Genomic DNA, 114,672 nt, shown 5'->3' with positions numbered 1-114,672 from the left:
CAGTGACGCGATCTCGGCGGTGCGCATCGGGCAACCCTCCTCGAACCGGCTGCGGGTGGGCGGGAGCTGGTGCACCCGGCTCGCGCCCTATGAGGGGGCGGGGTTCCATGTCGTCCTGGCGGGCGGCTGCTGGCTGCGGCCGGACGGGGACGGTGCGCCGGTGACGCTGGGCGCGGGGGATGTCGTACTGCTGCCGCACGGGGCGGGGCATGTGCTGGCGGACGCTCCGGGGGACACGGCGCGGGCGGTGCCGTTCGAGCAGATGCGCAGGCCGGCCGGGGATCCCGGCGGGCGGGAGGCGGAACTGCTGTGCGGGAAGTACCGGCTGGACCACAGCCGGGTCCACCCGCTGCTGGCGGAGCTTCCGGAGGTGGTGCACCTGCCCAACCGGGTCGGCGCGCACCCCGAACTCCGCGCGGCCGTCGACCTGTTGGCCCGTGAGCTGGACGACCGCCGGCCCGGCTCCTGTCTCGCCCTGCCGAGCCTGCTCGACCTGCTGCTGATCTACATGGTCCGGGCGTGGATGGCTCAGGCGGAGACCGGCGCCTGGCCGACGGTCCTCAGCGACCCGGTGACCACGGCCGCCCTGCGTGCCCTGCACTCCGACCCGGCGGCCCCCTGGACCAACGACCGGCTGGCGGCGGAGGCGGGGGTGTCCCGGGCGACGCTCGCACGCAGGTTCACCACGCTGGTCGGGCGGCCGCCCATGGCCTATCTGACGTGGTGGCGGCTGACCCGCACCGCCACCCTCCTCCGCGACACCGACACACCCCTGGCCTCGGTGGCCCGTGAGACGGGGTACAGCAGCCCGTACGCCCTCTCGCACGCGTTCAGCCGGGAGTTCGGGGTGACGCCCGGCAGGTATCGGGCGCAGGTGCGGGAGCGGTGAGTCAGACCTTGTCGAGCCCCAGGTTCCCGATCGTCGCCTTCGCCACCTCGCGCCCGCGCGCCGTGAAGTCCCCCCTGCCCGGATAGACGACCGTCAGCTTGTACATGTCGCCCGCGGTGGACTTGTAGTAGAAGATCTTCGCCTCGCGCGGGAGGGGGTTCTGCGAGTCGTCGAGGAGGTAGGTGAGCGTGTTCTCCGCCGCCTTCCTGCCGCGGTAGGTGAGGGACGGCTCGGTGTCGGCCTTCGGGCCCTCCGGCATCTGGAGGTCGTAGTCGCCGGAGGACTTGAACGTGCCGTTGTCGTCGTACATCTGCGCCGCTGCGGAGTCCTTGATGGTGTTCGAGGCGTCCTCGGACCTGCGGGTCACGGTCAGGTTGATGACGATGCTGCCGCTCGGGTCGCTGTACACCACCCAGTGGCTCTTGTCCGTCTTGCGGTCCGGAACGGTTCTGCGGTACTCCCGCGGGACGGCGAGGGTCGCGGTGACGTCCCGCTCGTGCTTCTTCTGCCAGCCGTCGGGCAGCGGGCCCGCGAAGGGGGTCGCGATCAGGACGTACGCCAGCGCGGCGGCGACCACCGCCGCGATCCCGCCGCCGAACAGCGCCCCTCGGCCGAGTCTCAGCGTGAGGCCGCCGCCCTTGGCAGGGCCGTTCGCATACCGCAGGGGCTGTGTCGGCTCCGGGACGGGCGGGTTCGCCGCCGCCTCCAGCAGGGCGCGCACCCTCGCCGCGTTCGGCCGGCGCGCCGGGTCCTTCTCCAGCAGGCCCGTGATCAGCTCCGCCAGCGGGCCGGACGCCGTGGCGGGCGCGGGCGGGGTGGTGTTCAGGACCGACTGGAGGGTGGCCGGGGTGTTGCTGCGGCGGAACGGGGAGACACCCTCGGTCGCCGCGTACAGCACCACGCCCAGCGACCAGAGGTCGGAGGCGGGGCCCGGGCGCTGGCCCAGCACCCGTTCCGGCGCGATGTACTCGGGCGAGCCGACGAACCCGCCGGTGTCCGTCAGATTGGTCTCGCCCTCGATCTGGGCGATGCCGAAGTCGGTGAGCACGACCCGGTCGTGGCGGCCGAGCAGGACGTTGTCCGGTTTCACGTCACGGTGCAGGATGCCGGCCTCGTGCGCGGCCTCCAGCGCGCCGAGCACCTCCAGGCCGATCCGCGCCGCCTCGCGGGCGTCGAGCGTGCCCTCCTGCAGCGCGCTGCCCAGCGAACGGCCCCGCACCAGCTCCATCACGATCCACGGCCGGCCGTCCACGACGGCCACGTCGTGCACATTGACCACGGCCGGGTGGTCGAGGCGGGCCGCCGCGCGTGCCTCCCGCCGCATCCGCTCGAAGGCGTTGGCGCGTTCCCGTTCGGGAAGGTGATCGGGGACACGGGGTTCCTTGACGGCGACCTCCCGGTCGACCGTCTCGTCCTTCGCCCGCCACACCGTGCCCATACCGCCGTGCCCGAGCTTGCTCAACAGCCGGTAGCGGCCGGCGATGAGCCGTCCGACGCCGACATCCTCGGCCGGGGCCGCCGGGGCGGGCACCGCATAGGGGTTGCCGGGCACCGGACCGGCCGCAGGCGGGCTCGGCGGTTGCAGAACGAAACTCGTCGGCTCGTCGGACCGGTGCGGGACTCCCCCGTTGTTGCTCATGAGTCCATCCATATCGCGCCGACCGCTCCCGCATCCACAGGGAACGCTTTCCGGTCACACACCCGTGACCAACCCGACCGCCCTCTTACGTGGCCACGAAGGTGTCCAGTGCCACGTCGAAGTACTCCTTCGCCTCGCGCACCTTCCCGACCGGCGCCGACACCCACACGTCGTACATCTGTCCGCCCTCCTCCCAGCACAGGTCGTAGGTGTGCCGGGGGCCCTCCGCCGTGCTGAAGCCGTTCCAGGTGAACTCCCAGAGGGCGGCGGGGTGTCCGTCGTGCGTGGTGGAGGTGACCTTGCCGTCGTGGTAGCCGGGGTTGGTGTCCGGGCCCGCGGCGGCCGAGCGATTCATCACCGCGAGCGGGCCGTCCGGATCCGGGTCGACGACCTTGATGCCGAGGCGGAACGTCTCACCCGGCGACATGTAGAAGACACGCTCGCCCTGGGGCTTGCGGGTGAAGTCCTGCGGTACGGCGAGGGAGAAGCCGCCGGGGTCGTCGGCGACACGGTAGCCGGAGGGCGCGGAGGGGCCGGTCGGGGTGGAGGCGGGCGGCGCCGAGGTCGCCGTACCGGACGGGGTGGAGTGGCTGGAGGAGCCGGTCGGGCCGGATGTTCCCGAACCTCCGGACGGCGCGGATGCCGACGCGCTCACCGACGTCCGCGGTCCCGGGCTCCCCGGGGTGCCGCCGTCGCCGCCGTCGCCCTGGTTCATCAGCAGCGCCGCCGCCGACACGCCCGCACCGGCCATCGCGGCGACCAGCAGCGCGGACACCAGCACGCCCCGGGTGGAGCGCCGGGTCTCGACGGTCGGGGCCGGGGCGGGAACCGGGGTCGGCGCCGGCGGAGGGGTCGGGCGGGTCACGTTCCGCTGGGTCGGTGTGTAGCCGGACGGCGGCACCTCCGGGGTGACACCGGTCTCCCGGAAGGCGCGCAGCATCCGCTCGGCCTGCTCCGCGTCCAGCCGCCGGTCCGGGTCGCGCTCCAACAGGCCCCGTACGACGGGCAGCAGGGGCCCGGCCTGGGCCGGCGGCCGGATCTCGTCGAAGACGACGGCGTGCAGGATGCCGCCCAACGAGTCGCGGCGGAACGGTGATTCACCGCTCAGGACCGTGCACAGCAGCGCGCCGAGCGACCACAGGTCGGACTCCGGGCCGGTCCTGGCGCCCGACATCCGCTCGGGGGCGGTGTATTCGGGCGAGCCGACGAAGGAACCGGTCTCGGTGAGCGTCGTGGCCCCCGCGACCTGCGCGATACCGAAGTCGGTGAGGACGACACGGTCGGTGCCGGCCTCCAGCAGGACGTTGGCGGGCTTGATGTCCCGGTGCAGTACACCGGCCGCGTGCGCGGTGCGCAGCGCGCTCAGCAGGCCCACGCCGATCCGCGCGCTCTCGCGGGCGTCGAGCGGGCCGCGCGCGGAGATACGGTCGGCGAGCGAGCCGCCGTCGATCAACTCCATGACGATGTAAGGGCGTTCGTCGTGCTCGACCACGTCATGGACGACGATGATGTGCGGGTGGCGCAACTGGGCCACGGCACGCGCCTCGCGCAGGGTGCGGTCGCGCTGGCGCCGGGCCTCCTCCTCGGAGAGGGTCTCGTCGAGGTCGAGCGGTATCTCCTTGACGGCGACCTGCCGGCCGAGCAGTTCGTCGGTCGCCCGCCACACCACACCCATACCGCCGCGCCCGAGCCGTGCCTCGAGCCGATACCGGCCCGCGATGACACGGACGCCTGCCCCCTCGGTCCCCATGCGCCCCATCATGCCGCACCGGACGGCCGGGCTCCGGGGCGGCGACCGGCCAACCCGGCCGGATCCCGTCCCACTACGGCGAGGTCTTCTCCTGGAAGCCCCGCAGGATCCGGTCGAACTGCTTGCTGGTGGTGGCCCAGTCACCGGCCGGCGAGGCCTCGTAGAGGGCGTACTCGGTGCCTTCACTGTTCATGTAGGCGACGTCGATCGCACGGTAGGGGCCCGGGAAGTAGTGCGGCGGGTCCTTGGCCAGCGCGTTCCACGTGTACTCCCAGCGGACGCCCGGCAGGTCGCGGAAGACCTGCTCCTTGAGACTCAGCAGCTGGTACCCCCGCAGCCGCTGCGAGACCTGCACCTCCAGGTTGCTCATGTGCTTGTAGGCGGTGTCGAAGTCCGGCGCGGTGTCGACGGCGACCCGGACCAGGTGTTTGCCCCGGTCGGGCGAGAAGTCGACCTGCCTCAGACCGCCCTGGTCGATGGAGACGGACCGCTTCCACCCCTTGGGCAGGGAGATGCTGAAGCCCACCGGGTCGTCCCGCCGTTCCCAGCCGTCGGGGAGGGCTCCCTGAGGGCTCCCGGTCGGTGTGCTGTTCGCCGACGGGCTCTTGGACCCGGAGGCGCTGCCGCCGTCCGACCGAAAGACATCGGCCCACTGCCGCAGCGACACGGCCACACCGCCGCTGATGATCACCGCGAGCACGACCAGGAGGACGAAGGTGCGCAGGCGGTGTCGCTTGCCGGCGGGCGGGACGGTGACGGGGCCGGTGGCTCCCGGCTGCCCGGTACCCATACCGGTCGGGCCGATCGAGGTCGGCGCGGTGACCGGCGGGTACGGCGTGCTGCCGAAGGTCTGCCGTCCCGTGCCGGTGCCGGTGGCCCCCGTGTCGTAGGCGGAGGGACCGCCGTGCCAGGTGGGCACATACGCCTGGGCCGCGTTGGGGCGCCGCCCCTCCATCGCCTCGGCGAGCATCTGCTCGGCCTCGGCCGCGGAGGGACGTGCGGCGGGGTCCTTGGCCAGCAGCGCGGCCATGACGGGTCCGAGCGCACCGGCGTACCGCGGCTCGGCGGCCTCCTCCTCGACGACCGCCTGCATGGTGCCGAGCGGCGAGGTGCGGCGGAACGGCGATCTGCCCTCCACCGCCGTGTACAGCGTGGCGCCGAGCGCCCACAGGTCGGAGGCGGGGCCCGGGTCGTGGCCGCGAACGCGCTCGGGGGCGAGATAGTCGACGGAGCCCACGACCTCGCCGGTGCGGGTGATCGTCGTATCGCCCTCGATCTGGGCGATGCCGAAGTCGGTGAGCAGGACACGGCCGTCGTGCCCGATGAGGACGTTGCCGGGCTTCACATCGCGGTGCAGGACGCCGGCGGAGTGCGCGGCGCGCAGCGCCCGCAGCACCCACAGTCCGATCCGCGCGGCCTCGGCGGGCTCGACCCGGCCGCGCTCCTTGACCGCGTCGGCGAGCGAGTGCCCCTCGACGAGCTCCATGACGATCCACGGCCGGCCGTCGTGTTCGAGCACATCGTGGACGGTGACGACGGCGGAGTGGTTGATCCGGGCAGCGGCCCGCGCCTCGGCGCGGGTACGCGCGAGCAACCGCTCCTGGTCGCTCTCGGACACATAGAGCGCGGCGGTCAGTTCCTTGATCGCGACGGCCCGGTGCAGCACTTCGTCATGCGCACGCCACACACGCCCCATGCCGCCGCTGCCGATGGACTCGGCGAGCCGGTAGCGGCCCGCGACGAGCTGGCCCTGCATTTGATTCACGTTGCCCCGCAATGCTCTTGACAGGGTCAGACTAAGGACTGGACCACCCGCAGGGAACAAGCGGGGCCCCAAGTGACAGCACTGTGACGGTTGTCGCTTCGCCCCCCGACCGGGAACTGTTCGGGGGGCGGCACGCTCGGTGAGCGGAAGGCCTCACCCCGTGTAGGCGTAGGTCGAGGACGCCTGGTCGTAGAGCTTGGTCACCTCGTCCCGCTGGGACTCCGGGCCTCGCACCTGTACGACGTGATAGCGCCCGTTGATGAGGATCGCGAGGTTGCGGACGTACAGGTCGCGCCCGTCGCCGTCGGTCCAGGTGAACTGCCCCTCGGCCATGACCCGCGTCCCCACGGTGATGGTCCGCAGCCCGGTCGCGGTGGCCCAGCTGGAGCTGCGGTACGGCTGCAACTCGTGCTCCTCGTCGCGCTGGTAGGCCATCGGGTCGCTGCCGTAGGTGACGGCGCCGTCCCGCCCGGCGACGATGATCAGCTCGTAGTCGCCCTTGGAGTAGACGACCTGGTTCCAGGCGTTCTTCCCTGTCCGCGTCCACCCCTTGGCGACCGCGACCTGGAATCCCTCGGGGTCCTTGCGCACGGTGAATCCTGCGGCGACATCGGGGTCGGTGGTCTGCGTCTCGGTGGCCCCGGCGGAGGCGGAGGCGCTCGGAGTGCCGGTCGAACCGGGCGAGGACTGCCCTTGAGACGGCCGGCCGCCGGTACTCCCCTTGCCGGACTGCACGGGTGCGGGACTGACGGCACCGTCGGCACCGGTCCGCTCGCTGCCGCCGGACGCGCCGTCCTGGCCCGCCTTCGGCATGAACAGCATGGCGTACGCCACCGCGCCGGCCAGCAGAAGCAGGATCAGCAGAAGCAGCGTCCGGCCGAGCCGGCGCGGTGAACCCGCCTGCTCCTTGGCCCGCTTGTGCCGCCCGTGCGCGGTGGTCGCGGGCAGCCCGGCCCGGCGCCGGCGCACGAGCTCCCCGCGCCGGCGGACGATGGGCAGCCGGCTGGGGTCGGCGGGCGGCGCGGCGACGACATGCGTGCCGGCCTCCGGCTCGGGCGCGGACCGCACGAGGGAGCGCAGCCAGCCCCTGAGCTCCTCGAAGTCGAGCCGCTCGGTGGGGTCCTGGCGCAGCAGGGACTCGACGACGGGCCTGAGGGGCCCGCACTCCTCGGCGAAGGCGGGCGGCTCGGCACACACCATCTGCACCAGCTCGGCCGTCGACTCCTCCGGATACGGCGCGTGCCCCTGCACGGCCCGGAACAGCAACGCCCCCAGCGCCCACAGATCCGTCGCGGGCCCGATCGGCGCGGCCAGCTGCCAGTTCTCGTGCACCGGCCCGGCCTGCTCAGGCGCCCACCGCTCGGTGACGGGCCCCACCACAGCCATACGAGCCTGCCGAGCCCGCTCCGCAGCGAGCGCGGTGGCGGGCCCCCGAGGAGGCCCGGGAGTACCGGCGACCAAGTCGGTCCAACGGGTGGGGGGTTGGGGGGTGGCGGGGGCGCCGACGCCGGCGCCGGGATGGGCGGGGGCATTGGGGACGCCGGAGCGGGCGGGGGCGCCAGAAAGACTGGGGTGCGCGGGGGCGCCGGCGCCGGGGTAAGGGGAGGCGGATGAGGCGTCTTGGGCGGGGGCCGGGGCGCCGGGGTAGGGGGTGGCGGAGGCGGGCGCGCCGGGCGCGGGAGCGCCGGGGTACGGGTGGGCCGAGCTGGAGGTGTCAGGCGCGGAGGCCGGAGCGCCGGAGTAGGGGGTGACGCGAGCGTTCGCGCCGGGCGCCGGGGCGCCGGGGTACGGATGGGTGGGGCTGGAGGTGTCGGGCGTGGACGGGGTCGCCATCCCGAATCCCGGGGCGTTCGGCAGTCCCGCCGGGGGAGCCGTGCCGAGACCGGGGGCGGGGGCGCCGGGTGTGGCCGTGTCGCCGGCGCTCCGCGGGAGGCCGGGGGGCGTGACTTCACCGCTCCGCCGGTCACCGGGGTGCGAGACGCCTGCGCCGGTACCGCCACGCGGTGTCGCCCCGTGCCAGGAGGTGCCGCCCACCCCATAGGGGTCGGCTATTCGGCCCGGCGGTGTGGTGGTACCGGGCACGCTCTCGACGCCCTCGCCGGAGGCATACGGCGGTGCGGTGCCGTCGGGGCGCGGTGCGGGCACGCCGCTGTCGGCGGGATACGGCTGGACCGCGCCATTGGGATGGGCCGCGCCCACGCCCCCGTCGGCCGGATACCGCTGCCCCGCACCACCGGACCGCCCCGCGTCCGCCTCCTCCCCGCCCGACGCATACGACTGCCCCGCATCCCCAGGACGCGCCGCCTCCAGACCCCCGCCCGGCGGGTACGGCTGCGCCCCATTGGCCAACGCCGCCGGACCATCACCCAGGTACGACTGCCCCGCATCCCCAGGACGCGCCGCCTCCAGACCCCCGCCCGGCGGGTACGGCTGCGCCGACCCGTTGGTCAACGCCGCGGGGCCGTTCTCCTGGGTGGGACGGGCTCCCGGGAGTGCTGCCCTGCCGTTCTGGGCCTCCTGGACCCGGGCGGCGGCACGGGCGCCCGCCCGGTACGCCGCGATCGCCCCGGCCCGCGCGGCCCTGATGTCCCCGCCGCTCTCCAGCGCCTTGGGCGCGAACGTCCCGCTCCCACCACTCCCGTTGGCCGTATCGGCGTCGACCCCGGGCAGCCCTCCCGCCGTACGCGCCCTGATGGCCGCACTCCGAGCGGCGACGGGATCGACACCACCGACCCCGCTCTGCGCGACCAGACCACCGGGTGAGCCGGGACCGACCAGCCCACCGCCGGCGCCCCCTTGAGGCCCCTGGCCTCCACGAGCCCCCGGCCCACCCTGTGGGCCGGACGCGTCGACCCCGCCTTGATCACTCGGAGTTACCGGGCCGCCCGGTCCATGCGCGCCACCGGCACCGCCCCCGGCCCCGTCCTCCACCGGCACCGGGTCATACCCGCACAGCGCCTCCTCCGCCGCCCCCACCGCGAGGCCGGTCAGCATCACACGGCCGTCCTCGCAGACGAGTACCGTGCGGGCGGTGATGTTCCGGTGGACCCAGCCATGGGCGTGCAGCACGCGCAGTGCCATGAGGACGTCGGAGGCGACCTCGGCCGCGCGATACGGTGTGAGCGGCTTCTCGGCCATCAGCGTCGCCAGTGACCGCGCGGCCACCACCTCGCTCACGATCCACAGCGACCCGCCCTCGGCGAACACGTCGAAGACCTGGTCGAGCCGCGGATGGTCAGGTATCCGCGCGGCGGCCTGAGCCGCCTCGACCGCCCGCCGCACCGCGGGATCGGTCGGCCGCCGAGTCCCCGGTCGCGCCGCGGGCCTACGTGCCGTGAACCCGTCGGGCAGCCCCTCCGCGTCGAGCACCTCCGCCTCGACGACCTCCGGCAACGGCACCTGCCGGACCAGGACTTCCTGCCCGCTGTAGGTGTCGAAGGCGCGGGTCTCGGTGAGTTCGTACTCGTCGGAGGGTGGCAGCGGCAGGCGGTAGCGGTCGGCAAGAACCCGACCCGCGTAGTCGTCCACATTGCCTCCCTCAGCCGCCCGGTTGGTCAATTCCGTTCGCCCTGCGCACCGTTGTGAACGCATACCCGGATGCGTACGGTCCACAAGCCTTCACGATACGTGCCGGAGGCAACAGGCAAAGTGGGCTTGCCGTATCTCACGGTCCCAACAAGGGAACAGTCCCTTTACGACTTCGGTTCGAACGTCGTCGCGAGGGTGCTCCATGTGTCCTTACGCAGGCCACTGTCCCAATTATCGGCCTTCGCGGTGTACATCAGCGCATACCCGAGATGACCGTTCACGACGAACCCCCGGTCGATCGTCCGGTACTCCGTCCCGCTCTCCACATAGGTGAACTCCCAGTCGGCCGTGTTCCAGCCGCGGTAGCTCACCGACTCTATGCGGATCCTGGTGTACTGGGAGCGCGTCATATAACGCTCCTGGCTCTTCCAGTCGGCCACCGGGTCACCCTTGGGCGTGGACGTCCAGGCGATGAGCAGCTTCTGCCCGTCGGGCCCGGTGAACCGGTCCCCCGCGGCCCCCGTCGACTCATAACTCCAGCCCTTCGGCAAGCCGATCGAGTACCCCTGGCCGCCCTTGTACGTCTTCGCCACCGCGCCGTCGGCGTCGGACGAACCCCCCGCCTCGGCACCGCTGCCGCCGGACGCGCTCGGGCTGTTGCTGGGCGTGGCCGCGGCCCCGGAAGCCCCCGAGGACTGTGTCGAACTCCCGCCCGCACGCGTCCCGCCGCTCTTGTCCTCCTTGGTGTCGGGACCCGAGGACGCGCTCGCCACCGCCTTGCCGCCACCGCCCTTGGCACCGTTGTCGGAAGAGCCGTCGTTGCCCAGCGTCAGCCCCAGCACGATGCCGAGGACGACGACCAGCACCACCACGGCGACGATCACCAGCGTCCGCTTCGGCACCACGTCGGTGATCGGCGCCCGGGGCACCGGCCGCGGCGGCAGATCCGGCGGCGTCATCACCGGCCACCCCGAACTCGGCTTGCCCGCCTGCGCGTTCACCCCCGATGCCGTACGGTCCGGCCCCGCCGAGCCACCACGAACGGCACCCGACGCCGACGCGGTCGAGGAGCCCGAGGCGGCCCCATCTCCGGCAGAAGCAGCGGAGGAAGCGGAGGGAGTGGAAGAAGCGGGGGAAGCCGGAGAAGCGGAGGGAACCGCAGGTGCCGGAGGTGTCGGCGGAACAGGAGAGGCCGGAGAAGCCGCCGGAGTGGAGGGGATGGACGGAGTGGAAGGGGTCGACGGGGCAGACGGAGTCGCCGTGGCCGATCCGGCCGCCCCTGATCCGGCCGCCGCCCCTGCCGACCGCGCGGCCCCCGCCGCCACCGCCTTCTTCCGCATGGAGCGCAGCGCCCCGCGCAGCTTCTCCGCCGCCTCCTCGCCCCGCTTGCCGCCGGAGCCGCCCTTGCCCGAGGAACGGTCGGGCTGCGCCGGGATCGGCACGACCTTGGTCGCGTCCGCCGGCTCCGGCTCGACCGACTTCGGCTCGGGCGCGTGGATCACCGCGTTGAACATGGCCCGCGCACCGGCGTCGTCGAGCCGCTTCGCGGGGTCCTTGGTGAGCAGCCCGTAGATGACGTCCTTGAGCGGACCGGCGTTCTTCGGCTCCTCCAGCGGTTCCGTCATCACCGCGGTCAGCGTCGCGATCGCGGAACCCTTGTCGTACGGCGGCACACCCTCGACCGCCGCGTACAGGAGCCCGCCGAGCGACCAGAGGTCGGCCGCCGGGCCCGGCTTGTGCCCGCGGGCCCGCTCCGGGGAGATGTAGGAGGGCGCGCCGACGAGCATGCCGGTCGAGGTGATGGAGGGGTCGCCCTCGACCTGGGCGATCCCGAAGTCGGTGAGCACGACCCGGTCGGTGTCGTGCTCCAGCAGGACGTTGGACGGCTTCACATCACGGTGCAGGATGCCCTCGCGGTGCGCCGAACGCAGCACGTCGAGAATGGCGAGGCCCACTTCGGCCGCGCGCTTCGGCTCCAGCAGGCCGTCCTCCCGGATGACCTCGGCGAGCGACTTGCCCTCGACGAGCTCCATCACGATCCACGGCCGGTCGTCCTCCTCGACGACGTCGAAGACCGTCACCGCGCTGTTGTTGCGGATCCGCGCGATGGCCTTGGCCTCGCGCAGCGTCCGCGTGATCAGCCGGCGCTTCTCCTCCTCGTCGATGTTCGACGGGAACCGCAGCTCCTTGACGGCGACCGTCCGGCCCAGAGTCTCGTCCTCGGCCCGCCACACCGTGCCCATGCCGCCACGGCCGAGCACTCCTCCCAGCCGGTACCGCCCGGCGAGAAGACGCTCGTTCTTGTCCTGACGAGTGTCCTGACGAGATGTCCCCGCCCGCTCCGCCTCCGACATGCGTCCCCTCATGCAACCCGCCCTGACAGAGCCTCCATTGTCCCTCACCCGACAAGTGCCCGACGCCCAGGGTGCCCCTGGGCCCATGGTGGCCCCCGCACGCCGGTGCGACGGCTCCCCGGCCTCCCGTTCCCCACGACGACACCCTCACAACTGCCTCAAAGCCCCCGCTCAGCATCCGGACCCGGGTGAACCGCCCCTGCTTCCGCCCTGCATGATGTCCCGCGACGAGGAAGGACCCCCGCGATGGCACCGTTGAGGACACTGCTGGCCCTGCCCGTGTCCCTCGCACTGCTCGCCCTGGCCCCGGCCTCCTCCTCGCCCACGGCGCCGACCACCGACACACTCCTCCCCCTGTTGGTCGCTGAGGGCGGCGCACCTGCCGCCGCACTGCTCGCCCACGACGGGTCCGACACCCACTACGCCCAGGCCGGCCGGGGCATCGCCCGCGCCGACCACTTCCGCGCCGGCAGCATCACCAAGACCTTCATCGCGACGCTCGTCCTCCAACTCGCCGCCGAACACCGGCTGTCGCTGTCCGACACGGTCGAGCAGCACCTGCCGGGCCTGATCCGCGGCGCGGGCAACGACGGCCGCACGATGACCCTGCGCTCGCTGCTCAACCACACCAGCGGGCTGAACGACTTCACCCTGGACACCAGAGGCGTGGTCCCCCTCACCCCCCTTCAAGCCGTACGCATCACACTCACCCACCCTCCGGCCGAACGCGGCCGTTTCTCCTACTCGAACACCGACTACGTCGTGCTCGGCATGGTCGTCCAGCAGGTCACCGGCCGCTCCTACGCCGTCGAGGCCGAGCGGCGCATCATCGCTCCGCTGGGGCTGACGGGCACCTCCTTCCCCGGCTCTCGTACCTCCCTCCCCGGCCCGCACGGCCGCGCCTACACCGCGGACGGAACCGATGTCACCGAGCTCGACCCGCGGGTGGCCGGAGCCGCGGGCGAGCTGGTGACCACGCTCGCCGACCTGGACCGCTTCTACGCGGCGCTGCTCGGCGGACGGCTGCTCCCCTCGCGCTGGCTGCGCGAGATGCGCGACACCCGCACCGCACACGGCCTGTACGGCATGGGTCTGTTTCCCGAGAAGCTGTCGTGCGGCATCACGGTGTGGGGGCACAACGGCCGCATCATCGGCAGCTACGTGCGCACCGCGGCAACCGTGGACGGCCGACGCGTCCTCACCTTCCGTGTGAACACGACGGCGATCGCAGACCCCGACCTCGAACCGGCCCTGCTCGCCGCCGAGTTCTGTCCTCGCACCCCGTAGAACGACCGACCCCCGAACGAAGATCCCGCCTCACGACACCCGTTCGAGTGAACCCGCCCCCGTCCATCGAAGAGGCGGCACACCGACACGAGGCCGGTGGTCCGGCGGACCTGGCCCGCCTCCGCCCCGGGGGGCGTCACAGCGGACGAAGCCGGACGCCCCCACCGCACCGGGCCGGCACGGCGGCACATGATCCGGCGCCCCCGCCCACGCCGAACCCTCACAACGGCACGATGTCCGGCGCCCCCAGCCTCGCCGCGTCCGCCGTCAGGTCGTCGGGCTGGCGTTGCGACTCGCGTTCGGCCTCCACCCGCTTCTCGTAGTGCTCGACCTCGCGCTCGATCTGGTCCTTGTCCCAGCCCAGCACCGGCGCCATCAGCTCGGCCGCCTCCCGGGCGCTGCGCGTCCCGCGGTCGAAGGTCTCGATGGAGATGCGCGTCCGCCGGGTCAGCACGTCGTCCAGGTGCCGGGCACCCTCGTGCGAGGCGGCGTAGACGATCTCGGCGCGCAGATAGTCGTCGGCGGCCGGCATGGGCTCGCCGAGCGAGGAGTCCGCGGTGATGAGGTCGAGGACCTCCTCCGCCATCGCGCCGTATCGATTCAGCAGATGCTCGACGCGCACCACGTGCAGACCGGTCCGCGCAGCGATCCGCGCCCGCGCGTTCCACAGCGCCCGGTACCCCTCGGCACCGAGGAGCGGTACGTCCTCCGTCACGCACTCGGCGACCCGCATGTCGAGCCCGTGCACGGCCTCGTCCACCGCGTCCTTGGCCATCACCCGGTACGTCGTGTACTTGCCGCCGGCCACGACCACCAGCCCCGGCACCGGATGCGCCACGGTGTGCTCGCGCGACAGCTTGCTGGTCGCGTCCGACTCGCCGGCGAGCAGCGGCCGCAGCCCCGCGTAGACGCCCTGCACGTCGTCCCGTGTCAGGGGCACCGCGAGCACCGAGTTCACATGCTCCAGCAGATAGTCGATGTCCGCGCTGGACGCGGCCGGGTGGGCCTTGTCGAGGTCCCAGTCGGTGTCGGTCGTCCCGACGATCCAGTGCCGCCCCCAGGGGATGACGAACAGCACGGACTTCTCCGTACGCAGGATCAGGCCGGACGAGGAGTTGATCCGGTCCTTCGGCACCACCAGATGGATGCCCTTGGAGGCACGGACGTGGAACTGCCCGCGCTCGCCCACCATCCCCTGGGTGTCGTCGGTCCACACACCCGTCGCGTTGACGATCTGCTTCGCGCGGATCTCGTACTCGCCGCCCCCCTCCACGTCCTGCACCCGCGCGCCCACGACCCGCTCGCCCTCGCGCAGGAATCCCGTCACACGGGCGCGGTTGGCCACCTTCGCGCCGTACGACGAAGCCGTGCGCACCAGGGTCGCGACGTAACGGGCGTCGTCCATCTGGGCGTCGTAGTACTGGAGGGCGCCGATCAGCGCGTCCTTCTTCAGGGCGGGGGCCACGCGCAGGGCGTGACGGCGGGTCAGATGACGGTGTGTCGGCAGGCCGCGCCCGTGTCCGCGGGCCATCGACATCCCGTCGTAGAGCGCGACGCCCGAACCGGCGTACAGCCGCTCCCAGCCCTTGTGCTGCAGCGGGTAGAGAAACGGCACCGGCTTCACCAGGTGCGGGGCGAGCCGCTCCAGCAGCAGCCCGCGCTCCTTGAGTGCCTCCCGTACGAGGGCGAAGTCGAGCATCTCCAGATAGCGCAGTCCGCCGTGGATCAGCTTGCTGGACCTGCTGGAGGTGCCCGACGCCCAGTCCCGGGCCTCCACCAGCCCGGTGGACAGGCCGCGCGTCACGGCGTCCAGGGCGGTGCCGGACCCGACCACACCGCCGCCCACCACCAGCACGTCCAGCTCGCGCTCGGCCATTGCCGCCAGTGACTCGGCGCGCTGCGCCGGCCCCAGTGTCGCTGTCCTCACCGCTGCCTCCCGCTATCGGTAGCGCCGGCCGCACCCGTCGGGCGAAGCCCGGTCCCTATCCCCCATGCCCAGATTCTGACGGTCTTGCCCGACTTCAGCCACCACTCGCCCCCACCCTGTGGACAACTTTCCCGGCACTGCCGGAAAACACAGTCGGCCAATCCCGCATAACGGTCATATTTACTCCTAGTCTGACATTGCGCTCGCTCATCCAGTCCACAGGGCTTGCGCACCTGCCCCGCTTCGGTTACTGGGAAGGACGGCCCACGCCATGCCCGCAGATCTCGCCGTCATCGGACTCGGCCCGTTCGGCCTGCCCCTGGCCCAGGCCGCCGTGGCCGCGGGCATCCCCACCGTCGGCTATCGGACCGGCCCCGAGCCGGGCTCGCTCAGCGCCGCCGATCTGCGCCGGATGCTCTCGGGGGGCTTCCGGCACGCCACCGGCCCGGCCGAGCTCGGCCGGGTCCGTACCGCCGTCATCTGCGCGCCCACCCCGCGCGGCGCCGACGGCGGTCTCGACCTCACCCAGCTGGAGTCGGCCGCCCGCACCCTCGCGGCCCACCTGCGCCCGCACACCACGGTCATCCTGGAGTCACCGGTCCCGCCGGGCACCACGGAGGATCTGCTCCGCCCGCTCCTCGAAGAGGGCTCCGGGCTCCGCGCGGGCCGCGACTTCCACCTCGCCTACTCCCCCAGCCGGGTGGATCCGGGCAACCGGGACCACACCCCGGCGAACACCCCCAAGGTCATCGGCGGTCTCACACCCGCCTGCACCGAGTCGGCCGCCGCCTTCTACGGCCGTCTCACCGACAAGGTGGTACGCGCGCGTGGCGTGCGCGAGGCGGAGACCGTGCAACTGCTGGAGACCAACTTCCGGCACGTGAACATCGCCCTCGTCAACGAGATGGCCGTGCTCTGCCACGACCTCGGCGTCGACCTCTGGGACGTCGTCCGCTGCGCGGAGACCAAGCCGTTCGGCTTCCAGGCCTTCCGTCCCGGCCCCGGCGTCGGCGGCCACACCGTCCCCCAGGACCTGACGCACACCGCCGGGCGCACCCTGCGCATGGTCGAACTGGCCCAGCAGGTCAACAGCCAGATGCCCCGTTACGTCGTCCAGCGCGCCGCCACGCTTCTCAACGAGCACGGCAAGTCGGCGCGCGGCGCCCGCGTCCTCCTCCTCGGAGTGACGTACAAGCCGGACCTCGCCGACCAACAGGGCACCCCCGCGCGCGAGATCGCGACCCGCCTGATGGAACTCGGCGCCTCCGTCAGCTACCACGACCCGCACGTCCCGTCCTGGAACGTCCTCGACCGCCCGGTCCCCCGCGCCGACTCCCTCTACGAGGCGGCGGCCGACGCGGACCTCACGATCCTGCTCCAGCAGCATCGGACGTACGACCTGCAAGCCCTGTCGGTGAAGGCACAACTACTGCTGGACACCCGTGGGGCCGCGCCCACCGGGGCGGCGCATCGGTTGTGAAGGGGGGCGCGCGGGTGCGGCGGGCTCCGGGGCTGGTGGCATGGGGGGCGCGGCGCGGGTACCTTACGTAGACAGGTGGAACCCACCGCAGAGGGCACTGCGGCAGGCTCCTGGATGGTTCACGGAGTGTCCGCCCCTAGTTGCCTTGGGGGCGGCCGCTCACCATCACGCCGATGAGGTGGAGCCCGCCGCAGTTGGCCGCTGCGACAGGCTCCTGATGGATTACGGGTGTCCACCCCTAGGCTTTGTAGGGGTGGCCGCTCACCATCCGAAAATCCGCAAGATCCACCTCCTCCGGCACTTCACCATCCACAGACGGATCCGGTCCCAACGGGTGGGCTTGCGGTGACGTCCCATGGGCGCCGACACGGACGTTATCGCCCTCGAACCGGCTGACCAGCCCTTTTCCACCCCGAACGCAACCGTGCGCCCCCGCACCACCCCATGCGCCGCCCACCTCACAAAGCCCCAGGGCATGCAAAAGGGCCGGCCCCCACCCGGGGTGACCGGCCCTCAAGCCGTCGTAAGCCCTACCGCTACCGCTGGTGCTGCGAGTCCGCCACCGTGACCTCGACCCGCTGGAACTCCTTCAGCTCGCTGTAGCCGGTCGTGGCCATCGCGCGGCGCAGGGCGCCGAAGAAGTTCATGGAGCCGTCGGGGGTGTGGGAGGGGCCCGCCAGGACCTCCTCGATGGTGCCGACCGTGCCGAGGTCGACCTTCTTGCCGCGCGGCAGTTCCTCGTTGACGGCCTCCATGCCCCAGTGGTGGCCCTTGCCCGGCGCGTCGGTCGCGCGGGCGAGCGGGGAGCCCATCATGACCGCGTCCGCGCCGCAGGCGATCGCCTTGGGGAGGTCGCCGGACCAGCCGACCCCGCCGTCGGCGATGACGTGCACATACCGGCCGCCGGACTCGTCCATGTAGTCGCGGCGGGCGGCCGCCACGTCCGCGACCGCCGTGGCCATCGGGACGCGGATGCCCAGCACATTGCGCGTGGTGTGCGCCGCGCCGCCACCGAAGCCGACCAGGACACCCGCGGCGCCGGTGCGCATCAGATGCAGGGCCGCGGTGTAGGTGGCGCAGCCGCCGACGATCACCGGGACGTCGAGCTCGTAGATGAACTGCTTCAGGTTCAGCGGCTCGTGCGAGCCGGAGACGTGCTCCGCCGAGACGGTCGTACCGCGGATGACGAAGATGTCCACGCCCGCGTCGACGACCGCCTTGGAGAACTGGGCGGTGCGCTGCGGGGAGAGCGCGGCCGCCGTGACCACGCCGGAGTCCCGCACCTCCTTGATGCGCGCGCCGATCAGCTCCTCCTTGATGGGAGCCGCGTAGATCTCCTGGAGGCGGCGGGTGGCGGCCTCCGTGGGCAGCTCGGCGATCTCGTCGAGAAGCGGCTGCGGGTCCTCGTAGCGGGTCCACAGGCCTTCGAGGTTGAGCACGCCGAGGCCGCCGAGCTCGCCGATGCGGATCGCGGTGGCCGGGGAGACGACCGAGTCCATGGGGGCGGCCAGGAAGGGCAGCTCGAAGCGGTAGGCGTCGATCTGCCAGGCGATCGAGACCTCCTTCGGGTCCCGCGTACGGCGGCTGGGGACGACGGCGATGTCGTCGAAGGCGTACGCCCGGCGGCCGCGCTTGCCGCGCCCGATCTCGATCTCAGTCACGTTGGTGGCCTTTCCCTGATGCGTTTCAGCGTCTACCAGTATCGCCGACGGGTACGACAAGGGCGGCCCCGGTGCATCCGGGACCGCCCCAGGCCGACCTGCCGCCTACTTGCCGCTGTAGTTCGGCGCCTCGACCGTCATCTGGATGTCGTGCGGGTGGCTCTCCTTGAGGCCCGCGGAGGTGATGCGGACGAAGCGGCCCTTGGACTCCATCTCGTCGATGCTCGCCGCGCCCACATAGCCCATCGTCTGGCGCAGGCCGCCGACGAGCTGGTGCAGGACGTTGGCCAGCGGGCCGCGATAGGGCACCTGGCCCTCGATGCCCTCGGGGACGAGCTTGTCGTCGGAGGCGACCTCCGCCTGGAAGTAGCGGTCCTTCGAGTACGACCTGCCCTGGCCGCGGGACTGCATGGCGCCGAGCGAGCCCATGCCGCGGTACGACTTGAACTGCTTGCCGTTGATGAAGAGCAGCTCGCCCGGGGACTCCTCGCAGCCGGCGAGCAGCGAGCCCAGCATCACGGTGTCGGCGCCGGCGGCGAGCGCCTTGCCGATGTCGCCGGAGTACTGCAGGCCGCCGTCGCCGATGAGCGGGATGCCGGCCGGGCGGGCGGCGAGGGAGGCCTCGTAGATCGCGGTGACCTGTGGGACGCCGATGCCGGCGACGACACGGGTCGTACAGATGGAGCCGGGGCCCACGCCGACCTTGATGCCGTCGACACCGGCGTCGATGAGGGCCTGCGCGCCGTCGCGGGTGGCGACGTTGCCGCCGATCACGTCGACGGAGACGCTCGACTTGATCTTCGACATCCAGCTGAGCGCGTTGCTGTTGTGGCCGTGCGAGGTGTCGACGACCAGGAAGTCCACACCGGCCTCGGCGAGCGCCTGGGCGCGCTCCAGGGCCTCGGGGCTCGCGCCCACCGCGGCGCCGACGAGCAGACGGCCCTCCGAGTCCTTGGCGGCGTTCGGGTACTTCTCCGCCTTGACGAAGTCCTTGACCGTGATCAGGCCCTTGAGGAGGCCCGCCTCGTCGACCAGCGGAAGCTTCTCGATCTTGTGGCGGCGCAGCAGCTCCATGGCGTCCACACCGGAGATGCCGACCTTGCCGGTGACCAGCGGCATCGGCGTCATGACCTCGCGCACCTGGCGGCTGCGGTCGGACTCGAAGGCCATGTCGCGGTTGGTGACGATGCCGAGCAGCTTGCCGGCCGGGTCGGTGACCGGGACACCGCTGATGCGGAACTTGGCGCACAGCGCGTCCGCCTCGGCGAGCGTCGCCTCGGGGCGCACCGTGATGGGATCGGTGACCATGCCGGACTCGGACCGCTTGACCAGGTCGACCTGGTTGACCTGGTCCTCGACCGACAGGTTGCGATGCAGGACGCCGACGCCGCCGAGGCGGGCCATCGCGATCGCCATGCGGGACTCTGTCACCTTGTCCATCGCCGCCGAGAGCAGCGGGATGTTGACCTTGACGTTGCGGGAGATACGCGACGAGGTGTCGACCGCGTTGGGGAGCACCTCGGAGGCTCCCGGCAGCAGCAGCACGTCGTCGTAGGTCAGCCCGAGTGTCGCGAATTTTCCGGGCACTCCGTCGACGTTCGCAGTCATGACACCTTCCCCAAATGGCCTTGATCGGTGCGGATGTCCATGCTAACGGGAAGCGCACCTCGCTCATTCCACGGTTGCGGTCGGCCGGGGGCTTCGTATGTTCGTACGGAACCGGCGAGCCGCCTGTTCAAGAGAGGGCGAGTTACTGCTCGGCGAGGGCCCGCAGTCGACTCAGCGCCCGGTGCTGCGCCACACGGACCGCTCCGGGTGACATTCCCAACATCTGACCGGTCTCCTCCGCGGTCAACCCCACGGCGATCCGCAGCAGGAGCAGTTCGCGCTGGTTCTCCGGCAGGTTGGCCAGCAGTTTCTTGGCCCATTCGGCGTCGCTGCTGAGCAGCGCGCGCTCCTCCGGGCCGAGCGAGTCGTCCGGGCGCTCCGGCATCTCGTCCGAGGGGACCGCCGTCGAACCGGGGTGCCGCATCGCCGCCCGCTGCAGGTCGGCGACCTTGTGTGCGGCGATGGCGAACACGAACGCCTCGAAGGGGCGGCCGGTGTCCCGGTAGCGCGGCAGGGCGAGGAGGACGGCGACGCAGACCTCCTGCGCGAGGTCCTCCACGAAGTGCCGGGCATCACCCGGAAGGCGGGACAGACGGGTGCGGCAGTAGCGCAGCGCCAGGGGGTGGACATGGGCGAGCAGGTCATGCGTGGCCTGCTCGTCCCCGTCGACGGCGCGATGGACGAGTGCACCGATCGCCCCTGCGGCTCCGGCCGCCTCGTCGTCGCGCATCGGTCCATGGTGCCCTCTGGCCGTCGGATCTGTGGCACCACGCCCGTTGTTGTGCACCGAAGCGTTATGAGCAGGTGCGCCGGCACTCATCCCCTGCGCCCTCCCCTTCCGCTCGACCGACTCGTCCCCGAGAGACTCCACACCTCAAGGATGCGGCATCCGCGCCGAAACGAGCAGCGGGTGCCCGCAGAGCCACTCGACCGACCTCGCGATCCGCGCCCCAAAGGGGCGCGGGACGAGACATGGTGCGACTGCGTCGCGTGGGCGCGACCAGCCGCGACGAGCCCTCAGCCGCCGACGGCACAGGGCGGCACCCGGTAGTACTAACGAACCAGACCCCACCGGAAACCGAGCGCCACGGCATGCGCCCGGTCCGACGCGCCCAGCTTCTTGAACAACCGCCGGGCATGCGTCTTCACGGTGTCCTCGGACAGGAACAGCTCCCGCCCGATCTCCGCGTTGGACCGCCCGTGGGACATCCCCTCGAGCACCTGGATCTCCCGCGCGGTGAGCGTCGGCGCCGCCCCCATCTCGGCGGACCGCAGCCGCCGCGGGGCCAGCCGCCAGGTCGGGTCGGCCAGCGCCTGGGTGACGGTCGCCCGCAACTCCGCACGCGACGCGTCCTTGTGCAGATACCCCCGCGCGCCGGCCGCGACCGCGAGCGCGACCCCGTCGAGGTCCTCGGCGACGGTGAGCATGATGATGCGGGCACCCGGGTCGGCGGACAGCAGTCGCCGCACGGTCTCGACGCCGCCCAGTCCGGGCATGCGTACGTCCATCAGAATCAGATCCGAACGGTCCGCACCCCAGCGGCGGAGGACTTCCTCGCCGTTGGCCGCGGTCGTCACGCGCTCGACGCCGGGCACGGTCGCGACCGCGCGGCGGAGCGCCTCTCGGGCAAGCGGGGAGTCGTCGCAGACGAGGACGGATGTCATGGCCGCCCTCCGCAGCTGATGCACGTCACCTTGAGCCTCCAGGCTGGTACGAAATCGTCACCTGTGCGGTCGACCGTCCCGGACGCCCGCCCGAGCATTTCTTGCGCCAACCGCCTCCGCACTCTCAACGACGGTCACTCGAAAGAGTTACGGGGCTGTGTGTCATCTTCGGCACTCTACGTGAGGGGGCGGACACGGTGCAGACATGCAGGGCGGACTCACAACGTTTCATCACAACCGGTGCCCCATTTAGCCCCTTTTCTTCCCATCTACTGGTGTCTGAGGCTAGATTCGCAATGAGTCATATTTTCATCTCCTTAGATCGTAGATATACGGTCATGGGCACCGTATCCGCTCAGAACGGCTACAAGGGGTCACGCAATGGCAGATTTCTCCCGCCTTCCCGGACCGAACGCGGACCTGTGGGACTGGCAGCTTCTGGCCGCCTGTCGCGGGGTGGACAGCTCGCTCTTCTTTCATCCGGAGGGCGAGCGGGGCGCGGCCCGGAGTGCTCGCGAGAACTCGGCCAAGGAGGTCTGCATGAGGTGCCCGGTGCGCGCGCAGTGCGCGGCACACGCGCTGGCGGTGCGAGAGCCGTACGGCGTCTGGGGCGGCCTGACCGAGGACGAGCGCGAGGAACTGATGGGTCGCGCGCGGAACCGACTGGTGTCGGCGGGGGTCACCGGCGGGGACGGCGTGTCCGGCAAGTACGGGGACGGTGTAAGCGGCGACTACGGCGTATCGAACAACTGAAGGAACGTTTCTTCGTTCCTGACTCCCGAGCTCCCGGCCCCTGAGCTCGGCAACACCCCAGCCACCCGGCTGCCCGGCTACCACTACCCCGCCTACCCCGCCCCCGGGCGCCCGGCCGCGCGCCCGAGCTGTTCCAGCGTCGCCGCGACCGCCGGCACCCGGGCCAGGTCGGGCAGGGTCAGCGCCACGATCTCCCGCCGCACGGCCGGCTCCAGCGTCAGCACGCGCGCGTGGCGCGGCCGTACGGACTCCAGGGCCAGCTGCGGGAGTACGGCGACGCCCAGACCGGCGCCGACGAGGCCGACCACCGCCGGGTAGTCGTCGGTGGCGAAGTCGATGCGGGGGGTGAAGCCGGCGCCCTCGCACACCTCCACCAACTGCCCGCGACAGCGCGGGCATCCGGCGATCCACGGCTCCCGCGCGAGTTCGCCGATGGCCACGGACCCGGCCCCCGCCAGCGGGTGCCGCTCCGGCACCAGCCCGACGAGACGGTCGGTCAGCAGCGGCCGTACGACGAGGTCGTCCCACTCCTTCGCGCCCGCCGCGCCCTCGTAGCGGAAGGCGAGTGCCACATCGCACTCCCCCGCGCGCAGCATGTCGACGGAGACGGGCGGTTCGGCCTCCTCCAGCGACACTCGGGTGCCGGGGTGCGCGGCGCGCAGGGCGGCGAGGGCGGTCGGTACGAGGGTCGAGCTGCCGCTGGGGAAGGAGACCAGCCGCACCCGCCCGGCGCGCAGGCCGGCGATGGCGGCGACCTCCTCCTCGGCCGCGGTCAGCCCCGCCAGGATCCCGTTGGCGTGCCGGACGAGGGCCTCGCCCGCCTGGGTCAGGCGCATCTCGCGCCCGTCGCGGACCAGCAGGGGTGTGCCCACCGATGCCTCCAGGGCCTTCATCTGCTGGCTCACGGCGGGCTGGGTGCAGCCCAGTTCACGCCCCGCCGCCGAGAAGGAACCGGTGGTGGCGACGGCGCGCAGGACCCGCAGATGACGTGCTTCGATCACGGATCAAGGATAAGAGATCCTTTGATACGACGTCCGATAACGCGTTGGCGCTTTGAGCCACGGGCGTCGTGTGAGGAGCGGGCCCGCACAGTCCGGGTAACTACGCTTGGGTCATGACAACGGCTCTGATTACGGGATCGACCGCGGGCATCGGCGCCGCGTTCGCACGGCGGCTGGCGGCCGACGGGCACAATCTGGTGCTGGTCGCCCGCGACACCAAGCGGTTGCGGGAGCAGGCGACCGAGCTGCACGACCGGCACGGCATCGAGGCGGAGGTGCTGACGGCGGACCTGGCCGAGGACGACGGCATCGAGGCGGTCGCCGCCCGGCTCGCCGACCGCAGGAACCCCGTCGACCTGCTGGTCAACAACGCCGGCTTCGGCAACAAGGGCCGCTATCTCGACGTCTCCATGGCCGACGAGCTGAAGATGCTCAAGGTGCACTGCGAGGCGGTGCTGCGGCTGACGACCGCGGCGACGGAGGCGATGCGCGAGCGCGGCCGCGGCGGGGTCGTCAACGTCGCGTCCGTCGCCGCCTTCGTGCCCCGGGGGACGTACGGCGCCTCGAAGGCGTGGGTCGTGCAGTTCACCCAGGGCGCGGCGAAGGACCTCGTGGGCAGCGGTGTGCGGCTGATGGCGCTGTGCCCCGGGTTCGTGCGGACGGAGTTCCATCAGCGGGCCGGGATGGGGACCGACAACATCCCGGGGTGGATGTGGCTGGACGCGGACAAGCTGGTGGCCGCGGCGCTGAGCGATCTGGCGCGCGGGAAGTCGCTGTCGATCCCCGACCCCCGGTACAAGGCGCTGATGGGGCTCGTGAAGGTGACGCCCCGGGCGCTGCTGGGCGGGATCAGCTCACGGACCGGGCGGAAGTACGGGCCTCAGTGAGGTCTCCACAGGGCGCGGTCGTGGGGTACGGGGGAAAATGGTTCCGTACGGCCGGACCCCACCGAACCCATCGGGACCGGAGGCACGACCATGACCTTCGTACAGATCATCGACTGCAGGACCAGCCACTTCGACGACATCGACCGGCTGATGGACACATGGGTCGAGCAGACCAGGGGAAAGCGGACGGCGACGCACGCGGTGGTCGGCAAGGACCACTCCGACGCGTCGCACTTCATCGAGATCGTGGAGTTCCCGTCGTACGAGGAGGCGATGCGGAACTCCAGCCTGCCCGAGACGGACAAGATCTTCCGGGAGATGGTGGCCCTCTGCGACGAGATGCCGACGTTCACCGATCTGGACGTCGTACGGGACGAGGGGCTGAACGCGGACACGGCGCGGCGGTTCTTCGGGACGATCGCCGTCGCGGGCGAACTGCCGCCGCTCGACGGGCTGATCGCGGAGAACTACCACGACCACGACCCGGCGAACGAGCAGGACACCATGGGGATGGACGCCCTGCGGCGCGAGGTGGGGATGTGGCGCTCCGGGTTCGACTTCGAGTTCGCGATCGAGGACCAGATCGCCCAGGGCGACCGGGTGTCCACGCGGTGGGTGTGGAGCGGCACCCACACGGGTGAGTTCATGGGACTGCCGCCCAGCGGGGCGAAGGTCTCCATGACCGGCAACACCACGCACCGGTTCGGCGAGCACGGGAAGATCGTCGAGGCCTGGTGGGAGTACGACCGGCTGGGGCTGATGGCCCAGTTGGGCGTGCTCGACGCGCTGGAACGCTGAGGGGGATGCGCGGAGGCCCGGCACCCCTTGTCTGCAGGGTGCCGGGCCTCTCCTGTTGCGTCGCGTCAGTGCGTGTGACCGTGGCCGTGACCGGCGGCGGCCGGCTCCTCCTCTTCCTTCTTCTCCACGACCAGGGTCTCGGTCGTCAGGAGGAGGGAGGCGATGGAGGCGGCGTTCTCCAGGGCGGAGCGGGTGACCTTGACCGGGTCGATGACGCCGGCCTTGACCAGGTCGCCGTACTCGCCGGTGGCGGCGTTGAAGCCCTGGCCCTTGTCGAGCTCGGCGACCTTGGAGGTGATGACGTAGCCCTCCAGGCCGGCGTTCTCGGCGATCCAGCGCAGCGGCTCGACGGCGGCCTTGCGGACCACGGCGACACCGGTGGCCTCGTCGCCGGTGCGGCCGAGGTTGTCCTCGAGGACCTTCACGGCGTGGACGAGCGCGGAGCCACCACCGGAGACGATGCCCTCCTCGACCGCGGCGCGGGTCGCGGAGATGGCGTCCTCCAGACGGTGCTTCTTCTCCTTCAGCTCCACCTCGGTGGCGGCGCCGACCTTGATGACGCACACGCCGCCGGCCAGCTTCGCGAGACGCTCCTGGAGCTTCTCGCGGTCCCAGTCGGAGTCCGTGTTCTCGATCTCGGCCTTGATCTGGGCGACGCGGCCCACGACGTCGGCGGAGTCGCCGGCGCCGTCGACGATGGTGGTGTCGTCCTTGGTGATGGTCACGCGGCGGGCGGAGCCCAGCACGTCCAGGCCGACCTGGTCGAGCTTGAGGCCGACCTCCTCGGAGATGACCGTGGCACCGGTGAGGACCGCCATGTCCTGCAGCATCGCCTTGCGGCGGTCGCCGAAGCCGGGGGCCTTGACCGCGACCGCGTTGAAGGTGCCGCGGATCTTGTTGACGACCAGGGTGGAGAGGGCCTCGCCCTCGACGTCCTCGGCGATGATCAGCAGCGGCTTCGAGGCGCCGGACTGGATGACCTTCTCGAGCAGCGGCAGCAGGTCGGCGATCGAGGAGATCTTGCCCTGGTTGATCAGGATGTACGGCTCGTCGAGGACGGCCTCCATACGCTCCTGGTCGGTGACGAAGTACGGGGACAGGTAGCCCTTGTCGAAGGCCATGCCCTCGGTGAAGTCCAGCTCCAGACCGAAGGTGTTGGACTCCTCGACGGTGATGACACCGTCCTTGCCGACCTTGTCCATCGCCTCGGCGATGAGCTCGCCGACCTGCTGGTCCTGGGCGGACAGCGCAGCCACGGCGGCGATGTCGGACTTCTCGTCGATGGGGCGGGCGGTCGCGAGGAGCTCCTCGGAGACCGCGGCCACGGCCGCGTCGATGCCCTTCTTCAGCAGCGCCGGGGAGGCACCCGCGGCGACGTTCTTCAGGCCCTCGCGGACCAGCGCCTGGGCGAGCACGGTGGCGGTGGTGGTGCCGTCACCCGCGATGTCGTTGGTCTTGGTCGCCACCTCCTTCACCAGCTGCGCGCCGAGGTTCTCGTACGGGTCCTCGACCTCGACCTCACGGGCGATGGTGACGCCGTCGTTGGTGATGGTGGGGGCGCCGAACTTCTTGTCGATGACGACGTTGCGGCCCTTGGGGCCGATCGTCACCTTGACCGTGTCGGCCAGCTTGTTGACGCCGCGCTCGAGGGCGCGACGGGCGTCCTCGTCGAACTTCAGGATCTTCGCCATGGGAGCGGTTCAGCCCTCTCGGAAAACGTGGGTGAAACGAACTGCGCCCCGGAGGCCCGGCTTCATAAGGACGCGGGAACCCGGGGCGCAGCTCACAAGCGAGAAAAGTGCTTGAGGTGGATTACTTCTCGATGATCGCGAGCACGTCGCGAGCCGAGAGGACGAGGTACTCCTCGCCGTTGTACTTCACCTCGGTGCCGCCGTACTTGCTGTACAGCACGATGTCGCCGGTCTTGACGTCGAGCGGCAGGCGCTCGCCGTTCTCGAAGCGGCCCGGGCCCACGGCGAGGACGACGCCCTCCTGGGGCTTCTCCTTCGCGGTGTCCGGGATGACCAGGCCAGAGGCGGTGGTCTGCTCCGCGTCGAGCGGCTGGACCACGATGCGGTCCTCAAGCGGCTTGATGGCAACCTTGGAGCTGGTGGTCGTCACGATCCGACCTCCCCCTTCGGAGATCTCACGGGGTTAACTGTCTGAGGTGGCGACCAGGTGGATCCGTCGTCGCGGGTGCCGGACCTGCCCGTCGCGTAGTTGGCACTCTCCAGTGGGGAGTGCCAGAGCCGAGACTATGACTGCGATTAGCACTCGGTCAAGCGGACTGCTAATCCCGGCGGTGCGCGCCGCCGAAGATCCCGTGGCGCGTGCCGCTACAGATAGTCCTCCAGCCGCCCCACCGTCAGCCCCCGCCCCTGCGCCTCCCTCAGCAGCCGCCGCGTCCGGTCGATCAGGGACGGCTGTGTCGACTCGCCCGAGGCCACCGAGACGATGTCGCCGGCTCGCAGCTGTCGCCCGCCCGTGGTGAACGCCGGCTCGCCGGTGTCCATCGACGCGCGCCACAGGACCAGCGCGGAGACCCCGCAGTCGGCCGCGGCGCGCAGGGTGGTGGTGTCGTAGGCGCCGTACGGGGGGCGGAAGAGGCGGGGGCGGATGCCGAAGCGGACGTGGAGTTTCCGCTGCTGGCCGCAGATCTCGGCGCGCTGGCCGGCATACGGCAGGCCGCGCAGGGCGGTGTGGTCGAGGGTGTGGTTCTGGATCGACGCGCCCACCGACCGCAGACGCGCGAAGTGGCCGTAGCCCGGTCCGACCACGCTGTCGGTGAGGAACATGCTGACCGGGAGCCGGAGTTCGCGGACCATGTCGACGAAGCGGCGGTCCCGTTCGGCTCCGTCGTCGTAGGTCAGGAAGACCACCTTGTCGCGGGTGGGGACCCGGGAGACCACCGGGATCGGGCCCGGGTGGAGCGAAGCGCCCCCGAGGCCCGGCACCCGTCTCGGTCTCGGCGCGGGGGCCAGCGGTGCCACCAGGCCCCAGCGGCGGTACGGCGGCCGTGCCGTGCCCCTGGGGTCGTACGGGTGCACCCGCTGGGCCGCCTTCATGCCCAGCCGTTCGATGGGGTCGACGGACTGGGCGCAGCCGGTGAGCAGGACGGCGAGCGCCAGGACACCGGCCGCCAGGCGCCCGCGGTTCACAGGTAGTCCTCCAGGCGGGCCACCGCGTACCCCTCGGCCGTGACCCTGTTCAGGAACCGGCGCATGTCGTCGACCATCGTGCCCTTCCACTCGTCGCGGCCACGGAAGTGGGTGAGCACGATGTCGCCGGGGTGCAGGTCCTGGTCGTCCTCGCGGTACTCCCAGTGGTCGACGAAGACCTCCTCGTCCCAGATCGGCGCGTACTTGATGCCGCAGGATCTGGCGGCCCGGAGCGTGTCCTGGTTGTAGTTGCCGAAGGGCGGCCGGAAGACGGTCGGCCGCTTGCCGAACTGCTTCTCCATCACGTCCTGCATGCCGCAGATCTCGCGCCGCTGCTGCCCGTACGAGAGCCCCGGCAGATAGGGATGGGTGAGGGTGTGGTTGTTGAGGGTGACGCCTTCGGACCGCATCTTGCGGAAGTAGGGGTAGTCGTCCTTGATCAGGAAGTTGCTCAGGAAGGCGGTGTACGGGATCTTCAGCTGGCTCATCATCCGCAGGAACGCCGGGTCCTTCTCGGCGCCGTCGTCGATGGTGAGGAAGACGACCTTCTGCCGGGTGGGCACGGTGGTGAAGACCGGCGGGAGATCCAGCTCCTCCTGGTCGTCGACCTCGAAGCCCTTGCGCGCCTCGATCCGCGGCTTGTGGAGCGGAGGCGCGGGCGCCGTCAGCGGCACCTGCTTCAGACCCCAGCGCCGCGCCGCCGCCGCGCGGGCCATATACGTCGCGTGCAGCTTCGTCGCGTACGAGTGGAGGGCGCGCGCCGGGGCCGCCCTGAGGGGCTGCTGGCCGTGCGCGGGGGGCACCTGGGGGTCCGGGCCCTGGGCGCAGCCGGAGGCCACGGCGGCGACGGCGAGCACGGCGACCCCGCCGCGCACCCGCAGCCTCAACGACACCCCGTTTTTATCGTTTTGTCCTACTGCTCGCATGGTGCCGGATCCTCGCAGACCCCGGCCCCGACCCTGGTCCAACACCTCGGCGACAGGCGCACCGTCGCCCGCCTGGCCCACAATGACCCGGTGAACGACCTCGCCCCCCTCCTCACCCCCGAAGGCCGCGCCCTCCTCGACGAGGTCCGCGGGACGGCCCCCGCCGACGAACTCGCCGTCGCCACCCGGCTGCGCCGCGAGCACCCCGCCGAACTGGTCTCGGCGGCCCTCGGCCAGGCCCGGCTGCGGCAGCGCGCGGAGGCGAAGTTCGGGGCCGAGGACGCCGGGCGGATGTTCTTCACCCCGAACGGGGTCGAGCAGTCGACACGGGCGAGTGTGGCGGCGTACCGGGCCGAGCGTCTGAAGTCGATGGGCGTCACCTCCCTGGCCGACCTGTGCTGCGGGATCGGCGGTGACGCCATCGCGCTCGCCCGGGCGGGCATCCGCGTCCTCGCCGTCGACCGGGACCCGGTGACGGCGGCCGCGGCGCGCGCCAACGCCGGGGCGCTCGGGCTCGGCGACCTCATCGAGGTCCGGGAGGCCGACGTCACGGAGGTGGACACGGCCGGTTACGACGCCGTGTTCGTGGACCCGGCCCGGCGCGGCGGACGCGGTCGCGTCTTCGACCCGGAGGCCTACTCACCGCCCCTGTCCTGGGCCGTCGGGGCCGCCCGCGAGGCGTCCCTCGTCGCCGCCCTCAAGGTCGCCCCCGGCATCCCGCACGAGGCCGTGCCGGACGACGCCGGGGCCGAGTGGATCTCGGACGGCGGGGATGTGAAGGAGGCGGTGCTGTGGTTCGGGACGGCGGCGGGAACGGGACCGGTGCGGACCACCTCGGGTCGGGCCGCTTCCGTGCGGGCCACCCTGCTGCCCGGCCCGCGCACCCTCCTCTCCCGCGGGCTGCCCGACCCCCGGGTCCGTCCCGTCGGGCGGTACCTGTACGAGCCCGACGGTGCCGTCATCCGCGCGCATCTGGTCGCCGAGGCGGCCGAGGAGGTGGACGGCGGGCTGATCGACCCCACCATCGCCTACGTCACCTCCGACGCGCTCCACGACTCCCCGTACGCCACCGCCTATGAGATCAGCGACCAACTCCCCTTCAACATAAAGAAGTTGAAGGCGCTGCTACGAGAGCGGGAGGTCGGGATCCTGACCGTGAAGAAGCGGGGCTCGGCGGTCGAGCCGGAGGAGCTGCGGAAGAAGGTGAAGCCGGTGGGCCGCAACTCGGCGACGGTGTTCCTGACGCGGGTGGCGGGGGCACCGACGATGCTGATCGGACGACCCGTGTAGCCGACCGGACTCCCTTCGCCCTACGACAGCCCGTCCGCCCGCCCCAGCAGCAGCTCACGCTCGCGCTCGTTGCGCGCCAGCCCCGCCGCCCGTACGAACTCCTCCCGCGCCTCCGCCGAACGTCCCAGGCGGGCGAGGAGGTCGCCGCGGACGCTGGGGAGCAAGTGGTAGTCGCGCAGGGCCGGTTCGGAGGCGAGGGCGTCGACGATGGCCAGTCCCTCGGCCGGGCCCTCGGCCATGGAGACGGCGACCGCGCGGTTGAGTTCGACGACCGGGGAGGGCGCTCGGGCGGCGAGCAGGCCGTACAGGGCCGCGATGGTCCGCCAGTCGGTCTCCTCGTAGGTGTACGCGTGGGCGTGGCAGGCGGCGATGGCGGCCTGGAGGGCGTACGGGCCCGGGGCGCCGGTGGCCGTCGCGTCGGCGCGGTGGAGGGCGGTGATGCCTCGGGCGATGAGCATGCGGTTCCAGCGGCGGCGGTTCTGGTCCTTGAGGAGGACGGGTTCGCCGCTCGGGCCGGTGCGGGCGGCGGAGCGGGACGCCTGGAACTCCAGCAGGGAGGTCAGGGCGTGGACTTCCGGTTCCTTCGGCATCAGGGAGGACAGGACGCGGGCCAGGCGGAGGGCGTCCTCGCAGAGCCCGGGGCGCAGCCAGTCGTCGCCGGCGGTGGCGGCGTAACCCTCGTTGAAGATGAGGTAGATGACGTCGAGGACGGAACCGAGGCGGGCCTCGCGCTCGGGGCCGTACGGCACCTCGAAGGCGACGTTCTGGGTGGCCAGGGTCCGTTTGGCGCGGACGATGCGCTGGGCGATCGTCGGCTCGGGGGTGAGGAAGGCCCGGGCGATCTCGGTCGTCGTCAGGCCGCCGAGGAGGCGGAGGGTGAGGGCGATCCGGGCCTCGGGCGACAGCACCGGGTGGCAGGCCGTGAAGACCAGACGGAGGAGGTCGTCGTCGATGTCGTCGGGGTCGGCGGGCTCCTCGGGGGGCGCGGTGGTGTCGAGGGTGCGGCCGATCTCCTGGAGCTTGCGGGCGTAGTTGTCCCGGCGGCGGATCAGGTCGACGGCACGGTGCCGGGCCGTGGCCGTCAGCCAGGCTCCCGGGTTGTCGGGGACGCCGTCCCGGGGCCACTGTTCGAGGGCGGCGACCAGGGCGTCCTGCGCGAGCTCCTCGGCGATGCCGATGTCACGGACGAGGCGGGTGAGGGCGGCGATGATACGGGGGGATTCGAGCCGGTAGACGGTCTCGACGGCGGACTGAAGGTCGGTGTGGCGAGGGTCGGTGGGACGGGGGTCGCTGGGACGGGGGCCGGTGGGCTGCGAGGTCACAGCCCACCATGCAACACCCCCGGCGGCGTCGGGCAAAGGACCTGTCAGCCCTCGGCGATCTCCCGGACCTCACAGGTGACGGTCCAGTGCTCCTCGTGGACCTTGAGGAACTTCTTCGTCCACTCCAGGGCCTCGGCCCTGTCCTTGCACTGCATGATCGCGTAACCGCCGACGACCTCCTTTGCCTCGGTGAAGGGCCCGTCGGTCACCGAGATCTCGCCGCCCTGCCAGTGCACCCGCATGCCCTGCGCGGACGGGGTGAGACCGGCGGTGTCGAGCATGACCCCGGCCTTGGTGACCTCCTCGATCAGCTCACCCATCCGCTGCATCAGCTCAGGGCTGGGACCTTCGGCGGGCACGGTGGACTCGTCGATCTGCACGAGGGAGAGATAGCGGGGCATGAGAGCTCCTCGAATCGGTGCGGAGCCGGGTCCTTCCCGGCCTCTCACCCTGTGCGTCGATCGAGGCCGGCCGACATCGACACGCCCGCGAAATTTCTTCCAAGATTTTTTCGGGCGGCGGGGGGAGGTGGTCGTGGCCGCCCCTCAGCCCAGCGACTTCCACAGTTCGCTCGCCGCCGGTTCCTTCGCCAGTACGCGGTTGGGGTTCGACGGGGCCGGGACCACCGGCATCATCACTGTCTTCACGCTGGTCGAGGAGAGGCCCTTGAGACTTTCTCCGAGGCTCACCAGCTCGCTGAGCGAGTCCAGCCCCGTGTCGGTCGTGAGGCTGCCCGTGACGGCGTCGGCGACGTCGTAGAGCTTGGCGGGGTCGGTGAGCAGGCTGGTCGAGGAGATCTGGTCCAGCAGGGCCTTCACCAGCTGCTGCTGGAGGCCTATGCGGCCCAGGTCGCTGCCGTCGCCTATGCCGTGCCGGGTGCGGGCGAGGGCCAGGGCCTGCTTGCCGTCCAGGTGGTGGGTGCCGGCCGCGAGGTGGAGGTGGCTGTCGTTGTCGTCGATGTCCTGCGTGGTGGTGACCGTGACACCGCCGAGCGCGTTCACCAGCTTCGCGAAGCCCGAGAAGTCGATCTCCAGATAGTGGTCCATGCGGATGCCGGTGATCGACTCGACCGTCTTCACGGCACAGACCGGTCCGCCCACCGAGTACGCGCTGTTGAACATCGAGTCGTACGCCACCGCCGTGGCGCCCCCCGACTTCAGCGGACACGACGGCCGGGTGACCAGGGTGTCGCGCGGGATGCTCACGATCGTCGCCTTCTTACGGCCCGCGTCGATGTGCACGACCATCGCCGTGTCGGACCGCGCCCCCGAACTGCTGCCCCCGCCGAGCGCCTTGTTCTCCTTGCCGCTGCGCGAGTCCGACCCCAGGACCAGGATGTTGAGGGAGCCGGTGGGGAGCGGCTCCGCCGAGCCGGACGCGTTCGCCGACGGGGTCGCCACCGCCTTCGCCGGGCGGTCGTCGCCCAGCGCCTGGTCGATGTCGACGCTCTTGATGTTGTGGTCGAGGTGCCAGTAGACGAAGCCCGCCGCCCCCACGCCCAGCACCAGCAGGCCCGCCATGGTGAGGCCGGCGATCTTCAGTAGGGTCGATCGCCGGCCCCTCGGTCTGCCCGCGCCGCCGTTCTCGTCGTGTCCCGTCACGGGCAGGAACGTAAGTCCGAATTATTAGGGGATTGTTAGTGCCGATGGCCTGAAGCGGTTTTCTTCGGAAATTCTCAGCTTCAGCCCAGCGTGACCGCCGGTACGGGGTTGCTCCCGCTCCACGACCCGTTGAACCCGAAGGTCACCGAACCGCCGTCCGGCACCGAGCCGTTGTAGGAGGCGTTCGCGCAGGTCACCGCCGAACCGCTCTGGGTGCACGTCGCGTTCCAGGCCTGCGTGATCTGCTGTCCCGCGCCGAACGTCCAGCTCGCCTTCCAGGAGGAGAGGGAGGCACCGCCGCACGCGATCGTCACCTGTCCGGTGAACCCGGTGTTCCACTGACTCTGCACGCTGTACGACGCCGAGCACGCGCCCGTGGGAGGCGGCGGCGTGGTCGTCGTACCGCCGAGCGCCTGCGCGGTGGCGCTGTACGCCGGTTTCGGCGCGTAGTTCTCGTCGTACGGCGTCGCCGCCCCGTACCCCGGGAAGGTGCTCGGCACCCAGGAGTCGGAGTCGGTGAAGCCCCAGACGGTGACGCCGGCGCAGCGGGTCACGGCCACACAGGCGGCCACGACCGACTTGTAGTCGGCGGCCTGCTGGGCGAGTTTCGTGCTGTCGGACGGCAGCGCCATCCGCACGTCCAGCTCGGTGATCGCCACGTCCACGCCGAGGTCGGCGAAGCGCTGGATGTTCTGCTGGAGGGTCGACGGGACCTGACCGAGGACCAGGTGGGCCTGGAGGCCGACCCCGTCGAGGGGGACACCCCGGCTCTTCAGGTCCTTCACCAGGTTGTAGAGGGCGGTCGACTTCGCGTTGACGCCCTCGACGTTGTAGTCGTTGATGTACAGCTTCGCCGCCGGGTCGGCAGCGTGCGCCCAGGTCAGGGCGTTGGCGATGTAGTCGGCACCGAGGCTGTCGTACCAGAGCGTCGGGCGGTAGGTGCCGTCCTCGTTGAAGGCCTCGTTGACGACGTCCCAGGCGGCGATCTTCCCCTTGTAGCGGGTGACCTCGGTGGTGATGTGGTTCTGCAGGAGGGTGCCGAGCTGGGCGGGTGTCCAGCTGCCGTTCGTCAGCCAGCCGGGGTTCTGGTTGTGCCAGACCAGGGTGTGGCCGCGCACCTGCTGGTTGTGGGCCTGCGCGAAGGCGACGATCTGGTCGGCCTCGGCCCAGTTGAAGCTGCCCTGGGTCGGCTCGACCGTGCCCCACTTCATGGCGTTGCCGGGGGTGAGGGAGTTGAACTGCGCCCCCGCGACGTCCCCGTAGGTCCCGGTGAGTTTGGACCCGGTGACGGCCGTGCCGATGACCTTGCCCTTGGCGGCGGCGAGGTCGCGCAGCGGGGTGTCGGCGGCATGGGCCGAGGGGGCGGTGAACAGCATCGCCGCACCGGTGACAAGTGCCGCGAGGGATAAGCCGGTTCTCAGAGATCTCATGGCGGGCGCCTCCGAAAGTTTCGGTCGTACAACCGATTGGCTTCGGAGGAGTGTGGAACCGCTCACCCCACCCGTCAATACGTCAACATCCGGCCACCCCCGTCACACGGCCCGTGCCGCCGTGCTCGCCCTGACCACCAGACTGGTCGCCAGCTCCACCCGGGTGGCGACCGGGGGCTGGTCCTCCCGCCCCAGGTCCAGCACCAATTTGGCCGCCGCCTCGGCCATCTCCGTCAACGGCTGCCGTACGGTCGTCAGCGGCGGCCCGACCCAGGGAGCGACCGGCAGATCGTCGAAGCCGACCACGCTCAGGTCCTCCGGGATGCGTAGGCCCAGCTCGCGCGCGGCCTCGTAGAGACCCAGCGCCTGAAGGTCGTTGAGGGCGAAGACGGCGGTCGGCCGGTCCGGGCGGCGCAGCAGCTCCAGTCCCTGGCGGTAGCCGGCCTCGTGGTGGAAGTCGCCGGTGACGATGAGGGCCGGGTCGACCGGGAGGCCCGCGGTCTCGAGCGCCGCCCGGTAGCCGTCGACGCGGGCGCGGCTGCACATCATGCGGGTGGGTCCGGTGATGGCGCCGATACGGGTGTGGCCGAGTTCGACCAGGTGCCGGGTGGCGGCCAGCCCGCCCTGCCAGTTGGTGGCGCCGATCGAGGGCACGTCGACGCCCGGGTCGCCCGCCGGGTCCATGACCACGAACGGGATGGAGCGGCTGGTCAGGAGCGCCCGCTGGGACTCGTCGAGGCCGGACAGGACGAGGATCACACCGTGCGGGCGACGGGCGGCGACCTGGTCGGCCCAGGTCCGCCCGGGTGTCAGCCGCCCGGCGCTCTCGCTGAGCACCACGCTCAGCCCGGCGTCCCGCGCCACGTTCTCCACGCCCCGGATGACCTCCATCGCCCACGCGCTCTCCAGCTCGTGGAAGACCAGGTCGATCAGGGGCGAACGGCTGGCCTCGGCGCGCCGGCGCCGGTATCCGTGCGCGCGCAGCAGCTCCTCCACACGGCTGCGCGTCGCCGGCGCCACGTCCGCGCGGCCGTTCAGGACCTTCGAAACTGTCGGCGCGGACACGCCGGCCTCACGGGCGATCTCGGCGAGGGTCGCGGTCTGCGCCGACCGGCCTGCCGCCGGGGCTGTCGTCCGGGTTTCCAGGGGCTCCGGGGGTGTCATGGCGGCGATCGTATCCCTGCGCGACCTCTTGACGAACCCTCGCGACAGCCCTAGGTTCCCAAAACATTCGGATTACATATCGAAACATTCGCGAGAGGTCGTCGACCCGACAGGAGTTTCATGACCACCGCGCCCTGGCGTGACCCCGCCCTGCCCGCCGACGCCCGCGTCGACGACCTGCTCTCCCGGATGACCCTCGAGGAGAAGACCGCACAGCTCTACGGCGTCTGGGTGGGCGCCGACACGGACGGCGACGGGGTCGCGCCGCTGCAACGTGAGATGAGCTCCGACTACGACTGGGACGAGCTGATCACCCACGGCCTGGGCCAGCTCACCCGCCCCTTCGGCACCGCCCCGGTGGACCCGGCGCTGGGTGCGCGGGCACTGGCCCGCGCCCAGCGCCGTATCGCCGCGGCGGGCCGGTTCGGCATCCCCGCCCTGGCGCACGAGGAGTGCCTGGCCGGGTTCACCACCTGGCGGGCCACCGCCTATCCGGTGCCGCTCGCCTGGGGCGCGAGCTTCGATCCCGGGCTGGTCGAGGAGATGGCGGCCGCCATCGGCCGCGATCTGCGCTCGGTCGGGGTGCACCAGGGTCTCGCCCCGGTCCTGGACGTCGTACGCGATCCGCGCTGGGGGCGGGTCGAGGAGACGATCGGCGAGGACCCGTATCTCGTCGGCACGGTCGCCACCGCGTATGTGCGGGGTCTGGAGTCGGCCGGGATCGTCTCCACCCTCAAGCACTTCGCCGGGTACGCGTCCTCGGCGGGCGCCCGCAACCTGGCGCCGGTGCGCGCCGGTGTCCGTGAGTTCGCGGACATCACCCTGCCGCCCTTCGAGATGGCGCTGCGGGAGGCCGGGGCGCGCTCGGTGATGGCCGCGTACACGGACACGGACGGCGTCCCGGCCTCGGCGGACCCGGGTCTGCTGACCGAACTTCTGCGTGAGCGGTGGGGGTTCACCGGCACGGTGGTCGCCGACTACTTCGGGGTCGGGTTCCTGCAGAGCCAGCACCGGGTGGCCGGCACCGAGGCGGAGGCGGCCCACGCGGCGCTGGCGGCGGGCCTGGACGTGGAGCTGCCCACCCTCAAGTGCTACGGCACACCGCTGATCGAGGCCGTACGGGCGGGTGAGATCCCCGAGTCCCTGATCGAGCGGGCGGCCCGCCGGGTCCTGCTCCAGAAGTGCGGGCTGGGGCTGCTGGACGAGGACTGGTCCCCGGAGCCGACGGAGCGGATCGACCTCGACTCGGCGTCGAACCGCGCGATCGCCCGCCGGCTGGCCGAGGAGTCGGTGGTCCTCCTGGACAACCCGGACGGTCTCCTGCCCCTGGCCCCCGACACCCGTGTCGCGGTCGTCGGGCCCCGCGCCGCCGACGCCCTCGCGATGCTCGGCTGCTACTCCTTCCCGTCCCATGTCCTCACGCATCACCCCGGGGTCCCGATGGGCATCGAGATCCCGACGGTTCTGGAGGCCCTGCGCGGCGAACTCCCCGACGCCAAGGTGACGTTCGCGGAGGGCTGCGGGGTCGACGACCCGGACCGGACCGGCTTCGAGGAGGCGGTGGCGCGGGCGTCGGAGGCGGATGTGTGCGTGGCGGTGCTGGGCGACCGGGCGGGTCTGTTCGGGCGCGGCACCTCGGGCGAGGGCTGCGATGTCACCGACCTCCGACTGCCCGGTGTCCAGTCCGACCTGCTGGACACCCTCGTGTCGACCGGCGTCCCGGTCGTGCTGGTCCTCCTCACCGGCCGCCCCTACGCGCTGGGCCGCTGGCACGGCCGTCTGGGCGCCGTCGTCCAGGCCTTCTTCCCCGGGGAGGAGGGCGGCCCCGCGGTGGCCGGCGTGCTGTCGGGCCGGGTGAACCCGTCCGGCCGCCTGCCGGTGAGCGTCCCGCGCGTGCCCGGCGGCCAGCCGTGGACCTACCTCCAGCCCCCGCTCGGCCTCGCGGGCGAGGTGAGCAACCTCGACCCGACCCCGCTGTACCCCTTCGGCCACGGCCACTCCTACACGACCTTCGCCTGGGAGTCGGACGCCACGCAGGCCGAGATCCCCACCGACGGCTCCTACGACATCGCTGTCACCGTCCGCAACACCGGCGACCGCGCCGGCGCGGAGGTCGTCCAGCTGTACCTCCACGACCCGGTGGCCTCGGTGACCCGACCGGACGTACGGCTGATCGGCTACCAGCGGCTGCATCTGGACCCGGGAGACGCCGCCCGGATCACCTTCCAATTCCACACCGACCTCTCCGCCTTCACCGACCGCTCCGGAACACGGGTGGTCGAACCGGGCGCGCTGGAACTGCGCCTGGCGGCATCGAGCACGGCCGTACACCACACGGCCCGCCTGACCCTGACAGGCCCGACCCGCGCCCTGGGCCCCGACCACCACCTCCACTGCGAGACCAGGGTCGACCGGCTCTAGGGGGAGGGACGCGCGAGAGCGCCGCCCCAGGCCTTCACGGAGCGCTCACACATGCGGACGGTCGAATACAAGGGTGCTGGAACTACCGTGAAGAGCACTGACCGGCGCTTCGGATGTGGGGGAACGATGGTCCGGTATGTGCATCAGGAGTGGTGGGCCGCGGTGCTGATACTCGTCGGCGTCATCGGCGGCTGGGTGGGCGCGGGCCTGGGGTCGCCGGTGCGGGAGGGGGCCGTCGCCGTGCTGATCACCGGTGCGCTCGGCTTCCTCGTCCTGTCGACGGTGCTCAGGGCGTCCCGGCTCAAGTGGGTCGGCCGGCTCGGGGAGTTCGAGGCCGCGACCGCTCTCCCGGAGAGCGACCGGCACGGTCACCGTGCCGCCTTCACCCCCCGCATGCTCGGCCTGTTGCTGCTGCCCGCCCTGTGTGTGTTCGTCATCAGGGACGCCGCGATCGTCGTGGTGCTCCTGGCCGTGGGGCTGGACTGGCTCGGCAGGGCCGTGGCGGGCACCTGCTGGGAGCGGGGCGGCGGCCGGCGCCTGTGGCTGGCGCCCGACCCCGAGGAGCCGCGGAGGCTCTCCTACTCACCCGCCCGGCCGGCGCCCGGTGCCCGGTGACGGGCCCTCACCAGAAGAGGATCCGGAACCGTCCGCCGCGGAAGATGTAACGGGCGTAGAAGCCGCTCGCCGTGGCCACCAGCGCGCTCAGCAGGAAGCCGCCGACGTCCCCCTTGGCCAGCCCCGACACCGCGGCGACGACGGCGACCGCTCCGATCAGGCACCAGAAGCCCCCGAACACCGCACGGGAGACGGTCTCCCGCACCCCCAGCGCGGGAGCGGGCGGCCGGGCGGGCATCGGCGACCCGTACGCCGGCGGCGCGGCCGGGACGGGTCCCGCCGACGGGCGGGGCGGCGCGAACGGCATGGGCGGCACGCCCGTCGGCGCGGGTGGCGCGCCCGTGGGCACGGGCGGCGCGCCGGTCCACGTGGGCGGCGCGCCCGTCGGCATGGGCGGAGCCGGTGCGGTCGCGGGCTGGTAGCCCAGTGTCCGGAACAGGTCGGGCTGTGGCCGGGGCGACGTCCGGTGTCCGCAGCCACGGCAACGACGGCCCAGCTCCAGCTTGTTGAACTGCCGGCAGTCCTCGCGCGGACACGTCGGCTGTCCGGGCCGGGCGTCGGTGGGCCCGTAGGCGATCTCCTCGGTCATGGCGGTCCCCCTCCCCTACTCGCCGTCGTCCCGGCCGCCCCCGGCCTCGGACGCCGTCAGGCCGAAGGCGGCGGCCAGCAGATAGAGCACGGCCCCCGCCGGGACGATGAAGATGACGACCGGGAAGTAGTACGTCCCCGAGGTCTGCTGGGCGACATGGACGCCGTAGACCAGCAGGAACACGCCGCCGATCACCGACCAGGCCCTGTCCTTCACCGTCACGTTGGGCAACAGGAACCCGCACACGAGAAGCACGGCCCCCGAGATCACGGAGAAGACTTCGTAGACACCCCAATGCATGACTGATCCCCCTTGATGCATATGCATGACTGATCCCCCTGCGCCAGGACTCTCGTCAGAACTGGCCCTTGTACTGCTCGATCACCGCGCCCAGCGATTCGGACGGGCGGTAACTGCACTCGTAGCGGATGGCGGGCAGCGCGAGCGGGCTGCCGAAGCCGCCGAGCCCCCTGGACGTCGCGATGTCGACGAGCGCCTGCGACTCGGTCCCCTGGTCGGCGTTGAGGAACTCCTTGCAGGTCGAGGAGGCCGAGAGGCCGTCGTCGCTGCCGCCGCCGATGACGGCCGGGATGCCCTTGAACACGAGGAGCAGCAGCGCCAGGACGGCGAGGGCGATCAGCACATACCGTCCGAGCGGGTTGTCGTTGTGGACGTCCCCCTCGTAGGTGTCGCCGTCCCGGTGCTGGGTGACCTCACTCTCGTAGAGCGAACCGCCCCCGCTGACCACCCGGTTGTGGTCGCCGTAGGTGTCCCGCCGGTCGCCGATCTGTGCGTCGCCGTCCCGTCCGATGCTGATCGACTTCACGCTCACCCCGGCCGGCCGCTCAGCCTTCGCCCCGCGCACCGCTTCCGCGAGCGCGAGCCGGAAGTCGCCGTCGTCCTCCGCCTCCTGTCTCAACAGGTACTCGACGAGCGAGCTGTTGCGCGGGTCGCGGGTGAAGCTCTCCCACTCCCGCTCGCTCCCCCTGCTCCGCAGCCGGTCCGCGACCAGATCCGCCAGGAGTCGCGTGGCCACCCCCTGCGCCATCTCCCCCGCGCTCGCCGCCGCCGACGTCATCGAGTGCGTCAGAATCCGGACAGCCTCGACCGCCATCTCTCCCACCTGCATAGGCCCCCCAGCCCTCTCCCCCGGATGGTGTGCGCCGGCGAACGAAGTCGACCAGAAGGCGCATACCGAGAATGAGGAATGTATCCGTCCGAACAGGGGGCGGTCAGCAGAAGCTTTCCAGCTTTACACAAGTGAGATATGTAACAGAATAGATGGGCATACGTCATATGCTCATGCATATCGGACACATGTGCGTCGAACGGACGAACTCAGTCCTCCGCCGCAACCGACTCGAACCGCCACCGGTGCACCGCGCGGCTCACCAACTCACCGGTCGGCTCGGGAAGTTCGGGCAGCTCGGCGTCGTAGGACGCGTCCCACCACGTGATGACCAGGACCCGGTCCTGCGAGGCGCGGAAGGTCTCTCGGCGCAGGGGGCGCGACGGCAGCTTCTGCGCCCGCGCCCAGGCGAGCAGTTCGGCACCCCGGCCCTCGGCCGCCCGCGCCTCCCACATCAACGCGACGGTCATGCGTAGAGGTTGCCCGCGGCGACCTCGTGGACATGGCCGTGTCCGGGCACATGCGGATCGGTGACCGGCAGTGAGGAGTCCGCGGACAGGTCCCAGCCGGAGGCCGCCCGGCCCCGCGCCACCATCTCCGCGCCGAGGGCCGCCACCATCGCGCCGTTGTCCGTGCACAACTTGGGCCGCGGCACCCGGAGTGTGATCCCCGCCTTCTCGCACCGCTCCCGCGCGAGGGCCCGCAGCCGCGAGTTGGCGGCCACACCGCCGCCGATCATCAGGTGGTCGACGCCCTCGTCCTTGCAGGCCCGTACGGCCTTGCGGGTCAGCACGTCCACGACCGCCTCCTGGAAGGAGGCCGACACGTCCCGCACCGGCACCTCCTCCCCCGCCGCCCGCCTGGCCTCGATCCAGCGGGCCACGGCCGTCTTCAGACCGGAGAAGGAGAAGTCGTACGCCGGATCGCGCGGCCCGGTCAGGCCCCGCGGGAAGGCGATGGCCGAGGGGTCGCCCTCCTTCGCGTAGCGGTCGATGACCGGACCGCCGGGGAAGCCGAGGTTCAGCACCCGGGCGATCTTGTCGAAGGCCTCGCCGGCCGCGTCGTCGATGGTCGAGCCGAGGGGCCGTACGTCCGAGGTGATGTCCGTGGACAGCAGGAGGGAGCTGTGTCCGCCGGAGACCAGCAGCGCCATCGTCGGCTCGGGCAGGGCCCCGTGCTCCAGCTGGTCCACGCAGATGTGCGAGGCGAGGTGGTTGACGCCGTACAGCGGCTTGCCCAGCGCGTAGGCGTAGGCCTTCGCCGCCGAGACACCGACGAGCAGGGCGCCCGCGAGGCCGGGACCCGCGGTGACCGCGATGCCGTCGAGGTCGCGGGCGCTCACCCCCGCCTCCTTCAGCGCGCGGTCGATCGTCGGGACCATCGCCTCCAGGTGGGCGCGGCTCGCCACCTCCGGCACCACCCCGCCGAAACGGGCGTGCTCGTCGACGCTGGACGCGATGGCGTCCGCCAGCAGGGTGGTCCCGCGGACGATGCCGACGCCGGTCTCGTCGCAGGAGGTCTCGATACCGAGGACGAGGGGTTCGTCAGCCATGGATTCCGGTTCCTTGTACGGATGTGGATGGATCGGTCAGTCGCATCACCAGGGCGTCCACGTTGCCCGGCTGGTAGTAGCCGCGTCTGAAGCCGATGCCCTCGAAGCCGAAGCGCTCGTAGAGCTTCTGGGCGCGGATGTTGTCGATCCGGCACTCCAGCATCACTTCGGCGCACTCGAAGTCGGTGGCCGCCCGCAGGAGCTCGGTCAGGAGCAGACCGCCGAGGCCGGTGCCCCAGTGGTCGCGGGCGACGGCGATGGTCTGGATGTCGGCGACCGCGGCGAAGCCGGTGTCGGACGTGGTGCCGGAGACGGCGAGGCCCGCGTATCCCACGAGCCGGTCGCCGTCCTCGGCGACGACGTACCGTCGCGTCGCCTCGGCCCCGCGGGCATGCGCCAGCTCGGACCAGAACATGCCCCGGGACCAGGTGTCCTCGGGGAAGAGGTCCTTCTCCAGCTCCAGCACGGGATCGATGTCCCACCAGCGCATCTCGCGCAGTCGAGCAGTCACGGCGTCGGTCACTTGGGGGTGACCACCTTGTAGTTCTTGGGGACCTGGGCGTCCGGCCGGCGCAGATACAGCGGCCGGGGCGCGGGGAGCTCCTCGCCGGCGGCCAGCCGCTCGGCGGCCAGGGAGGCGAGCGCCGCCGCGGACACGTGCTCGGGCTCGTGCGCGTCCGGGAAGGTGTCGGGGTACAGCAGCGCGCCGGCCCCGACGGCCGGGACCCCCCTGACCTGCTCGGCGATATCGGCGGGCCGGTCCACGGCCGGCTCGGTCAGCCGGGTGCGGGAGTCCGCGTACCGCGCCCAGTAGACCTCCTTGCGCCGGGCGTCGGTCGCCACGACGAAGGGGCCGGTTTTGATGTCGGCCGCGTACGCCAGCCCGTCCAGCGTGCACACACCGTGCACGGGCACACCCAGGGCGAGCCCGAAGGTGTCGGCGGTCATCAGCCCGACCCGCAGCCCGGTGTAGGGGCCGGGTCCGATGCCTACGACGATCCCGGTGACGGCGTCCAGCCTGAGCCCCGCCCCGGCGAGGACGCGGTCCACGGCCGGCAGCAGCAGCTCTCCGTGCCGGCGCGCGTCCACCTGACTCGACGAGGCGACGACTTCACGTCCGTCGTGCAGGGCGACGGTGACGGCGGGGGTGGCGGTATCCAGAGCGAGCAAGAGCACGCAAACAGCGTACGGCGATTTGGGGCGCGGCACTGCCGCATGGGTGGGGGGCCTGTCGGCTGCTACGGTCGCCGGGGAGTCCGGTGTACGAGGTGATGGGGCAGGTGGGCGACGGTGGCAGGCGGCAGCTCGGGGTTCGTGTTCGGGCTCACCACGGCGGCCCTCGTGACGGTCGGCGTCCTCGCCTACCAGGCCTCGGCGACGGTCCCGGTCGGCCTGAGCGAGCCGCGGACGAGCATCTCCCCGGCGGCCGCCGCCCCGGAGGCGCCCCGCGACACGACGAACCCCACCGCCCTGCCCGCGGTCTCCGGTTCGGGTGAACGGGTCGTGTACTCGGTGGACGCCGACCGGGTGTGGCTGGTTGACGCGCGCGACAGGGTCACCCGTACGTTCACGGTCACACCGGGCAGCCTCGACCCGGTCCCCGGCACCTACCCCGTCACCTCCCGCGCCAACTCGGTCACCGGCACCGACGGCACCCCGATCGAGCACGTCGTCCGCTTCACGGCCGTGGACGGCGTGGCCATCGGCTTCAGCGCGGCGGTCGGCAAGCCCGGGACGACGGCCGACACCGACGTCCGCACCGGCGGCATCCGCGAGTCCCGCGAGGACGGGGACGCGCTGTGGGAGTTCGCCACGATCGGGGTGAAGGTGGTCGTGGTCCCCTGAGCGGGTGATCACGGCTGCCGGTCACGGCCCGCGCGCCGGTCGATCAGCCAGGTGCGGGCGTACGCCACCGCCGGGGCCAGGGCGAGGAGTCGGCAGTCGGCCCGGCCCACCCGCCCCCGGGTGACCGGCCGCTCCGCCAGCGCCTCGTAGGACTCGCCCAGCTCCGCGAAGTGCGAGGCGTCGAAGTCCACGTCCCGGTAGCGGTGCCAGCGCCGCCCTCCCGGACCGTCGGCCACCGCGCAACCGTACTCCCGTGTGCCCTGCCCCGGCACCCGGTACTCCGCCAGGTGGAACGCCGTGCAGACGGAGTAGCCCACCCCCAGCAGCAGGATCCGCGCCTGCAGTTCCTCCAGCCGGGCGAGCGGGGAGTCCTCGCCCAGGTGGCAGTCCAGGGCGTGCCCGGAGGTGATCCACGCGGCGGCCGGTCCGAGCGCGGCGAACGAACTCTGCGGATGGCCGCTGCGCAGCGCCCCGGCACGGGTGCGGACCTCCTCGGGCAGGACCCCGACACCGAAGCTCGGGGTCCGCTCGGGGTCGAAGGCCGGCAGGGTCGCCCGCAGCCGGGGCCACTCCGTGGCGGGGACGGCGTATCCGCGGGTGAGGGGCCACCGGGACGGGTCTGAGTTGTCGGGTGTCTGTGTGTAGACGACGAGGGTGCCGTCCGCCCCCACCGCGTCCGCCAGGGAGTCGACGACCGCCCGGACTCCGCCGCGCACCGCCCCGACGGCCTTGAGGGACGCGTGCACCAGCAGGATGTCCCCGGGGAGGATTCCCAACGCCCGCCATCGGGCGAGGAGTTGTCGGCGGCCGAGGGAACCGGACGGACCGACAGGGCCGACGGCCGCCGCAGACGTCTCACACCCGCCCCCGGCGTTCACATCAAGCCCTCCTGCGCTACGCGGTGTTGGCACCCGTGCCACTCCAAGTCACCATGAGTCTTCCCCCCTTCATGGCGAGGTGACGCCCATGACGGCGACGACTCCTGGACACAACATTCCGGGGCCAAGCGCGAAGATAGGCCACGAGGACCTGCCGCCCTTGTTCCGCTCCAACGACCAGTGGGCGCTCAACCGTCAGAGCGAGTCCTTCCGTGCCACCAAGGCCCAGCTGGCGCTGCTGCTCGTGGCGACCGGCTGCGCCACCCTGGCCGACCGCTTCAACAGCCATGTGCTCACGGCGCTGTCCGCCCTGCTGTACGGACTCACCGTGGTCACCGGCGTCGTCATCCAGCGGCGCCGGGCGAGGGCCCACTGGCAGGCGCACCGCGACGCGGCCGAGATCGTCAAGTCGCTGGCCTGGCAGTACATGGTGCACGGCGGGCCGTTCCCCACCGGAGTCCCCGATCCCGAGGGGCTGTTCCACCAGCAGCTGGAGGAACATCTGCGCCCTTTACGCAGGATCGGCTGGCGGGAGCCCTCCGAGGGCCGGCAGACCGGCGATCCGCGCTATCCCGAGATCACCCGTGCCATGCGGACGGTACGCGTCCAGCCCTTCGCGACCAGAAGGGACATCTATCTGCGCGACCGGGTCCTCGACCAGCTCGGCTGGTACAGCGGGCGGGCGGTCCAGGCCCATCGGGCGGCCGCCACCTGGTCCATGCTGACCGTGCTGCTCACCCTGCTCGCGCTGAGCGCCGCCCTGGCCAGGAGTACCGGTATCGCAGCCAACTGGGATCTCAGCGGCCTGCTGGCGGCCGCCGCGGCCACCGGTGTCGCCTGGATGGAGACCCGGCGGCACCACCCGCTGTCGTACGCGCACGAGCTGGTCCGTGAGGCGCTGGAGACCCAACGGATCGTGCTGGCCACCAGCGCGCCCGAGGGGCAGTGGTCCCAGACCGTGGCCGACACCGAGCAGCTGATGTCGCCGCAGCACACCGACTGGCTCGCGCGCTTCGGCGGCTGAATCGGGCGGCCGGTCGCGCGGTCGCCGGGTCAGGCGGCTTCGGGCCGCTCGGCGAGCCCGGGATCGGGCAGCCGCGGTGGCGTGGAGATCTCCGCGGCGGCGGCGCAGGACGCCAGCAACTCGCGCATGGGCACAGCGGACACCACGCGGGGCCGCTGCTCGTCTCGTTCCGTGGCCGACATGGACGCCTCCTGATGAGCGGGGGCGGGCGTAGTTAGGTAGACCTAACTACGGACTGGGTACCATGTGACCACGTACAAGACCGCACATGCAATATCTTGCCGACGTCTTGTCGGAACGTTCACGGAAACGGCCAGCGGTCAGACCGACAACACCGTGAGGTCCACGGCCGCCCAGCGCTCCCCGAGCCCCGTCACCGTCACATGCCGTACCTCGTCCGCGGTGTCGCCGACCGCCCGGTGGATGACCACATGCAAACGGTCCTCGGTCAGCTCCTCGACCTTGCCCTCGCCCCACTCCACGACGACCACGGACTCGGGCAGCGAGACATCGAGGTCCAGGTCCTCCATCTCGTCCAGCCCGCCGCCCAGGCGGTACGCGTCGACGTGGACGAGCGGCGGGCCGTCGCCCAGGGACGGGTGCACACGGGCGATCACGAAGGTGGGCGAGGTGACCGCGCCCCGAACGCCCAGCCCCTCGCCGAGGCCACGGGTGAGGGTGGTCTTGCCGGCGCCGAGCTCGCCGTTCAGCATGACGAGGTCACCGGCGCGCAGCAGCTTGGCCAGACGACGGCCCAGGTCCTGCATCTGCTCGGGAGCGGTGACCGTCAGCCGGGTCTCAACCGGGTTGTGCGGTGCTGCTGGTGCTTCCATAGCCCCCCACGGTAGCCCCTGCCGGCACCGCGCCCGCGCGGGTGAGGAGGTCGGCGAGCCGGTCGGTGACCACTTCCGGGTGTTCCAGCATCACCAGGTGCCCGGCGTCCGGAACCAGCACCAGCTCGGCGTCCGGCAGCAGGTCGGCGATGGCCTCGCTGTGCTCACTGGGCGTCACGAGGTCCCCGATACCGGCCAGCACGAGCACCGGCATGTCCGTGAACAGGGCGAGCGCCTCGGTCTTGTCGTGGTCGTTGAACGCCGGATAGAACTCGGCGACCACGTCGATCGGCGTGCCCTCGATCATCCGCTCGGCGAAGCGCGCGATCGCCGGGTCGACGTCCCGCGAGGCGAACGAGTACCGCTTGATGATCCCGGCGAACAGATCGGCGGTCGCCCGCCGCCCCTTCTCCACCAGCGCGGCCTGCTGCCCCAGCGCCTTCAACACGCCCGGCAGCACCCGCCGTACGGCGTTCACCCCGGCGACGGGCAACCCGAAGTTGACCTCTCCCAGCTTCCCGGACGAGGTACCGACGAAGGCGGTGGCGACGACCCGGTCGCGGATCAGCTCCGGGTACTGGTCGGCGAGCGCCATCACGGTCATCCCGCCCATCGAGTGCCCGACGAGCACGATCGGCCCGGTCGGCACCGCCGCGTCGATGACCGCCTTCAGGTCCCGCCCGAGCTGCTCGATGTCGACGGGCACCCCGTCGTGCACCTGCCGCGCCCCGCGCCCGGACCGACCGTGACTGCGCTGGTCCCAGTGCACGGTCCGTACGACGCCACGCAGCGCCGCCCGCTGGAAGTGCCAGGAGTCCTGGTTCAGGCAGTAGCCGTGGCTGAAGACGACGGTGACCGGCGCCGGCGCCTTCCGGCCGAACAGCCGGCGCCGGCGCGGGCCGAGCGCGGGCACGGCCACCGGGTCGACGTCGTCCACCTCGTAGTACAGCTCGGTCCCGTCGTCGGCGTAGGCCTTGCCGGGTGTACCGCGCAGCGAGCCGTACGGCCCGGTCGAGTCGAGCGCGAGCCGCGCCTTCTTGCGCATACCGCGCCCGACCGTGAGGCGCTCGATGGCGACCCCGGCCGCGGCACCCGCCGCCACCACGCCTATCGCGGCGCCGGCGATACCGGTCGCCCGGCGCCAGTTCCCGGCCGCGGCCGCCCCCGTGGCGGAGGCGACGGCTGCGACGGCCTCCGCACTGCTCTCGCTCACGTACCGCTCCTGTTCACTGGTTCACTGGTTCACTGGGTCGGGTGATGCAGACGTTGCCTGTGTTACCTGTGTTACTTGTGTTGCCTTTTTGCCTGTGTGACACGTATTGCCGGTGTTGCGCGTGTTGCCTCTGTGGCCTGCGCTGTGCCGCTGACGGTGCCGTCGGCCCCTGTGCGGTTACCCGCTTTGTTCCTCATTCACATAGACGCGGGGAACGCGGGTTCCGATGCGGGTGACAATCTCGTACGCGATCGTCCCGGCGGCCTGAGCCCAGTCCTCGGCGGTCGGCTCGCCGCGGTCTCCGGGCCCGAACAGCACCGCCTCCGCGCCGACGGGTGGCTCGTCGCCCCCCAGATCGACCACGAACTGGTCCATCGCGATCCGCCCTGCCACCGTCCGCCACTTGCCCCCGACCAGCACCGGACCGCTTCCGGAGGCGTGTCGCGGAACCCCGTCCGCGTAGCCGACGGGCACCAGTCCGAGGGTCGTCTCGCCGGGGGTGATGTAACGATGCCCGTAACTGACGCCATGACCCCCCGGAACATGCTTCACCAGCGCGATGTTCGCCGCGAGCGTCATCACGGGACGCAGTCCGAAGTCGGCCGGGGCGCCGACCTCGGGGCTGGGCGAGATGCCGTAGAGCGCGATCCCGGTGCGCACGAGGTCGAAGTGGCTGTCCGGGCGGGTGAGCGTGGCCGGGGAGTTGGCGATGTGCCGGACCTCCGGGCGGACGCCCCGCTGTTCGGCGTGGGCGACCATCTCGCGGAAGAGGACGAGCTGGGCGTCGATGGAGGGATGGCCCGGCTCGTCGGCGCAGGCGAAGTGGGACCAGAGACCGGTGACCCGCACGAGCCCCTCGGCCTCGGCGCGCAGGGCGCCCTCGACCAGCCGGGCCCAGTCGTCGCCGGGCTGGCAGCCGTTGCGCCCCAGTCCCGTGTCGGCCTTGAGCTGCACGCGGGCGGGGGCACCGAGCCGCCGGGCGGCCCGGGTGACCTCCTCCAGGGCCCACATCCCGCTGAGCGACACGTCGATGTCGGCCCGGATGGCCTCGTCCCAGGGCCCGCCCGGCGTCCACAGCCAGCACATGATCCGGCCCGGCAGGCCCGCCTCGCGCAGCGCGAGGGCCTCCTCGGGGGTGGCCGTCCCCAGCCAGTCGGCCCCCGCCCGTACGGCCGCCCGGGCGCACCGCACCGCCCCGTGGCCGTACGCGTCGGACTTCACGACGGCCATGAGTTGCGCCCCCGGTGCGAGGGCGCGCAGAGCCCGCACATTGGCCCGCAGGGCTCCCAGATCGATCTCGGCGCGGGCCCGCAGGGGTGCGGTCGGGGCAGATGCTGTCTCAGTCATGGCGCCCCCAGTGTCTCAGAGGGGGGCGACAGCGCCGGGAGCCCGTCTAGCTACCGGGTCTGCGTCCCCACACGTACACCCGGTCGCCCTTCTTCAGCACGCCCCACAGCTTCCGGGCGTCCGCGAGCCGCAGGTTGACGCAGCCCCAGGAGCCGACGGTGGTGTAGATGCTGCCGTAGACCGCGTGGAAGGCCTCGCCGCCGTCGAAGAACTGGGCGTAGGGCATGGGCGAGTTGTAGAGCGTCGACCAGTGGTTCTTGTGCCGCCAGTAGATCGTGTGCCACCCGGGACGGGTCCGGTGACCCGCCCGCCCACTGCGCATCGGCACCGGTCCGAAGACGACCTTCTTGCCCTTCTGCACCCAGGTGAGCTGACGGCTGAGATCGACACAGGCGACCCGGTAGCTGCGCACGGGGCACTTCTTGGCGGCGTTGGGATTCTTCCTGGCCCCGATGAGCTGCATGGTGGCCCAGGTGACGGGACCGGCGAAGCCGATCGCGGGCTTGATCTTGTACTTGATCTGGAACGCGCGGATGGCCCGGCAGTCGGCGGCCGACTGCCGGCCGTCCACCTTCAGCTTCAGCCACCGCTCGACGGCCCGCTGATAGGGCCCGGTCTGCTTGCTGCACGCGACCTTCGCGACGGCGTCGCCGAGGGGGACGTACTCGACGAGGTCGTACGTCCCCGGCACCGCGTCCCGCGGCTCCACGGCGTCCTCCGCCGCGGTGGGCGTGTACACCCTGGGCGGGAGGACCTGGTCCGGCGTGTCGATCTGCCAGGGCTGGGCGGGTCCGGGGGCCACACCGGGGACGAGCTCGGCCTCGGGGCCGGGGGCGGGCACGGGGGGTGCCGGGGCCGCGGCGCTGAGCGGAAGGACCGTCGCGGCGGCGAGCACCACGGCGACGGCTCTGTGGCCGACCTTGCGGCCCACCTTGTGGGCGGCCTCGCGGGCGGCCTTATGGGTCACCTTGCGGGCGATTCGTCTACTGATCATGCGATCAGAAAAACGCGGCATCGCAGAGGATCGGCGATGCCGCGCGGCCGGGTCACCCTTATTGCGGAGCGGGCCTAGCCTGGTGTCAGGAGGTGGAGGACATGTTGGCAGACACACCGCTGAACGCCGTGATTCCCGCCGCTGACCTCGACAGGGCCAAGCGCTTCTACGGCGACACGCTCGGCCTCAAGCTGATCGACGACCGGGAGGGCGTCGCCCTCTTCGAGTCCGGCGGCACCCGTTTCCTCGTCTACGCGACACCGAACGGCGGGTCGGCCGCGCACACCCTGGCCGGCTGGACGGTCGCCGACCTCGACACGGAGATGACGGAGCTGCGCGGCCACGGCGTCACGTTCGAGGAGTACGACCAGCCCGGCCTGAAGACGGTGAACGGGGTGGCGGAGGGCGCGGGCATGCGGGGCGCCTGGTTCAAGGACAGCGAGGGAAACATCCTCAGCGTGGTGGAGGAAACCCGGTAGCCCCCGGTCCTCCCCGAACTCCCCCAGGCCTTCGCCCCGGACCTTCGCCCCGGGCCTTTGCCCCGGGCCCCCGGAGCCTCCCCAGGCCCCAGCTGCTCCCCCAGGTCCCCGGGCCTGCCCAGGTCCCCGAGCCTGCCCAGGTCCCCGGGCCTGCCCAGGTCCCCGAGCCTCCCCGAGCCCCCGGAGCCCCGGCCAGGAAGCCTCCGCCGGCCCGGGCCTCACCAGGCCCCCGGCCTCCCGGGCGCCGTTCAGCTCCGTACGTCCCGCCAGGCTTCTGGGATTGCCTCTGCCACGTCATGCGCTCCGGCCGGTGCGCCGTCCGCGGCGAAGCGGCCGGCGAGGCCGTGGAGATAGGCGGCCGCGCTCCCCGCGTCCAGCGCGGAGAGCCCCGATGCGAGGAGGGACCCGGCGAGCCCGGACAGCACATCCCCGCTCCCCGCGGTGGCCAGCCAGGGCGTCCCGGTGGCGTTGACCCGTACGGCCCGCCCCGCCGGACCGGCGACAACGGTCGTCGACCCCTTGAGCAGCACCGTCGCCCGATACGTGCCGGCCAGTTCCCGCGCCCACTTGAGCCGCGCCCCCTCGACCTCCTCCCGTGAGACCCCGAGCAGGGCGGCGGCCTCTCCGGCATGCGGGGTCATGAGGGTGGCCGCACGACGCGCTCGTACGATGTCCGGCTCGGCGAGCCGCAGCCCGTCGGCGTCGATCAGCACGGGCACGTCCGCCTCCAGCACCTCCGCCACGGTCCCGGCGTCGTCCCCGGCCCCCGGACCGACCACCCAGGCCTGCACCCGGCCCGCCTTGTGCGGCCCCTGATCCGACACGAGCGTCTCGGGAAACCGGGCGAGAACGGCGTTTCCGGCGGGCCCGACGTACCGCACGGCACCGGCACCGCCCCTCAGCGCCCCGGACACGGCGAGCACGGCAGCCCCCGGATACCGGGCCGACCCGGCCGCGATCCCGACCACTCCCCGCCGGTACTTGTCGCTCTCGGCACCGGGTGCGGGCAGCAGCGCGGCGACATCGGCATGCTGCAGCGCCTCCAGCGCGGGTTCGGCGGGCAGTACGTCCCTCAGTCCGATGTCGACGAGCCGTACGGACCCGGCGTACTCCCGCGCGGGATCGATGAGCAGCCCCGGCTTGTGCGTACCGAAGGTGACGGTCAGATCGGCCCGGACTGCGGCGCCGTGCACCTCACCGGTGTCGGCGTCGACACCGCTGGGCAGATCGACGGCGACGACCGCGGCACCGGACTCACGGACGACCTCGGCCAACTTCGCCGCCTCGGGCCGAAGTCCCCCCTTGCCACCGATACCGACGATGCCGTCGAGAACGAGATCGGCACGGAGGACGACTTCTTCCACGGGCGTGAAGCCTGAGTCCCGGCCCCCGGCACCACTGGCACCGGTATCGGCACCGTCACCGGCGGCACCGGAGACCGCGACGACCCGCCCGCCCGCCCGCCGCAACGCCGCGAGCCCTCCGGCGTGGGCCCGCTCGGCCGAGAGCAGCAAGGCGACGACCCCCGCCCCGCGTCGGGCCAGCCGCGCACCGGCGTACAGGGCATCACCCCCGTTGTCCCCGCTCCCGACCAGCAGCACGACCCGCCGGCCGTACACCCGACCGAGCAAGTCGGCACAGGCGGCGGCGAGCCCGGCAGCGGCCCGCTGCATCAACGCCCCTTCGGGAAGCCGCGCCATGAGCTCCCGCTCGGCGGCCCTTACGGTCTCCACGCTGTACGCAGTACGCATGCGACCGAGTCTGCCCCGGACGGGGGGAGTCGCGCACACCCACCGTTCACCCGGTGGCGGAAGTGCGCGGACATCACCCCTCCGCGATCACCACGGCCGAGGCCACCCCCGCGTCATGGCTCAATGACAGATGCCACGCCCGCACACCCAACTCCGCCGCCCGGGCCGCCACGGTCCCCTTCACCCGCAACCTCGGCTGCCCGCTGTCCTCGACATAGACCTCGGCGTCGGTCCACAACAACCCGGCCGGCGCCCCCAACGCCTTCGCCAGGGCCTCCTTCGCGGCGAACCGCGCCGCGAGCGAGGCGAACCCGCGCCGCTCCCCGCTCGGCAACAGCAACTCGCGCTCCACGAAAAGCCGTTCAGCCATCCCGGGCGTCCGCTTCAGCGACGCCTCGAACCGCTCGATCTCGGCCACATCGATACCGACCCCGATGATGCTCATGCCGAGCACCCTAGATCCAGGGCGCCTACTCCCCGGCGAACAGCTCATCCGCCACGGAAACCGTCAGAGACCGGTCGAACCAGAGCGTGAGCATGTCGAGGTCGGCACAAGAGGCGACACGCTCCCGAACCTCCTCATCGACCGGAATGCCACGCTTCTCCAGAACGCGCAGAACCATCAAGGCACGGTCTTCGACCCGCCCTTCCGTTTTGCCCTCCGCCTGCCCGTCCGCCTTGCCCTCCAAGTAGGCCGTCTCCCGGACCGTCCCCCGGCCCGGGAAGAAGATGACTGCCATGATTTCCCTCAGTTTCTCTCCGGCTGGGGTGTTACCCAGGTTGATTTCCAGGAACTCGAAGAAATACCCAGCGGTTTTGGGATCCGTTTCCTGCAGTTCGTGAAGAGCGGCCGCGACTGCCTCCAGTATGGCGACGCACTCAGGGCTACGGGCGTGCGCCAGGACCGAGAGCAACGCCAACGCGAGGTTCTTCCCCGCGGTCCTGGCATCGGTGATGACCGGAAGGTTGTCAGGACCGACGACCAAGGGATACGTCCGCTGAGCCGTCCAACCACGCGTACCGCAGTCGAACGGGCCCGCCGCCCACTTGGCCGTCGCCCTGTCCTGACACACCACCAGAAGCAGCACGGGCATGCGGTGCTTCGCCTGCAGATAGGCGACAAGGAGTCCCACGACTGGCTGCGCAAGGCCGAGGGGCTGCTGATCGAGGTGTGCGCTGAGCAGCCGGACTCCGCCCCCGCCTGAACCGCCCGTCTGCGCCCCTCGCGACCGCCGCCCGCACCACCGTCGCTTCCCCCGCCACCCCTACTCCACCGTCACCGACTTCGCCAGGTTCCTCGGCTGGTCCACCTCGTTGCCGCGGGCCGTCGCCAGCTCGCAGGCGAAGACCTGCAACGGCACGGTGGCCACGAGCGGTTGCAGCAGGGTCGGCGTCGCCGGGATGCGGATGAGATGGTCGGCGTAGGGCACCACCGCCTCGTCCCCCTCCTCCGCGATGACGATCGTCCGGGCCCCCCGCGCCCTGATCTCCTGGATGTTGGACACGATCTTGTCGTGGAGGACGGACCGCCCACGGGGCGAGGGCACGACCACCACCACCGGCAGGTCGTGGTCGATCAGCGCGATCGGGCCGTGCTTCAGCTCCCCGGCCGCGAACCCCTCGGCGTGCATATAGGCGAGCTCCTTCAGCTTCAGGGCCCCTTCCAGCGCGACGGGGTACCCGACGTGCCGCCCCAGGAACAGCACGGTGTCCTTGTCGGCGAGGGACCGCGCGAGCTGCCGGACCGGCTCCATGGTCTCCAGCACCCGCTCGACCTCGCAGGAGATCCGCGACAGGTCCCGGATGACGGCGCTGATCTCGTCGCCCCACTTGGTGCCGCGCACCTGCCCCAGGTACAGGGCGACCAGATAGCAGGCGACGAGCTGGGTGAGGAAGGCCTTGGTGGAGGCGACGGCGACCTCCGGGCCGGCATGCGTGTAGAGGACCGCGTCCGACTCCCGGGGGATCGTCGAACCGTTGGTGTTGCAGATGGCCAGCACCTTGGACCCCTGCTCGCGCGCGTGCCGCAGCGCCATCAGGGTGTCCATGGTCTCGCCGGACTGCGAGATGGCGATGACGAGCGACCGCGTGCCCAGGATGGGATCCCGGTAACGGAACTCGCTGGCCAGCTCCACCTCGCACGGGATCCTCGTCCAGTGCTCGATGGCGTACTTGGCGATCAGCCCGGCGTGGAAGGCCGTACCGCAGGCGACGATGACGACCTTGTCGACTTCCCGCAGCTCGGAGGCGGAGATCCGCACCTCGTCGAGCGTGAGCGAGCCGCCGGCGTCGATACGGCCCAGGAGGGTGTCGGCGACGGCCTTGGGCTGCTCGGCGATCTCCTTGAGCATGAAGTAGTCGTAGCCTCCCTTCTCGGCCGCGGACGCGTCCCAGTCGACGTGATACGACCGGACCTCCGCCGGGGTGCCGTCGAACCCCGTCACCACGACGCCGTCGCGCCGCAGCTCCACCACCTGGTCCTGGCCCAGCTCGATGGCGGAGCGGGTGTGGGCGATGAACGCGGCGACATCGGAGGCGAGGAAGGCCTCGCCCTCCCCGACGCCCACCACGAGCGGGGAGTTGCGCCGTGCCCCCACGACCACGTCCGGTGCGTCGGCGTGCACCGCGACCAGTGTGAACGCCCCCTCCAGCCGCCGGCACACCAGCCGCATGGCCTCGGCCAGGTCGTCGGTCGCCGAGAACTCCTCGGCCAGCAGATGCGCGACGACCTCGGTGTCGGTCTCGGAGGCCAGCGCGTGCCCGCGCTCCGTCAACTCGGCCCGCAGCGCGGCGAAGTTCTCGATGATCCCGTTGTGCACGACGGCGACGCGTCCGGCGTTGTCGAGATGCGGATGCGCGTTGGCGTCGGTGGGCCCGCCGTGTGTCGCCCAGCGTGTGTGCCCGATCCCGGTGCTCCCCGCCGGCAGCGGCCGGTCGACGAGCTCCTTCTCCAGATTGACGAGCTTCCCGGCCTTCTTCGCGGCCGCCAGCCCCCCGTCGGCCGGCACGGCGACCCCCGCCGAGTCGTACCCCCGGTACTCCAGCCGCTTCAGCCCGGCCATCACGACATCGAGCGCCGACTGCGACCCCACGTATCCCACGATTCCGCACATGGGCGGCAGCCTAAGGGCCGGGCCAGGGCGAAACACGGCTCAGCGTGCCCGAAATCGGAAATTCAGGAGCGACTCCTGACCCTGGGACCGCACGTGACCGACCCCACCCCCCACCCCGTTCAAACTCCGTTCACAATGGACTGTGATCTCTCCGGCCTCCTCGATGCCCCGGAGCGCCCACCGGCACAGGCCGGAGGCGACTCCCTACGTCGACCTCACCCGCACGGAGTGGAGCGCGTTGCGTGACAAGACGCCGCTCCCCCTCACCGCCGAGGAGGTCGAGAAGCTGCGCGGTCTGGGCGACGTCATCGACCTCGACGAGGTCCGGGACGTCTATCTCCCGCTCTCCCGGCTGCTCAACCTCTACGTCGGCGCCACCGACGGCCTCAGAGGCGCGCTGAACACCTTCCTGGGCGAGCAGGGCGCCCAGTCCGGCACCCCGTTCGTGATAGGCGTCGCCGGGTCGGTGGCGTGCGGGAAGTCGACGGTCGCCCGGCTCCTCCAGGCGATGCTGTCCCGCTGGCCCGAGCACCCGCGCGTGGAGCGCGTCACCACCGACGGATTCCTGCTCCCCACCAAGGAGCTCCAGGCCCGTGGCCTGATGTCCCGCAAGGGCTTCCCGGAGTCGTACGACCGCCGCGCCCTGACCCGTTTCGTCGCCGACATCAAGGCCGGCAAGGACGAGGTCACCGCGCCCGTCTACTCGCACCTGATCTACGACATCGTCCCCGGCGAGAAGCTCGTGGTCCGCCGCCCGGACATCCTGATCGTCGAGGGGCTGAACGTGCTGCAGCCCGCCCTGCCCGGCCAGGACGGCCGCACCCGGGTCGGTCTCGCCGACTACTTCGACTTCAGCGTGTACATCGACGCGGCGGCCGACGACATCGAGCGCTGGTACCTCAACCGCTTCAAGAAGCTGCGTCAGACCGCCTTCCAGGACCCGGACTCGTACTTCCGCAAGTACACCCAGGTCTCCGAGGAGGAGGCCCTCGACTACGCCCGCGCCCAGTGGCGCACCATCAACAAGCCGAATCTGATGGAGAACATCGCCCCCACCCGGGGCCGCGCCACCCTTGTGGTCCGCAAGGGTCCCGACCACAAGGTCCAGCGCCTGCGGCTGCGGAAACTGTGACCGCTAGCCTTCCCCCATGCTGCACCTGCGCCTGATCACCCCGGCCGACCGGACCGAGGACGTGGTCCGTCTCATCGAGAAGACGGTCGGCACCACCCATGTGGTCGTCCTGCCCGGTGCCGCCCGCAACCCGGCGGGGGATGTCGTGATGTGCGACGTGGCCCGCGAGGCCGGCGACGAACTCCTCACCGGGCTGCAGGAGTTGGGCATCGAGCAGACCGGCTCGATCGCCGTCGAGAACATCGACCTCTCCCTGTCCAAGCGCGCCGACAAGGCCGCGGCGGAGGCTCCGGGCGAGGGCGCGGACGCGGTCCTGTGGGAACACCTCACCGAGGCGACCCACGAGGAGTCGACGCTCTCCTTCACCTACGTCGCCTTCATCACCCTCGCCACGATGATCGCGGCCTGCGGTGTGGTCCTGGACAACGCGATCCTCATCGTGGGCGCGATGGCGGTGGGCCCGGAGTTCGGGCCGTTGGCCGGTATCTGCACGGCCATGGTGCAACGCCATCCGCGGCTCGCGCTGCGCTCGCTGATCGCGCTGCTGGTGGGGTTCGCGGTGGCGATGGCGGTGACGGTGGGCTTCACGTACTTCATGGACGGTGTCGGTCTGTTCACCAAGGTGCAGCTGCAGGCGACCCGCCCCAACACCAACTTCATCTACCGCCCCGACGCCTTCTCCTTCGTGGTCGCCGTACTCGCGGGCATCGCGGGCACCCTGTCGCTGACCTCGGCGAAGTCGGGGCTGCTGGTGGGTGTCGCCATCTCCGTGACGACGGTCCCGGCGGCGGCCAACGCGGCCGTCGCCTTCGCCTACAGCGAGTACCGCCAGGCCTGGGGCTCCACCGAGCAGCTCCTGCTGAACCTCCTGGGCATCGTGCTGGCCGGCACGATGACCCTGCTGGCCCAGAAGTGGCTGTGGCGGAAGGTGTCGTAGGCCGAAGGTGTCGAGGGCCGAAGGTGTCGTGGGCCCGGACCTCAGCCCCGTCCCAGCCGTCGCCGTACCTTCCGCACCCCTCCGTTGTCCGCGAGCGCGTCGGCCCACCGGCGGCCCGTGCCCGCGGCGTAGGCCGGGCCCTCCAGGCGCAGCAGCGCGCCGTCGCGGATCACGGCGTACGCGACGGGGGTGTCCGTCTTCGGGAGGGTGACCGGGTGCCGGCCGGACGGGAGGGACAGACGGGCGGGCAGGCGCAGCGCTCCCGTGGTGCCGTCCGGGCCGGCGATCAGCTCGGCGTCCACGGCGCGGGCGCCCACGGTGACCTTGAGTCGGGCCGGACCGCCGTCCGCCGTGGCCGCCAGGTACGGCAGCGGCAGCGAGCGCTCACCGCGCCCGGCGTTCCCGGCGGCGGCCTGTGCCATGTCCGGACCCAGTCCGCGCTGCCGCTGGTCGATGTCGAGGGCGAGCTGGCCGCTGCCCGTCCAGTACGGCAGCGCGAGCCGCCCGCCGGTCAGCGCCGGGCCCGTGGCCGGGGCGCCCGGGGTGCCGGCGCCGGTGACACGGACCATCCGGTCGATGCCCAGCAGCTGGACGTACGCCCATACGTCGTGCACCCCGCGTTCCAGGGGCCGTCCGCCGGCCAGCCGCTCGGGGTCGAGCAGCAGCCGCCCGGACGCGACGAGCCGCGAACGGCCCTCGCCGAACGGCTCCAGACGGACCTCCAGGTCGCCCTCGGGGTACCACCAGTCATCCCGGTCCCGGTCCTTGACCACCAGCTCCGCGTAGGCGAGCCGGAACGGGTCGCGGATCTCCCAGCCGTCCTCCGTGCCGGGCACACCGGCGAGCAGCTCGGGGTCCAGCCACCGCTTGCCGTCCCGCTCCACGACGAGCAGGGGTTCGCCGTCCCCGCGCAGCAGGCTCAGCGTGACATCGGCGACCAGCCGTCCGGCCTCCCACCGCAATCCGCCGACCTCGCTGCGGGCCTTCACCTCGCGGACCCGTTCGGCGAGCGCCGACGCGCCGTCGAAGTCACCGCGTTCGAGGAGTTCGGCGCGCAGCCGGGACACGGTGGGCAGGCCCTCGCGTACGGCCGCCGGGAACTCGGTCAGCGCCAGCTCGCGGGCCGCCTCGAAGCGCTGCCGCTGCTCGGCGGGGTCCTCGCGGAGGATCTCGGGCTCGCGGGTGCGGGAGAGGATCTCGACGTGGTAGAGCCGGTGGAGGAGACGGTTCTGCAGGGCGTCGAGGTCGTCGGAGGCCTCGGTGGCGTCCTTGATCTGGCGGACGATGGTGCGGCAGTTGGCCCAGAAGCCGTGCCGGGGGTTGAACCGGTGCTGGGTGTTGTTGCCGCCGTCGTCCCGCTTCATCCAGTAGTAGCAGGGGTAGTCGGCGAGGATCGAGATCCGCTCCGCCTTCAGATAGGCGGCGCTCACGAAGAGCAGGTCCTCCAGGATCCACGGTCCCTCGGGGAACCGCAGGCCGTGCTCCTCGACGAACGCCCGGCGGAACATCTTGTGCGGCGACATGCTCTGCATGAGCTCGTCGTTCTCGATGGTGCAGGCGTCCACGCTGTGCCGGAACAGACGGCGGGGCCGGACCATGGTGCTGGACATCTTGCCGAGCACCACGTCGGCGTCGTTGTTCCTGGCGTGCTCGTACAGCCGCTCCAGGGCCTCGGGCCCGAGCGTGTCGTCGTGGTCGACGAACTGGATGTACTCGCCCCGGGCGTGCCGCATGCCGAGGTTGCGGGGCGCGCCGGGCCAGCCGGAGTTGGGCTGGGTGAGCACCCGCACGTTCGGGTGCTCCGCCGCGATCTTCTCCAGCCGGGCCGGGGTGTCGTCCGTCGAGCCGTCGTCGACGTAGACGACCTCGTACTCGTCGGCGGGCAGCGACTGGCCCAGCAGGGACGGCGCGCACTCGTCGACGTACTTCCCCGTGTTGTACACGGGGACGATCACGCTGACCTTGACTCTCGGCATTCCACGGACCTTACCCGTCCCGGGACGCGCGCCGCCCGGGGAGTCAGCCCAGGGCCGACTTCACCGCGTCCGCGAGCCGCCCGGCCACCGACCGCGCCTGGTCGATGTCGGCCGCCTCGACCATGACCCGCACCAGCGGCTCGGTGCCCGAGGGGCGCAGCAACACCCGCCCGGTCGAGCCGAGTTCGCGCTCGGCCTCGGAGACGGCGGACGCCAGCTCCGCCGACGTCCCCACCCGGGTCCGGTCGACGTCCGGCACATTGATCAGCACCTGCGGCAACCGCTCCATCACCGAGGCCAGTTCGCGCAGCGACCGCCCGCTCTCGGCGACCCGGGCCGCCAGCATCAGGCCGGTCAGCGTCCCGTCGCCGGTCGTCGCGTGGTCGAGGATGATCACATGCCCGGACTGCTCGCCGCCGAGGGCGAACCCGTGCTCCTTCATCTCCTCCAGCACATACCGGTCCCCGACCGCGGTCTGCACGAGCCGGATGCCCTCGCGCTCCATCGCCAGCTTGAAGCCCAGGTTGGACATCACGGTCGCGACGACGGTGTCGGCCCGCAGCGCGGAGCGCTCCCGCATCGACAGCGCCAGTACGGCCATGATCTGGTCGCCGTCGACCTCTTCCCCGGTGTGGTCCACGGCCAGGCAGCGGTCGGCGTCACCGTCGTGCGCGATGCCGAAGTCGGCGCCGTGCTGGATCACCGCGGCCTTGAGGAGGCCGAGGTGGGTGGAGCCGCAGCCGTCGTTGATGTTGAGCCCGTCCGGATCGGCACCGATGGTGATCACCTCGGCGCCGGCCCGCGAGAACGCCTCCGGCGACACCCGCGCCGCGGCACCGTGCGCCTCGTCGAGGACGATCTTCAGCCCGTCGAGCCGGTTCGGCAGTACGGCGATCAGATGCGCCACGTACTGGTCGAACCCCTCGCCGTACGTCCGCACCCGTCCGACGCCCGCGCCCGTGGGCCGCTCCCAGGGCTCACCGTGGCGGTGGGCCTCGTAGACCGCCTCGATCCGCTCCTCGAGGTCGTCGTCGAGTTTGTGGCCGCCGCGGGCGAGGAACTTGACGCCGTTGTCGGGCATGGCGTTGTGGCTGGCGGAGAGCATGACACCGAGGTCGGCGCCGAGCACGCCGGTGAGGTACGCCACCGCCGGGGTGGGCAGCACACCGACCAGCAGGACGTCCACGCCGGCGCTCGCGAGGCCCGCGACCACCGCCGCCTCGAGGAACTCTCCGGACGCGCGCGGGTCCCGTCCGACCACCGCTGTCGGCCGGTGGCCCTCGAACGATCCCGCCTCGGCCAGCACGTGCGCCGCCGCGACCGACAGACCGAGCGCCATCTCGGCCGTCAGATCCGCGTTGGCGACGCCCCGCACGCCGTCCGTGCCGAAGAGTCGTCCCACTTGTCCTCCTGAGGAAGCGTCAGCTGTTGCGGGCGACCTGGATCCCGACATCCCGGGTACCCCCCGCATCCGATCACACAAGCCTTTGAGCGCCTTGTGCCGTTATACGCCCACCGCGGTGATAAACGAACGCCCCGGCCGGCACTGTGGCGTGCCGCCGGGGCGTTCGGAGTACGTGCAGGCAGCTGGTGTTTAGCGCTTGCTGTACTGCGGGGCCTTGCGGGCCTTCTTGAGACCGGCCTTCTTGCGCTCGACCGCACGGTCGTCGCGGCGGAGGAAGCCGGCCTTCTTGAGCGGGCCGCGGTTGTTGTCGACGTCGGCCTCGTTCAGCGCGCGGGCGACACCGAGACGGAGCGCACCGGCCTGACCGGAGACACCGCCACCGGCGATGCGGGCGATGACGTCGTAGCGGCCCTCGAGCTCGAGCACCTTGAAGGGCTCGTTGACTTCCTGCTGGTGCACCTTGTTCGGGAAGTAGTCCTCGAGGGTGCGACCGTTGATCTTCCACTTGCCGGTGCCCGGGACGATCCGGACGCGGGCGATGGCGTTCTTGCGGCGGCCCAGGCCGGCGGCCGGCTGGGGGTCGCCGAAGCGGGACGCCAGGGACTCGGAGGTGTACTCGCCCTCGACGGGGACGTCCGACTCCGTGGTGTAGCTGTCGATGTCAAGCTCTTCGAGCGGCTGCTCGGCAGTGGTCTCGGCCACGATTCTCCTCAGATTCTCTTCAGGCTTAGGGGTGGCCGGACTTACTGCGCGACCTGGGTGATCTCGAACGGCTGCGGCTGCTGCGCGCCGTGCGGGTGCTGGTCACCCTTGTAGACCTTCAGCTTCGAGAGCATCTGACGGCCCAGCGTGTTCTTGGGGAGCATGCCCTTGACGGCCTTCTCGATGGCCTTCTCCGGGTTCTTGTCCAGCAGCTCGTCGTAACGGACGGAGCGCAGACCACCCGGGTAGCCGGAGTGGCGGTACGCCATCTTCTGGGTCCGCTTGTTGCCGGACAGGTGCACCTTGTCGGCGTTGATGATGATGACGAAGTCACCGGTGTCGACGTGGGGCGCGTAGATCGGCTTGTGCTTGCCGCGGAGAAGGGACGCGGCGGTCGTCGCGAGACGGCCCAGGACGACGTCCTGAGCGTCGATGACGTGCCACTGGCGAGTCACATCGCCGGGCTTGGGGCTGTATGTACGCACTTCGCAGCCTTCTTCTTCAGTGGATGGGTGCTGACACATGGCATCACTGAAGCGATCGTGCAGCTGGGGACGACAATGCCGGGGACGCTGCCCGTATGCCGCCCACTGGTAACTGCTCCAGGGAACCTAGGTATGGGCGTCTCGCGTGAGAACGAGCAAGCCAATACACAACGAAGAAGCAGGATACCGGGGCCCACCCGGACGGGTCAAAACGAGCCCGCACGGCATCCCGCGCAACGCCCCTACAACAATACGCGGCCGAGATGTACGGCCCTGCCGGAAAGGTCCCGCGGGGCCCCGGCGGACCCACACCTGCACCACCCGACCCCCGTCTAAGATGCGCCCCATGAGCTTTGGGCAGCAGGGGGGACCCCAGTCCCAGTGGGATCCCTGGAAACCGCAATCCCAGCAGCCGTGGAACAGCGGCGGCGACGGCCGGACCCCGGACTGGGCGGCACTGGCCGAGGCGTCGGAGATCCGCAACAAGAGGCGCCGGCTGCTGTTCATCGGCGGCGGCGTGCTCGCCACCCTCGCGATAGCCGGTGCCGTCGCGGCGGCCGTGGTCTCCGCGGACGGCAAGAACGAGGCCTCGGGCAACCCGTCCAACCTGCCCGCGAGCGCCTCCATCCCCGGCAGCACCGCGACCGCCCCGTCCTTCGCGCCGACCAGCGCCCCGCCCCCGCTGGACCCGAAGGAGTTCATCGACAGCAAGGCCAAGGACACGGCCCCGCTCGTCGTGACGGACCTCTTCCCGGGCACCCAGCTGACCATGGGGTCGACCGTCTACAAGAAGGGCGCCACGGCCGACACGAAGAGCTGTGCCTCGGCGGTCCAGGGCACCTTCGTGAACCTTCTCACCAAGAACGGCTGCACCCGGCTGCTGCGGGTGACGTACCAGAAGGACGGTGTCGCGGTGACGGTCGGCGTGGCCGTCTTCGACACCGAGGCGCAGGCGAACAAGGTCAAGGCCACCGCGGACAAGGCGGGCTTCGTCAAGCCGCTGTCCGGCGGCGGGGTGAAGGCCTTCTGCGACGGCGCGAAGTGCCGCACGACGACCAACGCCTACGGCCGCTACGCCTACTTCACCACCGGCGGCTTCCTGAACGGCAAGGACGTCACGACCAAGGACACCAAGGTGTTCTCGGCCGGCGACGACCTGCAGCTGTTCACCTTCCGCCAGATCCGCCGACGGGGAGAGGCTCAGGCGTCGGCCGCGGCGAGCGGGTAGCGGGCTCGGGCGCCGTGCGGAAGACCCAGGTCCGGTAGGACCAGAAGCGGAAGAGGGTCGCGATGCCGATGCCCACGAACTTGCTGACGTTGTTGGCGATCGTGCCGTCGAAGCCGAGCCCGTAGGTGGCCGCGTAGAGCACCCCGTTCTCGATGACCAGGCCGACCGCGCTGAAGAAGAGGAAGAGAGTCATCTCCCTCCGCTTGCTGCCGCGGTCCTCCTGGGTCCGCTCGCGGTAGGTGAAGTACCGCAGGCCGAGATAGTTGGTCAGGATCGCGACGGCGGTCGCCATGACGCTCGCCCGGACCGTCTGCCACTGGGTGAAGGTCCTGATGGCGTTGAAGACCGCGAGGTTCACCACGAACCCCGAGGCCCCCACCAGGCCGAACTTCGCGATCTCGCCGTACAGCTTCCCCGTCCGCGACGGAAGCGCGTGCCGTCCGCTCACGGTGGCGCTCAACCCCGCCGGTTGCGCAGCCGCAGCCGCACCGGCATCACGGCCGACTCGATCTGCGTCGAGAGGTTCATCTTGGAGACGCCCTCCGTGCGCTCCTCGAAGCGGATCGGGATCTCGACGGCGCTGTGCCCGGCCCGTACGGCCTTGAACTTCAGCTCGACCTGGAAGCTGTAGCCGGCGCTGTCCAGGGTCGCGAGGTCGATGTCCCGCAGCGTGGCGGCCGACCACAGGTTGAAGCCGGCGGTGATGTCCCGGATCTTGGTGCCGAGCACGGTCCGGGCGTAGCGGTTGGCGAACCGGGACAGCAGGACGCGGTGCCTGCCCCACTCCTCGTCCAGGGAGCCGCCCTCGACGTACCGGCTGCCGACGACCAGGCCCACCCCGGACGCCACCGCCGTACCGAGCATGCGTGGGACCGCTTCCACCGGGTGGCTGCCGTCGGCGTCCATCTGGACGACGTACTCGGCGCCCTCGTCGAGCGCGGCGCTCATGCCCGCCACGTAGGCGCGGCCGAGACCGTCCTTCTCGGTGCGGTGCAGCACGCTCATGCGGTACCGGCCGTCCCAGTTGTACTTCTCCGCCAGCTCCTCGGCGATCCGGCCGGTGCCGTCCGGGCTGGAGTCGTCGACGATCTTCAGATGGAGCCCGGGCAGCCCGAGCGACTGCACGGCCTCCGCCATCCGCGGCAGGTTCGCGGCCTCGTTGTAGGTGGGCATCACCACGGTGACGCGGGCGCGCCCCAGGTCGTACGTCATTTCTTTCCCTCCCCAGATGGGACTGCTCACACCCGCGAGAGGCTCTCGCGGGCGGTCCGGTGAATCCAGCTCAGAGGTGCACCTTGCGGTTGGCGGCGTCGTCGTGGGACGTGCCCTCGGTCGCCGCCCGGGTCCTTTCCAGGAGCACCAGCTGGAGGTAGTCGAGCTTCCGGGTCCGCACGATCCGGAAGTCCTTCTGGATCACGGTCGCCGTGGCCTTCGGCATCCCGCTGAACGGCTGCCCGTCGAGCGTCGTCGACACCAGCCAGAGCCGATCGCTCTTGGCCAGGCAGCTCGCCGGGCGCGGGCACTCGGCCGCGTCGTACGAGCCCCGCTGCTGCGGGGTGCGGTACATCAGCACATCGTGTGGCCGGCCGGCGTCGTCGCGCAGTTCGTAGGCCATGGCCCGGCGTTCCTGGAGCACACCGCTGAAGACGATGCCGTCGCCCTTGCGCTGCTGGGCCTGGACGATCCGGGCGGCACCGCGGAAGTCGGGCTCGCCCACCGCGTTGTGATGGGCCGCGCGGATACCCGGCAGCGACTGGAAGGCGAGTCCCGCGACCGCGGCGGCGGCCAGCACCCAGCCGAACCCGCGCCGCACCGCGCCGCCGGAGCCCGCCCTGGCCCCGGCCACCGGACCGGCCAGGCGTTCCACGGCGACGGCCGTGAGCAGCACCCACGCGGGTGCGGTGAACAGCAGATAGCGCGGCAGGAAGAGGTGCAGCTGGGCCGCGGTGAGATAGGTGGCCACCGGTGGCAACACGATCCACACCGCCAGCGGCAGCGCGGTGCGGCCCGCGAAGCAGAGGCCGACCAGGCCGAGCGCCATCACGGGCACCGCCACCGCCCAGGAACCGAAGAGGTTCTCGGGGAAGTCCACCAGGTCCTTGAACCCCGGGTTGTTCCACGCGATCTGACCGCTCTGCCCCGAACCCGAGACGGCCATCGGCATGACGAAGCACATGCCGAGGATCAGTGCCGCGGTGTAGGCCCAGCCGACGATCTTGTCGCCGGCCCGCCGCTTCTGCAGGACCATCACCAGATGGGCGCCGAGCACCGCGAGCGAGGCCAGATGGCTCCAGCCGATCAGCGGCACCGACAGCGTGTAGGCGACCCAGACTCTGAACGACGGCTGGTCCAGAGCCCGCGCGAGCAGCAGCGTCGACAGGAGCACCAGGGCGACCGCGAAGGGGTACGGCCGGATCTCCTGCCCGTACCGCGTGGTCAGCGGCAGGACGGCCAGGGCCAGCCCCGCGAGGACACCCACCTGGGTGGTGAACAGCCGTCTGCCGAGCAGGGCGAGCAGACCGGCCGACACCGCCATGGCGACCGCGCCCGGGACCCGCATCGCGCTCGGGGAGTCACCGGCCAGCGCGATCCAGCAGTGCATGAAGACGTAGTACGGGGTGAACACCACGTCGATGCTGCGGATCAGCATGCTCAGGTCGTGGAACGACAGGCTGGCCGCCCACCAGGTGGCGTGTTCGTCCCGCCACAGCTCACGGTCGCCGAACCCGCGCAGGATCATGGCGAAGGCGAGCGCGGTCGGCACCAGGAACGTGGCGACGGCGGCGAGCCGCCCGCCCTTCGCGTCCCGGGGCGTCTCCTCGGACGCGGCCTCGGACGCCGTCCCTTCGCCGGCCTCGACCGCGACGGCCCGCGGACCGGCCTGAGGAGCGGCCTCGGGCTCGGTGACGGCCGTCTGCGCGGGGGACGCCCCGGCACCGGCGTACCGGTCGCCGTCCCCGTACCGTGCCGGCGCGGAGTACGGCCCGGGCTCCGCGTAGGTCCCGGGGCCGGAGTGGGCGCCCTGCTCCGGAGCCGCGTAGACGTCCTGACCCTGACCTGCTTGCGCCCACTGGCCGGCGTAGGCCTCCTGGCCCGCGTAGGCGTCCTGGCCCGGGTACGGGTCGTGGCCCGGGGCGCCCTCGGTATACCCGCCGTCGTACCGGCCGGAGGCGTCGAAACTCATCTCTTCACCCAAATCCGGTACGCGCCGTCGCCCTTGCTGGTGGTGAACCGGGTGACGGCGGCCAGGCGGTAGTGGGGGTTGCCGCGCAGCGCGTCCGTGACGGCCGTGTCGACGTCGGGCGTGACCGTCCCGCGCAACACGATGATGTCGAACTTCGCGTCCTTGACGGCGGCGGCGTAGGCCTCGGGGCCCGAGTACCGCTTGCCCTTCTTGTCCGTGTAGTCCATGCCGAAGGTGCTCTGCCACTGCCCGTAGCCGGTGACGTCCCGCAGGTAGTAGGCGGGGACCTCGTGCTCCTCGGCCAGGTAGGTGCCCTTGCGGTCGACCATGGGACGCAGGACGGCCGTCATCTCGCGGGAGTCCGGGAAGCTGTAGTTCTGCTGCGACTGCACCATGCCGAACACGAGCGTCAGGACGTACAGCATGATCCCGAGCTGGGGGTGCCGGAAGTGCGGGCCGACGAGGCGGGAGATGCCCAGGCCCGCCATGGGTCCGGCGAAGAGCAGGCCGAAGCCCACGTGCTTGAAGAGCGAGACCTCGGTCTGCAGATGGATCTGGTAGGCCGGGGCGAGCAGCGCGGTACCGGTGAGCAGCACACCGAGCGCGATCCGGCGGAACCGGCCGGGGCCCACCTGTTCGAGCCAGGGCATCTCGCCCATGTGCGGACGGATCGCGTAGGCGAGGGAGCCGCCGACCGCCGTGAGGAACATCAGCCCGCCCCACTGGGCGCTGTGCTGGAGGAGCTGCGCCGCGGTGTCGGCGCCCTTGGCACGGTTGGTGGTGGTCTGGCTGATGCCGCCGAGTGATCCGGCGAAGAGATACCCGGCGCCCAGCAGGGCGCCCATGGCCCCGCCGAGCAGCGCTCCGCGGGCCAGCGCGCGCAGCCCGCGGTGGCGGAAGGCGGTCAGCACCGCCAGGACCACCAGGGTGGGCAGATACAGGCCCGCCGCGTACTTGGTGGCGAAGGCGAGGACCGCCGGGGGCGCCGCGAGCACCACCGCCACGATCGGCGCGCGGCCGGTGCGCACCACGATCCACGCGGACAGCGCCAGCAGGAAGATCGCCGCCGCGTCGAAGGTGGCGAAGTTGCCGAGGAAGACGGTGGACTGGACGACCGAGAAGAGGGCCGCCGCGCCGATCGCCGCCCGGACGTCGAACATCCGGCGGGTGGTCGCGTACAGCAGGCTGGTCGCGCCGAGCATGAAGACCAGGCTGACGATGCGCACCCCGGCGAGCCCGGCCACGCTGTCGACCATCGCGGCCAGCACCGGGTACAGCTTCGGGTAGCCGGAGAAGTAGCCCTCGAAGTCGCCCGGCACGGGGGTGCCGTGCAGGATGTTGCCGATCTCGTAGTGGCCCGCGAGGACGTACAGCGCCTCGTCCTCGAAGGCGGTGCCGCGCAGCCGCAGCGAGAGGCCAGCCTGGATGAGCAGGACGCACAGCAGCACCCACCGCCCGAGCAGCCGGCTGCGCCCGGTGTCCACGGCCCAGGAGGACTCCTGGACGGGCGGCAGCACGTACCCGGGCTGCTCCGGCTCGGGTTCGGGCGACACCGGTGCGGGGGCCGGCGCCGGCTCCGTCGCGGTGTAGGTGGCGTAGGGGTCGTAGGGCGCGAAGGTGTCGTAGGTCCGCTGGTCGGTGTACGAGGAGGTGTGGCCGTCGAAGCGCCAGCTGCCGGTGTCGGTCACCTCGCCCTGCTGCGGCGCGGGGTGCGCCTGCTGGGCGTACTGCTGCCCGTACGACCACGACGGGTCCTGGCCGTACGACGGGTCGTGCGCGTCGCCCCGCAGAGCGGGGTCGTCCGCCCAGACGGGCGGGTGCCGGTCGCTCATGGTTTGGTCACATCGAATCCGAAGCTCGGGTCGGCGGCCTGCTTGCGGAACGCCTGCTGGGACAGCGGACCGCTGTTGATGCGCCAGTCGGTCTCCTTGTCGAAGTTGAACCAGACCAGTCCGACGACGTCCTCGCGTGCCGCGGTCCCCTCGAAGAGGTCCTTGATGTCGGTGGGCTTGCGCTCACCGGCCTGCGCCGCCGTCTCCGCGATGATGAACGGTTTCTTCGTGAAGGACCGGATCTGGGTCATCGTCGGGCCGTAGAGCGTCTTGTACGTCGACGGTCCGGTGGCCGCGTAGTAGCCGATGACGCCGACCCAGTCCACGTAGTCGTCGCCCGGCCAGTACGGCTTCAGCTTCACCTTGGGCATCGGGTTGACGACGTTCGGGCTCCACACCCAGATGACCTGGGTGGCGCCCTCGTCGTCGAAGAGGTCGTGGATGTGCTTGTAGGCGGCGGTGAACTGCGCGGCCGTGGCCTTCTTGGTGCCCCAGGGGTACCAGAAGCCGTTCATCTCGTGCCCGAAGCTGATCGCCACCGGCAGGTTCAGCTCCTTGACGGACTGCGCGTAGGACCGGATGTAGTCGTCCTCCTTGCCGGAGGCGATGTCCTTGAGGGAGGCGTCGAAGGGCTCCCAGGCGACGAAGGCCAGGGCGCCGTAGTCCCAGGTCTTCTGCACCAGCCGTGTCTCGTACTGGTCGCCCCAGGCCGAGTAGAACTCGATCAGGTTGGGCTTCTTGCCGCCCCGCTTCGCGAAGTCCGCGACGGAGGTCATCTTGGCGGGGGCGCCGTCGGCGGCCACCCCCAGGTACTTCTTGGCGGGCTGCAGCAGCGGTCGCACGTCGTACGGCGGCTCGGGCTTCGCGGAGTCGGAGGCCTCGCCGGGGCTCTGGGCACCCGGCTGCTCGCCCTGGGCGCGCTCGTAGTCGTCACGCCCCTTCTCGGAGAACGTGGTGCAGCCCGCCAGGAGAGCGCTTGCCAGCAGGGCGGCGGCGATCATCCGCACGGGCCGAAGCGCTCGCGCGGTGCGCTGGGGGTGGGTCATACGCTGGGTTCCTCCACTGCGCGGGCGCGCGGCTGGACCAGGGCGCGACCGACGACGATCGCGTAGAAGAGGCCTGCGGACAGCATCAGGGCGAAGTCCGGCGGGTACTCGGTGAGCATCCGCCAGGCGGCGACGACCACCCACAGCACCGCGGTGCCGCCGGTCCAGCCGACCATACCGATCCACCAGCGGCGCATGCCGTTCTTCTTGGCGCCCTGCGATCCGGTCGGCTTCCAGCCCATGGGACGGCCGCGCAGCACGTCCCAGACGGCGAAGACATGCGACCAGCCGTACATCAGCCGCACCGCCCAGGCCTCCAGCCGGTACGGCGCCCGGTGCCAGAAGGGCAGCACCAGCGTCACATAGGCCACGCTGGGCAGCACCCACATGGCGGCCTCGGCGCGCAGCAGATCGGGACGCAGGATCATCAGCGACAGCGGGATGATCGGCGTGAGGAAGGTCGCCAGGGCGGTCTGCAGGTAGTAGAGGAAGCCCGAGATGTAGCACAGCCGGGTCTGGAACCTCAGGTCCAGCTCCCAGAACCGCTTGCTGGTGAGCAGTTCCAGCGAGCCCATGCACCAGCGGTACTGCTGGTTGTGGAAGGCGCCGGCGGTGTCCGGGCACACCCCGGCCGACACCGCGACGGGGACGTAGCGCAGCTTCCAGCCCAGCGCCCGCAGGTCGAAGCCGGTGTACATGTCCTCGGAGTGCTCGATCAGCGTGATGCCGCCGATCTGGGCGAGGGCCGCGCGCCGGTAGACCGCGCACGAGCCGACGCAGATCGAGCCGTCCTTGTCCTCACGGGAGGTCTGCACGGACCGGTAGAACTGCTCCTGCACCGCTCCCGCTCCGCGCTCGATCCAGTTCTGCCGGTCGGTGATCCGGAAGAACTGCGGCGACTGCACGATCCCGGTCCGCTCGTCCGCGTCCATGTGCGGCAGCAGTTCGTCGAGGAGGTCGGCGCGCGGCGCGAAGTCGGCGTCGAGGATGAGGATGTGGTCGCCGTCGGTGATCCCGAAGGCGTGGTGGAGGTTGCCGGCCTTCTTGAACCAACCGCGGTTGGGCCGTACCACGTAGTGGAAGCCGAAGTCCCGGGCCATGGCGCCGACCTCGGGGTCGTCGGCGTCGTCCAGCACGTACACCTTGACGACGCCCCGGTAGGTGCCCGCGAGCCGGTTCACGTTGACCCAGGTGTTGTGCAGCACCTCCAGCGGCTCACCGCACACCGGCAGGAAGACGTCCACGCTGGGGTACACCGCGGGCCGCCAGGCACGCACCAGCTGCTTGTGCGCCTTGATGTCGAAGTCCTTGCTGAGCCCGTCCAGGTACAGCGAGATCAGATAGTCCGCGACCACGAAGGCGAGCAACGGCATCGTCAGCCAGAACCACGGGCTGGACGCCGTGAACAGGAACTGGCTCACCGCGAGACAGGCGAAGCTGATCAGCGACCCGAGTGTCAGGACCCACAGGTGACGGCGCGTGTACGAGTACTTCTCGGTGTCGTCCGGCGGCTGCGGCAACAGCCCGTGACTTTCGGCCACCCGCCTGCGCCTGCGAGAGCGATCGGCGCGTGCGGCAGCATTCACTGCACTACTCATGAACCCCCCCAGGGCTCTGACAGCCCTGTGAAACCACAACCCACCCGGTGCCCGACCACCCCTATAAATCGAACTTTCAGCCGGACCGCGAAAGCATAACCGGGTTTTTCCTTTGTGACTCAACAACCTTGTTAAGTGAGGGTTTCATCACGCGTCACAGGGGGAACACAGGCGCCCCAGTGCACAAACCGGCCAACTGATGGTAAGAACAACCACTCAGTCTTCACGTTTGTGCCGCGCCTGTGACCGTTTCCGGGCACGGACATCAGGGGGAGGTCCCGTTTTGCCCGGGTTTTCCATGCCTGCACGCGGTGGCCGCCATCGCAGCCGGCGGCGCACATGGCTGTTGTCCATAGCGGCCGTGGCCACCGCGGCACTGATCGGCACCACGGTCAGCCTGGTGGCCTCCTCGGCCCAGGCCGACCAGAACACGGCGGGCGTCGACAACCTGCGCACCAACTGGGACCAGGGCGAGTCCTCGCTCTCCCCCGCGGTCGTCCAGTCGTCCGCCTTCGGCCGCCTCTTCGCCACCAAGCTCGACGGGCAGATATACGCCCAGCCGCTGGTGCACGGCGACCAGGTGATCGCGGTCACGGAGAGCAACACCATGTACGGCCTCGACCGCACCACCGGCGCGATCGAGTGGAGCAAGAACTACGGACCCTCGTGGCCGGCCGCGGCGATCGGCTGCGGTGACCTGGTGCCCAACATCGGGGCGACCGCGACTCCCGTGTACGACTCCGACACCGACTCCCTCTACTTCACCACCAAGGTCGACGACGGCACCGCCACGCACCGTCACCCGACCTGGCTGATGCACGCCGTGGACCCGAGCTCCGGAGCCGAGCGCTCCGGGTGGCCGGTCACCATCGCCGGAAGCCCCGTCAACGACCCGAGCGTCTCCTTCGACGCCTACTACGAGCAGCAGCGCCCCGGCCTGCTGCTGATGAACGGCGTGGTCTACGCCGGCTTCGGCGCCCACTGCGACGCGTGGCCCTACCGCGGCTATGTGGTCGGGGTGAGCACCACCGCGCACAGCATCACCTCCATGTGGGCCACGGCGACCGGTGCCGGCACCGGCGGCGCCGGCATCTGGCAGGCCGGCGGCGGACTGGTCTCGGACGGGTCCGGCCGGATCTTCTTCAGCACCGGCAACGGCATCAGCCCGGCGCCCGGGCCCGGCAAGACCGTGCAGGGCACCCTGGCCGAGTCGGTCGTACGCCTCCAGGTCAACGGCGACAACAGCCTCAGCACGGCCGACTTCTTCAGCCCGAGCGACGCCGCCACCCTGGACCTCAACGACCAGGACATCTCCTCCGGCGCCCCGATGGCGCTGCCGGACGACTTCGGCACCAGCGAGCACCCGCATCTGCTGGTCCAGCAGGGCAAGGACGGGCGGGTGTTCCTGCTCGACCGCGACAACCTCGGCGGCATGGGCCAGGGCGCCCAGGGCGGCGACGACGCGGTGAGCGTGTCCGGCCCCTACCAGGGCATGTGGGGACACCCCGCGTTCTGGGGCGGCGACGGCGGCTATGTCTACGTCGTCGGCAACCAGGGCCCGCTGCGCGCCCTCAAGTACGGCGTGCGCAACGGCGGTACGCCCACGCTCACCCTCACCGGCCAGAGCCAGGACACCTTCGGCTACACCAGCGGCTCTCCCCTGGTCACCTCCAACGGCACGGACGAGTCCAGCGCCCTGGTGTGGATGACCTCCGCGAGCAACGCCTCCGGCGCCGACGGCACCCTGCGCGCCTACAGCCCCGCCCCCGACGGCAACGGCCTGCTCCAGCTGCTGTGGTCCGCGCCGATCGGCACCGCCACGAAGTTCAGCACACCCACCGCCGACCGCGGCAAGGTCTACGTCGGCACCCGCGACGGTGTCCTCTACGGCTTCGGCAGCCCGGCCAGGACGGCCCTGACCGCGGCCTCGCTGGACTTCGGCCAGGTCGGCGTGGGTGACAGCGGCTCGGCCAAGATGAAGCTGACCGCCACCCAGGACGTCAGCATCACCGGACTCAAGGCCTCCGGCGCGTTCTCGGTCGACCCGTCCGTCGCTCCCACCGCCGATCAGCCCACCGCGCTGGCGGCGAACGACACCCTGGACGTGCCGATCGGCTTCGCCCCCACCACCACCGGCGGCATCAACGGCACCCTGACCGCGAACCTCTCGGACGGCCAGAAGCTGGTCTTCGCCCTCCACGGCATCGGCACCAGGCCCGGCTTCGGCGCGGCACCCGGCGCCCTGGACTTCGGGGAAGTGCCCACCGGCAGCACCTCGACGCTGAACCTCCAGATCACCAACACCGGTACCGACCCGGAGACCATCGACTCGGTCGACTCCCCCGGCGGCGCCTTCTCCGCCTCGGGGCTGCCCGGCACGGGGACGGTCGTACCGGCCGGCGGCTCCTTCGTGCTCTCGATGACCTACACGCCGACCACCGACCAGACCGACAGCGACGCGCTCGTGGTCAGCAGCAGCGGCGGCGGCGCCACCCACACGCTGAGCGTGCCGGTCAGCGCCACGGCCATCACGGGCCAGGGACACCTGGAGTTCTCCACCAGCGCCCTGGACTTCGGCCAGGTCCCGGTCGGCAGCTCCAAGTCGCTGTCGTTCACCATCACCAACACCGGCAACATCCCGGTGACGGTGACCAAGGCCAAGGCACCGACCGGTGACTTCAACAGCCCGGTGCAGCTGTCGGAGGGCCTGGTCATCGGCCCGGAGCAGACCGCGGTGCAGAGCGTGACGTTCACCCCGCGCTCCGCAGCGGACCTGAGCGCCTTCTACGAGGTCACCGGCACCGGGACCGACGCGAGCGGCAACGGCCAGGGCGCCATGTACGTGCAGATCAAGGGCACCGGTACGGGCGCGGTGACGACCAGCTCGGCCGCCGACGGGAACTGGCGGACCAACGGCTCGGCGGTGCCGGTCGACGGCGGCGGGGTCCAGCTGACCCCGGCGACCAGCAACCAGGCGGGCACGGCGGTGTACACCGAGCCGCTGCGCACCGACGGTCTGCGGGCCACCTTCACCGCGAAGTTCGGCCCCGGCACCGGAGGGAAGGGCATGACGCTCGCCCTCCTCGACCCGGACCAGAACTCCGCCTCGGCCCTGGGCGATGCCGGTGACAGCCTCGGTATCGCGGGGCGGCCGGGCACGGTGGTCGCGTTCGGCACCGGCTGGAACGACACCCTCAAGGCGCAGAACTTCGTGGGCGTCGGCCGCAGCTCGGCCGGCTCGTCGGCGATCGACTACCAGTCGGTGGCCCCCCTCGGCACCTCCCTGCGCCAGGGCACGCACCAGGTCGACGTCCAGGTGGCCACCGGTCATCTCTACGTCTGGATCGACGGGACGCAGGTGGTGGACGCGACACCGACGCTGACGTCCACCGCGCTCCTGGCCTTCTCCGGTGCCACCGGGGACAGCTCGGACGTCCAGACGGTGAGCGGCCCGGTCGTCAGCGAGGCGCCCGCCGTGACCCAGCCGAAGGCGGAGACCTCTCTCCATCTGACCGCCCCGAGCACGGGTGTGCCGGGCCGGAAGCTGACCGTCAACGGCACCCTGACGTCGACCACGGCGCTTGCCGCGGGTCAGGTCGCGCACATCACACGGAACGGAACGGCGCTGCCCGACGCGACGACGGCGGCGGACGGCTCCTTCAGCTTCAGCGACACCCCGCCGGCCGAGGGCACGTACACCTACGCGGCGAGCTACGCGGGGGACGGGACACACGAGGCGGCGACCACGACGAGCCTCGTCCAGGTCTCCAAGCTGACCACCACGGTCACGCTGACCGCCCCGGCCACGGCCACCCGCACCAAGAAGCTGACCGTGTCCGGCACGCTCTCCGGCTCGCCCTTCGCGAGCGGTGGGGTCGTCAAGGTGACGAAGACCGACCTCGCGCACCCGTCCGGTGTCGCACTCGCCGACGCGAAAGTCGCCTCGGACGGTTCGTTCACGTTCGCGGACACCCCGCAGATCGGCGGCGCCAACACCTACAAGGTGACCTACGGCGGCGACACCTCGCACAAGGCCGGCAACCGCAGCGCCACCGTCCAGGTGTCCCGGGTCTCGACGAGCCTGACCATCACGGCCGACCACTCGACCTACTCGTACGGCCAGACCGCGAAGATCACCGCGCACCTCGGGACGACGTACAACACGCGCAAGGTGGCGATCTACGCCCAGCCGTACGGAGGCACGTCGGTCCTGGTGAAGTCGGGCACGGTGGACTCCCAGGGCAATCTGACGGGGTCCTACAAGCTCACCCGCAACACCACGTTCAGCGCGGTGTTCGCCGGTGACTACCGGTACGCGCCGAAGACCGTCGCGCGAAGCGTGAACACGTCGGTGAAGATCTCGGAGAAGCTGTCCGGCTACTACACGAGCACGACCTACGGCAGCACCGTCTACCGGGTGTACCACCACACCGCCAAGGAGCAGCTCGACGCCACCGTCACGCCCAACAAGGCCGGCCAGTGCATCGTCTACCGCGTGCAGCGCTACTACAGCGGCGCCTGGCACACGCAGACCACCACACCCTGCGCCGCCCTGAGCTCCTCCAGCGCCGGACGCCAGCAGATGTCCCTGTCCCAGTGGGTCAACAGCAAGTTCCGCGTCGCCGCGCAGTACGTCCACAGCAGCAGGGACAACACCAACGCCAGCACCTGGGGCGCCTGGCAGTACTTCACCGTCAAGCAGTGAGCGGGCGCCTCGCCCTCGGCAGCCGGCCGAGGGCGAGGCCCGCCCTCAGCACCCGCATCCCGGCAACGACCGCCTGTTCCGCGCCTCCTTGTTCCGCGCGGCCAGCAACTCGTCGGCGGGATAGCCGACCTCCTCCAGCGTCAGCCCGTGCGGCCGCACCACGTGCACGGCCGAGTCCCGTACGCCGGCGGCCAGTACCTTGCCCGGCCAGTCGGCCGGGCGGTGCCCGTCCCCCACGAACAGCAACGCCCCGATCAGCGACCGCACCATGTTGTGGCAGAAGGCGTCGGCCCGCACGGTCGCGGTGATGATCCCGTCGTCCCCGCGCACCAGACTCAGCCGCTGCAGCGTGCGGATCGTGGTCGCGCCCTCCCGCTTCTTGCAGTAGGCGGCGAAGTCGTGCTCCCCCAGCAGCCGTTCGGCGGCCTCGTTCATGGCGTCGACGTCCAGCGGCCAGTCGTGCCACAGCACATGGTTGCGCAGCAGCGGATCGACTCCCCCGGGGTTGTCCGTCACCCGGTACGCATAGCGCCGCCAGACGGCCGAGAAACGGGCGTTGAAGCCGCTGGGCGCCTCCCTGAGGGCCCAGACCCGCACATCCCGCGGCAGCCGCCCGGCGAGCCGCTTCAGCAGCTTCTCGTGATGCTCACGCCAGACTGCCTCCGGCAGATCGACATGGGCCACCTGCCCCCGCGCATGCACCCCGGCGTCCGTCCGCCCCGCGACGGTCAGCTCGTACGTCGTCTTCCCCGACCGTGTCACGGTCCGCAGCGCGTCCTCGATCTCCCCCTGCACGGTCCGCCGTCCCCCGGCCTGCTTGGCCCACCCGGAGAACTCGGTCCCGTCGTAGGAGAGATCAAGACGGACACGGACGTAACCGGGCTCTACTTCGTCACTCACCCAGAGATCCTCTCAAGAACACAAAACGGGCCCGCTCCTCAAGAGGAACGGGCCCGTTTCAGGGTCGCTTACGCGTCCTTGGACTCCTCGGCCTCAGGCTTGGCGTCCTCGACGACCTCGGTCTCCTCGACCTTGGTCTCCTCGGCGACCGGAGCAGCCTCGGCGTCCTTGGCGGCACGCTTGGTGGCGGCCTCGGCCTCACCCGTAGCCTGCTGCGCGACCGTCAGCGCCTCGACCAGCTCGATGACAGCCATGGGCGCGTTGTCGCCACGGCGGTTACCGATCTTGGTGATACGGGTGTAACCACCCGGACGGTTCTCGTAGCGCGGGCCGATCTCGGTGAAGAGCGTGTGGACGACGCTCTTGTCCGTGATCACCTGGAGCACCTGACGGCGGTTGTGAAGGTCGCCCTTCTTCGCCTTGGTGACCAGACGCTCGGCGTACGGACGAAGACGGCGGGCCTTCGCCTCGGTGGTGGTGATACGGCCGTGCTCGAACAGCGACTTCGCGAGGTTCGCGAGGAGCAGCTTCTCGTGCGCGGCGCTGCCGCCCAGACGGGCACCCTTGGTGGGCTTCGGCATTGTTCTTCTCCTGTGTGTCTGCCCCGGCCGTGTCAGGTACCGGGGTCAGGAACCCGATGAGCGGACGCTCACCGGCATCAGCCGATCAGGTACTGCTGGGTACTTCTCAGTACTGCTCGGTCTCCACGAAACCCGCGTCCGCGTCGTCGTCGGCGCCGAAGGCGTCGGCGGCGGCCGTGGGGTCGAATCCGGGCGGGCTGTCCTTCAGGGCCAGGCCCATGCCGGCCAGCTTCGCCTTGACCTCGTCGATGGACTTCGCACCGAAGTTGCGGATGTCCAGGAGGTCGGCCTCGGAACGCGCCACGAGCTCACCCACGGAGTGGATGCCCTCGCGCTTGAGGCAGTTGTAGGAGCGGACCGTGAGCTCCAGCTCCTCGATCGGCAGCGCCAGGTCGGCGGCAAGGGCGGCGTCCGTCGGGGACGGGCCCATGTCGATGCCCTCGGCGTCGATGTTCAGCTCGCGGGCGAGACCGAACAGCTCGACCAGGGTCTTGCCGGCGGAGGCCATGGCGTCACGGGGACGCATCGCCTGCTTGGTCTCGACGTCGACGATCAGCTTGTCGAAGTCGGTGCGCTGCTCGACACGCGTGGCCTCGACCTTGTACGTGACCTTGAGCACCGGGCTGTAGATGGAGTCGACCGGGATACGGCCGATCTCCTGGCCCACCTGCTTGTTCTGCACGGCGGAGACGTAACCGCGGCCACGCTCGACCGTCAGCTCCATCTCCAGCTTGCCCTTGCCGTTGAGCGTGGCGAGGACCAGGTCGGGGTTGTGCACCTCGACACCGGCCGGGGGCGCGATGTCGGCGGCGGTGACCAGACCCGGGCCCTGCTTGCGCAGGTACATCACGACCGGCTCGTCGTGCTCCGAGGAGACGACCAGCTGCTTGATGTTGAGGATCAGGTCGGTGACGTCCTCCTTGACGCCCGGCACGGTGGTGAACTCGTGCAGGACGCCGTCGATCCGGATGCTGGTGACAGCGGCACCGGGGATCGACGACAGGAGGGTACGGCGGAGGGAGTTGCCGAGGGTGTAGCCGAAGCCCGGCTCCAGCGGCTCGATCACGAACCGGGAGCGGAACTCGTCGACGACCTCTTCGGTCAACGAGGGACGCTGAGCGATCAGCATGTGAATCCTTCAGTTCAGGGGCACCCACTATTTGATGCCCTGAGGCACTGCTACAAGGGTACGGGCGATACGACCCTTACAGAGCCGTACCGCCCGAAACCACTGCCTGCGAAGGCGACGCGTCAGACGCGACGACGCTTGGGCGGACGGCAGCCGTTGTGCGGGGTGGGGGTGACGTCCTGGATGGAGCCGACCTCAAGACCGGTCGCCTGCAGCGAACGGATGGCCGTCTCGCGACCCGAACCCGGGCCCTTCACGAAGACGTCGACCTTGCGCATGCCGTGCTCCTGCGCGCGACGGGCGGCCGACTCGGCGGCCATCTGCGCGGCGAAGGGGGTGGACTTGCGCGAGCCCTTGAAGCCGACGTGGCCGGCGGAGGCCCAGGAGATCACGTTGCCCGAGGGGTCCGTGATCGAGACGATCGTGTTGTTGAACGTGCTCTTGATGTGCGCGTGGCCGTGAGCGACGTTCTTCTTTTCCTTGCGGCGCACCTTCTTGGCAGCGCCCTGACGACCCTTGGGGGGCATCTACAAACTCCTACGGGGAGGTGGTCGGTCCTACAGCGAAGACCGCTGATGAAGCGTTGTCCGCTGTGGACTACTTCTTGCCCGGCTTCTTCTTGCCGGCGATGGCGCGACGCGGGCCCTTGCGGGTACGGGCGTTCGTGCTGGTGCGCTGACCGCGGACAGGCAGACCACGACGGTGACGGAGACCCTGGTAGCAGCCGATCTCCACCTTGCGGCGGATGTCGGCCTGGATCTCACGACGGAGGTCACCCTCGGTCTTGATGTTGTTGTCGACGTACTCACGAATCGCGACGAGCTGCTCCTCGGAGAGGTCGCGAACGCGGGTGTTCGGGTCGATGCCGGTCTCGGCCAGCGTCAGCTGGGCGAGGGTCCGGCCGATGCCGAACACGTAGGTCAGGGCGACCTCCACGCGCTTTTCGCGCGGGATGTCAACACCGGAAACGCGTGCCATTCAATGGCTCCTGGTGATCTTCGGAGGTCTGCCGCAGAACCGGATCCCAGCCGCCGGCCTCTTCACGCTGTTCAATGGATACAGCCAAAGATTAGGTACGGACTGGGTCCCCGGCCTCCGAACCGGGGGTGTCGGACACCTGGGTGTCCGGGTCCTGCGTATGAACATAATTCAGCTCGCGTCGCGCGAATCCCTGCGATATCGATGCAGAGGGATCAGTCGATCGTGCGTCAGCCCTGGCGCTGCTTGTGGCGCGGGTTCTCGCAGATGACCATGACCCGACCGTGACGGCGGATCACCCTGCACTTGTCGCAGATCTTCTTGACGCTCGGCTTGACCTTCATGGGATTGAGGTTCTCCGAGTCAGAGGGATCTACTTGTAGCGGTAGACGATCCGGCCACGCGTCAGGTCGTACGGAGACAGCTCCACCACGACCCGGTCGTCAGGGAGGATGCGGATGTAGTGCATACGCATCTTGCCGCTGATGTGTGCCAGGACCTGGTGGCCGTTCTGGAGCTCGACCTTGAACATGGCGTTCGGCAGAGACTCGACGACAGTGCCCTCGATCTCGATGGCACCTTGCTTCTTGGCCACGCTTCGCCCTTCGAATCGACTACCTTGATCGACTCCCGCCAGCGCATGAGGACATGCGGGTACACGAGAGCCGACGAGTCAGTCTACGTCAGCCCACTCGGAAAGACGAATCGAGAAAGAATGCCCCGGCGGAGAGATCCTTAAGCGACCGCCACCCAGCCAAGCGGATCCGGCACCGCCGGCAGTGACTCAGGTCCATCACGCCAGCGGATCCGGTGCCGCCGTGATCCCCAGTTCCGCCAGCTTCGCCCTGCCGCCGTCGGGAGCCGTCAGCACCAGCGGGCCGGCCTCGGTGAGGGCCACGGAGTGCTCCCAGTGCGAGGACCAGGTGCCGTCCGTCGTGATGACGGTCCAGTCGTCGGAGAGGACCTCGGTCCTGGGGGTGCCCAGGGAGACCATCGGCTCGATCGCGAGGCAGAAGCCGGGGACCAGCTTGGGGCCCTTGCCGCGGCGGCGGTCGACGTAGTTCAGCAGATGCGGGTCCATGTGCATCTCGGTGCCGATGCCGTGGCCGCCGTAGTCCTCGATGATCCCGTACTTGCCGCCGCCGGGCTTCGGCTGGCGGCGGATGTACGTCTCGATGGCCCGGGAGACGTCGACCAGGCGGCTGCCCTGCTTCATGGCCGCGATGCCGGCCCACATCGACTCCTCGGTGACCCGGGAGAGCTCGATCAGCTCGGGCGCGTGGCCGGAGCCGACGAAGGCGGTGTACGCCGCGTCCCCGTGCCAGCCGTCGATGATGGCGCCGCAGTCGATGGAGATGATGTCGCCGTCCTTGAGGACCACCTCGTCGGACGGGATGCCATGGACGACGACCTCGTTGACGGAGGTGCAGATCGTGGCCGGGAAGCCGCCGTAGCCCAGGAAGTTGGGCTTGGCGTCGTGCTCGGCGAGGACCTTGCGCGCGACCTGGTCCAGATCCTTCGTGCTGGCGCCGGGCACGGCCGCCTCACGGGTGGCCGCGTGGATGGCGGCCACGACCAGCCCCGCCTCACGCATCTTGGCGATCTGCTCGGGGGTCTTGATCTGCACCATGGGGGCCCTGCGCTCTCCGTCACTCACGTCAACCGGTTACGTACACAACAGTACGGCCGTGACACCCCCGCGGGCGTCACGGCCGGACAGCAGCTGACGGCTACTTGCCGTCGTCCTCGCGCTTGAGCGCCTCCAGGGCGCGCTGGGTGATCTCGTCCACCGGGCCCAGGGAGGAGATCGTGACGACCAGGCCCTGTGCCTTGTAGTAGTCGATGATCGGCTCGGTCTGCGTGTGGTAGACCTCGAGCCGCTTGCGGACCGTCTCCTCGGAGTCGTCGTCACGCTGGTACAGCTCGCCGCCGCAGACGTCGCAGACGCCTTCCTTCTTGGCGGGGCTGTAGGTCACGTGGAAGACGTGGGAGGAGTCGTTGCGGCAGATGCGTCGGCCGGCGATCCGCTTGACGACCTCTTCCTCGGGTACCTCGAGGTCGAGTACGGCGTCCAGCTTGATGGCCTCGGTCTTCAGCAGCTCGTCGAGCGCCTCGGCCTGCGAGACATTGCGCGGGAAACCGTCCAGCAGGAAGCCGCCCTCGGCGTCCGGCTGCTCCATGCGGTCCTTCGCCATCGCGATGGTGACCTCGTCGGGGACGAGGTTGCCGGCGTCCATGTAGGACTTCGCGAGTTTCCCGAGCTCCGTCTGCTGGCTGATGTTGGCGCGGAACAGGTCACCCGTGGAGATGTGCGGGATCGAGAGCTTCCCGGCGAGGCGGGTGGCCTGAGTGCCCTTCCCAGCACCGGGCGGCCCGACGAGGACGATTCGCATCAGCGGAGGAACCCTTCGTAATTGCGCTGCTGGAGCTGGCTCTCGATCTGCTTCACCGTCTCGAGACCGACACCCACGATGATCAGGATGCTGGTCCCGCCGAACGGGAAGTTATTGGTCGCCCCAAACCCAACCAACGCCATCGTCGGTACGAGAGCAATCAGGCCCAGATACAGCGAACCCGGCCAGGTGATCCGGTTGAGCACGTACGACAGGTACTCAGCGGTCGGTCGGCCAGCCCGGATGCCCGGGATGAAGCCACCATACTTCTTCATGTTGTCGGCGACTTCCTCGGGGTTGAACGAGATAGCCACGTAGAAGAACGCGAAGAACACGATGAGCAAGAAGTACGAAATGATGTAAACCGGGTGATCGCCCTTGGTCAGATTCTGCTCGACCCATGTCTTCCAGCCGGCGTTGCTGCCGGAGAACTGGGCGACCAGCGCCGGGATGTAGAGCAGCGAGGACGCGAAGATGACCGGAATCACACCCGCCTGGTTGACCTTGAGCGGAATGTACGTCGACGTACCACCGTAGGAACGGCGGCCGATCATGCGCTTCGCGTACTGCACCGGAATACGGCGCTGGGCCTGCTCGACGAAGACCACCAGGCCGACCATGACCAGACCGACCAGGATGACGGTGCCGAACTCGATCCAGCCGCCGGCCAGGGTGCCCTGCTTCTTGATCGCCCAGAGCGCGGACGGGAAGGTCGCGGCGATCGAGATGAACATGAGGATCGACATGCCGTTGCCGATGCCGCGGTCGGTGATGAGCTCGCCGAGCCACATCACCACGGCGGTACCGGCGGTCATCGTGACGACCATGACGATGGTGGTGAAGATCGCGCGGTCCGGGACGATGCTGGACGCGACGGTGCAGCCGTTGAAGAGGGCGCCGCTGCGGGCGGTGGCCACCAGGCCGGTGCCCTGCAGGATGGCGAGCGCCACGGTGAGGTAACGGGTGTACTGCGTGATCTTCGACGTACCCGCCTGGCCCTCCTTCTTGAGGGCTTCGAGGCGCGGGATCACCACGGTCAGCAGCTGCAGAATGATGCTCGCGGTGATGTACGGCATGATGCCGAGCGCGAAGATCGTGATCTGCAGCAGCGCGCCACCGCTGAACATGTTGACGAGACCGAAGAGACCCTGAGTGCCGGAGGCCTCGGTCACACACTGCTGGACGGCCGTGTAGTTCACACCGGGGATCGGGATGTGGGTACCGACCCGGTAGACCACGATGATGGCAAGCGTGAAGAGCAGCTTCTTGCGCAGGTCGGGCGTCCTGAACGCCCGGGCGAACGCGGTGAGCACGGTGCCTCCTGCGACCCCCGCGCAACTGCGTCAAGGGTGACGGTCTTGAGGTTCGACGGATACGAATAACGAACGGTGCAGGCTACCTTACCGGCGGCACAGCTCCCCGTGGAACGACCGACCGGGGATACCCCTTTGTGGGATATCCCCGGTCGGGATCGCTCAGGTCATCGAGACGTCCGAGTTGTTCAGACGAGCTCGGTGACGGTGCCGCCGGCGGCGGTGATCTTTTCCTTGGCGGAGCCGGAGACGGCGTCGACCGTCACCTGCAGCGCCACGGAGATCTCGCCCTGGCCGAGGACCTTGACGAGGCTGTTCTTGCGAACGGCACCCTTGGCCACCAGACCCTCGACGGTGACCTCGCCACCCTCGGGGTAGAGCGCGGCCAGCTTCTCGAGGTTCACGACCTGGAACTCGGTCTTGAACGGGTTCTTGAAGCCCTTCAGCTTCGGAAGACGCATGTGGAGGGGCATCTGCCCACCCTCGAAGCGCTCCGGAACCTGGTAGCGGGCCTTCGTACCCTTGGTACCACGACCGGCCGTCTTACCCTTCGACGCCTCACCACGACCGACACGGGTCTTGGCGGTCTTGGCGCCCGGGGCGGGACGGAGGTTGTGGATCTTGAGCGGGTTGTTCTCCGCCATGATCAGTCGACCTCCTCGACCGTCACGAGGTGGCGGACGGTGTGCACCATGCCGCGGAACTCGGGGCGGTCCTCCTTGACGACCTGCGTGTTGATGCCCTTGAGACCAAGGGAACGCAGGGTGTCACGGTGGTTCTGCTTGCTGCCGATGTAGGACTTGACCTGCGTGATCTTGAGCTGTGCCATGATCACACACCCGCCCCGGCACGCGCACGGAGCAGAGCCGCGGGGGCGACGTCCTCGAGCGGCAGACCACGGCGGGCCGCGATCTCCTCGGGACGCTGCAGACCCTTCAGGGCCTCCACGGTCGCGTGCACGATGTTGATCGCGTTGTCGGAGCCGAGCGACTTCGACAGCACGTCGTGGATACCGGCGCACTCGAGCACGGCGCGCACCGGACCACCGGCGATAACACCGGTACCGGGGGACGCGGGCTTGAGCAGCACGACGCCGGCAGCCTTCTCACCCTGGATGGGGTGCGGGATGGTGCCCTGGATACGCGGGACCTTGAAGAAGTGCTTCTTGGCTTCCTCAACACCCTTGGCGATGGCGGCCGGCACCTCCTTGGCCTTGCCGTAACCGACACCCACGGTGCCGTCACCGTCGCCCACCACGACCAGCGCGGTGAAGCTGAAGCGACGACCACCCTTCACAACCTTGGCGACACGGTTGATCGCGACGACACGCTCAACGTAAGCGGTCTTCTCGGCGGCGGCTGCGCCACCGTCACGACCCTTACGGTCCCGCCGCTCGCCGCCACCGGCACCGCCACCGCGGCGCTGGGGTCCAGCCATTGGATTACCTCTCTCTTTCCGCTAGCTACGAGCGGCTCAGAACTTGAGCCCGGCTTCGCGGGCGGCGTCCGCCAGGGCGGCGATGCGCCCGGCGTACTGGTTGCCACCACGGTCGAATACGACGGCCTCGACACCGGCGGCCTTGGCGCGCTCGGCGACCAGGGCACCGACCTGCTTGGCCTGCGCGGACTTGTCGCCCTCGCCACCGCGGATCGAGGTGTCCAGGGTGGACGCCGACGCAAGGGTGTGACCCTTGAGGTCGTCGATCACCTGGGCCACGATGTGGCGGTTGGAGCGGGTAACGACCAGACGCGGACGCTCCGCCGTTCCGTTGATGTTCTTACGGATCCGGATGTGGCGGCGCTTGATCGCGGCGCGCTTGTAGGCGTCGCCCTTGAGGATCTTCTGTCCGTATGCCATGGCTTACTTACCCGCCTTTCCGACCTTGCGGCGGATGACTTCGCCCTCGTACTTGACGCCCTTGGCCTTGTACGGGTCGGGCTTGCGCAGCTTGCGGATGTTGGCCGCAACCTCGCCGACCTTCTGCTTGTCGATGCCCTCGACCGAGAACCGGGTGGGGGCCTCCACCTTGAAGGTGATGCCCTCGGGGGCCTCGACGGTGATCGGGTGGCTGTAGCCGAGAGCGAACTCGAGGTTCGAACCCTTGGCGGTCACTCGGTAACCGACACCGCTGATCTCGAGCTTCTTCACGTAACCCTGGGTCACGCCGGTGATCATGTTCGCCACCAGCGTGCGGGACAGGCCGTGCAGGGCCTTGCTCTGACGCTCGTCGTTGGGGCGGGTGACGTTCAGCACGCCGTCCTCACCCTTGGCGATCTCGATCGGCGCCACGACGGTGTGGGTCAGCGAGCCCTTGGGGCCCTTGACCGAGACCGTCTGGCCGTCGATGGTGACGTCCACGCCGGCGGGAACCGTGATGGGGAGCTTGCCAATACGCGACATAGCTGTTTCCTCCGATTCCTTTCCGCTACCAGACGTAGGCGAGGACTTCTCCGCCTACGCCCTTCTTGCCGGCCTGCTTGTCGGTGAGGAGCCCGTGCGACGTGGAGATGATCGCCACGCCGAGGCCGCCCAGCACCTTGGGCAGGGAGGTGGACTTCGCGTACACCCGGAGACCGGGCTTGGAGATCCGCTTGATGCCCGCGATGGAGCGCTCACGGTTCGGGCCGAACTTCAGCTCGAGAACGAGGTTCTTGCCGACCTCGGCGTCCTCGACCTTCCAGCCCGTGATGAAGCCCTCCTGCTGGAGGATCTCCGCGATGTGCGACTTGATCTTCGATGCCGGCATCGTCACGGAATCGTGGTATGCCGAGTTCGCGTTCCGCAGACGCGTAAGCATGTCTGCGATCGGATCAGTCATGGTCATGAATTGGCCTTCGGCCTCTCTCGCCGGGGTTTCCAGGTGCCCATCCCTCTCCTCGATCCGAGACGAGGCGGGTGCGGTGCGGTGGACCTACGGCGTAGTAAGCATTCATTAGCGGACGCTGTCCGCGTGCGTACGGGCGCCAGGGCGCCCAACCCTCCTAGCCTAAGCCATGGAGGGGTGGGCCCCTGACCAAACCCTTTGCTTACCGAGAGCTTCAGGTAACCCCAACTAGGGGATTACCAGGAGCTCTTGGTCACGCCCGGCAGCTCGCCACGGTGAGCCATCTCACGAAGGCACACGCGGCACAGGCCGAACTTGCGGTACACGGAGTGGGGACGGCCGCAGCGCTGGCAGCGCGTGTAGCCACGCACGCCGAACTTGGGCTTGCGAGCAGCCTTCGCGATCAGAGCCTTCTTCGCCATCTCGCTCACGCCTCCTTGAAGGGGAAGCCGAGGTGACGAAGGAGCGCACGGCCCTCAGCGTCGTTGGTCGCCGTGGTCACCACGGTGATGTCCATACCCCGGACGCGGTCGATCTTGTCCTGGTCGATCTCGTGGAACATGACCTGCTCCGTGAGACCGAAGGTGTAGTTGCCACGGCCGTCGAACTGCTTGGGGGACAGACCACGGAAGTCGCGGATGCGCGGGAGCGCGAGCGACAGGGTGCGGTCCAGGAACTCCCACATGCGGTCGCCACGGAGCGTGACGTGGGCACCGATCGGCTGGCCCTCACGCAGCTTGAACTGCGCGATGGACTTGCGGGCCTTGGTGACGGCCGGCTTCTGACCGGTGATGGTGGTCAGGTCGCGGATCGCGCCCTCGATCAGCTTCGAGTCACGGGCGGCGTCGCCGACACCCATGTTGACCACGATCTTCACGAGGCCGGGGATCTGCATGACGTTCTCGTACTTGAACTCGTCACGCAGCTTGCCCGCGATCTCCTCGCGGTACTTCGTCTTGAGACGCGGAGTGGTGGTGGTAGCCATCAGATGTCCTCACCCGTCCGCTTGGCAACGCGGATCTTGTTGCCCTCGTCGTCGAAGCGGTAACCGACACGCGTGACGACCTTGTTGCCGTCCTTCTCCACGACCAGCTGGACGTTGGAGACGTGGATCGGGGCCTCGGTCGTGACGATGCCGCCGGCCTGCGAACCGCGAGCGGTCGGACCGGCCTTGGTGTGCTTCTTGACCCGGTTGACACCCTCGACCAGGACGCGCTCCTCGCGCGGGAAAGCGGCAATGACCTTGCCCTGCTTGCCCTTGTCCTTGCCGGTGATGACCTGGACCAGGTCGCCCTTCTTGATCTTCATGCTTACAGCACCTCCGGAGCCAGCGAGATGATCTTCATGAACTTCTTCTCGCGCAGCTCACGCCCGACCGGGCCGAAGATGCGGGTGCCGCGAGGGTCGCCGTCGTTCTTCAGAATGACGGCGGCGTTCTCGTCGAAGCGGATGTACGAGCCGTCCGGACGGCGGCGCTCCTTGACGGTGCGAACGATGACCGCCTTGACGACGTCACCCTTCTTCACGTTGCCACCGGGGATCGCGTCCTTGACGGTGGCGACGATGACGTCACCGATGCCCGCGTAGCGGCGACCGGAGCCACCGAGCACACGGATGCAAAGGATCTCCTTCGCACCAGTGTTGTCGGCGACACGCAGTCGCGACTCCTGCTGGATCACGTCTATCTCCTGTTTGTCTGCCGGTTCCCCGGGAGCCGCTCAGCGGAGCGGCTCCCGGAGCCTGGCGGAACTGTCCTGCGAGGGATGCCCCGCAGGATGCTTACTTGGCCTTCTCGAGGATCTCGACGACGCGCCAGCGCTTGGTCGCCGACAGCGGGCGGGTCTCCGCGAGGAGGACCCGGTCGCCGACGCCGGCAGCGTTCTGCTCGTCGTGCGCCTTGAGCTTGTTCGTACGGCGGATGACCTTGCCGTACAGCGCGTGCTTCACGCGGTCCTCGACAGCGACGACGACGGTCTTGTCCATCTTGTCGCTGACGACGAGACCCTCACGGGTCTTGCGGGCGCCACGTGCCTCGGTCGTCTGCTCTTCAGTCACATTGCTCTCGCTCATCAGGCGCTCTCCACCGTTTCGATGCCCAGCTCACGCTCGCGCATCAGGGTGTAGATCCGCGCGATGTCCTTGCGGACCGCCTTCAGACGGCCGTGGTTCTCGAGCTGGCCCGTCGCCGCCTGGAAGCGGAGGTTGAACAGCTCTTCCTTGGCCTCGCGGAGCTTCGCGAGAAGCTCCTCGTTGCCCAGCTCGCGCAGCTCGGACGCCTTGGTACCGGCCGACATCACGCTTCACCTGCCTCGCGCTTGACGATCCGGCACTTCATCGGCAGCTTGTGGGCCGCACGAGTGAGAGCCTCACGCGCAATCTTCTCGTTGGGGTACGACAGCTCGAACATCACGCGTCCGGGCTTGACGTTGGCGATCCACCACTCGGGAGAACCCTTACCGGAACCCATGCGGGTCTCGGCGGGCTTCTTGGTGAGCGGACGGTCGGGGTAGATGTTGATCCAGACCTTGCCACCACGCTTGATGTGACGCGTCATGGCGATACGAGCGGCCTCGATCTGACGGTTCGTCACATACGCCGGGGTGAGCGCCTGGATGCCGTACTCGCCGAACGCAACCGTCGTGCCACCCTTGGCGGCGCCGGAGCGCCCCGGGTGGTGCTGCTTGCGGTGCTTGACCCTACGGGGGATCAGCATGTCGGTCAGGCCTCCGTTCCGGTGCTCTCAGCCGGAGCGGCGGCGGGGGCCTCGGCCTTGGGGGCCTCGGCGCCGGCAGCCTGCTGCGGCTTGCGACCGCGCCGCTCGCCACCACGGCCACCACGGGCCGGGCGGTCGGCACCGCCACCGCGAGCCGGGCGGTTACCCGCACGGGCGGCAGCGTTCTCGGCACGGACCTCGGCGATGTTCTTGACGTCGCCCTTGTAGATCCAGACCTTCACACCGATGCGGCCGAAGGTCGTCTTGGCCTCGAAGAAGCCGTAGTCCACGTTCGCGCGGAGCGTGTGCAGGGGCACACGGCCCTCGCGGTAGAACTCCGAGCGGGACATCTCGGCGCCGCCGAGGCGGCCACCGCACTGGATCTTGATGCCCTTGGCGCCGGCCTTCATCGCCGACTGCATGCTCTTGCGCATGGCACGGCGGAAGGAGACGCGGGAGGAGAGCTGCTCGGCGACGGCCTGCGCGACCAGCTGAGCGTCCGTCTCGGGGTTCTTGACCTCGAGGATGTTCAGCTGGACCTGCTTGCCCGTGAGCTTCTCGAGGTCACCGCGGATGCGGTCGGCCTCGGCGCCACGGCGGCCGATGACGATGCCCGGACGAGCGGTGTGGATGTCCACACGCACACGGTCACGGGTGCGCTCGATCTCCACCTTGGAGATACCGGCGCGCTCCATGCCGGACGTCATCATCCGACGGATGGCGACGTCTTCCTTGACGTAGTCCTTGTACAGCTTGTCGGCGTACCACCGGGACTTGAAGTCCGTGGTGACACCGAGCCGGAACCCATGCGGGTTAACCTTCTGGCCCATTACCGGGTTCCTTCCTTGCTGCTGACGACCACGGTGATGTGGCTGGTCCGCTTGCGGATCCGGTAGGCACGGCCCTGGGCGCGCGGCCGGAACCGCTTCAGGGTCGGGCCCTCGTCGACGTACGCCTCGGAGATGAAGAGGCTGTCGGCGTCGGTGTGGTCGTAGTTGTGCGCGGCGTTGGCGATGGCGCTGTCCAGCACCTTGCCGACGGGCACTGAGGCTGCCTGCGGAGCGAATCGCAGAACAGCCTGAGCCTCCGTGGCGTCCATGCCACGGATAAGGTCCACCACGCGGCGGGCCTTCATGGGCGTAACGCGGATGTACCGCGCCTGGGCCCTGGCTTCCATGGTTGTCCCTCTCAGTTACTTACGTGTCTGAATGCGATCCGCTACTAGCGGCGCTTCGACTTCCGGTCGTCCTTGACGTGACCCCGGAAGGTGCGCGTCGGCGAGAACTCGCCGAGCTTGTGGCCGACCATCGACTCGGTGACGAACACCGGGATGTGGGTCTTGCCGTTGTGCACCGCGATCGTGTGGCCGAGCATGGCCGGGACGATCATCGAGCGACGGGACCAGGTCTTGATGACGTTCTTGGAACCGGCTTCGTTCTGGGCGTCCACCTTCTTGATCAGGTGGTCGTCGACGAAGGGCCCCTTCTTGAGACTGCGCGGCATCTAAACCCGCTCCTAGCGCTTCTTGTTCGTCTTGCGGCGGCGGACGATGTATTTGTTCGAAGCCTTCTTCGGCGAACGAGTACGACCCTCCTTCTGACCCCAGGGGCTGACCGGGTGGCGACCACCGGAGGTCTTGCCCTCACCACCACCGTGGGGGTGGTCAACCGGGTTCATCGCCACACCGCGAACGGTCGGGCGGACGCCCAGCCAGCGCTTGCGGCCGGCCTTGCCCCAGTTGATGTTGCTCTGCTCGGCGTTGCCGACCTCGCCGACCGTGGCGCGGCAGCGCTGGTCGACCAGGCGGATCTCACCGGACGGCATGCGGAGGTGGGCCATCGAGCCCTCCTTCGCGAGCAGCTGCACGGAGGCACCGGCGGAGCGGGCGAACTTGGCGCCGCCGCCCGGACGAAGCTCCACGGAGTGGATCGTCGTACCGACCGGGATGTTGCGCAGCGCCAGGTTGTTGCCGGGCTTGATGTCGGCCCCGGGGCCGTTCTCGATCCGGTCGCCCTGGGTCAGGCCCTTCGGCGCCAGGATGTAGCGCTTCTCGCCGTCCGCGTAGTGGAGCAGCGCGATGCGCGCGGTGCGGTTGGGGTCGTACTCGATGTGCGCGACCTTCGCCGGCACGCCGTCCTTGTCGTGACGACGGAAGTCGATCACGCGGTAGGCGCGCTTGTGTCCGCCACCCTGGTGGCGAACGGTCACACGACCGGCGTTGTTACGGCCGCCCTTGCTGTGCAGGGGGCGGACCAGCGACTTCTCCGGCGTGGACCGCGTGACCTCGACGAAGTCGGCGACGCTGGAACCACGACGGCCCGGCGTAGTCGGCTTGTACTTGCGGATTCCCATTTCTCAGTCCTCGTCCGATATCGGACGATCCGACCCGCTTACGCGGTCGGACCGCCGAAGATGTCGATACGGTCGCCCTCGGCGAGGGTCACGATCGCGCGCTTGGTGGCGGCACGCTGACCGAAGCCGGTCTTGGTGCGCTTGCGCTTGCCGATGCGGTTGATCGTGTTGACCCCGGTGACCTTGACCGAGAAGACCGCCTGGACGGCCTGCTTGATCTGGGTCTTGTTGGCGTTCGGGTCGACGATGAACGTGTACTTGTTCTCGTCCAGGAGCGCGTAGCTCTTCTCCGACACGACCGGCTTGAGCAGCACGTCACGGGGGTCCGTGTACGACTTGCTCAGCGGCGTCTCGACGGTGTTCTTGCCCTCGGCGGCGTGGCGACGCGCCTTGGCGACGCGCGCGGCCTTGGCGGCCTTGGCCGCCTTCGAGGCAATGGAGGGGTGACGGATGGCCATCAGACCTCAGTCCCTTCGGTGTCGTTGGCCTTCGGGCCGGCGACGAAGGACTCGAGAGCGGCCTGGGTGAAGACCACGTCGTCCGAGACGATCACGTCGTACGTGTTCAGCTGGCCCGGCTCCAGGATGTGCACCTGGGGCAGGTTGCGGGCGGACAGCCACGCGGCCTCGTCGGCGCGGTCGACGACCAGGAGCAGGTTCTTGCGCTCCGAGATCTTGCCGAACAGCGTGCGAGCGGCCTTGGTGCTGGGGGTCTCGCCCTCGATCACGCCGGAGACGACGTGGATGCGGTTGTGGCGGGCCCGGTCGGTGAGGGCGTGGCGCAGGGCCGCGGCCTTCATCTTCTTCGGGGTCCGCTGCGAGTAGTCACGCGGCTGCGGGCCGTGGACGACGCCACCGCCGGCGAACTGCGGAGCGCGGGTCGAGCCCTGACGGGCGCGGCCGGTGCCCTTCTGGCGGTACGGCTTCTTGCCGCCACCACGGACCTCACCGCGACGCTTGGTCTTGTGCGTGCCCTGGCGGGCAGCCGCGTTCTGCGCGACGACGACCTGGTGGATCAGCGGAATGCTGACCTTCTCCACGCCGAAGATCTCCGCGGGGAGCTCGACGGTTCCGGTCTTCTCGCCGGCAGGCGAAAGGATGTCAACAGTGCTCATCGGTACCTCAGGCCCCCTTGGCCGCGGTGCGGACCAGGACGAGGCCGCCGTTCGGACCGGGAACCGCGCCCTTGATGAGCAGCAGACCCTTCTCCGCGTCAACGGCGTGGACGGTCAGGTTCTGGGTGGTGACACGCTCGTTGCCCATGCGACCCGCCATGCGGAGGCCCTTGAACACGCGGCCCGGGGTGGCGCAGCCACCGATGGAACCGGGAGAGCGGTGCTTGCGCTGGGTGCCGTGACCGGCGCCGAGGCCCTTGAAGTTGTGACGCTTCATGACACCGGCGAAGCCCTTGCCCTTGCTCTTGCCGGTGACGTCGACCTTCACGCCGGCCTCGAAGACCTCGGCGGTGACTTCCTGGCCGAGCGTGTACTCGGAGGCGTCAGCCGTACGGATCTCGACGAGGTGGCGACGGGGGGTGACGTCGGCCTTGGCGAAGTGGCCCTTGAGGGGCTTGTTCACCTTGCGCGGGTCGATCTCGCCGAAGGCGATCTGGACCGACTCGTAGCCGTCGACGTCGTTCGTACGCACCTGGGTCACGACGTTGGGGCCGGCCTTGACGACGGTGACCGGAACAACGCGGTTGTTCTCGTCCCACACCTGCGTCATGCCGAGCTTCTCGCCCAGGATGCCCTTGATCTGCTTAGCCATTCTCAGATCACCGGCCCTCAGAGCTTGATCTCGATGTCGACACCGGCCGGGAGGTCGAGTCGCATCAGAGAGTCAACGGTCTTGGGCGTCGGGTCGAGGATGTCGATCAGGCGCTTGTGCGTGCGCATCTCGAAGTGCTCGCGCGAGTCCTTGTACTTGTGCGGCGACTTGATGACGCAGTACACGTTCTTCTCAGTGGGCAGCGGCACCGGGCCCGCGACCGACGCACCAGTGCGGGTCACCGTCTCGACGATCTTCTTCGCCGAGGAGTCGATGACCTCGTGGTCGTAGGCCTTGAGCCGGATGCGGATCTTCTGTCCCGCCATGGCTACTCAGTAGTCCTTTGTCTGTTTCACGCTCTGGAACCCGGTGTTCCTTTGACTTTGTCCGACCCACGCGGTCGGGCGTGTCGCGCTTTCGCTGACACAGATGTCCCTTGTTCGAACATCCCTTGTCTGGGAAAGAGGTTCACCGGGTGCCTGGCCAGTGCCGCACTGACACTTCCCGAAAGATTCCCGTACGTCCGCCCCAGTGCTGCCCGAGGGCAGTTAGGACGACGAGTACTGTGGGACTCGCTTTCGGTCCTCCCGGCGGGAGGCGCGCAGCATCAACACTCGACCGAGCAACTCCGACAGTCTGCCATAGGGGGCAGGGGCCTGGCCAATCGGGCCGGAGAGAATACCCCGGACGTGACGCACGTCAAACACAGGTCCACACGCGTGGGGTCACGGAGCCGTCGGGCCGTGGAGCCGGTCGCGCAGCGGGTCGGCCTCCGGCAGGCCCAGTTCGTCGAAGACGGCCAGCGCCCGCGTCCAGGCCGCGCGTGCCGCCTCCGGCTCCCCCGCGGCATCGAGGGTGTCGCCCAGGTAGGCCAGGCCGATCCCCTCGCTGCGCCGGTCCCCGGTCTTCCGGAACAGCCGTAGCGCCTGTTCGTAGCAGTCCACCGCCTCCGCGAACCGCCCGAGGAGGCGGTGGACGTAGCCGAGGCTGTCCCAGGTGTGCGCCTCGCCGTTGAGGTCACCGATCTCCTGCACGGCGACGAGCGCCTGCCGGCAGTGGGTGAGCGCTTCCCGGTGGTCGCCGAGTTTGGCTAGGTACCAGCCGATCTCGTTCAGGGCGATGGCCCGTCCACCGCGGTCGTGCGCGGCGCGGAAGTGGTCGAGGCTCAGCCGGGCGTGCTCCAGCGCCTCCGCATGGTCACCCCGCGCCGAGGCCGCGATGGCCAGGTTCTGGCGGACCCTGGCCTGTCCGGCGTGGTTACCCAGCTCCTGGAACAGGCCGAGGCCGAGCAGATAGTGCTCGCGGCCGCGGTCGGGGCTGCCCAGCCGGTGCCAGGCGAGCCCGAGGCCGCGGTGGGCGTTGGCCTGACCGGCCTTGTCGTGGCCGCGCCGGGCGCTGTCCAGGGCGATGGCGTGCGCGTCGGCCAGCGCCTGCCAGTGGCCCTGCCGCTCCAGGAAGGTGCCGAGCGTGGTGGCGAGCTGCCAGGTATGGGTCTCGAAACCGGGTTGCCCCTGCTGCACCACGGACAGCAGTACGGAGTACTCGGCGGCGAACCAGGCCAGCGCCTCGTCGGGCCCGGTGGGCCGTCCCGGCAGGGCGCCGGGCACCGCCGGGGCGAGCGTCATCGGGTCCCGCCGCCGGGTCAGCAGGGCGTCGGCGGCGTAGGCGGTGTGCAGGTAGTGGTCGAGCAGCCGGTGTACGGCGGTGTGGCGGGTGTCCTCGCCGTCGTGTCCGGCGGTCAGCTCGGCGGCGTACGCGCGCAGCAGGTCGTGGAAGGTGTACCGGCCGGGTCGGTGCTCGGTGAGCAGGTGTGCCTCGACCAGTTCGGCGAGCAGGGTCCGGGCCGCGGGGGCGGCGACCCCGGCCAGGGCCGCCGCGGCCGGCAGGGCGGTGTCCGGTCCGGGGTGCAGGCCCAGCAGCCGGAACAGCCGGGCGGCCTCCGGGCTCAGCATCCGGTACGACCACTGGAACACCGACCGCACTCCGGTCAGCGAGTCGCCGCCGTCCAGCGGGTCCAGTCGGCGGTCGGCCGTCCGCAGCTCCTCCGCGAGCCCGGCGAGCGGCAGTCCGGGCAGGCCGGAGGCGCGGGCGGCCACGACGGCCAGGGCCAACGGCAGCCCGGCGCACCGCACGACGATCTCGTCCACCGCCGCGGGCTCGGCGGCCATCCGGACGGCCCCGAGCCGCGCGGCCAGCAGCGCGCGGGCCTCGGCCGGGGTGAGCAGGTCGACGGGGAGCAGATGGGCGCCCTCGGTGACCGCCAGTCCGGTGAGCCGGTTGCGGCTGGTGATGAGCGCCAGGCAACCGGGCGCCCCGGGCAGCAGCGGGCGTACCTGGTCCGCGTCCCGCGCGTTGTCGAGCACGATCAGCACCCGTCGCTCGGCCAACAGGCTGCGGTAGAGCGCCGCTTGGGCGTCGAGGCCGCGCGGGACCCGGTCCGCGGGCACTCCGAAGGAGTCGAGGAAGCCGCGGATCGCCTCGCCCACGCCCACCGCGGCGCCGCCCGGGTCGAAGCCCCGGAGGTTCACATAGACCTGCCCGTCCGGGAACTCCGCCCGCACCTGTCGTGCCCAGTGCACGGCGAGCGAGGTCTTGCCCACGCCTGCGGTGCCGGAGAGGGCCGAGACGACGACGGCCGTCGGGTGCCGTTCGACCTCGGCGAGGAGATCGTCGAGCCGCGCGAGTTCTTCGGCACGACCGGTGAAGTCGCCGACGCTCATGGGCAGTTGGGCCGGGATGTCATGCGAGGGCCGCGGCGGCGCCCCGGTGGCGGAACGCCTGTCGCCGGACCCCGCGGGGGCGGCCGGGGCCGGGGGCCGGACGGCGGCGACCTCGTCCGGTGGCACGGCATCGGTCGGCACGATCGGCGCGGGCGGCAGGGGCGTCGCGGCGGAGACCCCCGCCGATGGCCCGGCGGCGGTCGTCGCCATGGGCGGTGCGGGGGGAGCAACGCGTACCGGCCGAACGGAGCCGGCCGAGGACGGCGGGGCGGGTTCCGTCGTACGCGGCGCACGGACCAGGCTCCGCGCCCCACCGGTGGCGAACGTCCCGGACAGGCCGGCGTCCGCTCCGAAACGCCGCCCGCCCTCGACCGGCCGCCCTGTCCCGACGCGATCTCCGGCGGAAGTCGTGCGCCCGCCCCCGCCGAACCTCCGCCCCCGCAGGATCGCCGCGTGCGTCCCGCCGAGCCGTTCTCCTGGGTCCGCCCCCAGCTCCTCCGCCAGCCGCTGCCTGATCTCCGCGAAGCAGCGCAGCGCCCCCGCGCTGTCCCCCACGGCGTGCAGTGCCCTCATCAGCACCTCGGCCAGGGGCTCCGCCAGGGGGTACTCCCCCTGCAGTTCGGTCAGCGGCTGTACGACGGCGGCGGGGTCGCCCTCGCGGAGTTCCACCTCGGCCAGCAGAACGGCCGCGTCGACGCGTCGGCGGTGCCATGCCTGCCGTACCCGCTCGGCCCACGGCCCGTCCAGGCCGGTCAGCGGCTCGCCGCGCCACAGGGCGAGCGCCTCCCGCAGCAGCGACACCTGTGTGCCGGCGGGCTGTCCGGGGCGCCGGGCCAGCTCGTCCAGCCGACGGAACCGGTGCAGGTCCACCTGGTCCTGGCCTGCCTCCAGCTGATAGCCGCCGGAGCGCCGCAGCAGCCGTAAAGGCTCCTCCCCCGCGTCACCCGTCCGCTCGCACACCCGCCGGATCCTGGCGATGTGGGCGTACAGAGCGCGCCGCGCACCGGGCGGCGGAGCAGCACCCCAGATCCTCTCGGTCAGTACGTCGACCGGGACCGGCCGACCGGCGTCCACCGCGAGAGCGGCCACCACGGTACGGCGCTGCGGCGGGCCGAGTTCCTCCATGCGCCCTCGCAGCTCCAGCTCGACCGGTCCCAACAGCCGTAACTGAACCAAGAGTTCCACCTCCCAGGCACATTTTCTGCACAGAATGCCCGCGAGAGAACGCGGCGCGACAACCTTTCGGCAACATCCCGCCCCAACCCCGGCCTCCACCCTGGTCCGGGCGCCTCTCGCCACGGGGGAGCGGGAGGCGCCGGCCACCCGCGTGACCACCACGGGGAAGAAGAGAAAACGGGGATCGACCGATGAACCAGGCGACATCGGTGTCCACACCCGCGCCCATCACCGGGGCGAACGGGCGTGGCGTACTGGAGGGCGCGTTCGCGCTGCTGAGAGCGGTGGAGCGGGCCGAAGGGGCGGGGCTGACCAGGCTGGCCGCGGAGTGCGGGCTGCCCAAGTCGACCGCGTACCGGCTGCTGGAGCAGCTGATCGAGCTCGGCGCGGTGCAGCGCAGCGGCGTCGGCTACGGGATCGGCCCGCGCGTGTACCAGCTGGGGCAGCGCTGGCAGCCGTTCCCGGGCCTGCGGGCGGCCGCGCGCGAACCGGCGAGACGGCTGGCCGCCGCCACCGGCATGGCGGTCGGCCTCAATGTGCTGTGGCAGGGCCAGACCCTGGTCCTGGACTGGACGCCCGGCCAGGCCTCGTCCATCGACTCGCCGGACACCGAGGCGACCTGGCCCTGGTACACGGCGGCCGGAAAGGTCCTGGTCGCCGGCGCCCGTCCCGGCCTTCCGCTGGGCCCGCTGCCCGCCGTCTGGCAGCGCGAGGCGGAGGCGATACGGGACCTGGGCGCCGCCTTCGACCGGGAGGGGGTGCTGGAGGGGGTGTGCTGTGTGGCCGTACCGCTGTTTGGCCGGGACCGTGCGCCGGTGGCGTCGCTGAGCGTGCTGACCGACCCGTCGCACCACCTGGAGCGCCTCGCCGACACGGCACGGCGCGCTGGGGCGGCGATCAGCAGCGCACTGGGCCACCACTGAACACCGCCCCGCAGCCTTCACCGGGCATGCGAAAGGGCCCGTACGACCGAAGTCGTACGGGCCCTCTCAGAGACCTACCGGGTCAGCCCTCGCGGGCCCGAGATCACTTGTTGATCTTGGTGACCTGGCCGGCGCCGACCGTCCGGCCACCCTCACGGATGGCGAACTTCAGGCCCTCTTCCATGGCGATGGGCTGGATGAGCTCCACCTTCATCTCGGTGTTGTCACCCGGCATGACCATCTCGGTGCCCTCGGGGAGGGTCACCACGCCGGTCACGTCCGTCGTACGGAAGTAGAACTGCGGACGGTAGTTGTTGAAGAACGGCGTGTGGCGGCCACCCTCGTCCTTGGACAGGATGTAGGCCTGCGCCTCGAACTCGGTGTGCGGGGTGACCGAGCCCGGCTTGATGATGACCTGGCCGCGCTCGACGTCCTCGCGCTTGATGCCGCGGAGCAGCAGACCGACGTTCTCACCGGCCTGGCCCTCGTCGAGCAGCTTGCGGAACATCTCGATGCCGGTGACCGTGGTGGTGGTCTTCTCGGTCTTGATGCCGATGATGTCGACGGTCTCGTTGACCTTGAGGACACCACGCTCGATACGACCGGTGACGACGGTGCCACGACCGGTGATCGTGAAGACGTCCTCGATCGGCATCAGGAACGGCTTGTCGACGTCGCGCTCGGGCTCCGGGATCGACTCGTCGACGGCCTTCATCAGGTCGAGGACGGTCTGGCCCCACTCCTTGTCGCCCTCGAGGGCCTTGAGAGCGGAGACCTTGACGACCGGCAGGTCGTCGCCCGGGAACTCGTACTCGGAGAGCAGCTCACGGACCTCGAGCTCGACGAGCTCCAGGATCTCCTCGTCGTCCACCATGTCGGCCTTGTTCAGGGCGACGACGATGTACGGAACGCCGACCTGGCGGGCCAGGAGCACGTGCTCCTTGGTCTGCGGCATCGGGCCGTCGGTGGCGGCGACCACGAGGATGGCGCCGTCCATCTGCGCCGCACCCGTGATCATGTTCTTGATGTAGTCCGCGTGACCGGGGCAGTCGACGTGGGCGTAGTGACGGGTCTCCGTCTGGTACTCGACGTGCGCGATGGAGATGGTGATACCGCGCTGGCGCTCCTCGGGAGCCTTGTCGATCTGGTCGAACGCCGAGGCCTCGTTCAGGTCCGGGAACGCGTCGTGCAGCACCTTGGTAATGGCGGCCGTGAGGGTCGTCTTACCGTGGTCGATGTGACCGATGGTGCCGATGTTGACGTGCGGCTTAGTCCGCTCGAACTTCGCCTTCGCCACTGGGGTCCTCCTGTGGAGTGGTTCTGAACGCCTTGCTTCATCGGCGCCAGGTGATCTTTGCTGTCAAATCCCGGGCCCCGGGCCATTCCGCCACGAATGTGGAGGAACGACCCGCGAGGCTCCGGGTCAAGCCTAAAGCGTGTGGACGCGGTGCGTTAAACGCAGGTGCGTTACTCGCCCTTGGCCTTCGCGATGATCTCCTCGGCGACGTTCCGCGGAACCTCGGCGTAGGAGTCGAACTGCATGGAGTAGCTGGCCCGGCCGGACGTCTTGCTGCGCAGGTCGCCGACGTAACCGAACATCTCCGAGAGGGGCACGAGGCCCTTCACGACGCGGGCACCGGCCCGCTCCTCCATGGCCTGGATCTGGCCACGGCGGGAGTTGATGTCGCCGATGACCTCACCCATGTAGTCCTCGGGCGTGGTGACCTCGACGGCCATCATGGGCTCGAGCAGCACGGGGCTGGCCTTGCGCGCGGCCTCCTTGAAGGCCTGCGAACCGGCGATCTTGAAGGCGAGCTCGGAGGAGTCGACCTCGTGGTAGCCACCGTCGTGCAGGATCACACGCACACCGGTCATCTCGTAACCGGCGAGGATGCCGAACTGCATGGCCTCCTGCGCACCCGCGTCCACCGAGGGGATGTACTCCTTGGGGATACGGCCACCGGTCACCTTGTTGATGAACTCGTACGACGCGTCGCCGCCCTCGATCGGCTCGATGCCGATCTGGACCTTGGCGAACTGACCCGTACCACCGGTCTGCTTCTTGTGCGTGTAGTCGACGCGCTCGACGGCCTTGCGGATCGTCTCGCGGTACGCCACCTGCGGCTTGCCGACGTTGGCCTCGACCTTGAACTCACGGCGCATACGGTCGACCAGCACCTCGAGGTGCAGCTCGCCCATACCACCGATGATGGTCTGGCCGGTCTCCTCGTCCGAGTGGACCTGGAAGGACGGGTCCTCCTCGGCCAGGCGCTGGATCGCGATGCCCAGCTTCTCCTGGTCGCCCTTGGACTTGGGCTCGATGGCGACCTGGATGACCGGCGCCGGGAAGTCCATGGACTCCAGGATCACCGGGGCCTTCTCGTCGGCCAGCGTCTCACCGGTCGTGGTCTGCTTCAGACCCATCACGGCGACGATGTCGCCGGCGCCCACCGACTCGATCTCCTCACGCTTGTTCGCGTGCATGCGGTAGATCTTGCCGATGCGCTCCTTGCGGCCCTTGACGGAGTTCAGCACGGCGGTGCCGGACTCCAGACGGCCGGAGTACACGCGGACGAAGGTGAGCTTGCCCAGGTGCGGGTCGCTCATGATCTTGAACGCCAGCGCGGACAGCGGCTCCTCGTCGGACGGCTTGCGCTTGACGACGACCTCGGGGTCCTTGACGTCGTGACCCTCGATGGCCTCGATGTCGACCGGGGACGGCAGGTAGCGCACAACCGCGTCGAGCAGGGGCTGAACGCCCTTGTTCTTGAACGCGGTACCGCAGAACACCGGGGTGACCGTGGTGTCCTTGGACTTGCCGGACGCGATGGTGATACGACGGATCGCGGCGTACAGCTGCTCCACGGTGGGCTCTTCGCCCTCCAGGTACAGCTCCATGATCTCTTCGTCGTTCTCGGCGACGGCCTCGATCAGCTTGCCGCGGTACTCCTCGGCAGCCTCGACGTGCGTGGCCGGGATGTCGACGGTGTCGTACATCTCGCCCTTGGTGGCCTCGGCGGACCAGACCAGGGCCTTCATCGTCACGAGGTCGACGACGCCCTTGAAGTCGGCCTCGGCACCGATCGGGAGCTGCATGACGATCGGCTGAGCGCCCAGGCGGTCCGAGATCATGTCCACGCAGCGGTGGAACTCGGCGCCCGTGCGGTCGAGCTTGTTGACGAAGCAGATACGCGGAACGCCGTAGCGGTCCGCCTGACGCCACACCGTCTCGGACTGGGGCTCGACACCGGCGACGCCGTCGAACACCGTCACGGCACCGTCGAGCACGCGCAGCGAACGCTCCACCTCGACGGTGAAGTCGACGTGGCCCGGCGTGTCGATGATGTTGATGGTGTGGTCGACGTCTTCGAGCGGCCAGTGACAGGTGGTGGCAGCAGAGGTGATCGTGATGCCACGCTCCTGCTCCTGCTCCATCCAGTCCATGGTGGCAGCGCCGTCGTGGACCTCACCGATCTTGTACGAAACGCCGGTGTAGAACAGGATCCGCTCGGTGGTGGTCGTCTTGCCCGCGTCGATGTGGGCCATGATCCCGATGTTGCGGACCTTGGCCAGGTCAAGTGAAGTGGTAGCCATAAGGCTTCAGTCTTCTCTCGGTCTCGATGTGGGTAGCGACTACCAGCGGTAGTGCGCGAAGGCCTTGTTGGACTCGGCCATCTTGTGCGTGTCCTCGCGCTTCTTGACGGCCGCACCGAGGCCGTTCGAAGCGTCGAGAAGCTCGTTGAGCAGACGCTCGGTCATGGTCTTCTCGCGACGGGCGCGGGAGTAACCGACCAGCCAGCGCAGCGCCAGGGTGTTGGCGCGGCCGGGCTTGACCTCGACCGGCACCTGGTAGGTGGCGCCACCGACACGGCGGGACTTGACCTCGAGGGTCGGCTTGATGTTCTCCAGCGCGCGCTTCAGCGTGATGACCGGGTCGTTGCTGGTCTTCTCGCGCAGGCCCTCCATGGCGCCGTACACGATGCGCTCGGCGGTGGAGCGCTTGCCGTTCAGCAGCACCTTGTTGATGAGCGACGTGACAAGAGGAGAACCGTAGACCGGGTCGATGATGACCGGGCGCTTCGGGGCAGGGCCCTTACGAGGCATTCTTACTTCTCCTTCTTGGCGCCGTAGCGGCTGCGGGCCTGCTTGCGGTTCTTGACACCCTGGGTGTCGAGGGAACCACGGATGATCTTGTAGCGAACACCGGGCAGGTCCTTCACACGGCCGCCGCGCACGAGCACGATGGAGTGCTCCTGCAGGTTGTGTCCCTCACCCGGAATGTAAGCGGTGACCTCGATCCCGCTGGTCAGACGCACACGCGCGACCTTACGCAGGGCCGAGTTCGGCTTCTTCGGGGTGGTCGTGAACACACGCGTGCAGACGCCACGACGCTGAGGGGAACCCTCGAGTGCGGGCGTCTTGTTCTTCTCGACCTTGTCCTGCCGGCCCTTGCGGACCAGCTGCTGGATCGTAGGCACTACTTCTCCGGTTTCTGTGTGCCGATGGGTACAGCTAACCTGGAACTTCGCCGACCCACGCGGTCGGGTGTGTCGAATCCGGCGGACTCCCGCCGCGAGGCGAAAAGAGCACAGATTGCGGTGGCCTTGTGACGGCTCGCCATGCGGTTGATGGCACGCACGAGAGCCAGGGCACACCCCAGGCACAAGGTCTGAGCGTACCTACCTCAAACGCTACGGTCAAAACAAATGGGCCCGGCCCGCATCGGTATACGGAACATGTCAAGCCCCTACGCCGTACGTGATCTTCGATTTCACGTCCTGGTCACGCTCGGAAGCTACCCGCCGGGCCACCCCGCCCTCCCCCACGGGTCACGCGGAGGCGATCGCCGCGGCGATCAGAACGGTGATGATCAGCACCCATCCGGCGACCGAGAGCCACCCCAGCACCAGCCCGGTCATGGCCAGTCCCTCACCGCGCTCACCGCTGTGCTGCATCTCGGTGCGGGCGGTGTGGCCGAGGATGACCGCCGGAATCCCGGTCAGCCCCGCGGTCACGAAGGTGAGCACCCCGCACACCATGGCCCCGACCGCCTTCCCGTTGGTCGGCGGCACGGCGGGCAGAAAGGTCGCGGGCACCGGCGGCGCGACCTGGTTCACCGGCACCGGGCCCTGAGGCAGATCGGCGACGAGCAGCGCCAGCTCGCCCACGGTCCGCGCGGCATACGCCCGCGCCACCCGCTTCTCGAACTCCGCGTGCTCCAGCCGCCCCTCCCCGTACCCCGCTCTGAGCACATCGACGGCCCGCTCACGGTCGGCGTGCGAGGCCAGCATGGCGGGCGCGCTCTGCCCCTGCCAGGGCTGCGGGACACCTTGTCCTGACTGCCACGGCTGCCAGGGCTGCGGGTGCGACACGGGCGCCTCCCCCCAAAAGCGAATGAACGCCTTCCATCATCCTCTAACGCCCGGCTTCCGACACCGGTTCCCACCCACCCCCACCGACTTCCGGCCACCGCCGGCACCGGCCCACCGAACAGAACCCACCGAGACCCCTCCTGCCGCCCCGGCCCGGCCACCACCCCGCCGGACCCCCGTCGACGGCCCCACGGCCGCCTGGGCCGCCCCCAGGGCCGCCGCACGCCGAAGGGCGGCCACTCCGCGATGGAGTGACCGCCCCTCAGTGGACGCAGGTCTTACTGGTTGTACGGACCGTAGTCGTAGTCCTCCAGCGGGACCGCCTGGCCGGAGCCCGTGCCGAAGGGCGAGTAGTCGATGTCGTCGTAGCCGACGGCCGAGTACATCGCGGCCTTGGCCTCCTCGGTCGGCTCCACCCGGATGTTGCGGTAGCGGGACAGACCCGTACCGGCCGGGATGAGCTTACCGATGATGACGTTCTCCTTCAGACCGATGAGGCTGTCGGACTTGGCGTTGATCGCCGCGTCCGTCAGGACTCGGGTCGTCTCCTGGAAGGAGGCCGCGGACAGCCACGACTCCGTCGCCAGCGACGCCTTCGTGATACCCATCAGCTGCGGACGGCCGGAGGCCGGGTGACCGCCCTCCTGGACCACACGACGGTTCTCGACCTCGAACTTCGAGCGCTCGACCAGCTCGCCGGGCAGCAGCTCGGCGTCGCCGGACTCGATGATCGTCACCCGGCGCAGCATCTGCCGGATGATGATCTCGATGTGCTTGTCGTGGATCGACACACCCTGCGAGTTGTAGACCTTCTGGACCTCGCCGACCAGGTGGACCTGGACGGCGCGCTGGCCCAGGATGCGCAGCACGTCGTGCGGGTTGGTGGCACCCACGGTGAGCTTCTGGCCCACCTCGACGTGCTCGCCCTCGCTGACCAGGAGACGGGCACGCTTCGAGATCGGGTACGCCGTCTCGTCGCTGCCGTCGTCCGGGGTGACGACGATCTTCTTCGTCTTCTCGGTCTCCTCGATCCGGACACGTCCGGAGGCCTCGGAGATCGGGGCGACACCCTTCGGGGTACGGGCCTCGAAGAGCTCGACGACACGCGGCAGACCCTGGGTGATGTCGTCACCGGCCACACCACCGGTGTGGAAGGTACGCATCGTCAGCTGGGTGCCGGGCTCACCGATGGACTGGGCGGCGATGATGCCGACCGCCTCACCGATGTCGACCAGCTTGCCGGTGGCCAGGGAGCGGCCGTAGCACATGGCGCAGGTGCCGACCTGGGACTCGCAGGTCAGGACCGAGCGGGTCTTGACCGTCTCGACACCGTGCTTGACCAGCTCGTCGATGAGCACGTCACCGAGGTCGGTACCGGCCGGAGCCAGCACCTTGCCGTCGACCACGATGTCCTCGGCGAGGCAGCGCGCGTACACGGAGGTCTCGACGTCGTCCGCCTTGCGCAGGACGCCGTCGGCGCCGCGCTCGGCGATCGCGAGCTTGAGGCCGCGGTCGGTACCGCAGTCCTCCTCGCGGATGATGACGTCCTGCGAGACGTCCACCAGACGACGGGTCAGGTAACCCGAGTCGGCGGTACGCAGGGCGGTGTCGGCCAGACCCTTACGGGCACCGTGCGTGGAGATGAAGTACTCCAGCACGGACAGGCCCTCACGGAAGGACGCCTTGATCGGACGCGGGATGGTCTCGTTCTTCGCGTTCGACACCAGACCACGCATACCGGCGATCTGCCTCATCTGCATCATGTTTCCTCGGGCACCCGAGTCAACCATCATGAAGATGGGGTTCGTCTTGGGGAAGTTCGCGTTCATCGCCTCGGCGACCTCGTTGGTCGCCTTGGTCCAGATCGCGATGAGCTCCTGAGTGCGCTCTTCCTTGGTGATCAGACCGCGCTCGTACTGCTTCTGGACCTTCTCGTCCTGCGCCTCGTAGCCCTTGACGATCTCCTTCTTCGCCTCGGGAACGACGACGTCGGAGATGGCCACGGTGACACCGGAACGGGTCGCCCAGTAGAAGCCGGCCGCCTTCAGGTTGTCGAGCGTCGCCGCCACGATGACCTTGGGGTAGCGCTCGGCCAGGTCGTTGACGATCTCGGAGAGCTGCTTCTTGCCCACCGAGTAGTCGACGAACGGGTAGTCCTCGGGCAGCAGCTCGTTGAAGAGCGCGCGGCCCAGGGTGGTGCGCAGGCGGAAGGTGTCCCCCTGCTGCCACTCGGGCTCGCCCTCCTCCCGCGCCGGCGGGGTCCAGCCGCGCGGCGGGATGGTGCCCACCGGGAAGCGGATGTCGACCGCGGACTGCAGCGCGAGCTCACCGGCGTCGAACGCCATGATCGCCTCGGCCGTGGAGCCGAAGGACCGGCCCTCGCCCTTGGTGTCACGCAGCTCGCCGTCGGTGGTGAGGAAGAACAGACCGAGCACCATGTCCTGGGTCGGCATGGTGACGGGGCGACCGTCGGCCGGCTTCAGGATGTTGTTCGAGGACAGCATCAGGATGCGGGCCTCGGCCTGCGCCTCCGCGGACAGCGGCAGGTGTACGGCCATCTGGTCGCCGTCGAAGTCCGCGTTGAACGCGGTGCAGACGAGCGGGTGGATCTGGATGGCCTTGCCTTCGACCAGCTGCGGCTCGAAGGCCTGGATGCCCAGGCGGTGCAGGGTGGGAGCACGGTTCAGCAGAACCGGGTGCTCGGCGATGACCTCTTCGAGGACGTCGTACACGACCGTGCGGCCGCGCTCCACCATGCGCTTGGCGCTCTTGATGTTCTGCGCGTGGTTCAGGTCGACCAGGCGCTTCATCACGAACGGCTTGAAGAGCTCCAGCGCCATGGCCTTCGGCAGACCGCACTGGTGCAGCTTCAGCTGCGGACCGACGACGATCACGGAACGCGCGGAGTAGTCCACACGCTTGCCGAGCAGGTTCTGACGGAAACGGCCCTGCTTGCCCTTCAGCATGTCGCTGAGGGACTTCAGCGGGCGGTTGCCGGGGCCGGTCACCGGACGACCGCGACGACCGTTGTCGAAGAGGGCGTCAACGGCCTCCTGAAGCATGCGCTTCTCGTTGTTGACGATGATCTCGGGCGCGCCGAGGTCGAGGAGCCTCTTCAGACGGTTGTTGCGGTTGATCACACGGCGGTACAGGTCGTTCAGGTCGGAGGTCGCGAAGCGGCCACCGTCCAGCTGCACCATCGGGCGGAGGTCCGGCGGGATGACCGGAACGCAGTCGAGGACCATGCCCTTGGGGCTGTTGGAGGTCTGCAGGAACGCGGACACGACCTTCAGCCGCTTCAGGGCGCGGGTCTTCTTCTGGCCCTTGCCGGTGCGGATGATCTCGCGGAGACGCTCGGCCTCCTCGTCGAGGTCGAAGGACTCCAGGCGCTTCTGCAGCGCCGCGGCACCCATCGAACCGTCGAAGTACGTGCCGAAGCGGTCACGCAGCTCGCGGTAGAGGAGCTCGTCGCCCTCCAGGTCCTGGACCTTGAGGTTCTTGAAGCGGGTCCACACCTCGTCGAGGCGGTCGATCTCGCGCTGCGAACGGTCGCGCAGCTGCTTCATCTCACGCTCGGCACCCTCGCGCACCTTGCGGCGCACATCGGCCTTGGCACCCTCGGCCTCGAGCTCGGCCAGGTCGGACTCGAGCTTCTTGGCGCGGGCCTCCAGGTCGGCGTCCCGGCGGTTCTCGACCTGCTGGCGCTCCACGGAGACATGCGCCTCCAGGGAGGGCAGGTCGCGGGTACGGCGCTCCTCGTCGACGTACGTGATCATGTACGCCGCGAAGTAGATGACCTTCTCGAGGTCCTTGGGGGCGAGGTCGAGCAGGTAGCCCAGCCGCGACGGAACGCCCTTGAAGTACCAGATGTGGGTGACGGGAGCGGCCAGCTCGATGTGGCCCATCCGCTCACGGCGCACCTTGGCGCGAGTGACCTCGACGCCACAGCGCTCACAGATGATGCCCTTGAAGCGGACACGCTTGTACTTGCCGCAGTAGCACTCCCAGTCCCGGGTCGGACCGAAGATCTTCTCGCAGAAGAGTCCGTCCTTCTCGGGCTTGAGGGTGCGGTAGTTGATGGTCTCGGGCTTCTTGACCTCGCCGTGGCTCCACTGACGGATGTCGTCAGCGGTGGCCAGACCGATCCGGAGCTCGTCGAAGAAGTTGACGTCGAGCACTATGCGTCAATCCCTCTCAGGGTTGTAAGTCTTGGGGTCTGAAACGGGGGTCCAGGGGCCGGCCGGAGGTTCCTCACCAGGTCCTCCGGCCGGACTCCCGTCAGACCTCTTCGACGCTGCTCGGCTCGCGCCGGGACAGGTCGATGCCGAGCTCTTCCGCCGCGCGGAAGACGTCCTCGTCGGTGTCGCGCATCTCGATGGACATACCGTCCGAGGACAGCACCTCCACGTTGAGGCACAGGGACTGCATCTCCTTGATGAGCACCTTGAAGGACTCGGGGATGCCGGGCTCGGGGATGTTCTCGCCCTTGACGATGGCCTCGTAGACCTTCACGCGGCCGGTGACGTCGTCGGACTTGATGGTCAGCAGCTCCTGGAGGGCGTACGCGGCGCCGTAAGCCTCCAGCGCCCACACCTCCATCTCGCCGAACCGCTGGCCACCGAACTGGGCCTTACCACCCAGCGGCTGCTGGGTGATCATCGAGTACGGGCCGGTCGAACGGGCGTGCAGCTTGTCGTCGACCAGGTGGTGCAGCTTGAGGATGTACATGTACCCGATCGAGATCGGGTCCGGGAACGGCTCACCGGAGCGGCCGTCGAACAGCCTCGCCTTACCGGTCGGCTGCACCATGCGCTCGCCGTCGCGGTTCGGGATGGTGTGGTTCAGCAGACCCGCGAGCTCGTCCTCGCGCGCACCGTCGAAGACGGGGGTCGCGACGTTCGTGCCCGGGTCGACCTGGTCGGCGCCGATCGCCTGGAGGCGCTGCGCCCAATCGTCCGCGAGGCCGGAGACGTCCCAGCCGCGGCTGGCGAGCCAGCCGAGGTGGATCTCCAGGACCTGTCCCGGGTTCATTCGGGACGGGACACCCAGCGGGTTCAGGATGATGTCGACCGGGGTGCCGTCCTCCAGGAACGGCATGTCCTCGATCGGCAGGATCTTGGAGATGACACCCTTGTTGCCGTGGCGGCCGGCGAGCTTGTCACCGTCGGTGATCTTGCGCTTCTGCGCCACGTACACGCGCACCAGCTGGTTGACACCGGGGGGAAGCTCGTCGCCCTCCTCGCGGTCGAAGACGCGGACGCCGATGACCTTGCCGGTCTCGCCGTGCGGCACCTTCAGCGAGGTGTCACGGACCTCACGGGCCTTCTCACCGAAGATCGCGCGCAGCAGGCGCTCCTCCGGCGTCAGCTCGGTCTCACCCTTCGGGGTCACCTTGCCGACGAGGATGTCGCCGGCGATGACCTCGGCACCGATGCGGATGATGCCGCGCTCGTCGAGGTCGGCGAGGACCTCCTCGGAGACGTTCGGGATGTCCCGGGTGATCTCCTCGGGGCCGAGCTTGGTGTCACGGGCGTCGACCTCGTGCTCCTCGATGTGGATCGAGGAGAGGACGTCGTCCTGCACGAGGCGCTGCGACAGGATGATCGCGTCCTCGTAGTTGTGACCCTCCCACGGCATGAACGCCACGAGCAGGTTCTTGCCGAGCGCCATCTCGCCGTTCTCGGTGGCCGCGCCGTCGGCGAGGACCTGGCCCTCGATGACGCGGTCGCCCTCGTCGATGATGACCTTCTGGTTGACCGAGGTGCCCTGGTTGGAGCGGGCGAACTTGGCCAGGCGGTACGTGATGTACGTGCCGTCGTCATTGGCGGTGGTGATGTAGTCCGCGGAGACCTCCTGGACCACACCCGCCTTCTCGGCCTTGACGACGTCGCCGGCGTCGACCGCGGAGCGGTACTCCATGCCGGTGCCGACGAGCGGCGCCTCGGACTTGATGAGGGGCACGGCCTGACGCATCATGTTCGCGCCCATGAGGGCACGGTTGGCGTCGTCGTGCTCCAGGAACGGGATCATGGCGGTCGCGACCGACACCATCTGGCGCGGCGAGACGTCCATGTAGTCGACGTCGTCACCGGGGACGTAGTCGACCTCGCCGCCACGACGGCGGACCAGGACGCGGTTCTCGGTGAAGCGCATGCCGTCGTCGAGCGTGGCGTTGGCCTGCGCGATGACGAAGCGGTCCTCTTCGTCGGCGGTCAGGTAGTCGACCTCGTCGGAAACGACACCGTCGACGACCTTGCGGTACGGCGTCTCCACGAAGCCGAACGCGTTGACGCGTCCGTAGGAGGCGAGCGAACCGATCAGGCCGATGTTCGGGCCTTCGGGCGTCTCGATCGGGCACATACGGCCGTAGTGCGAGGGGTGCACGTCACGGACCTCGAAGCCGGCCCGCTCACGGGAGAGACCACCCGGGCCAAGAGCCGACAGACGGCGCTTGTGGGTGAGACCCGACAGCGGGTTGTTCTGGTCCATGAACTGCGACAGCTGGCTGGTGCCGAAGAACTCCTTGATGGAGGCGACGACCGGCCGGATGTTGATCAGGGTCTGCGGCGTGATCGCCTCGACGTCCTGGGTCGTCATGCGCTCACGGACGACGCGCTCCATACGAGCCAGACCCGTACGGACCTGGTTCTGGATGAGCTCGCCGACGCTGCGCAGACGACGGTTGCCGAAGTGGTCGATGTCGTCGGTCTCGACGACGATGTTCACACCGCTGTCGCCGACCGTCTCGGTCTCGCCCGCGTGCAGCTTCACCAGGTACTTGATCGTCGAGATGATGTCCTCGACGGTCAGGATGCCCGCGTCCAGCGGAGCCTCCGCACCCAGCTTCTTGTTGACCTTGTAGCGGCCGACCTTTGCGAGGTCGTAGCGCTTGGGGTTGAAGTACAGGTTCTCGAGCAGCGTCTGCGCGGCCTCACGCGTGGGGGGCTCGCCCGGACGCAGCTTGCGGTAGATGTCGAGCAGCGCGTCGTCCTGGCCCTGGGTGTGGTCCTTCTCCAGGGTGGCGCGCATCGACTCGTACTCGCCGAACTCCTCCAGGATCTGCTCGGTGGTCCAACCGAGAGCCTTGAGCAGGACGGTCACGGACTGCTTGCGCTTGCGGTCGATACGGACACCGACCATGTCGCGCTTGTCGATCTCCATCTCCAGCCAGGCACCCCGGGACGGGATGATCTTGGCGGAGAAGATGTCCTTGTCGGACGTCTTGTCGATGGAGGAGTCGAAGTAGACGCCCGGCGAGCGGACCAGCTGGGACACCACGACACGCTCGGTGCCGTTGATGACGAAGGTGCCCTTGTGGGTCATGAGCGGGAAGTCGCCCATGAAGACCGTCTGGGACTTGATCTCGCCGGTCTCGTTGTTGGTGAACTCGGCCGTCACGAAGAGCGGGGCCGCGTACGTGAAGTCGCGGTCCTTGCACTCGTCGATGCTGTTCTTCGGAGGCTCGAAACGGTGGTCGCGGAACGTCAGCGACATCGACCCGGAGAAGTCCTCGATCGGGGAGATCTCCTCGAAGATCTCCTCCAGACCGGACTTGGTGGGGACGTCCTGACCGGACTCCAGAGCCTCCTCGACCCGACTCTGCCAAGCGGTGTTGCCGAGCAGCCAGTCAAAGCTCTCGGTCTGCAGCGCGAGCAGGTTGGGAACCTCGAGGGGCTCCTTGATCTTTGCAAAGGAGATGCGCAGCGGGGCAGTGCTGGCGCCGTTGTTCATATTCGCGTTCGAGGCAGTGCGCGAGGCGGCCAAGAGGGGGTCCTTCCGAGGGCTCGGACTCACTACGCGCTCCCCGGCCCCTCACCGCCGCACAATGGACAGGCCCCTCCGAACTTGGCTTTCGGGCCAGGTCAGAGACGGTCCAGTCGTTAGTGCTGAGGCGAGGGCAGACCCCTGGTGACGGGCAGGGGACAGCTAACAGGCAGCGCAAAGGGTCAGTGTAGCCACTTGGCGCACTGATGTCCAGCCCCGATTTTCTGTGACCCTCGTTGTCCTCAACGCCCTTGGCATGCCTGCCCATTCAACGCACGTTGATACTGCCCTCTTCGTCGCCGATCCATGCCTCGGATTCGGACCGTTCTGGCGACGCGTCCTGAGAATTGCGCGCTGCGTGCGGTTCGTCAAGGCCCCCCAGCCCGAACTCGGGCCGCCGGGAGACACGACGAAGATCACCATACCCCTCGCCCTCGAGGCCGCAAGGCAACCGTGGCCGCGCCCCCAGGAACGCCGAAGAGCGACCACCCGGATGGATGATCGCTCTTCAGTGCTTACGCGTTACAGCCCTGGGGGCTGTGACTTACAGCCCACGGCTGTGAGAGGTCTTACTTGACCTCGACGGACGCACCCGCGCCCTTGAGGGACTCGGCGGCCTTCTCAGCGGCCTCCTTGTTGACCTTCTCCAGAACAGGCTTCGGCGCACCGTCGACCAGGTCCTTGGCCTCCTTGAGGCCCAGGGAGGTGAGCTCACGCACGACCTTGATGACCTGGATCTTCTTCTCGCCGGCGCCGGTGAGGACGACGTCGAACTCGTCCTGCTCCTCGGCGGCCTCGACCGGGGCGCCGGGGGCGGCGGGGCCCGCAACGGCGACCGCGGCGGCGGCGGTGACGTCGAACTTCTCCTCGAACGCCTTCACGAACTCGGAGAGCTCGATGAGGGTGAGGTTCTCGAACTGCTCGAGCAGCTCGTCCTGGGACAGCTTCGTCGCCATGTCGGGCGATCCTTCCACTAATTCGGCTGGTGCCGGATGTACATGTCGGCGGGCGTACGGTCGGCCCGCGTCGACCGTGGCCGCATCAGGCGGCCTCGGTCACTGTGCGAGCCGAGTTACTCGGCACCGCCCTGCTCGGCCTGCTTGGCACGAAGCGCCTCCGCGGTGCGGACGAACTTCGAAGGCAGCGCCTGGAAGACGGAGGCAGCCTGAGACTGCTTCGACTTGAAGGCACCGGCCAGCTTGCTGAGCAGAACCTCGCGGGACTCGAGGTCCGCAAGCTTCTTGATCTCGTCGGCGGACAGCGCCTTGCCGTCAAGGACACCGCCCTTGATGACGAGGTTCGGGTTGTCCTTGGCGAAGTCACGAAGACCCTTCGCCGACGTCACCGGGTCACCGGTGATGAAGGCGACCGCCGTCGGACCGTTGAACAGGTCGTCGAGCGTGGAGATCCCGGCCTCGTTGGCCGCAATCTTGGTCAGCGTGTTCTTCACCACGGCGTACTGGGCGTCTTCACCGAGCGAACGGCGCAGCGTCTTGAGCTGCGCCACGGTGAGACCCCGGTACTCGGTCAGCACGGCGGCGTTCGAGCTACGGAACTGCTCCGTGAGCTCGGCTACCGCGGCAGCCTTGTCGGGCCTTGCCATGAGCGTCGGCCTCCTTCCGGGTGGTGAACGACCGCTCGGAAGGGGCTGGGGAAAACGAAACGCCCCGGCGCAGGCGCACGGGGCGTAGCTCGACCGGGCATCCCCTGGGACAGGGGCCGACCGGGAGCACTTCCACAGTCACCTGCGCGGGTCGTCCGCGGTTCAGCGGATCCTTCGGCCACCGAGCCCTCTTGCGAGCACACGGCAACGACCAGCGGTCTTTGGCTTCTGTAGGAGAGTACGGGACCGGGCGGCCGTCGAGCAAATCCGCCCGTACGGCTCAGCCCTGGGCGTCCTTCATCATCTGGGCGAGGTCGGCGGTGTCCTTGGCCGGCGGGGCGGTGACCTTCACCGGCTCGTTGATGCCGAGGAAGGTGATCGTCAGGTCCAGCGGGCCCTTGTCGCCGTCGCCACGCATCCGGAACTGCTTGGTGTGGTTGTCGCCGTCGATCCACATGTCCATGGCGAAGGAGTCGACGCCGAGCTTCTCGTACCCCTCCAGCGCCTTCTCGCGCTGCTCCCGTACGGCCTTGCTGCCGCCCTTGAGGGAGGCCTTGAGCTGGTCCACGGTGACCGTGCCCTTGTAGTGGGTGGTCTTCACGCCCTCGACGGTCTCGGTGCCGACCTTCTTCACGTCCTTGGAGCCGGTGAGGAAGGAGGAGGAGGCGGCCGGGTTCTGGTCGGCCTGGCCGGCGCCCAGCTGCGAGGTGTTCAGCCCCTGGCCGGCGCCGAGCGCGGACATGTCGAACTTGATCCAGCTCTTGCCGCCCATCTCCTTGGTCATGGAGGCGTTCCCGCCTATGTACATGACCTTGTCGACGAGACGGATCTCGACCGGGCCGGTGGCCGCCTGGTCGGGGGCCGTCATCTTCATGCTCATGGCCTGCGGCTTCATGCTCATCGCGGCCTCGGCGGTGACCCGGCCCGCCCCCGGCACCTTCCCGGCCATCCTGTAGCGCAGCGAGGTGATGGCCTCACTGTTCTTCGCGGCCTTGGCGACGGCCGCCGCGGGCGTCATCGCGGGCGACTCGGCGGAGTCGCCCTTCTGACAGCCGACGGCACCCCCGGCGAGCGCCAGAGCGGCGAGAGCGGCACCCGTCGCCCCACGACGCGCCGAACCCCGTACAGAAATCCCCATAGCTTCCCCCCATAGAACACATGGTCGATACACAGATGAGGCCCGAGCCTAGCCTCAGGACGTCGATCCTGTCCCGCCGGTTTTCCTCAGCAGCTGCTTGAAGTCCTCGGTGTCGCTCGCGGGCGGCCTGGTCGCGGAGACCTTCACGCCGTAGTCGCTGTAGTAGGCGGTCTGGCTGTAGGCGCCGCTCGTCGTCCGGCCCTTCTCGACCTTCTTGACCAGCAGGTCCTTGGCGTCGACCCAGATGTCGACCGTCTCGGTGGTGACACCGGCCTCGGTGAGCTGCTTCTTCAGGGAGCCGTCGACGAGGTCGGCGACGTCCAGCGTGCCCCTGTAGTGCGTGGTGGCCTCACCCCGCACCTTCTCCTCGCCGACCTCGCGGACGTCCTGGGAGGCCAGCAGAAGCTTCACCGACTGGTGGGGCGTGGTGGTCCGCAGCTGGCTGCGCAGCTCGGCGCCGGCCCCGCCGCCGAGGCCGGCGAGGTCGTCGTAGCCGTAGCGGATCCAGTGCCTGCCGCCGGACTGCTCGGCGAACTTCTCGCCCAGGCGCGCGTAGTAGGCGTCCCGCAGGTAGCGGGCCTCCATCGAGGTGGTGCCGAGCCGGCGCATCAGGTCGGCGGCGGTGCCGCTGGTGTAGGTGATGGTGACCGTGCCCGTGGTGCCGCCGCTCCAGCCGAGGACGCCGTCCGCCGTCATGGACAGCTCGGAGCCGATGGAGGTCGTGGAGTGGACCCTGACCGACCTCGCCCGGTCGGTGGAGTTCTCGGTACGGCGCAGGACGGCGGCGAAGTCGGCGTGCGCGGCGCCCCCGCTTCTCGCCCTGTCGCCCCGGCCCGGATCGCCGGACGAGCCGCCACCGGTGCAGGTGGCCGTACCCGAGAGTCCGATCACCACCGCGATCCAGACGGCCGCGCGGCACACGGTCGTGCTCTTCATTCGTCCCCCAAGCGATCGCCGTGCTCGCACGCTAACCCAGAGCACTGACAGTCGTACGGAGAAGCCGTACGGAGAAGTCCGCCCGCACAGCAGACGGGCCCCGCGACCGATGAAATGTGAGCGGGACCGCCATAGCCGAATTAGCCGGCAAAGGGGGGCGCGCCGGGGGCCCGACCCGCGGCCGCGGCCCCGGGC

107 protein-coding genes (1 of these 107 only partly in view) are annotated in these 114,672 nt (G+C 69.9%); 17 read left to right on the top strand and 90 right to left on the bottom strand.

Annotation, left to right across the window (positions count from 1 at the left end):
• Positions 1–889: the 3' portion of an AraC family transcriptional regulator gene (locus ABZT17_RS01890; protein WP_356342421.1), read on the top strand. It extends 11 nt beyond the left edge of the window; 889 of the gene's 900 nt are visible here — the last part of the coding sequence; the start codon falls outside the window, past its left edge; it ends in the stop codon at positions 887–889.
• Position 890: 1 nt separating this feature from the next.
• On the opposite strand, the gene ABZT17_RS01885 is transcribed toward ABZT17_RS01890, so the two are convergent.
• The 5 genes from ABZT17_RS01885 to ABZT17_RS01865 form a co-directional block, all read right to left on the bottom strand.
• Positions 891–2,528, bottom strand: a complete 1,638-nt coding sequence (locus tag ABZT17_RS01885) for a serine/threonine-protein kinase (RefSeq protein WP_356342418.1) — start codon at positions 2,526–2,528, stop codon at positions 891–893.
• 85 nt (positions 2,529–2,613) lie between these two features.
• Positions 2,614–4,278 carry a serine/threonine-protein kinase gene (locus tag ABZT17_RS01880; RefSeq protein WP_356342416.1) on the bottom strand — a complete coding sequence of 555 codons (1,665 nt, stop codon included), beginning with the start codon at positions 4,276–4,278 and terminating at the stop codon, positions 2,614–2,616.
• Between the two features lie 73 nt (positions 4,279–4,351).
• Positions 4,352–6,034 (bottom strand): serine/threonine-protein kinase, encoded by a 1,683-nt coding sequence (locus ABZT17_RS01875; protein ID WP_356342413.1) that lies wholly within the window; start codon positions 6,032–6,034, stop codon positions 4,352–4,354.
• Between the two features lie 162 nt (positions 6,035–6,196).
• On the bottom strand, positions 6,197–9,571 hold the full coding sequence (locus tag ABZT17_RS01870) for a protein kinase (protein WP_356342411.1): 3,375 nt from the start codon (positions 9,569–9,571) through the stop codon (positions 6,197–6,199).
• 164 nt (positions 9,572–9,735) lie between these two features.
• Positions 9,736–11,925 carry a serine/threonine-protein kinase gene (locus ABZT17_RS01865; protein ID WP_356342656.1) on the bottom strand — a complete coding sequence of 730 codons (2,190 nt, stop codon included), beginning with the start codon at positions 11,923–11,925 and terminating at the stop codon, positions 9,736–9,738.
• Positions 11,926–12,171: 246 nt separating this feature from the next.
• Here ABZT17_RS01865 and ABZT17_RS01860 point away from each other — a divergent pair, with 246 nt between their 5' ends.
• A complete protein-coding gene (locus ABZT17_RS01860; RefSeq protein WP_356342409.1) occupies positions 12,172–13,212 on the top strand; it encodes a serine hydrolase domain-containing protein in 1,041 nt (346 codons plus the stop codon).
• A gap of 220 nt (positions 13,213–13,432) precedes the next feature.
• Here the strand turns inward: ABZT17_RS01860 and ABZT17_RS01855 are convergent, their stop codons facing one another.
• Entirely contained in the window at positions 13,433–15,139 is a 1,707-nt protein-coding gene (locus tag ABZT17_RS01855) for a glycerol-3-phosphate dehydrogenase/oxidase (protein ID WP_356342407.1), read from the bottom strand.
• Positions 15,140–15,410: 271 nt separating this feature from the next.
• Between ABZT17_RS01855 and ABZT17_RS01850 the strand changes: the two genes are divergently transcribed.
• Positions 15,411–16,619 carry a nucleotide sugar dehydrogenase gene (locus tag ABZT17_RS01850; protein ID WP_356342404.1) on the top strand — a complete coding sequence of 403 codons (1,209 nt, stop codon included), beginning with the start codon at positions 15,411–15,413 and terminating at the stop codon, positions 16,617–16,619.
• A 536-nt stretch (positions 16,620–17,155) separates the two neighbouring features.
• On the opposite strand, the gene ABZT17_RS01845 is transcribed toward ABZT17_RS01850, so the two are convergent.
• The 4 genes from ABZT17_RS01845 to ABZT17_RS01830 all read right to left on the bottom strand — a co-directional run bounded on the left by ABZT17_RS01845 (position 17,156) and on the right by ABZT17_RS01830 (position 21,553).
• Positions 17,156–18,280 (bottom strand): GuaB3 family IMP dehydrogenase-related protein, encoded by a 1,125-nt coding sequence (locus ABZT17_RS01845; RefSeq protein ID WP_356342401.1) that lies wholly within the window; start codon positions 18,278–18,280, stop codon positions 17,156–17,158.
• A 105-nt stretch (positions 18,281–18,385) separates the two neighbouring features.
• Positions 18,386–19,888, bottom strand: a complete 1,503-nt coding sequence (guaB, locus tag ABZT17_RS01840; protein ID WP_356342399.1) for an IMP dehydrogenase — start codon at positions 19,886–19,888, stop codon at positions 18,386–18,388.
• Between the two features lie 142 nt (positions 19,889–20,030).
• Positions 20,031–20,618: a sigma-70 family RNA polymerase sigma factor gene (locus ABZT17_RS01835; protein ID WP_356342397.1), complete on the bottom strand. Its 588-nt coding sequence runs from the start codon at positions 20,616–20,618 to the stop codon at positions 20,031–20,033.
• A 323-nt stretch (positions 20,619–20,941) separates the two neighbouring features.
• Entirely contained in the window at positions 20,942–21,553 is a 612-nt protein-coding gene (locus ABZT17_RS01830; protein WP_003948568.1) for a response regulator transcription factor, read from the bottom strand.
• 381 nt (positions 21,554–21,934) lie between these two features.
• Between ABZT17_RS01830 and ABZT17_RS01825 the strand changes: the two genes are divergently transcribed.
• Entirely contained in the window at positions 21,935–22,306 is a 372-nt protein-coding gene (locus ABZT17_RS01825) for a WhiB family transcriptional regulator (RefSeq protein ID WP_356342395.1), read from the top strand.
• Positions 22,307–22,398: 92 nt separating this feature from the next.
• Here ABZT17_RS01825 and ABZT17_RS01820 read toward each other — a convergent pair whose 3' ends face one another.
• Positions 22,399–23,307 carry a LysR family transcriptional regulator gene (locus ABZT17_RS01820; protein WP_356342392.1) on the bottom strand — a complete coding sequence of 303 codons (909 nt, stop codon included), beginning with the start codon at positions 23,305–23,307 and terminating at the stop codon, positions 22,399–22,401.
• A gap of 113 nt (positions 23,308–23,420) precedes the next feature.
• Between ABZT17_RS01820 and ABZT17_RS01815 the strand changes: the two genes are divergently transcribed.
• Positions 23,421–24,194 carry an SDR family oxidoreductase gene (locus ABZT17_RS01815; RefSeq protein WP_356342390.1) on the top strand — a complete coding sequence of 258 codons (774 nt, stop codon included), beginning with the start codon at positions 23,421–23,423 and terminating at the stop codon, positions 24,192–24,194.
• 90 nt (positions 24,195–24,284) lie between these two features.
• Positions 24,285–24,992 carry an ester cyclase gene (locus ABZT17_RS01810; protein ID WP_356342388.1) on the top strand — a complete coding sequence of 236 codons (708 nt, stop codon included), beginning with the start codon at positions 24,285–24,287 and terminating at the stop codon, positions 24,990–24,992.
• 65 nt (positions 24,993–25,057) lie between these two features.
• On the opposite strand, the gene groL is transcribed toward ABZT17_RS01810, so the two are convergent.
• The 4 genes from groL to ABZT17_RS01790 form a co-directional block, all read right to left on the bottom strand.
• Positions 25,058–26,683, bottom strand: a complete 1,626-nt coding sequence (gene groL, locus ABZT17_RS01805) for a chaperonin GroEL (protein ID WP_356342386.1) — start codon at positions 26,681–26,683, stop codon at positions 25,058–25,060.
• A 121-nt stretch (positions 26,684–26,804) separates the two neighbouring features.
• Positions 26,805–27,113: a co-chaperone GroES gene (gene groES / locus ABZT17_RS01800; protein WP_003998759.1), complete on the bottom strand. Its 309-nt coding sequence runs from the start codon at positions 27,111–27,113 to the stop codon at positions 26,805–26,807.
• A gap of 215 nt (positions 27,114–27,328) precedes the next feature.
• On the bottom strand, positions 27,329–28,150 hold the full coding sequence (locus ABZT17_RS01795; RefSeq protein WP_356342384.1) for a polysaccharide deacetylase family protein: 822 nt from the start codon (positions 28,148–28,150) through the stop codon (positions 27,329–27,331).
• Complete coding sequence (locus ABZT17_RS01790; protein WP_356342382.1) at positions 28,147–29,076, bottom strand: polysaccharide deacetylase family protein; 930 nt, start codon at positions 29,074–29,076, stop codon at positions 28,147–28,149. The genes ABZT17_RS01795 and ABZT17_RS01790 overlap by 4 nt, the downstream gene beginning before the upstream one ends.
• A gap of 90 nt (positions 29,077–29,166) precedes the next feature.
• Here ABZT17_RS01790 and ABZT17_RS01785 point away from each other — a divergent pair, with 90 nt between their 5' ends.
• A complete protein-coding gene (locus tag ABZT17_RS01785; protein ID WP_356342380.1) occupies positions 29,167–30,366 on the top strand; it encodes a methyltransferase domain-containing protein in 1,200 nt (399 codons plus the stop codon).
• A gap of 20 nt (positions 30,367–30,386) precedes the next feature.
• Here the strand turns inward: ABZT17_RS01785 and ABZT17_RS01780 are convergent, their stop codons facing one another.
• From ABZT17_RS01780 to ABZT17_RS01760, 5 genes are all read right to left on the bottom strand, one after another.
• Positions 30,387–31,688 carry an RNA polymerase sigma factor gene (locus tag ABZT17_RS01780; RefSeq protein WP_356342377.1) on the bottom strand — a complete coding sequence of 434 codons (1,302 nt, stop codon included), beginning with the start codon at positions 31,686–31,688 and terminating at the stop codon, positions 30,387–30,389.
• 44 nt (positions 31,689–31,732) lie between these two features.
• Positions 31,733–32,089, bottom strand: coding sequence for a YciI family protein (locus ABZT17_RS01775; protein ID WP_356342375.1), 357 nt, complete (start codon positions 32,087–32,089; stop codon positions 31,733–31,735).
• Positions 32,090–32,233: 144 nt separating this feature from the next.
• Positions 32,234–33,289 carry an LCP family protein gene (locus ABZT17_RS01770; protein WP_356342372.1) on the bottom strand — a complete coding sequence of 352 codons (1,056 nt, stop codon included), beginning with the start codon at positions 33,287–33,289 and terminating at the stop codon, positions 32,234–32,236.
• A gap of 80 nt (positions 33,290–33,369) precedes the next feature.
• Positions 33,370–34,719, bottom strand: coding sequence for an endo-1,4-beta-xylanase (locus ABZT17_RS01765; RefSeq protein ID WP_356342370.1), 1,350 nt, complete (start codon positions 34,717–34,719; stop codon positions 33,370–33,372).
• Positions 34,720–34,821: 102 nt separating this feature from the next.
• Positions 34,822–35,883, bottom strand: a complete 1,062-nt coding sequence (locus tag ABZT17_RS01760; protein ID WP_356342368.1) for a LacI family DNA-binding transcriptional regulator — start codon at positions 35,881–35,883, stop codon at positions 34,822–34,824.
• A 120-nt stretch (positions 35,884–36,003) separates the two neighbouring features.
• Here ABZT17_RS01760 and ABZT17_RS01755 point away from each other — a divergent pair, with 120 nt between their 5' ends.
• Together ABZT17_RS01755 and ABZT17_RS01750 are read left to right on the top strand one after the other, a co-directional pair.
• Positions 36,004–38,304, top strand: a complete 2,301-nt coding sequence (locus tag ABZT17_RS01755; protein WP_356342366.1) for a glycoside hydrolase family 3 N-terminal domain-containing protein — start codon at positions 36,004–36,006, stop codon at positions 38,302–38,304.
• 87 nt (positions 38,305–38,391) lie between these two features.
• Positions 38,392–38,919: a hypothetical protein gene (locus ABZT17_RS01750; RefSeq protein WP_356342364.1), complete on the top strand. Its 528-nt coding sequence runs from the start codon at positions 38,392–38,394 to the stop codon at positions 38,917–38,919.
• Between the two features lie 7 nt (positions 38,920–38,926).
• On the opposite strand, the gene ABZT17_RS01745 is transcribed toward ABZT17_RS01750, so the two are convergent.
• The 7 genes from ABZT17_RS01745 to tsaB form a co-directional block, all read right to left on the bottom strand.
• Complete coding sequence (locus ABZT17_RS01745) at positions 38,927–39,508, bottom strand: hypothetical protein (RefSeq protein WP_356342361.1); 582 nt, start codon at positions 39,506–39,508, stop codon at positions 38,927–38,929.
• Positions 39,509–39,523: 15 nt separating this feature from the next.
• The gene (locus ABZT17_RS01740; protein WP_356342359.1) at positions 39,524–39,808 is read right to left on the bottom strand and encodes a hypothetical protein; all 285 of its coding nucleotides are present in this window, start codon (positions 39,806–39,808) and stop codon (positions 39,524–39,526) included.
• Between the two features lie 55 nt (positions 39,809–39,863).
• Positions 39,864–40,622 (bottom strand): hypothetical protein, encoded by a 759-nt coding sequence (locus tag ABZT17_RS01735; protein ID WP_356342357.1) that lies wholly within the window; start codon positions 40,620–40,622, stop codon positions 39,864–39,866.
• A gap of 224 nt (positions 40,623–40,846) precedes the next feature.
• The gene (locus tag ABZT17_RS01730) at positions 40,847–41,107 is read right to left on the bottom strand and encodes a hypothetical protein (RefSeq protein ID WP_356342355.1); all 261 of its coding nucleotides are present in this window, start codon (positions 41,105–41,107) and stop codon (positions 40,847–40,849) included.
• Positions 41,104–42,189 carry a tRNA (adenosine(37)-N6)-threonylcarbamoyltransferase complex transferase subunit TsaD gene (gene tsaD / locus ABZT17_RS01725; RefSeq protein ID WP_356342353.1) on the bottom strand — a complete coding sequence of 362 codons (1,086 nt, stop codon included), beginning with the start codon at positions 42,187–42,189 and terminating at the stop codon, positions 41,104–41,106. Before tsaD ends, ABZT17_RS01730 begins: the two co-directional genes overlap by 4 nt.
• A complete protein-coding gene (gene rimI, locus ABZT17_RS01720) occupies positions 42,182–42,712 on the bottom strand; it encodes a ribosomal protein S18-alanine N-acetyltransferase (protein ID WP_356342351.1) in 531 nt (176 codons plus the stop codon). The genes tsaD and rimI overlap by 8 nt, the downstream gene beginning before the upstream one ends.
• Positions 42,709–43,365: a tRNA (adenosine(37)-N6)-threonylcarbamoyltransferase complex dimerization subunit type 1 TsaB gene (gene tsaB / locus ABZT17_RS01715; RefSeq protein WP_356342348.1), complete on the bottom strand. Its 657-nt coding sequence runs from the start codon at positions 43,363–43,365 to the stop codon at positions 42,709–42,711. The genes rimI and tsaB overlap by 4 nt, the downstream gene beginning before the upstream one ends.
• A gap of 114 nt (positions 43,366–43,479) precedes the next feature.
• On the opposite strand from tsaB, the gene ABZT17_RS01710 reads away from it, so the two are divergent.
• The gene (locus ABZT17_RS01710; RefSeq protein WP_356342345.1) at positions 43,480–44,034 is read left to right on the top strand and encodes a hypothetical protein; all 555 of its coding nucleotides are present in this window, start codon (positions 43,480–43,482) and stop codon (positions 44,032–44,034) included.
• A gap of 8 nt (positions 44,035–44,042) precedes the next feature.
• Here ABZT17_RS01710 and ABZT17_RS01705 read toward each other — a convergent pair whose 3' ends face one another.
• Complete coding sequence (locus ABZT17_RS01705) at positions 44,043–44,810, bottom strand: AAC(3) family N-acetyltransferase (RefSeq protein ID WP_356342343.1); 768 nt, start codon at positions 44,808–44,810, stop codon at positions 44,043–44,045.
• Positions 44,811–45,072: 262 nt separating this feature from the next.
• On the opposite strand from ABZT17_RS01705, the gene ABZT17_RS01700 reads away from it, so the two are divergent.
• Positions 45,073–45,936, top strand: a complete 864-nt coding sequence (locus ABZT17_RS01700) for a DUF4231 domain-containing protein (RefSeq protein WP_356342654.1) — start codon at positions 45,073–45,075, stop codon at positions 45,934–45,936.
• A 29-nt stretch (positions 45,937–45,965) separates the two neighbouring features.
• Here the strand turns inward: ABZT17_RS01700 and ABZT17_RS01695 are convergent, their stop codons facing one another.
• The 5 genes from ABZT17_RS01695 to ABZT17_RS01675 all read right to left on the bottom strand — a co-directional run bounded on the left by ABZT17_RS01695 (position 45,966) and on the right by ABZT17_RS01675 (position 50,227).
• Positions 45,966–46,118 carry a hypothetical protein gene (locus ABZT17_RS01695; RefSeq protein ID WP_356342341.1) on the bottom strand — a complete coding sequence of 51 codons (153 nt, stop codon included), beginning with the start codon at positions 46,116–46,118 and terminating at the stop codon, positions 45,966–45,968.
• 138 nt (positions 46,119–46,256) lie between these two features.
• Positions 46,257–46,769, bottom strand: coding sequence for a tRNA (adenosine(37)-N6)-threonylcarbamoyltransferase complex ATPase subunit type 1 TsaE (tsaE, locus tag ABZT17_RS01690; RefSeq protein ID WP_356342339.1), 513 nt, complete (start codon positions 46,767–46,769; stop codon positions 46,257–46,259).
• Positions 46,735–47,982, bottom strand: a complete 1,248-nt coding sequence (locus ABZT17_RS01685; protein WP_356342337.1) for an alpha/beta hydrolase — start codon at positions 47,980–47,982, stop codon at positions 46,735–46,737. Before ABZT17_RS01685 ends, tsaE begins: the two co-directional genes overlap by 35 nt.
• A 177-nt stretch (positions 47,983–48,159) precedes the next feature.
• On the bottom strand, positions 48,160–49,329 hold the full coding sequence (gene alr, locus ABZT17_RS01680) for an alanine racemase (RefSeq protein WP_356342335.1): 1,170 nt from the start codon (positions 49,327–49,329) through the stop codon (positions 48,160–48,162).
• Positions 49,330–49,375: 46 nt separating this feature from the next.
• Entirely contained in the window at positions 49,376–50,227 is an 852-nt protein-coding gene (locus tag ABZT17_RS01675) for a L,D-transpeptidase (protein WP_356342651.1), read from the bottom strand.
• Positions 50,228–50,424: 197 nt separating this feature from the next.
• On the opposite strand from ABZT17_RS01675, the gene ABZT17_RS01670 reads away from it, so the two are divergent.
• The gene (locus ABZT17_RS01670) at positions 50,425–50,802 is read left to right on the top strand and encodes a VOC family protein (RefSeq protein ID WP_356342333.1); all 378 of its coding nucleotides are present in this window, start codon (positions 50,425–50,427) and stop codon (positions 50,800–50,802) included.
• Between the two features lie 248 nt (positions 50,803–51,050).
• Here ABZT17_RS01670 and ABZT17_RS01665 read toward each other — a convergent pair whose 3' ends face one another.
• The 4 genes from ABZT17_RS01665 to glmS form a co-directional block, all read right to left on the bottom strand.
• Positions 51,051–52,553, bottom strand: coding sequence for an NAD(P)H-hydrate dehydratase (locus ABZT17_RS01665; protein WP_356342331.1), 1,503 nt, complete (start codon positions 52,551–52,553; stop codon positions 51,051–51,053).
• Between the two features lie 73 nt (positions 52,554–52,626).
• Entirely contained in the window at positions 52,627–52,998 is a 372-nt protein-coding gene (locus tag ABZT17_RS01660) for a holo-ACP synthase (protein ID WP_356342328.1), read from the bottom strand.
• A gap of 25 nt (positions 52,999–53,023) precedes the next feature.
• Positions 53,024–53,647, bottom strand: a complete 624-nt coding sequence (locus ABZT17_RS01655; protein ID WP_356342326.1) for a hypothetical protein — start codon at positions 53,645–53,647, stop codon at positions 53,024–53,026.
• 171 nt (positions 53,648–53,818) lie between these two features.
• Complete coding sequence (gene glmS, locus ABZT17_RS01650) at positions 53,819–55,666, bottom strand: glutamine--fructose-6-phosphate transaminase (isomerizing) (protein ID WP_356342323.1); 1,848 nt, start codon at positions 55,664–55,666, stop codon at positions 53,819–53,821.
• Between the two features lie 163 nt (positions 55,667–55,829).
• Here glmS and coaA point away from each other — a divergent pair, with 163 nt between their 5' ends.
• Both coaA and ABZT17_RS01640 read left to right on the top strand, forming a co-directional pair.
• Positions 55,830–56,798: a type I pantothenate kinase gene (gene coaA / locus ABZT17_RS01645; RefSeq protein ID WP_356342321.1), complete on the top strand. Its 969-nt coding sequence runs from the start codon at positions 55,830–55,832 to the stop codon at positions 56,796–56,798.
• 16 nt (positions 56,799–56,814) lie between these two features.
• On the top strand, positions 56,815–57,735 hold the full coding sequence (locus ABZT17_RS01640) for a DUF389 domain-containing protein (RefSeq protein WP_356342318.1): 921 nt from the start codon (positions 56,815–56,817) through the stop codon (positions 57,733–57,735).
• Positions 57,736–57,776: 41 nt separating this feature from the next.
• Here the strand turns inward: ABZT17_RS01640 and ABZT17_RS01635 are convergent, their stop codons facing one another.
• The 4 genes from ABZT17_RS01635 to rplM all read right to left on the bottom strand — a co-directional run bounded on the left by ABZT17_RS01635 (position 57,777) and on the right by rplM (position 62,303).
• A complete protein-coding gene (locus tag ABZT17_RS01635; protein WP_356342316.1) occupies positions 57,777–59,711 on the bottom strand; it encodes a glycosyltransferase family 2 protein in 1,935 nt (644 codons plus the stop codon).
• A gap of 43 nt (positions 59,712–59,754) precedes the next feature.
• Complete coding sequence (gene glmM, locus ABZT17_RS01630; RefSeq protein WP_356342314.1) at positions 59,755–61,113, bottom strand: phosphoglucosamine mutase; 1,359 nt, start codon at positions 61,111–61,113, stop codon at positions 59,755–59,757.
• A gap of 192 nt (positions 61,114–61,305) precedes the next feature.
• Positions 61,306–61,818, bottom strand: coding sequence for a 30S ribosomal protein S9 (rpsI, locus tag ABZT17_RS01625; protein ID WP_123974782.1), 513 nt, complete (start codon positions 61,816–61,818; stop codon positions 61,306–61,308).
• 41 nt (positions 61,819–61,859) lie between these two features.
• Positions 61,860–62,303 carry a 50S ribosomal protein L13 gene (gene rplM, locus ABZT17_RS01620; RefSeq protein ID WP_058923752.1) on the bottom strand — a complete coding sequence of 148 codons (444 nt, stop codon included), beginning with the start codon at positions 62,301–62,303 and terminating at the stop codon, positions 61,860–61,862.
• Positions 62,304–62,649: 346 nt separating this feature from the next.
• On the opposite strand from rplM, the gene ABZT17_RS01615 reads away from it, so the two are divergent.
• Positions 62,650–63,531 (top strand): hypothetical protein, encoded by an 882-nt coding sequence (locus tag ABZT17_RS01615; RefSeq protein ID WP_356342310.1) that lies wholly within the window; start codon positions 62,650–62,652, stop codon positions 63,529–63,531.
• Here ABZT17_RS01615 and ABZT17_RS01610 read toward each other — a convergent pair.
• The 6 genes from ABZT17_RS01610 to ABZT17_RS01585 all read right to left on the bottom strand — a co-directional run bounded on the left by ABZT17_RS01610 (position 63,470) and on the right by ABZT17_RS01585 (position 71,134).
• Positions 63,470–63,979, bottom strand: coding sequence for a GtrA family protein (locus tag ABZT17_RS01610; protein WP_356342308.1), 510 nt, complete (start codon positions 63,977–63,979; stop codon positions 63,470–63,472). The genes ABZT17_RS01615 and ABZT17_RS01610 overlap by 62 nt on opposite strands.
• Positions 63,980–63,987: 8 nt before the next feature.
• A complete protein-coding gene (locus ABZT17_RS01605) occupies positions 63,988–64,743 on the bottom strand; it encodes a polyprenol monophosphomannose synthase (RefSeq protein WP_356342305.1) in 756 nt (251 codons plus the stop codon).
• Positions 64,744–64,813: 70 nt separating this feature from the next.
• Complete coding sequence (locus ABZT17_RS01600; protein WP_356342303.1) at positions 64,814–66,715, bottom strand: glycosyltransferase family 39 protein; 1,902 nt, start codon at positions 66,713–66,715, stop codon at positions 64,814–64,816.
• Positions 66,712–68,547: a glycosyltransferase family 39 protein gene (locus ABZT17_RS01595; protein WP_356342301.1), complete on the bottom strand. Its 1,836-nt coding sequence runs from the start codon at positions 68,545–68,547 to the stop codon at positions 66,712–66,714. Before ABZT17_RS01595 ends, ABZT17_RS01600 begins: the two co-directional genes overlap by 4 nt.
• Positions 68,544–69,593 (bottom strand): glycosyl hydrolase, encoded by a 1,050-nt coding sequence (locus ABZT17_RS01590; RefSeq protein ID WP_356342298.1) that lies wholly within the window; start codon positions 69,591–69,593, stop codon positions 68,544–68,546. The genes ABZT17_RS01595 and ABZT17_RS01590 overlap by 4 nt, the downstream gene beginning before the upstream one ends.
• The gene (locus ABZT17_RS01585; RefSeq protein WP_356342296.1) at positions 69,590–71,134 is read right to left on the bottom strand and encodes a cellulose synthase catalytic subunit; all 1,545 of its coding nucleotides are present in this window, start codon (positions 71,132–71,134) and stop codon (positions 69,590–69,592) included. The genes ABZT17_RS01590 and ABZT17_RS01585 overlap by 4 nt, the downstream gene beginning before the upstream one ends.
• 418 nt (positions 71,135–71,552) lie before the next feature.
• Between ABZT17_RS01585 and ABZT17_RS01580 the strand changes: the two genes are divergently transcribed.
• The gene (locus ABZT17_RS01580; protein ID WP_356342294.1) at positions 71,553–75,896 is read left to right on the top strand and encodes a choice-of-anchor D domain-containing protein; all 4,344 of its coding nucleotides are present in this window, start codon (positions 71,553–71,555) and stop codon (positions 75,894–75,896) included.
• A gap of 45 nt (positions 75,897–75,941) precedes the next feature.
• Here ABZT17_RS01580 and truA read toward each other — a convergent pair whose 3' ends face one another.
• From truA to ABZT17_RS01420, 32 genes are all read right to left on the bottom strand, one after another.
• Positions 75,942–76,796 (bottom strand): tRNA pseudouridine(38-40) synthase TruA, encoded by an 855-nt coding sequence (truA, locus tag ABZT17_RS01575; protein WP_356342290.1) that lies wholly within the window; start codon positions 76,794–76,796, stop codon positions 75,942–75,944.
• Positions 76,797–76,864: 68 nt separating this feature from the next.
• A complete protein-coding gene (gene rplQ, locus ABZT17_RS01570) occupies positions 76,865–77,377 on the bottom strand; it encodes a 50S ribosomal protein L17 (protein WP_141206510.1) in 513 nt (170 codons plus the stop codon).
• Positions 77,378–77,483: 106 nt separating this feature from the next.
• On the bottom strand, positions 77,484–78,506 hold the full coding sequence (locus ABZT17_RS01565) for a DNA-directed RNA polymerase subunit alpha (RefSeq protein WP_003966937.1): 1,023 nt from the start codon (positions 78,504–78,506) through the stop codon (positions 77,484–77,486).
• 122 nt (positions 78,507–78,628) lie between these two features.
• Positions 78,629–79,033 carry a 30S ribosomal protein S11 gene (rpsK, locus tag ABZT17_RS01560; protein ID WP_003956432.1) on the bottom strand — a complete coding sequence of 135 codons (405 nt, stop codon included), beginning with the start codon at positions 79,031–79,033 and terminating at the stop codon, positions 78,629–78,631.
• A gap of 70 nt (positions 79,034–79,103) precedes the next feature.
• Positions 79,104–79,484 carry a 30S ribosomal protein S13 gene (gene rpsM, locus ABZT17_RS01555; RefSeq protein ID WP_356342287.1) on the bottom strand — a complete coding sequence of 127 codons (381 nt, stop codon included), beginning with the start codon at positions 79,482–79,484 and terminating at the stop codon, positions 79,104–79,106.
• Between the two features lie 230 nt (positions 79,485–79,714).
• Entirely contained in the window at positions 79,715–79,828 is a 114-nt protein-coding gene (gene rpmJ / locus ABZT17_RS01550) for a 50S ribosomal protein L36 (RefSeq protein WP_003998809.1), read from the bottom strand.
• A 29-nt stretch (positions 79,829–79,857) separates the two neighbouring features.
• Positions 79,858–80,079, bottom strand: coding sequence for a translation initiation factor IF-1 (gene infA, locus ABZT17_RS01545; protein WP_003948620.1), 222 nt, complete (start codon positions 80,077–80,079; stop codon positions 79,858–79,860).
• Positions 80,080–80,277: 198 nt separating this feature from the next.
• Positions 80,278–81,114, bottom strand: coding sequence for a type I methionyl aminopeptidase (map, locus tag ABZT17_RS01540; protein WP_356342649.1), 837 nt, complete (start codon positions 81,112–81,114; stop codon positions 80,278–80,280).
• Positions 81,115–81,214: 100 nt separating this feature from the next.
• Positions 81,215–81,877 carry an adenylate kinase gene (locus ABZT17_RS01535; RefSeq protein WP_356342285.1) on the bottom strand — a complete coding sequence of 221 codons (663 nt, stop codon included), beginning with the start codon at positions 81,875–81,877 and terminating at the stop codon, positions 81,215–81,217.
• Entirely contained in the window at positions 81,877–83,190 is a 1,314-nt protein-coding gene (gene secY, locus ABZT17_RS01530) for a preprotein translocase subunit SecY (protein WP_356342282.1), read from the bottom strand. Before secY ends, ABZT17_RS01535 begins: the two co-directional genes overlap by 1 nt.
• A gap of 188 nt (positions 83,191–83,378) precedes the next feature.
• On the bottom strand, positions 83,379–83,834 hold the full coding sequence (gene rplO, locus ABZT17_RS01525) for a 50S ribosomal protein L15 (protein WP_055418358.1): 456 nt from the start codon (positions 83,832–83,834) through the stop codon (positions 83,379–83,381).
• Between the two features lie 2 nt (positions 83,835–83,836).
• The gene (rpmD, locus tag ABZT17_RS01520) at positions 83,837–84,019 is read right to left on the bottom strand and encodes a 50S ribosomal protein L30 (RefSeq protein ID WP_003974250.1); all 183 of its coding nucleotides are present in this window, start codon (positions 84,017–84,019) and stop codon (positions 83,837–83,839) included.
• Between the two features lie 2 nt (positions 84,020–84,021).
• A complete protein-coding gene (gene rpsE / locus ABZT17_RS01515) occupies positions 84,022–84,627 on the bottom strand; it encodes a 30S ribosomal protein S5 (RefSeq protein WP_004984517.1) in 606 nt (201 codons plus the stop codon).
• Between the two features lie 36 nt (positions 84,628–84,663).
• On the bottom strand, positions 84,664–85,047 hold the full coding sequence (gene rplR, locus ABZT17_RS01510) for a 50S ribosomal protein L18 (RefSeq protein WP_133043287.1): 384 nt from the start codon (positions 85,045–85,047) through the stop codon (positions 84,664–84,666).
• Between the two features lie 3 nt (positions 85,048–85,050).
• Positions 85,051–85,590 (bottom strand): 50S ribosomal protein L6, encoded by a 540-nt coding sequence (gene rplF / locus ABZT17_RS01505; RefSeq protein WP_030930490.1) that lies wholly within the window; start codon positions 85,588–85,590, stop codon positions 85,051–85,053.
• Between the two features lie 25 nt (positions 85,591–85,615).
• Positions 85,616–86,014, bottom strand: a complete 399-nt coding sequence (gene rpsH / locus ABZT17_RS01500) for a 30S ribosomal protein S8 (RefSeq protein WP_013001411.1) — start codon at positions 86,012–86,014, stop codon at positions 85,616–85,618.
• A 236-nt stretch (positions 86,015–86,250) separates the two neighbouring features.
• Complete coding sequence (locus ABZT17_RS01495; RefSeq protein ID WP_003948630.1) at positions 86,251–86,436, bottom strand: type Z 30S ribosomal protein S14; 186 nt, start codon at positions 86,434–86,436, stop codon at positions 86,251–86,253.
• A 5-nt stretch (positions 86,437–86,441) separates the two neighbouring features.
• Positions 86,442–86,999 (bottom strand): 50S ribosomal protein L5, encoded by a 558-nt coding sequence (gene rplE, locus ABZT17_RS01490; protein WP_007494758.1) that lies wholly within the window; start codon positions 86,997–86,999, stop codon positions 86,442–86,444.
• A complete protein-coding gene (gene rplX / locus ABZT17_RS01485) occupies positions 86,999–87,322 on the bottom strand; it encodes a 50S ribosomal protein L24 (protein ID WP_037929577.1) in 324 nt (107 codons plus the stop codon). Before rplX ends, rplE begins: the two co-directional genes overlap by 1 nt.
• Positions 87,323–87,324: 2 nt before the next feature.
• Positions 87,325–87,693: a 50S ribosomal protein L14 gene (rplN, locus tag ABZT17_RS01480; RefSeq protein ID WP_003998823.1), complete on the bottom strand. Its 369-nt coding sequence runs from the start codon at positions 87,691–87,693 to the stop codon at positions 87,325–87,327.
• 100 nt (positions 87,694–87,793) lie between these two features.
• Positions 87,794–88,084, bottom strand: coding sequence for a 30S ribosomal protein S17 (gene rpsQ, locus ABZT17_RS01475; protein ID WP_099930779.1), 291 nt, complete (start codon positions 88,082–88,084; stop codon positions 87,794–87,796).
• Positions 88,084–88,308 carry a 50S ribosomal protein L29 gene (gene rpmC / locus ABZT17_RS01470; RefSeq protein ID WP_003974259.1) on the bottom strand — a complete coding sequence of 75 codons (225 nt, stop codon included), beginning with the start codon at positions 88,306–88,308 and terminating at the stop codon, positions 88,084–88,086. Before rpmC ends, rpsQ begins: the two co-directional genes overlap by 1 nt.
• Positions 88,308–88,727 carry a 50S ribosomal protein L16 gene (gene rplP, locus ABZT17_RS01465; RefSeq protein WP_007494765.1) on the bottom strand — a complete coding sequence of 140 codons (420 nt, stop codon included), beginning with the start codon at positions 88,725–88,727 and terminating at the stop codon, positions 88,308–88,310. The genes rpmC and rplP overlap by 1 nt, the downstream gene beginning before the upstream one ends.
• Before the next feature lie 5 nt (positions 88,728–88,732).
• Complete coding sequence (rpsC, locus tag ABZT17_RS01460) at positions 88,733–89,557, bottom strand: 30S ribosomal protein S3 (protein ID WP_062023386.1); 825 nt, start codon at positions 89,555–89,557, stop codon at positions 88,733–88,735.
• Positions 89,557–89,904, bottom strand: a complete 348-nt coding sequence (gene rplV, locus ABZT17_RS01455; RefSeq protein ID WP_003974262.1) for a 50S ribosomal protein L22 — start codon at positions 89,902–89,904, stop codon at positions 89,557–89,559. Before rplV ends, rpsC begins: the two co-directional genes overlap by 1 nt.
• Before the next feature lie 44 nt (positions 89,905–89,948).
• On the bottom strand, positions 89,949–90,230 hold the full coding sequence (rpsS, locus tag ABZT17_RS01450) for a 30S ribosomal protein S19 (RefSeq protein WP_007384069.1): 282 nt from the start codon (positions 90,228–90,230) through the stop codon (positions 89,949–89,951).
• 12 nt (positions 90,231–90,242) lie between these two features.
• Positions 90,243–91,079, bottom strand: a complete 837-nt coding sequence (gene rplB, locus ABZT17_RS01445) for a 50S ribosomal protein L2 (protein ID WP_115906448.1) — start codon at positions 91,077–91,079, stop codon at positions 90,243–90,245.
• Between the two features lie 38 nt (positions 91,080–91,117).
• The gene (rplW, locus tag ABZT17_RS01440; RefSeq protein ID WP_356342274.1) at positions 91,118–91,537 is read right to left on the bottom strand and encodes a 50S ribosomal protein L23; all 420 of its coding nucleotides are present in this window, start codon (positions 91,535–91,537) and stop codon (positions 91,118–91,120) included.
• Positions 91,537–92,193, bottom strand: coding sequence for a 50S ribosomal protein L4 (gene rplD / locus ABZT17_RS01435; protein ID WP_356342271.1), 657 nt, complete (start codon positions 92,191–92,193; stop codon positions 91,537–91,539). Before rplD ends, rplW begins: the two co-directional genes overlap by 1 nt.
• 7 nt (positions 92,194–92,200) lie before the next feature.
• Positions 92,201–92,845, bottom strand: coding sequence for a 50S ribosomal protein L3 (rplC, locus tag ABZT17_RS01430; protein WP_062706771.1), 645 nt, complete (start codon positions 92,843–92,845; stop codon positions 92,201–92,203).
• A gap of 17 nt (positions 92,846–92,862) precedes the next feature.
• Positions 92,863–93,171: a 30S ribosomal protein S10 gene (gene rpsJ, locus ABZT17_RS01425; RefSeq protein WP_003948644.1), complete on the bottom strand. Its 309-nt coding sequence runs from the start codon at positions 93,169–93,171 to the stop codon at positions 92,863–92,865.
• A gap of 399 nt (positions 93,172–93,570) precedes the next feature.
• Complete coding sequence (locus ABZT17_RS01420) at positions 93,571–96,750, bottom strand: tetratricopeptide repeat protein (RefSeq protein ID WP_356342268.1); 3,180 nt, start codon at positions 96,748–96,750, stop codon at positions 93,571–93,573.
• 182 nt (positions 96,751–96,932) lie between these two features.
• On the opposite strand from ABZT17_RS01420, the gene ABZT17_RS01415 reads away from it, so the two are divergent.
• Positions 96,933–97,664 (top strand): helix-turn-helix domain-containing protein, encoded by a 732-nt coding sequence (locus ABZT17_RS01415; RefSeq protein WP_356342266.1) that lies wholly within the window; start codon positions 96,933–96,935, stop codon positions 97,662–97,664.
• Between the two features lie 103 nt (positions 97,665–97,767).
• On the opposite strand, the gene tuf is transcribed toward ABZT17_RS01415, so the two are convergent.
• The 11 genes from tuf to ABZT17_RS01360 form a co-directional block, all read right to left on the bottom strand.
• On the bottom strand, positions 97,768–98,961 hold the full coding sequence (tuf, locus tag ABZT17_RS01410) for an elongation factor Tu (protein ID WP_142141935.1): 1,194 nt from the start codon (positions 98,959–98,961) through the stop codon (positions 97,768–97,770).
• A 170-nt stretch (positions 98,962–99,131) separates the two neighbouring features.
• Positions 99,132–101,258, bottom strand: a complete 2,127-nt coding sequence (gene fusA / locus ABZT17_RS01405; protein ID WP_356342263.1) for an elongation factor G — start codon at positions 101,256–101,258, stop codon at positions 99,132–99,134.
• A 39-nt stretch (positions 101,259–101,297) separates the two neighbouring features.
• A complete protein-coding gene (gene rpsG, locus ABZT17_RS01400) occupies positions 101,298–101,768 on the bottom strand; it encodes a 30S ribosomal protein S7 (protein WP_007384059.1) in 471 nt (156 codons plus the stop codon).
• A gap of 2 nt (positions 101,769–101,770) precedes the next feature.
• Positions 101,771–102,142: a 30S ribosomal protein S12 gene (gene rpsL / locus ABZT17_RS01395; protein ID WP_003948652.1), complete on the bottom strand. Its 372-nt coding sequence runs from the start codon at positions 102,140–102,142 to the stop codon at positions 101,771–101,773.
• 351 nt (positions 102,143–102,493) lie between these two features.
• Positions 102,494–103,036, bottom strand: a complete 543-nt coding sequence (locus tag ABZT17_RS01390) for a DUF1707 and DUF4190 domain-containing protein (protein ID WP_356342261.1) — start codon at positions 103,034–103,036, stop codon at positions 102,494–102,496.
• A 278-nt stretch (positions 103,037–103,314) separates the two neighbouring features.
• Positions 103,315–107,214 carry a DNA-directed RNA polymerase subunit beta' gene (locus ABZT17_RS01385; RefSeq protein WP_356342259.1) on the bottom strand — a complete coding sequence of 1,300 codons (3,900 nt, stop codon included), beginning with the start codon at positions 107,212–107,214 and terminating at the stop codon, positions 103,315–103,317.
• Positions 107,215–107,314: 100 nt separating this feature from the next.
• On the bottom strand, positions 107,315–110,800 hold the full coding sequence (gene rpoB, locus ABZT17_RS01380; protein WP_356342257.1) for a DNA-directed RNA polymerase subunit beta: 3,486 nt from the start codon (positions 110,798–110,800) through the stop codon (positions 107,315–107,317).
• A gap of 569 nt (positions 110,801–111,369) precedes the next feature.
• Positions 111,370–111,756, bottom strand: a complete 387-nt coding sequence (rplL, locus tag ABZT17_RS01375; protein WP_356342255.1) for a 50S ribosomal protein L7/L12 — start codon at positions 111,754–111,756, stop codon at positions 111,370–111,372.
• 116 nt (positions 111,757–111,872) lie between these two features.
• Positions 111,873–112,403, bottom strand: coding sequence for a 50S ribosomal protein L10 (rplJ, locus tag ABZT17_RS01370; protein WP_356342253.1), 531 nt, complete (start codon positions 112,401–112,403; stop codon positions 111,873–111,875).
• Positions 112,404–112,683: 280 nt separating this feature from the next.
• Positions 112,684–113,541: a DUF1396 domain-containing protein gene (locus tag ABZT17_RS01365; protein WP_356342250.1), complete on the bottom strand. Its 858-nt coding sequence runs from the start codon at positions 113,539–113,541 to the stop codon at positions 112,684–112,686.
• Between the two features lie 54 nt (positions 113,542–113,595).
• Entirely contained in the window at positions 113,596–114,477 is an 882-nt protein-coding gene (locus tag ABZT17_RS01360; protein ID WP_356342248.1) for a hypothetical protein, read from the bottom strand.
• Positions 114,478–114,672: the final 195 nt, after the last annotated feature.

It is taken from the genome of Streptomyces sp. NPDC005648 (assembly GCF_040605395.1).
In the GTDB taxonomy this organism is placed as follows: Bacteria; Actinomycetota; Actinomycetes; order Streptomycetales; family Streptomycetaceae; genus Streptomyces.
Note: the sequence above shows the minus strand (reverse complement) of the source record. Positions and strands in the feature narration are given on the sequence as shown.

Bases quoted from the DNA above. Each gene is read 5' to 3' on its own strand.
- ABZT17_RS01885 (WP_356342418.1), bottom strand. From the start codon at position 2,528: ATGAGCAACAACGGGGGAGTCCCGCACCGGTCCGACGAGCCGACGAGT.
- ABZT17_RS01880 (WP_356342416.1), bottom strand. From the start codon at position 4,278: ATGGGGACCGAGGGGGCAGGCGTCCGTGTCATCGCGGGCCGGTATCGG.
- ABZT17_RS01875 (WP_356342413.1), bottom strand. From the start codon at position 6,034: ATGCAGGGCCAGCTCGTCGCGGGCCGCTACCGGCTCGCCGAGTCCATC.
- ABZT17_RS01865 (WP_356342656.1), bottom strand. From the start codon at position 11,925: ATGTCGGAGGCGGAGCGGGCGGGGACATCTCGTCAGGACACTCGTCAG.
- ABZT17_RS01860 (WP_356342409.1), top strand. From the start codon at position 12,172: ATGGCACCGTTGAGGACACTGCTGGCCCTGCCCGTGTCCCTCGCACTG.
- ABZT17_RS01850 (WP_356342404.1), top strand. From the start codon at position 15,411: ATGCCCGCAGATCTCGCCGTCATCGGACTCGGCCCGTTCGGCCTGCCC.
- guaB (WP_356342399.1), bottom strand. From the start codon at position 19,888: ATGACTGCGAACGTCGACGGAGTGCCCGGAAAATTCGCGACACTCGGG.
- ABZT17_RS01835 (WP_356342397.1), bottom strand. From the start codon at position 20,618: ATGCGCGACGACGAGGCGGCCGGAGCCGCAGGGGCGATCGGTGCACTC.
- ABZT17_RS01830 (WP_003948568.1), bottom strand. From the start codon at position 21,553: ATGACATCCGTCCTCGTCTGCGACGACTCCCCGCTTGCCCGAGAGGCG.
- ABZT17_RS01825 (WP_356342395.1), top strand. From the start codon at position 21,935: ATGGCAGATTTCTCCCGCCTTCCCGGACCGAACGCGGACCTGTGGGAC.
- ABZT17_RS01815 (WP_356342390.1), top strand. From the start codon at position 23,421: ATGACAACGGCTCTGATTACGGGATCGACCGCGGGCATCGGCGCCGCG.
- ABZT17_RS01810 (WP_356342388.1), top strand. From the start codon at position 24,285: ATGACCTTCGTACAGATCATCGACTGCAGGACCAGCCACTTCGACGAC.
- groL (WP_356342386.1), bottom strand. From the start codon at position 26,683: ATGGCGAAGATCCTGAAGTTCGACGAGGACGCCCGTCGCGCCCTCGAG.
- ABZT17_RS01790 (WP_356342382.1), bottom strand. From the start codon at position 29,076: ATGCGAGCAGTAGGACAAAACGATAAAAACGGGGTGTCGTTGAGGCTG.
- ABZT17_RS01775 (WP_356342375.1), bottom strand. From the start codon at position 32,089: ATGCCCCGCTATCTCTCCCTCGTGCAGATCGACGAGTCCACCGTGCCC.
- ABZT17_RS01765 (WP_356342370.1), bottom strand. From the start codon at position 34,719: ATGAGATCTCTGAGAACCGGCTTATCCCTCGCGGCACTTGTCACCGGT.
- ABZT17_RS01760 (WP_356342368.1), bottom strand. From the start codon at position 35,883: ATGACACCCCCGGAGCCCCTGGAAACCCGGACGACAGCCCCGGCGGCA.
- ABZT17_RS01755 (WP_356342366.1), top strand. From the start codon at position 36,004: ATGACCACCGCGCCCTGGCGTGACCCCGCCCTGCCCGCCGACGCCCGC.
- ABZT17_RS01745 (WP_356342361.1), bottom strand. From the start codon at position 39,508: ATGACCGAGGAGATCGCCTACGGGCCCACCGACGCCCGGCCCGGACAG.
- ABZT17_RS01740 (WP_356342359.1), bottom strand. From the start codon at position 39,808: ATGCATTGGGGTGTCTACGAAGTCTTCTCCGTGATCTCGGGGGCCGTG.
- ABZT17_RS01735 (WP_356342357.1), bottom strand. From the start codon at position 40,622: ATGGCGGTCGAGGCTGTCCGGATTCTGACGCACTCGATGACGTCGGCG.
- ABZT17_RS01730 (WP_356342355.1), bottom strand. From the start codon at position 41,107: ATGACCGTCGCGTTGATGTGGGAGGCGCGGGCGGCCGAGGGCCGGGGT.
- tsaD (WP_356342353.1), bottom strand. From the start codon at position 42,189: ATGGCTGACGAACCCCTCGTCCTCGGTATCGAGACCTCCTGCGACGAG.
- ABZT17_RS01695 (WP_356342341.1), bottom strand. From the start codon at position 46,118: ATGTCGGCCACGGAACGAGACGAGCAGCGGCCCCGCGTGGTGTCCGCT.
- tsaE (WP_356342339.1), bottom strand. From the start codon at position 46,769: ATGGAAGCACCAGCAGCACCGCACAACCCGGTTGAGACCCGGCTGACG.
- alr (WP_356342335.1), bottom strand. From the start codon at position 49,329: ATGACTGAGACAGCATCTGCCCCGACCGCACCCCTGCGGGCCCGCGCC.
- ABZT17_RS01670 (WP_356342333.1), top strand. From the start codon at position 50,425: ATGTTGGCAGACACACCGCTGAACGCCGTGATTCCCGCCGCTGACCTC.
- ABZT17_RS01665 (WP_356342331.1), bottom strand. From the start codon at position 52,553: ATGCGTACTGCGTACAGCGTGGAGACCGTAAGGGCCGCCGAGCGGGAG.
- ABZT17_RS01660 (WP_356342328.1), bottom strand. From the start codon at position 52,998: ATGAGCATCATCGGGGTCGGTATCGATGTGGCCGAGATCGAGCGGTTC.
- ABZT17_RS01655 (WP_356342326.1), bottom strand. From the start codon at position 53,647: ATGCCCGTGCTGCTTCTGGTGGTGTGTCAGGACAGGGCGACGGCCAAG.
- glmS (WP_356342323.1), bottom strand. From the start codon at position 55,666: ATGTGCGGAATCGTGGGATACGTGGGGTCGCAGTCGGCGCTCGATGTC.
- coaA (WP_356342321.1), top strand. From the start codon at position 55,830: ATGCCCCGGAGCGCCCACCGGCACAGGCCGGAGGCGACTCCCTACGTC.
- ABZT17_RS01640 (WP_356342318.1), top strand. From the start codon at position 56,815: ATGCTGCACCTGCGCCTGATCACCCCGGCCGACCGGACCGAGGACGTG.
- ABZT17_RS01635 (WP_356342316.1), bottom strand. From the start codon at position 59,711: ATGCCGAGAGTCAAGGTCAGCGTGATCGTCCCCGTGTACAACACGGGG.
- ABZT17_RS01615 (WP_356342310.1), top strand. From the start codon at position 62,650: ATGAGCTTTGGGCAGCAGGGGGGACCCCAGTCCCAGTGGGATCCCTGG.
- ABZT17_RS01605 (WP_356342305.1), bottom strand. From the start codon at position 64,743: ATGACGTACGACCTGGGGCGCGCCCGCGTCACCGTGGTGATGCCCACC.
- ABZT17_RS01600 (WP_356342303.1), bottom strand. From the start codon at position 66,715: ATGAGTTTCGACGCCTCCGGCCGGTACGACGGCGGGTATACCGAGGGC.
- ABZT17_RS01595 (WP_356342301.1), bottom strand. From the start codon at position 68,547: ATGAGCGACCGGCACCCGCCCGTCTGGGCGGACGACCCCGCTCTGCGG.
- ABZT17_RS01590 (WP_356342298.1), bottom strand. From the start codon at position 69,593: ATGACCCACCCCCAGCGCACCGCGCGAGCGCTTCGGCCCGTGCGGATG.
- rplQ (WP_141206510.1), bottom strand. From the start codon at position 77,377: ATGCCGAAGCCCACCAAGGGTGCCCGTCTGGGCGGCAGCGCCGCGCAC.
- ABZT17_RS01565 (WP_003966937.1), bottom strand. From the start codon at position 78,506: ATGCTGATCGCTCAGCGTCCCTCGTTGACCGAAGAGGTCGTCGACGAG.
- rpsK (WP_003956432.1), bottom strand. From the start codon at position 79,033: ATGCCCCCCAAGGGTCGTCAGGGCGCTGCCAAGAAGGTGCGCCGCAAG.
- rpsM (WP_356342287.1), bottom strand. From the start codon at position 79,484: ATGGCACGCGTTTCCGGTGTTGACATCCCGCGCGAAAAGCGCGTGGAG.
- rpmJ (WP_003998809.1), bottom strand. From the start codon at position 79,828: ATGAAGGTCAAGCCGAGCGTCAAGAAGATCTGCGACAAGTGCAGGGTG.
- map (WP_356342649.1), bottom strand. From the start codon at position 81,114: ATGGTGCAGATCAAGACCCCCGAGCAGATCGCCAAGATGCGTGAGGCG.
- ABZT17_RS01535 (WP_356342285.1), bottom strand. From the start codon at position 81,877: ATGCGAATCGTCCTCGTCGGGCCGCCCGGTGCTGGGAAGGGCACTCAG.
- rplO (WP_055418358.1), bottom strand. From the start codon at position 83,834: ATGGCGGAGAACAACCCGCTCAAGATCCACAACCTCCGTCCCGCCCCG.
- rpmD (WP_003974250.1), bottom strand. From the start codon at position 84,019: ATGGCACAGCTCAAGATCACGCAGGTCAAGTCCTACATCGGCAGCAAG.
- rpsE (WP_004984517.1), bottom strand. From the start codon at position 84,627: ATGGCTGGACCCCAGCGCCGCGGTGGCGGTGCCGGTGGCGGCGAGCGG.
- rplR (WP_133043287.1), bottom strand. From the start codon at position 85,047: ATGGCATACGGACAGAAGATCCTCAAGGGCGACGCCTACAAGCGCGCC.
- rplF (WP_030930490.1), bottom strand. From the start codon at position 85,590: ATGTCGCGTATTGGCAAGCTCCCCATCACGGTTCCCGCCGGCGTGGAC.
- rpsH (WP_013001411.1), bottom strand. From the start codon at position 86,014: ATGACCATGACTGATCCGATCGCAGACATGCTTACGCGTCTGCGGAAC.
- ABZT17_RS01495 (WP_003948630.1), bottom strand. From the start codon at position 86,436: ATGGCGAAGAAGGCTCTGATCGCGAAGGCTGCTCGCAAGCCCAAGTTC.
- rplE (WP_007494758.1), bottom strand. From the start codon at position 86,999: ATGGCTACCACCACCACTCCGCGTCTCAAGACGAAGTACCGCGAGGAG.
- rplX (WP_037929577.1), bottom strand. From the start codon at position 87,322: ATGAAGATCAAGAAGGGCGACCTGGTCCAGGTCATCACCGGCAAGGAC.
- rpsQ (WP_099930779.1), bottom strand. From the start codon at position 88,084: ATGAGCGAGAGCAATGTGACTGAAGAGCAGACGACCGAGGCACGTGGC.
- rpmC (WP_003974259.1), bottom strand. From the start codon at position 88,308: ATGTCGGCCGGTACCAAGGCGTCCGAGCTGCGCGAGCTGGGCAACGAG.
- rplP (WP_007494765.1), bottom strand. From the start codon at position 88,727: ATGCTGATCCCCCGTAGGGTCAAGCACCGCAAGCAGCACCACCCGGGG.
- rpsC (WP_062023386.1), bottom strand. From the start codon at position 89,557: ATGGGCCAGAAGGTTAACCCGCATGGGTTCCGGCTCGGTGTCACCACG.
- rplV (WP_003974262.1), bottom strand. From the start codon at position 89,904: ATGGAAGCCAGGGCCCAGGCGCGGTACATCCGCGTTACGCCCATGAAG.
- rpsS (WP_007384069.1), bottom strand. From the start codon at position 90,230: ATGCCGCGCAGTCTCAAGAAGGGGCCCTTCGTCGACGACCACCTGATC.
- rplB (WP_115906448.1), bottom strand. From the start codon at position 91,079: ATGGGAATCCGCAAGTACAAGCCGACTACGCCGGGCCGTCGTGGTTCC.
- rplW (WP_356342274.1), bottom strand. From the start codon at position 91,537: ATGGCCATCCGTCACCCCTCCATTGCCTCGAAGGCGGCCAAGGCCGCC.
- rplD (WP_356342271.1), bottom strand. From the start codon at position 92,193: ATGAGCACTGTTGACATCCTTTCGCCTGCCGGCGAGAAGACCGGAACC.
- rplC (WP_062706771.1), bottom strand. From the start codon at position 92,845: ATGGCTAAGCAGATCAAGGGCATCCTGGGCGAGAAGCTCGGCATGACG.
- rpsJ (WP_003948644.1), bottom strand. From the start codon at position 93,171: ATGGCGGGACAGAAGATCCGCATCCGGCTCAAGGCCTACGACCACGAG.
- ABZT17_RS01415 (WP_356342266.1), top strand. From the start codon at position 96,933: ATGAACCAGGCGACATCGGTGTCCACACCCGCGCCCATCACCGGGGCG.
- fusA (WP_356342263.1), bottom strand. From the start codon at position 101,258: ATGGCTACCACTTCACTTGACCTGGCCAAGGTCCGCAACATCGGGATC.
- rpsG (WP_007384059.1), bottom strand. From the start codon at position 101,768: ATGCCTCGTAAGGGCCCTGCCCCGAAGCGCCCGGTCATCATCGACCCG.
- rplL (WP_356342255.1), bottom strand. From the start codon at position 111,756: ATGGCGACGAAGCTGTCCCAGGACGAGCTGCTCGAGCAGTTCGAGAAC.
- rplJ (WP_356342253.1), bottom strand. From the start codon at position 112,403: ATGGCAAGGCCCGACAAGGCTGCCGCGGTAGCCGAGCTCACGGAGCAG.
- ABZT17_RS01365 (WP_356342250.1), bottom strand. From the start codon at position 113,541: ATGGGGATTTCTGTACGGGGTTCGGCGCGTCGTGGGGCGACGGGTGCC.
- ABZT17_RS01360 (WP_356342248.1), bottom strand. From the start codon at position 114,477: ATGAAGAGCACGACCGTGTGCCGCGCGGCCGTCTGGATCGCGGTGGTG.